We start from the raw sequence: 113367 nt of genomic DNA on the forward strand, positions 1-113367 counted from the left end.
GTTGGCGCAGGTTCCAGCCCCATTCCTCGGCCAGGCGCCCGAGCAACCGGCGTTGCCAACCGCCGACACGTGAGCGGCCGGGTTCGCTGAGCTTCTTGTTGACCTTCAGGTACAGGGCGCGCCGCACCAACTCCAGGCGTGCGGTTTCGCCCCGGCGTTGCAGGTAGCGCTCGATGCGCCGGTAGACCATCACGTAGGGGTCGAGCTCGTCGAGGTCCAGGCGATTGGCGAACACTGCCTGCTTGTAGTCCAGGCTCAGGCAGCGTACCTCGGGGTGCTCGCTGGCATAGGCTTCGGTCAGCAGCAGCTTGAGCACCGACTTGTAGGGCGAGTCGATGCCCTTGAACAGTTGCCACAGCCCGGCACCGACGAATTCGCCCGGCGGGATGTGCGCCAGGTGGCCGAGGTCGAGGTCGTCCTCGGCACGGATGAAACGCTTGGACAGCAGCACCTGGGTGTATTCCCGGTAGTTGTGCTCCTGGTAGACCGGGACCAGCCACCACAGCGGCGTGCGGCCGGCCAGCCAGATCGCCGTGCGGTAGAACTCGTCGAGTAGCAAGTAATGCTGGGTGGTGCCGCAGTCATCGGAGCCGAGCTGGCCATCGCGCTCACCCTGGACGAACCCCTGGGGCTCGATGAGGAAGAAGTGCGCCTCGGCGCCCTGGCTGGCGGCCCAGGCCTCGAGCAACTGGCACTTGCGCCGCAGCTCGGCCAGTTCGGCCTCGCCCAGGTTCGCGGCATGGCAGACCCACAGGTCCATGTCGCTTTGCTCGGCCTGGGCAAGGGTACCCAGGCTGCCCATCAGGAACAGGCCATGGATCGGTCGCGGTGGGTTGCCATGGCGGGCCTTGTGGGTGAACGAGCGGGCCAGGCGCTGGGCCTCGGCCAGCAGCTGGACGTCGGGCTCGAACCCCGAGACACCGGCCGGTGTGTTGCCCGAGACATAGCCGGGCAGCAACGGGTGGTTGACGTGGAACAGCAGCGGCAGCAGGGTCAACACCTGCTGCTGGCGCGTGGACAACCCCTCCATGGCCCGCTCCAGTCGCCCCTGGTTGAGCTGCAGGAAGCGCGCACGCAGCTTCGCCAGCTCCTTGCGGTCGATGCCTTGTTCCAGGTCGGGGCGGATTTCGTGGGGGTGGTTCATTGCGCACTCAGGCAGGCCAGGGGAGCACTGGCGAGTTTAGCCTGAGTGCGGCGCTCGGATAAGCGTTGGCTGGGTTATTGACGTCATTTTCCTCGCGGGCGTGGGGCTTTTTCGCGGCAGTTCGGCGCCCCGGCAGGCCCCCACAGGAACAACGCCGTCCTTGAGGGCGCCGGCGAACCTGTGGGAGCTTGCCCGCGCAAAGGGCGCTGCGAACTCAAGCCGGCTGCACGGCCTTGAGGATGGTCAGCAACTGCTGGACGTTCTCGGCGGCATCCAGCCCCAGGCTGGTCAGGTAGCCGCCATCGGGCTGGGTGGTCAGTTGCTTGTCGTGCAGGCGCCGGGCCGCGGCGACCAAAGTGGGGGAGGCGTTGCTGTGGACCTTGATGCCTTCCTGGCTGCTGTCCAGGTTGAACAGGGCGAGGACTTCCAGTTCGGCGATCAGTTCGGGGGTGAAGGACATGGATGACTCCTGACTTCCAGACAAGGATGGCGGCACCGTTGCCGGCGCCTGATCCAGGAGTGTAGTCAGGCTTCGTCGTTGTCGCCTTGATCTGCTTCAGGTGGCAGCTCGGGCAAGGCGCGCAGGGCGTTCTCGTACCATTGGCCATTGAACGGCCGGTCCTCGTCGAGCATGGCGTCGATCTCGATGGCCAGCACATGGGCCATGAGGTTGAGGATGTCCTCGCGTTCGTAGCCGACCAGGGTCAGCTTATTGAAGGTGGCCTTGGCCGCTGCTGGCTCGCCGCTTTCGATCTGGTTCTCGATGGCCTGAATCAGGGTCGCTTCGACGAAGGCTTCCTCGTCATTGTTGTCGATGTCGCTGGGTTCGCTCATGGCGCTGCTCCTGTGGTGGAGCACACAGTGTGCCATGCCCGCACTGCGGATGCCCTGTCATCGACAGCTCGCATGATGCTGGCCAGGCCGGGGCGATCGGTCTATAACAGCCGGGCCATCCCCACACGGCCTGGAGGCTGTATCAATGCTCAAGCTTCACGGATTCGCGGTCAGCAACTACTACAACATGGTCAAGCTGGCCCTGATGGAAAAAGGCTTGCCCTTCGAAGAGGTGCCGTTCTTCGCCGGCCAGAGCCCGCAGGCCCTGGCCATCAGCCCACGCGGCAAGGTGCCGGTGCTGGAGACCGAGCAGGGGTTTATCAGCGAGACCTGCGTGATCCTCGACTATATCGAGCAGACCCAGGCCGGCAAGCCACTGCTGCCGGCGGATGCCTTCGCCCAGGCCAAGGTGCGCGAGTTGCTCAAGGAGATCGAGCTGTACATCGAGTTGCCGGCGCGTACCTGCTACCCCGAGGCGTTCTTCGGCATGGCGGTGGAGCCGGTGATCAAGGAACGCGCCCGCAGCGAGCTGCTGGCCGGTTTCGCCACGCTCAAGCGCAACGGCCGCTTCGCCCCCTACGTGGCGGGCGAGCAGTTGACGCTGGCCGACCTGATGTTCTGTTTCTCGGTGGACCTGGCCTGCCTGGTGGGCAAGAAGGTGCTGAACATCGATTTCCTGGCGGACTTCCCGCAGGCAGGGGCATTGCTGGAGAAGCTGGGAGAGAACCCGCACATGGCGCGGATCGTGGCGGACAAGGACGCGGCGATGCCGGCGTTCCTGGAGATGATGCGCAGCAAGCGCTGAGGGGGATGCCGCGAGCGAGGGCGTAGCCCTCGCACTGGGGGAAGCCTTAGCGCGAAGCCAGCAGCGCCTTGCCCCGGGCCACGGCTGCACGCACCTGCGCCGGCGCGGTGCCGCCGATATGGTCACGGGCGTTGACCGAGCCTTCCAGGGTGAGCACGGCGAACACGTCCTGCTCGATCTGGTCGCTGAACTGGCGCAGCTCGTCCAGGCTCATCTCGGCCAGGTCCTTGCCGGTGTCGACGCCGTACTTCACCGCGTGGCCGACGATCTCGTGGCAGTCGCGGAAGGGCAGGCCACGGCGCACCAGGTAGTCCGCCAGGTCGGTGGCGGTGGAGAAGCCGCGCAGGGCCGCCTCGCGCATCACCGCGTGGCGCGGCTTGATCGCCGGGATCATGTCGGCGAAGGCGCGCAGGGAGTCGCGCAGGGTGTCGGCGGCGTCGAACAGCGGTTCCTTGTCTTCCTGGTTGTCCTTGTTGTAGGCCAGCGGCTGGCCTTTCATCAGGGTCAGCAGGCCGGTCAGGGCGCCGAACACGCGGCCGCTCTTGCCGCGAACCAGCTCGGGAACGTCCGGGTTCTTCTTCTGCGGCATGATCGAGCTGCCGGTGCAGAAGCGATCAGGCAGGTCGATGAACTGGAACTGGGCGCTGGTCCACAGCACCAGTTCCTCGGAGAAGCGCGACAGGTGCATCATCGCCACGCTTGCAGCCGCGCAGAATTCGATGGCGAAGTCACGGTCCGACACGCCGTCGAGCGAGTTGCCGGCCACGGCCTCGAAGCCCAGCAGCTTGCAGGTCAGCGCGCGGTCGATCGGGTAGGTGGTACCGGCCAGCGCGGCGCTGCCCAGGGGCATGCGGTTGGTGCGCTTGCGGCAGTCGACCAGGCGCTCGTAGTCGCGGCTGAGCATCTCGAACCAGGCCAGCAGGTGGTGGCCGAAGGTGACCGGCTGGGCGGTCTGCAGGTGGGTGAAGCCGGGCATGATGGTCTCGGCCTCACGCTCGGCCTGCTCCAGCAGGCCCTGCTGCAGGCGGGTGATCTCGGCCAGGATCAGGTCGATCTCGTCGCGCAGCCACAGGCGGATGTCGGTGGCCACCTGGTCGTTGCGGCTGCGGCCGGTGTGCAGCTTCTTGCCGGTGATGCCGATGCGGTCGGTCAGGCGGGCCTCGATGTTCATGTGCACGTCTTCCAGGTCGACGTGCCAGTCGAAGGCGCCGGCCTCGATCTCGCCCTGGATGGTCTTCAGGCCGTCGATGATGGCGTCGCGCTCGGCGTCGGTGAGTACGCCGACCTGCGCCAGCATGGTGGCGTGGGCGATCGAACCCATGATGTCGTGGCGGTACAGGCGCTTGTCGAAATCGACCGAGGCGGTGAAGCGGGCGACGAAGGCGTCGACGGGCTCACTGAAGCGGCCGCCCCAGGACTGATTGGTCTTGTCGGTGCTCATGGATTCACTCGTTGAAGGCGTGAACGAAAAAAGTGGCGTCGATCATAACAGGGTTGAGGCCTGCGCCGCAGGGGCGTCGGTCGAGAGAAACCCCGGCGAGGCGGAGGCGGGCGGGTCCTGGAGATATTCAATGATTGAACGGCAGTGTTCCACGGACCGTCTACAGTTGGACAAAGGGCTGGCGGCGAAACTGCCAGGCCAGTGAATCTTTGGCCATCGCGTCGGTCTAGAGCGTGACCGCGGTGTCGGTCGCCCTACACCTGTCTACGCTATACCGATGCGAGACTCACTCAGGAATCCAGCGCAATTATGAATGTCCTGATCGTTGATGACGAACCCCAAGCCCGCGAACGCCTGAGCCGGCTGCTCGGCGAGCTTGAGGGCTACACCGTGCTGGAGCCCAGCGCCACCAACGGCGAGGAGGCCCTGGCCCTGATCGACAGCCACAAACCCGATGTGGTCCTGCTGGACATCGGCATGCCTGGCCTGGACGGCCTGCAGGTGGCCGCCCGGCTGTGCGAGCGCGAGGCGCCGCCGGCCGTGGTGTTCTGCACCGGCGACGACGAATACGGCAGCCAGGCCTTCAAGGACAGCACCCTCAGCCACGTGACCAAGCCGATCCAACCCCAGGCCCTGCGCGAAGCCCTGCGCAAGGCCGACAAGCCCAATCGCGCCCAGCTCGCGGCCCTGACCCGGCCGGCCAACGAGGGCGGCGGCCCGCGCAGCCACATCAGCGCACGAACGCGCAAGGGCATCGAGCTGATCCCCTTGCCACAGGTCATCTATTTCATCGCCGACCACAAGTACGTGACCCTGCGCCATGAGGCCGGGGAAGTGTTGCTGGACGAGCCATTGAAGGCCTTGGAGGACGAGTTCGGTGAACGTTTCGTGCGCATCCACCGCAACGCGCTGGTGGCCCGGGAGCGCATCGAGCGTCTGCAGCGCACGCCGCTTGGGCATTTCCAGCTGTTCCTCAAAGGCCTGGATGGCGATGCCCTGACCGTCAGCCGGCGTCATGTGGCGGGTGTGCGCAAGATGATGCAGACGCTCTGACACGGGCTTCACGGTATGGCAAGGGCCTAGCCCTTGTTCGTGGCCAGGCGATAGCCGCTCAGTCAATACTTTCAGCTGCCAGCTGGGGCTGCTTCGCGCCCCATCGTCGGCAAGGCAGCCTCGGATGATAAAACACCGCGCCTACAGGGTAGCCTGATGACCTGGATCTGCTGGCAAGGCCGGCGGAGCTGTTATGATCGGCGGTATTTCTCTGGATCGGGGCGTTTCATGTCCACTCGCGAAATCCGTATTGCCACCCGTAAAAGTGCCCTGGCCCTGTGGCAGGCCGAATATGTCAAGGCCCGCCTGGAGCAGGCCCACCCGGGCCTCGTGGTGACCCTGGTGCCCATGGTCAGCCGCGGCGACAAGTTGCTCGATGCGCCCCTGGCGAAGATCGGTGGCAAGGGGTTGTTCGTCAAGGAGCTGGAAACCGCGCTGCTGGACAACGAGGCCGATATCGCCGTGCACTCGATGAAGGACGTGCCCATGGACTTCCCCGAAGGCCTGGGCCTGTACTGCATCTGCGAGCGCGAGGACCCACGCGACGCCTTCGTTTCCAATCGCTTCGCCAGCCTCGACGCGCTGCCGGCCGGCAGTGTCGTCGGCACCTCCAGCCTGCGTCGCCAGGCCCAGTTGCTGGCGCGCCGTCCGGACCTGGAAATCCGCTTCCTGCGTGGCAACGTCAATACCCGCCTGGCCAAGCTCGATGCCGGCGAGTACGACGCCATCATCCTCGCTGCGGCCGGCCTGATCCGCCTCGGCTTCGAGGCACGCATCACCTCGACCATCGGTGTCGATGACAGCCTGCCGGCCGGTGGCCAGGGGGCCGTGGGCATCGAATGCCGCAGTGCCGATCATGAAATCCATGCCCTGCTGGCACCCCTGCATCATGCCGACACCGCCGACCGCGTGGTGGCCGAGCGAGCCCTGAACAAGCGCCTCAACGGCGGTTGCCAGGTGCCGATCGCCTGCTATGCCGTGCTCGAAGGCGAGCAGTTGTGGCTGCGCGGCCTGGTCGGCCAGCCCAGCGGCGGTACCTTGCTGCGCGCCGAGGCACGCGCTCCGCGCAGCGCCGCCGAGGCGTTGGGCGTGCAGGTCGCCGAAGACCTGCTCAGCCAGGGCGCCGAGGCCATTCTCAAGGATGTCTATGGCGAGGCCGGACACCCGTGAGCCCCTGGCGCCTGCTGCTGACCCGGCCCGAGGAAGACTGCCAGGCACTGGCGCAGAGCCTCGCTGCCGCCGGCATTGCCAGCAGTTGCCTGCCATTGCTGGCCATCGAGCCGGTGGTGCTGGACGCCCGGCAAGGCCAGCGCCTGGCCAACCTGCGCGACTACCAGGCGATCATCGTGGTCAGCAAGCCGGCCGCGCGCCTGCTGCTCGAGCAACTGGCCGGGGCGGGCCTGCCGCCGCCTCGCCGGGGCTGGTTCACGGTGGGCGCAGCCACGGCGCGGATTCTCCAGGACCAGGGCCTGCTGGTCGACTTCCCCGCTGACGGCGATGACAGTGAAGCCTTGCTCGCACTGCCGGTCCTGGGCGAGGCTATCGCCGCCGTCGCCACGCCGCGCGTGCTGGTCGTGCGGGGTGTGGGAGGTCGCGAACTGCTGGCCGAGCGTCTTGGGGAGCAAGGTGCTAGTGTCGATTATCTGGAACTGTATCGCCGCCAGTTGCCGGATTACCCGGAGGGGACCCTGGTGCGTCGAATCGAGGCGGAACGCCTCAACGGCCTGGTGGTCAGCAGTGGGCAAGGTCTTGAACACCTGCTGCGCCTGGCGGGTGCCGACTGGCCGCGCCTGGCGCGTGTGCCGTTGTTCGTGCCGAGCCCCCGGGTCGCCGAACAGGCCCGGGCGGCGGGCGCCCAACAGATCGTGGATTGCCGTGGCGCCAGTGCCGCGGCCTTGCTGGCAGCCGTGCAGCGTAGCGCTGCACCTGCCTCCTAAGGCGCTAAGCTCAATGCGACGCGCCCCCATGCAAAGGATGGATACGTGAGCGAAACTGTCTTGTCCAACAACGAACAGCCATCGGCGCCCGAGACGCCGGAAACCCCCGCCGCCAAACCTGCCAAGCGCTCTGGCAATGGCTTGGCATTGCTGGCCCTGCTGCTGGGCGCGGCCGGGATCGCGGTCGGGGGCTGGGGAGCCTGGCAGGTCCGCCAGCTGCAAGGCAGCGAGCAGGGCCAGGGCCAGCACCTGCAGGCCCTGAGTGAACGCACCAGCGCGCTGCAGCAGCGAGAGCAGCAGATCAGCGCGCAACTGGCCAGCCTGCCGGCGGCCAGCGAGCTGGAAGACCGACGCCGCCTGGTGGCGCAGTTGCAGGGCGACCAGCAGCGCCTGAGCCAGCGCCTGGAAACCGTGCTCGGCGAGAGCCGCAAGGAATGGCGACTGGCCGAAGCCGAGCACCTGCTGCGTCTGGCCACCCTGCGCCTGTCGGCCCTGCAGGACATCGCCAGCGCCAAGGCCCTGGTCGAAGGCGCCGACGAGATCCTGCGCGAGCAGAGCGACCCGGGCGCCTTCGCCGCCCGCGAGCAACTGGCCCGCAGCCTGGCGATGCTCGACAGCACCCAGCAGCCTGACCGTACCGGCCTGTTCCTCAAGCTCGCGGCCCAGCGCGAGCTGGTGCAGCAGCTCAGCGCCCAGTCCCCCGAGTTCGACAGCAATGCCGACGCCCTCGGTGCCCTGACCGCCGACGGCGATGGAGCCAGCCGCTGGTCCCAGTGGTGGGCAGAAATCTCCAAGTACTTCCAGATCGAGTTCAACGCCGACGAGAACGTGCGTCCGTTGCTGGCCGGGCAATCGCTCAACCAGTTGCGCCTGGCCCTGAGCCTGACCATCGAGCAGGCGCAGTGGGCGGCGCTCAACGGCGAGGCCAAGGTCTACACCCAGGCCCTGGACGATGCGCGCAGCGTGCTGCTGGCCAACTTCAACGCCGACAACCCGCAGAGCAAGGCCATGCTCGACAGCCTCAACGCGCTGGCCGAGCAGCCGGTCTCGGTGGTCACGCCCGACCTGAGCGAGAGCCTGGCTGCGGTGCAGGCCTACATCCAGCGTCGCCACCTGCCGGCCGAAGCCGAAGGGGGCAAGCCATGAAGCGTGTCTACCTGCTGGCGGTGCTGGCGATCGTGGTGGCCGCGGCGCTGGGGATCGCCGTTGCCAAGCACAGTGGCTACGTGCTGATCGCCTATGGCGGGTTCCGTTACCAGTCGGGGCTGTGGGCGGCATTGGCGGCGCTGGTGGCCATCGTCGGGGCGCTCTGGCTGTTGCGCTACCTGGTCGGCCTGGTGTTGACCTCGAGCGGTGTGGTCAACCCCTGGTCGCGGCGCAACCGTAGCCGGCGTACTCGCATCGCCATCGAGCAAGGCCAATTGGACCTGGCCGAGGGCCGCTGGGCAAGTGCCCAGCGCCACTTGCACCGGGCTGCCGAAGCCGAGCGCCAACCACTGCTCTATTACCTTGGCGCCGCACGTGCGGCCAACGAGCTGGGCCGTACCGAGGACAGCGACAACCTGCTCGAGCGCGCTCTCGAACGCCAGCCACAGGCGGAACTCGCCATCGCCCTGACCCATGCCCAGTTGCAGATGGACCGTGGCGATGCCGAGGGGGCGCTCGACACCCTGCTGGCCATGCAAGAGCGTCACCCGCACAACGCCCAGGTGCTGCGCCTGCTGCAGCGCCTGCACCTGGAGCGGGGCGATTGGCCGGCGCTGATCCGCCTGCTGCCCGATTTGCGCAAGGGCAAGGTACTGCCGGCCAAGGAGCTGGCAGAGCTGGAACAGCGCGCCTGGGGCCAGAACCTGTGCCTGGCGGCGACCCGTGGCGAGGATGCCCAGGCCGCCCGCCAGGGCCTGGAGCGTGCCTGGCAGCAACTTACCGCTGCCCAGCGTCAGGAGCCGCAGTTGGTGCTGGCCTACGCCGAGCAACTGCGCCAGGTCGGTGCCCAGGGCGAGGCCGAGCAGGTGCTGCGCACCGCGCTCAAGCGCCAGTACGAAAGCCACCTGGCTCGCTTGTACGGCCTGGTACGGGGCGATGATCCGGCGCGCCAGCTGCAGGCTGCCGAGGGCTGGCTCAAGGAGCACCCCGAGGATGCGAGCCTGCTGCTGACCCTGGGCCGCCTGAGCCTGCAGAACCGTCTGTGGGGCAAGGCGCGCGACTACCTGGAAAGCAGCCTGCGCCTGGAGCGTAACCCAGAGACCTGCGCCGAGCTGGCCCGCCTGCTCGCCGGCCTGGGCGAAACCGAGCGCAGCAACCAGCTGTTCCAGGAAGGCCTGGGCCTGTTGGACGAGCGCCTGCTGGCCCTGCCATTGCCCGAGGGGATGCGAGCCTGAGTACCCCCAAGCGCCCGCGCCAGTGCGCGGGCGCTTGGGTTTGTGGATTTTCCAGCCGCAAAGGCTGGGTTTGCGCTTTCCTTCTTCGGAAATTTCCTACTGATTGTTGAAAACTTTCCTTGTCAATCAGCGACTTGTCCCCACTGTAGCGCCTTGAAACAAAGCGCGCCTTTCCTCTACCGTTCCAAGCCATATCTTCAACCCGGGACCTACATCGCTCATGCTGCTGGCCCGTTTGCATACGTTCTTTCTTCCTGCCTGGCTCGCCTCGCTGGCGGTGCTGGCTGCCTCTTTCCACCTCGAAAGCGTTCTGGGCCTGGTGCCGTGCCCCTTGTGCTTCAGCCAACGCTTTCTGCTGGGGCTCTACTCGCTGGTCTGTCTGTGCGCGGTCATCCACCACCCCGGCTCGTCGGGCCGGCGCGCCTACTGCGCGCTGGCCTTGGCCTGTTCGCTGGGTGGCGCGCTGCTGGCGGCGCGGCATGTCTGGTTGCAGGGGGGGAGCATGCCGCTGGAAGCCTGCCATGTCCCGTTCCAGCAGGTCCTGGAGCAGTCCTGGGGCCAGGCCTTGAAGATGCTGTTGCTGGGCGGCCCGGACTGCGACTCGCTGACCTGGAGCTTTCTCGACCTGACCCTGCCCGAGTGGAGCCTGCTGGCGTTCCTGCTGTTGTCGGCGCTGCCGTTGTCCTGGCTGCTGAGGTTTTGTTTGCGCCGCCTGGGCAACGCTTGATCCAGGGCAAGCCCGCCACGATCGCTCGACCAGTGGTGAGCCGCAACGAGATTAAACGCTTGTACGAACTTTGTCCGATGCGTACCTTGATGGTCAGCACGCGCGGGAATAATCTCCCTGCACGCATACCGAAAACACAACTGCTCGATGCCGTCCTGCTGATGTCACCTTTGTGCTGTGGTGTTGTGGTGCGAGGTGCAGCGGCATCTACCCAGAAGGGAAGAGATAGCCATGCTCGATAGTTGTCAGAACGCTCAGGAACGCTGGGGTGGGGTTCACAAGCTGATCGACCGCTGGCTGGAGGAGCGCCAGGAACTGGTGCACGCCTTCCGCGCCCTGCGCGACGCCAAGCCGGCCTTTGCCGACAAGGAGCAGAACGGCCGTTTCTGCGAGATCCTGGTCGATTATGTCTCGGCATGGCACTTCGAAGTCTGCGAACAACTGGTCAGCGAGGCCAAGGCCTTCGGCGACGACGGCGCGCTGGAGCTGGCCGAGCAGATCAACCCGCGGATCAACGACATCACCCAGATCGCTTTGGCCTTCAACGACCATTGCGAAAAAGGCCAGTGCAAGGACCCCGAGCGTTTCTCCAAGAAACTCGGCGAGCTGGGCAGCCTGCTGCACGAGCGCTTCGAGCTGGAGGATTGCCTGATCGAGGTGCTGCACAACGCCCACAAGGAAGAAGGGGCGGTCCAGGCCTGACGCCTGGCCTCAGTCGGCCACCGCCAGCAATTCGATCTCGAATACCAGGGGGGTGTAGGGCGCGATCAGGTCGCCCGCACCTTCGGCGCCGTAGGCTTGCGCCGAGGGGATCACCAGCCGCCATTTCGCCCCTGCCTTCATGTGTGGCAACGCCACCTGCCAACCTTCGATCACCGAGCCCAGGCTGAACCACTGGGGTTGCAGGTTCTGGTCGAACACCGAGCCGTCGGGCAATTTCCCCACGTAACGTACCTGCACCTTGCCGCCCGCCTTGGGTTGGGCGCCGTTGCCAGGCACCTGTTCGCTGTAGAGAACGCCACCGGCCAGCTCATGCATGCCGGCGCGGGCGCGTTCGTTGGCCAGAAAACGCTGCTCCGCGACCTGGAGCTGCTCCGCCTGGGCTTGTTCGGCTGCGGCAGCGGCCTGCGCCTCATGCTGCTGGAGAATGGCCTGCATGCGTGGCGCGTCGAGCTTGAGCGGTTGGCCCTGGTAGGCCTGGCGCAGGCCTTGCACCAGGGCATCGAGCTGCAGGCCGGGTACTTCCTCGCGCAGCCGCTCGCCGAGGCTGGCGCCCAGGCTGTAGGCGAGGTCGTGGTCGTTGGCGGGGGCGGTGTCTGGGCCTGCGAAGGCGAAGGGGGCGGCCAGGCACAGCCCGAGAACAAGATAGCGAGGCACGGTTGGCTCCTGCGGCAATGAGCCGGAAGTATGCCAGCCTTGTTGGCGGGAAATGTGTAAATATCAGCAATTGCTTATTGGGCAACTACACTTGCACCGAGCTGCAAGATAACAACTTTGCCCAGGCATGCAACGCGGCGGCACCAATACTGTCAACATGCCCTAGCGGCGTTAGCAGCAGAAGCATAGTATGAGCCGCAATCTCGTCAGCCAGGAGGTAAACCATGTCGGCCAAGAAGAAGCCAGTCAGTACGCCGTTGCACCTGCTCCAGCAACTTTCGGGTAGTCTGCTCGAACATTTGGAAGATGCCTGCTCGCAAGCGCTGGCGGATGCGGAAAAACTGCTGGCCAAGTTGGAAAAACAACGTGGCAAGGCCCAGGAGAAACTGCACAACGCACGCCTGAAGTTGCAGGATGCCGCCAAGGCCGGTAAAGCCAAGGCGCAGAACAAGGCGAAGAAAGCCACCGGCGAACTTGAAGCGTTGCTCGACTCGCTCAAAGAGCGCCAGACCCAGACCCGTACTTATATCCAGCAACTCAAGCGTGATGCCCAGGAAAGCCTGAAACTGGCCCAGGGCGTTGGCAAGGTACGCGAGGCTGCCGGCAAGGCCCTCGACCAGCGTGCCGCGGCCACCAAGGCAGCCGCCAAGCCCGTTGCCAAGGTTGCGGCCAAACCCGCCACCGCGAAACCCGCCGCCAAGCCGACCGCCACCCGCACACCGGCCAAGGCCGCTGCAGCCAAACCAGTTGCCAAGAGCACCGTTAAACCGGCTGCCAAGAGTGCCGCCAAACCGGCTGCCAGCAAGGCGCCGGCTAGGGCTGCTGCCGCGACTGCGGCCAAGGGCACCGCCGCCACCCGCGCACCTGCCAAGGCTGCTGCGACCAAACCGGCGGCCAAGGCCGCCAGCAAGCCTGCTGCCAAGGCGCCGGCCAAGGCCAGCGCTGCGAAACCAGCGGCCAAGCCTGCGGCGAAAGCGTCCAGCGCCAAGCCCGTAGCGGCCAAGCCAGCGGCGAAACCGGCTGCGGCCAGGGCCAATGCTGCGAAACCTGCTGCCAAACCCGCTGCAACCCGTTCCACAGCCGCCAAGCCGGCAGCCAAGCCCGGCGCTACCCGCTCGGCGGTTGCCAAGGCAGCGGCCAAGCCTGCCGCGAGCAAACCTGTCGAAAGCAAGCCGGCCGCACCCGCCACCAGCGCCCCGGCGCCAGTGACCAACTCGGCCGCGCCAGCCAGCGCCTCGCCGGCACCGGCCAGCAACCCGGTTCAGTCGCCGTCCACGGCGTCCTGAAGCGCCTCGGCCGCGACGCGCAAGCGATGCAGCGCGTCGTGGCCGCGGGCCTGGTCCGGCGCCAGCCAGGCCAGCCAATCGTCCGTGGGCCCGTCTGGGCCTGCGGGCCATGCCCTTGCCTGCTCCTGCAGGCGCGCCAGCAAGGTGCGCTCCGCCTCCAGTTCCAGTCCCTTGACCTGCTCACGCAGCACCGCCAGGTGCGCATCGTCCTGGGCATCGGCACGCCATTGCTGGCGTAGGACGCGCAGCGGGGCGACCACTTGCCGCTGCCAGGGTTCGGCAAGGCTCCGGAGTGCGTGTACGCGCTCGGCATCGGGTTGGACGTTACCGGCCTGCAGCCAGGTACCGCACAGCAGCAGGCAGACATCGCCGCCCAGCGCCTGCAGCTCCAGGCAGGCGGCTTCGACGCCGGGTTGCCCATAAAGCGCCAAGGCATGGCGCCACAAATCGGTATGCATGTTCGCCTCGCGCCGACGATCAAGTGGCCTGTGTGGTTGCAGGGGAAGCTGATAGACTCCGCGACCATCATGATCAGACTATCGAACCTCACTTTACAGCGTGGTCCGCAGCGCTTGCTAGAAGGCGCCGAGATGACCCTGCACCCCGGTCACAAGGCCGGCCTGATCGGCGCCAACGGTGCCGGTAAATCCAGCCTGTTCGCCCTGCTGCGCGGCGAGCTCTCGCCCGATGCCGGCGACTGCCAGCTCCCCAGCGATTGGCGCATCGCCCACATGCGTCAGGAGGTCGACACCCTCGATCGCCTGGCGGTGGACTATGTGCTCGACGGCGACGTGCGCCTGCGCCAGGTCCAGGCCGAGCTGGCAGCCGCCGAGTCGGCCCACGACGGCACCGCCCTGGCGCGCCTGCACAGCGAGCTGGAGAGCGCCGACGGCTATACCGCCGACGCCCGTGCGCGCAAGCTGCTGGCCGGCCTGGGGTTCACCGCCGAGCAGATGAACCGCCGTGTCGGCGATTTCTCCGGTGGCTGGCGCATGCGCCTGAACCTGGCGCAGGCGCTGATGTGCCCATCTGACCTGCTGCTGCTCGACGAGCCGACCAACCACCTGGACCTGGATGCCATCCTCTGGCTGGAAGACTGGCTCAAGGGCTACCCAGGCACACTGTTGCTGATCTCCCACGACCGCGACTTCCTCGATGCTGTGGTCGACCATGTGCTGCACGTCGAGCAACGCAAGCTCAACCTCTACCGCGGCGGCTACACCGCTTTCGAGCGCACCCGTGCCGAGCGCCTGGCGCAGCAGCAACAGGCCTACGAGAAGCAGCAGGCCCGCCGTGCGCACATGGAGAAATACATCGCCCGCTTCCGCGCCCAGGCCACCAAGGCCCGTCAGGCACAGAGCCGGATCAAGGCGCTGGAACGCATGGAGGAGCTGTCGGCGGCCCATGTGGATTCGCCGTTCGACTTCGTCTTCCGCGAGTCGCAGAAAATCTCCAATCCGTTGCTCGACCTGTCCGAGGGCCGCCTCGGTTATGGCGACAAGGTGATCCTGGAGAAGGTCAAGCTGCAGCTGGCGCCGGGTGCACGCATCGGCCTGCTCGGCCCCAACGGCGCCGGCAAGTCGACCCTGATCAAGAACCTCGCCGGTGAGCTGGAGCCGCTGGGCGGGCGTCTGGTACGTGGCGAGAACCTGGCCGTGGGCTACTTCGCCCAGCACCAGCTCGACGCCCTCGACGACAAGGCCAGCCCGCTGCTGCACCTGCAGCGCATCGCCCCGACCGAGCGCGAGCAGACCCTGCGCGACTTCCTCGGTGGCTTCGACTTCCATGGCGACCGGGTCGACGAGCCGGTGGTCAACTTCTCCGGTGGCGAGAAGGCGCGCCTGGCCCTGGCGCTGATCGCCTGGGAGCGGCCGAACCTGCTGCTGCTCGACGAACCGACCAACCACCTGGATCTGGAGATGCGCCTGGCCCTGACCATGGCCTTGCAGGAGTTCAGTGGAGCGGTGGTGGTAGTGTCCCACGACCGTCACCTGCTCAAGAGCACCACCAACGACTTCCTGCTGGTGGCCGACGGCAAGGTCCAGGCCTTCGATGGCGACCTGGACGACTACAGCCGCTGGCTGATCGATTACCGTCAGCGCAGTGCGCCCGCCAGCAATGCCCCAGCCAACCCGGACAAGACCGACAAGAAAGCCCAGCGCCAGGCTGCTGCAGCCCTGCGCCAGCAACTGGCGCCGCACAAGCGTGCCGCCGAGAAGCTGGAGGCCGAACTGGGCCAGGTTCACGCCCAACTGGCCGGGATCGAGGCCGCCCTGGGCGACGCGGGCCTCTACGAGGCTGCGCGCAAGGACGAGTTGCGCGACCTGCTGGCGCGCCAGAGCACGCTCAAGCAGCGTGAGGGCGAGCTGGAGGAGGCCTGGATGGAGGCGTTGGAGACGCTCGAAAGCATGCAGGCCGAGCTGGAGGCGCTGTCCTGATGGAGGCGCTGCGCACGCTACTGCCGGGCCAATGGATGGAGCCGTTCTGGCTGGGGCTGCAGATCCTGCTGATCCTGGTGGCTGCATTCGTCCTGCAACGCATCGTCGCCCGCGGCCTGAGCCGCCTGGGCGATCGCTACCCGTTGCCGCCGGAGCTGCTGGTGCCGGTGCGCGGCAGCCTGCGCTGGTTGATCATGGGCAGCGCACTGTTGTTCGTGTTGGAGCGCCTGGGTGTCTCGGCCACGGTGCTGTGGACCGCCCTGTCGGGCTTCGTCGCGGTGGCGGCGGTGGCCTTCTTCGCCATCTGGAGCGTATTGTCCAACCTGCTCTGCGCGGTGTTGATCTTCACCGTGGGGCCGTTTCGCATCGGCGATGTGGTCGAGCTGGTCGACACCCTCGACAAGCCCGGTGTGAAGGGGCGGGTGATCGCCATCAACCTGCTCTATACCACCTTGCTGGAAGTGCCGGAGGCGGGTGGGGCGCTGGTGCAGGTGCCCAACAGCCAGTTCTTCCAGAAGGCCGTGCGGCGTTGGCGCGGTACCGAAGTGCCGGTGCTGGCCCAGGACACGACAGGCGAGGCCGATTGAGCGGCAGCTGAAAAATCGCTGGTGAAAATTTCACCAACACCGTAGCTTAACGTTTTGCAACATGTTCGAACGAGGTGTGCGATGTCGATGGAAACCTGGTTGGCCTTCTTTGCCGCGTGCTGGGTGATCAGCCTGTCGCCGGGTGCCGGGGCCATCGCCTCGATGTCCAGTGGGCTGCAGTACGGTTTCTGGCGTGGTTACTGGAACGCCCTGGGCCTGCAACTGGGCCTGATCGTGCAGATCGCCATCATCGCCGCCGGTGTCGGCGCGATCCTCGCCGCCTCGGCCACCGCGTTCCAGATCATCAAATGGTTCGGTGTCGCCTACCTGGTGTACCTGGCGTACCGGCAATGGCGCGCGTTGCCCATGGACATGGACGATTCGTCGGGCGTGCGCCCGATCGGCAAGCCGTTGAGCCTGGTGTTCCGCGGTTTCCTGGTCAATGTCAGCAATCCCAAGGCGCTGGTGTTCATGCTCGCGGTGCTGCCGCAGTTCATCAATCCGCATGCCCCGCTGCTGCCCCAGTACCTGGCGATCACCCTCACCATGATCAGCGTCGACATGCTGGTGATGGCCGGCTACACCGGGCTGGCGGCCCGGGTGCTGCGGATGCTGCGCACGCCCAGGCAGCAGAAGCGTTTGAACCGGACCTTTGCCGGGCTGTTCATCGGCGCGGCGACCTTCCTGGCCACCCTGCGTCGCGCGCCGGTCTAGGCCAGCAGTTGAGTGGCCCCGCTAGCGCTGCTTGTCGATCAATCCCTTGAGCAGGTCCACCGGTAACGGAAAGACGATGGTCGAGCTCTTGTCTCCGGCGATCGAGCCCAGGGTCTGCATGTAGCGCAGTTGCATGGCCCCCGGCTCCTTGCCGAGCATCTGTGCGGCCTGCATAAGTTTCTCCGACGCCTGCAACTCACCCTCGGCGTGGATCACCTTGGCCCGCCGCTCGCGTTCGGCCTCGGCCTGGCGGGCGATGGCGCGGACCATCGACTCGTTGAGGTCGACATGCTTGATCTCGACGTTGGCCACCTTGATGCCCCAGGCATCGGTCTGGGCGTCCAGCACCTGGCGAACGTCCGAGTTGAGCTGCTCGCGCTCGGCCAGCAGCTCGTCCAGCTCATGCTTGCCGAGCACGGCGCGCAGGGTGGTCTGGGCCAGCTGGCTGGTGGCGGTGAGGAAATCCTCGACCTGGATGATCGCCTTCTGCGGGTCGAGCACGCGAAAGTACACCACGGCGTTGACCTTGACCGAGACGTTGTCACGGGTGATCACGTCCTGGGGCGGTACGTCGAGCACCACGGTGCGCAAGTCGACCCGGACCATCTGCTGGATCCCCGGGATCAGGATGATCAACCCTGGCCCCTTGACCTGCCAGAAGCGCCCCAGCTGGAATACTACGCCACGCTCGTACTCGCGCAGGATGCGCAGTGCCGACACCAACAGCACGCCAAGCAATGCCAGCAAGGCGCCGAAACCGAACTGAACGAACATCTTCACTCTCCTTGCGCCGCGGGCGCGGTGGCACTGACCTCCAACATCACGCCATGGCGGGCGATTACCCGCACATGCTGCCCAGGCTGCAATGGGGTCGCGCATTGAACTTGCCATTGTTCGCCCTGGGCCTGCACCGAGCCGCAGAACGGGTTGTCCGCCATCACTTGGGTCACCGTGACCAGGCTGCCGACCAGGCCGGCATCGCCGCTGACCAGGGCCCGCTGTCGCGCCTTGAGGGCCATGCCCAGCACACCGCCCAGGAGCACCGCCGAGAGCACTGCCAGGCTGACGATCAAGCCCAGAGGGATACCGAAGCCGGGCGCTTCGGTATCCATCAGGATCACCGCGCCGACCACGAAGGCTACGATGCCACCGAAGCCGACCACGCCGAAGCTGGGCAGGAACGCTTCGGCGATCATGAACGCCAAGCCGAGCAGGATCAGCGCCACGCCGGCATAGCTGACCGGTAGCAACTGCAGGGCGTACAAGGCCAGCAACAGGCAGATACCGCCGACCACGCCGCCAACCCCGGAGCCGGGGTTCATGAACTCGAACAGCAGGCCATAGACGCCGATCATGATCAGGATCAGTGCCACGCTAGGGTTGGTGATCACCGCCAGCAGGCGGGTGCGCCAGTCTGGCGGATGCTCGAGCACCAGGGCGCCGGCGGTCTGCAACTGACGGGGTTGGCCGGCGACCTCCAGGGTCTTGCCGTCCAGCTGGCGTAGCAGGTCGGGCAGGTCGTTGGCCACCAAGTCGACGACCTTGAGGCGCAGGGCCTCGTTGGCCGGCAGGCTGACCGCCTCGCGCACGGCCTTCTCGGCCCAGTCGGCGTTGCGTCCGCGCAACTGCGCCAGGCCGCGGATGTAGGCGGCGGCATCGTTGACCTGCTTGCGTGTGAGGGCGTCCTGGCCCTCGGGGGCGGAGGCCTTCTCGTCCTTGTCCTTGGAGGCGGGCGAGGAGGGCGGGCCGGGGGCGCCGACCTGCACCGGCGTGGCCGCGCCCAGGTTGGTCCCCGGCGCCATGGCTGCCACGTGACTGGCATACAGGATATAGGTCCCGGCGCTGGCGGCCCGGGCGCCGCTGGGGGCGACGAAGCTGGCCACCGGTACGGGGCTGGCGATGATCGCCTTGATGATCTGGCGCATGGAGCTGTCCAGCCCACCGGGGGTGTCCAGGCGGATCACCACCAACTGCGCGCCTTGCTCCTGTGCCTGCTCCAGACCGCGTACCAGGTAGTCCGCACTGGCCGGGCCGATGGCATCGTCGATGCCCAGCACCCACACGCTACCGCCTGGTGCGGCCTGGCCTCCCGGGGCCGCGCCGAGCATCAGTAACAGCAGCAGGCAGTACCAGCAGCGAGCGATCACCTGTCGTCACCTCGTCGGACCTGTCCCCGAAGTTTAGTCGTGCTCGCCGGACCAGGGCCTAAACTTCAGGTTGGGGGCTAAACCGGAGGTGCATCATGCGTATGGCCAAGACCCTGCAGCAGCGCCTGGACCAGGCCAACTGCGACTACGACATCATTTCCCATCCACACTCGGCCACGAGCCTGGAGTCGGCACGCACTGCCGGCGTACCCGCCGAACGGGTCGCCAAGTCGGTGATGCTCGACGACCGTCATGGCAACTACCTCATGGCCGTGCTGCCGGCCAACCGGCACCTGGACATGAGCAAGGTGCGCATGACCGGCGCCTGGCAACTGACCCGCGAGAGTGGCCTGCCGACGCTGTTCGGCGACTGCGAGCGCGGCGCCATCCCGGCGCTCGGCGATGCCTATGACGTGAAGATGTTGCTCGACCCGAGCCTTACCCGCCAGGGCGATGTCTACCTGGAGGCAGGTGATCACGATCACTTGATCCACATGAGCATGGAGCAATACCTGAAGCTGGTTCCGCACGCCGAAGTGCGCGAACTGTGCTGATGACGTTCAAGCCAATGCCGGGCCGGCGTCGTGGACGACCCGCCCGGCCCGAGGAGGAATCATGGAAGCACCGATCCATCCATTTTCCGAGCTGTTCAAGCAATTGGGCCTGGCGGACGATGCCGAGAGCATCGACAAGTTCATCACCACGCACTCGCCGTTGAAGAACGAGATCAAGCTGGTGGATGCGCCGTTCTGGAGCGACGCCCAGCGTGCCTTTCTCAAGGAGAGCGTGATAGACGATGCCGATTGGGCGGTGCCCTTCGATCAACTCAACGAAGCGTTGCGCCGCCCCCGCAAATAAAGCGCCGAGCGGCACCTGTTGAGTGATTTGGCCGTTGCTATGCTCAGGAAAAACAAAAAGGGGATAGCGCGATGAAAGATCCCTACGCACCAGGATTCTGGTGCACCGTGACGATCCTGGGCACCCTGACGGCGGGTTACTTCTACGGTATCCGGCACGTCCACCACATGGACCAGGCCGTGCAGTTCCTGTATGCCGCCGCCGCGGTCACCGCGGCGGTGGCGCTCTGCGCCCTGGCCTGGATCGCCTGGCAGCAACTGCACCTGAACAAGCGCGAAGTGAGCCAGGGGCGAACGTTGCTGAGCATCTGGAACACCAAGGTGGCCCTGCGCCGGGTCGAGACCGTATTCGATCGTTATTTCTGGGGCAGCTACTGGCATTCGGGGAGGACCTTCGAGGAGGTCATGGGCGAGCTCAAGGGCACGCCGCTGGAGCAGAGCCTGGATGCCCTCAAGCGTCAGTGTCGGGAGCTGGACCGGGAGGTCCACGATCCTCATCACCGCTGGCTGGCCAATGCCCGTGACCTTTCCAGCGTGGCCACGGCCATGGCTCGCGAGCGCTATCAGCTCGACCTGTGCGACCCACGGGGCAGCGATGGGGGCAATACCGCAGTGCTCAACCGCGACCTGGAAGTGCTGGTGTACACCTGGTCGGCGCGCCTGCGCAGCTTCGACCATCAGCTGGACGAACTGGAGCGCGCCTACCACTGATCACTCGCCGCGGATGTACTGCTCCAGCTGCAGGATGAGGTTGGCCTGTTCGGCGATGGTTTCCTTGACCAGGTCGCCGATCGACAGCAGGCCGAGCAGTTCGCCGTTGCTCACCACCGGCAGGTGGCGCAGGTGGCGGTTGGTCATCAGGTTCATGCAGTACTCCAGGTTCTGCTTGGGTTCGACTGTGACCACCGGCGCACTCATGATCTCGCGCACGGGCGTCGCCGCCGACGAGCGGCCCTTGAGCACCAGTTTGCGGGCGTAGTCGCGTTCGCTGACGATACCCATCACCTGGCCGTTCTCCACCACCGGCAGTGCACCGACGTTCTTTTCCGCCAGCAACTTCAGGGCGTCGAGCACCGAGTCGTCAGGCCCTATGGTGTAGACGGTCTGATGCTGAGACTTGGTCTTGAGGATTTCTTCGACGTTCTTCATACGGGCCTCTGCGGGTGGAAAAGCGATGTGTCGGCAGTAAATAAAGCATCCTGCACGGCGTCCTGCACGGCAATGCGGAAAACGGCATGGACTTGATTGAAAAACGTCATTGGCGGGGGCTGGGGGCTTCGTGGGCAGTTGGGCGGTATTGGGCTGCCTTGCAGCCCATCGCCCAAATGGCGCGTACCGAAGGCTCAGAGCTCTGGCATCTGCCCGATCCGCGCCACCATCTCGCTGACGATCTGCAGGTCCAGCATGAACTGCTCCACGGTCTTGAACTCGTTGTCGTTGTGCCCGGTGTACTTCACGTTGGGCATGGCCAGGCCGAACTGCACGCCATTGGGCAGGTCATGCACCGAGGTGGCGCCGGCGGAGGCGCCGAACTCATGGGGCAGGCCGAGGTTCTCGCTGGCCACGGCGAGCAAGGCCTTGACCCATTCGCCTTCGGGGTTGCGGTACATCGGCTCGTCGAGGCTGTACTCGAACGCTACCGAGGTGTGGCTGCCGCGGGCCCAGGTCCCGAGCTTGTCGGCCAGCTCATCCTTGATCGTGGCAATCGCCTTGCCTTTTGGAATGCGCAGGTTCACCGCCAGCTTGAGGGCCTTCTGATCGAGCCCGACGTAGGTTAGCGAAGCGGTCAGTGGGCCCATGAACTTGTCCTCGAAGTCCACGCCAAGCTTCTTGCCGAAGTAGTCCAGCCCCCAGTTATCGGCCGCATAGCGCGCGGCATCGGTGATGTGGTTGTGCTTGAGCGGTACCTGGTCGCCCAGGCCGTTGAGGAAGTCGAGCATCCGGGCCACGGGGTTGATCCCCGATTCGGGCTCCGAAGAGTGGGCCGAGACCCCGGTCACCGTCAGCACCACTTCCTTGCCGGCTACCTTGGCATCGAGGATGAAATCGCCGCCGTTGCGCTTGACGTAGTCGGCACCGGCCTTCTGCAGGTCTGCGGCCAGGGCGGTGGGATTGTCGCCACGCAGGGTCGCCACCGAGGTGGTGGGGATCTGGTTGGTGGCCAGCCCGCCCGTCAGGTGGATGATTTCCGCCCCCTTGCCGGTGGCGGGGCGCCGGCGGAAGCTGGCCATCACGGTGCCGTAGCCTTTCTCGGCGATCACCACCGGGTAGCCGCCATCCAGCGCCAGGTTGTAGGTGGGCGTGGGGTTGCGGGCGAAGTAGTAGGGGATCGCATCGCCGCTGGTTTCCTCGGTGGTGTCCACCAACAGCTTGAATTGACGGGCCAGGGGCAGTTTTTCGTCCTTGGCCACCTTCAGCGCATACAGCGCCACGACGATGCCGTTCTTGTCGTCCTCGGTGCCGCGGCCATACATGCGATCGCCCACCAGGGTGACCTTGAACGGGTCCAGGCGGGTGCCGTCCTCGAGCTTCCAGTTGTCCGGGTTCACCGGTACTACATCGGCATGGGCGTGGATGCCGACCACTTCCTTGGCGTCGTCACCCAGGGTGATCTCGTAGACCCGGTTGTCGATGTTGCGAAAGTGCAGGCCGAAACCCTCGGCCAGCGCCTTGATCTTGTCGGCGATCTTCAGGAACTCGGGGTTCTCGTGCTGCGGCACGCCCTCGACCTGGAAGGTCGGGATGGCCACCAGCTCACGCAGGGTCTCGGTCGCGGCCTTGCCGTACTTGATGCGGGTGTAGAGGCCGAGCAAGCGGTGGATCTCGTTCTGTTGCTCGGCACCCAGCGGCTTGTTGGCCAGGTACGCCTTGAGGGTTTCAGTCAGGTTGTCGGCCTTGGCCAGTTCGCTGCTGGCAAGCTGGCCGAGGAACCGGCGGAAATCCGCCGGGTCGCTGTTATCGTAGGCCTTGAGGATCGCGGCGGACTGCTGCGGGGTGAGGTTGGCCTGGGCCTGGTTGGCGAACAAGCCCAGGCTGGCCAGCAGCAGGGTCGCGGCGGTGAGTTTTTTCAGGTACATGGGCGAGCGCATTCCTTTGCTGAGCGTTGGAAGGGAGGTACCCGTTTGTAGGAAACGGGAAGACGCTCACGCTAACACCAATGGCCTGCGGTACGGGAGTGCCAAGCGTGCGATGTCGCACAAACGAAAAAGCCCCGGGAAGGTTCCCAGGGCTTTTCAGGTATGGCGCACTCGGCGGGATTCGAACCCACGACCCCTGCCTTCGGAGGGCAGTACTCTATCCAGCTGAGCTACGAGTGCAACGGGGCGCAATGATACCCATCTGCGTCGATGACGTCCATCGCCTTGATTCAGGGTGATTTTCCAGGGTCTCGGGCAGCGATGGGCGTGCCTTGGGGCCCGTGCTTGTGAATAACCATATTCAATATCGGTATTTCCCCGGGGGCTCTTATGCTCGCTACTCTCTGGTCACAACTTGTTATAACAAGTCAGTCCATAGCGAAGAGATCCCATGGCCGAACTGCTCCCCCTCTCCCCGGTACCGCTCTACACCCAGCTCAAGGAACTGCTGCGCGGGCGAATCCTCGACGGCACCTACCCGCCGCACAGCCGCATGCCTTCGGAAAACGAGCTGGGCAAGGCCTTCGACGTCAGCCGCATCACCGTGCGCCAGGCGCTGGGCGACCTGCAGAAGGAGGGGCTGATCTTCAAGATCCACGGCAAGGGCACCTTCGTCGCCAAGCCCAAGGCGTTCCAGAACGTCACCACCCTGCAAGGCCTGGCCGAGTCCATGACCCAGATGGGCTACGAGGTGCTCAACCGTCTGCGCAGCCTGCGCCATGTGCCAGCCAACGCGCTGGTGGCGGCGCGCTTGCAGGTGGAGGAGGGCAGCCTGGTCACCGAGATCCGCCGGGTACGCCTGATCAACCGCGAGCCGGTGTCGCTCGAGCTGACCTGGCTGCCCAAGGCCATCGGCGAAAAACTGGAAAAGACCGACCTGGCCACCCGTGACATCTTCCTGGTGCTGGAGAACGACTGCGGCATCGCCCTGGGCCACGCCGACCTGGCCATCGATGCGGTGCTGGCCGACAGCGACCTGACCCAGGCGCTGGAGGTGGAGGAGGGCTCGCCGATCATGCGCATCGAGCGCCTGACCCACGCCGCCGACGGCACGCCGCTGGACTTCGAGCACCTCTACTACCGCGGCGATGCCTTCCAGTATCGCCTGCGCATCGACCGTCAGAAGGGACCCAAGCCATGAGCATCGACACCCAGGACTACGACATCGTCGTGATCGGCGGCGGCACCGCCGGCCCCATGGCCGCCATCAAGGCCAAGGAGCAGGACAAGACCCTGCGCGTGCTGTTGCTGGACAAGGCCAACGTCAAGCGCAGTGGCGCCATCAGCATGGGCATGGACGGCCTGAACAACGCCATCATTCCCGGCCACGCCACCGCCGAGCAGTACACCAAGGAAATCACCGTGGCCAACGACGGCATCGTCAACCAGGCCACGGTGCATGCCTATGCCACCCATAGCTTCGAGACCCTCTCGCAGCTCGACCGCTGGGGCGTGAAGTTCGAGAAGGACGAGACGGGCGACTACGCGGTGAAAAAGGTCCACCACATGGGCGCCTACGTGCTGCCCATGCCCGAAGGGCACGACATCAAGAAGGTGCTGTACCGCCAGCTCAAGCGTGCCCGGGTAGACATCAGCAACCGCATGGTCTGCACCCGCCTGCTGCTGGACGCCGAAGGCGCTGCTGCCGGGGTCATGGGCTTCGACTGCCGCAGCGGCGAGTTCCGGGTGATCCGTGCCAAGGCGGTGATCCTCGCCTGCGGCGCCGCCGGCCGCCTGGGCCTGCCGTCCTCCGGGTACCTGATGGGCACCTACGAGAACCCGACCAACGCCGGTGATGGCTATGCCATGGCCTACCACGCCGGAGCCGAGCTGGCCAACCTGGAGTGCTTCCAGATCAACCCACTGATCAAGGACTACAACGGCCCGGCCTGCGCCTACGTCACCGGCCCCCTCGGTGGCTACACCGCCAACAGCAAGGGCGAGCGCTTCATCGAGTGCGACTACTGGAGCGGGCAGATGATGTGGGAGTTCCACCAGGAACTCGAAGGCGGCAACGGCCCGGTGTTCCTCAAGCTCGACCACTTGGCCGAGGAGACCATCCAGACCATCGAGCAGATCCTGCATGGCAACGAGCGCCCCAGCCGTGGCCAGTTCCACGCCGGCCGTGGCACTGACTATCGCCAGCAAATGGTCGAGATGCACATCTCCGAGATCGGCTTCTGCTCCGGGCATTCGGCCTCGGGGGTGTGGGTCAACGAGAAGGCCGAGACCAGCGTCAGCGGGCTCTACGCCGCCGGCGACATGGCCGCCGTGCCGCACAACTACATGCTCGGCGCCTTCACCTATGGCTGGTTCGCCGGCGTCAACGCGGCGCAGTACGTGGCCGGTCGTGCATTGGCCGCAGTGGACCAGGCCCAGGTCGAACGCGAGCAGGCGCGGGTGTTCGCCCCGCTGCATCGCGAGCATGGCCTGCCGCCGGCACAGGTCGAGTACAAACTGCGGCGCATGGTCAATGACTACCTGCAACCGCCGAAGGTGACGAAGAAGATGGAAATCGGCCTGGCGCGCTTCGCCGAGATCGAGCAGGACCTGGCGCAGATGAAAGCGAGCAACCCGCACGAGCTGATGCGTGCCATGGAGGTCACGGTGATCCGTGACTGCGCCGAGATGGCGGCCCGGGCATCGCTGTTTCGCGAGGAGAGCCGCTGGGGGTTGTACCACCACCGGGTCGATTTCCCCGAGCGCAATGACCGTGAGTGGTTCTGCCATTGCCATCTGAAGAAGGACGAACAGGGGCGGATGACCAGCTTCAAGAAAGCGGTCGAGCCGTACCTGGTGGCCCTGGATGCCGAGGAGCAGACCGCGTACGAGCGATTGAGGGTCAAGGCTGACGCTGCCTAGACACTGCCCTTTGGGGCCGCTTCGCGCCCCATCGCCGGCAAGCCGGCTCCCACAGAGTCCGCTGCATGGCACAGATTTGTGAGCTCCACTGGCCCCCTGTGGGAGCCGGCTTGCCGGCGATGGGCTGCAAGGCAGCCCCACTGGATCACCGAAGAACTCAGAAACGAGAGCCAAAGGCTCCAAGGACTCCGTGACATGCCCTATCGTCCCCAGGACATCTTTTTCCGCAGCAGCGCCCCGGTGACCATCGACGAAGACAAGTGCATCGCCGAGAAGGGCTGCACCGTCTGCGTCGATGTCTGCCCCATGGACCTGCTGGCCATCGACCCGGCCACGCAGAAGGCCTACATGGCCTTCGACGAATGCTGGTACTGCATGCCTTGCGAGAAAGACTGCCCGACTGGCGCGGTGAAGGTCGACATTCCCTACCTGCTGCGCTGAAACGAACCCTTAGCCTCACGCCATCCGGCCAAACCACCGGACGCCCATCTGCAAAGCCCCCTCGTTTCCCACCACCCCGCCTGGTGGCGGAGACGACTCCAATGACTCAAACGATTCGAGGGGAAACACCCATGCGCCTTGTTGCAACCGTGGCCGGCCTCGCGCTGGCGATCGTTGGCCTGAACGCCAATGCCCAGACCATCCGTGTGGCCATCGGCACACAGGACACCACCATCAACTGCGCCACCGGCGGCCTGCTGATCCGCGAGCTGGGCCTGCTGGAGAAGTACCTGCCCCATGACGGCAAGTACAAGGATGCGAAGTACCAGATCGAATGGAAGAACTTCACCAGCGGCGCGCCGCTGACCAACGAGATGGTCGCCGGCAAGCTCGACTTCGGCGCCATGGCCGACTTCCCAGGCTCGTTCAACGGTGTCGCCCACCTCGATGCCGGCAAGCGCAGCCTGTTCATCAGCGTGCTGTCCGGCAGCGTGCAGGGCAGCGGCAACGGCATCGTGGTGCCGGCCGCGTCCGCCGTGCAGTCGTTGGCCGAGCTCAAGGGCAAGACCATCTCCGTGCCCTTCGCCTCCACCGCCCACGGCATGCTGCTGCGGGCCATCGCCGCCCAGGGCTGGGACCCGCAGAAGGACGTGCGGATCATTGCCCAGGCGCCGGAAATCGCCGGCTCCGCCCTGCGCAGCAACCGTATCGAGGCCCACGCCGACTTCGTACCGTTCGCCGAGCTGTTCCCCAACCGTGGCTTCGCCCGCAAGATCTACGATGGTTCCCAGGCCAACGCGCCGACGCTGCATGGTGCCCTGGTGGATGCCGACTATGCGCAGAAGTACCCCGAAGTGGTCACCGCCTACCTGCGAGCGAGCCTCGAAGCCGACCGCCTGATCGCCGCCGAGCCGGAAAAGTACAGCGAGCTGATCGAGAAAGTCACCGGCATCGAGGCTGAGGTCAACTACCTGTTCCACGGCCCGCTCGGCCTGCAAACCCGCGACCTGACCTGGAAACCGGAATACCGCCAGGCCGTGGCGACCTCCATCGATACCCTCAAGTTGCTGAAGAAGACCGACCGTGGTCTGGACACCGACAGGTTCATCGACGACAGGTATATCCGTGCCGCCTTCGCGCAAGCCGGACTCGACTATGACAAGGCCCTGCACAACTACGACCCGCTGCCGTTGCAGGCCACGGATGCGCTGACCGGCAAGCCGATCACCGACTTCAGCCGCCTGGCGCAGATTTGGGTGCGCGGCGAGGATAAGGTCCGCCACTATGCCTCGCCCGAAGCCGCGCTCAGCGCCCTGGCGCAGCTGGAGCAAGCGGGCAAGGACATCCGCGCTATCTACGCCCAGGCCGCCGACAGCGGCATCAAGTTGCTCGCCAACCAAGCTTGGTTCGTACGCAACGCCAAGGGTGAGCTGGCCGCCTTCCTGCTGAAGGAGCAGGCGCAGCGCTATGCCCAGGCGCACGGTGGCGAGGCACTGGACTTCGTCAGCGCCAACCAGAAGCTGCTTGCCCAGCGCTGACCGGGAGACACCCTCATGAGCCGCGATCTCAAGCGCTGGCCCCTGCGCCTGGCTTCCCTGCTGGCCTGCCTGCTGTTCTGGCACCTGGCCGCCAGGCTGAAGCTGGACCTGGGGCTGTTCACCTTCACCTACGTGCCCACGCCACGGGCCGTGCTCGACGCCGCTTGGCAGTTGCTGGCCTCCAGTGCCTTGCTGGCACACCTGGGCAGCAGCCTGTCGCGGGTCTTCGCCGGGTACCTGGTCGCCGCCGTGCTGGGGGTGACGTTGGGCCTGCTGATCGGCCGCTCGAAATGGGCCGAGGACACCTTGCTGCCGCCTCTGGAAGTGCTGCGGCCGATCCCGGCGGTGGCCTGGATCCCGCTGGCGATCCTGATGTTCCCGTCCTCGGAACTGTCGATGGTGTTCATCACCTTCACCGGGGCGCTGTTTCCGGTATTGCTCAACACCGTGCATGGTGTCGAGGCGATCGACCCGCGCCTGGTGGCCTCGGCGCGCAGCCTGGGCGCCAGCCGCTACGCGATACTGCGCGAGGTGGTCCTGCCAGGGGCGCTGCCGAGCATCGTCACTGGGTTGGCCATCGGCATGGGCACCTCGTGGTTTTGCCTGGTGACCGCCGAGATGATCTCCGGGCAGTTCGGCATCGGCTACTACACCTGGGAGTCCTACACCCTGCAGAACTACCCGGACATCATCGTCGGCATGTTGCTGATCGGTGTGCTGGGCATGGGCAGCAGCGCACTGGTCAAGCGCCTGGGCGCGCTGGCCACGCCTTGGTGCCGGGCACGGAGGGGCGCATGATGGGCAGCTATCGACAGGCGCCGGAGCCCGGGCGCATCGAGGCACGTGGGCTGTCCATCCGCCTGGGGCAGGGCAGCGAGGCGTTCGAAGCGGTACAGGCGCTGGACCTGGCCATTGCCCCTGGCGAGTTCGTCTGCATCCTCGGGCCATCCGGCTGCGGCAAATCGACCTTGCTGGGCGCCCTGGCCGGGCACCTGGCGCCCAGCTCCGGCCAGTTGCGGGTGGATGGCCAGGCCATCGACGGGCCTTCGCCCCAGCGCGGCATGGTGTTCCAGCACCATACCCTGCTGCCCTGGCGCAGCGTGCTCGACAACGTCGCCTTCGGCCTGAAGATGCAAGGTTTGGGCAAGGCCGAACGGCACCGCCAGGCGGGTGAAATGCTGCGCCTGGTGGGCCTGGCCGACTTCGCCGGGCGCTGGCCCAACCAGCTTTCCGGCGGCATGCAGCAGCGTGCCGAGATCGCCCGGGTGCTCATCAACCGGCCGCGCCTGCTGCTGATGGACGAGCCCTTCGGCGCCCTCGATGCCCAGACCCGCTCGCGCATGCAGGCGTTGCTCCTGGACATCTGGGCGCGCATCCGTACCACCGTGGTGTTCGTTACCCATGACATCGACGAGGCGCTGTTCCTCGCCGACCGTCTGCTGGTCATGAGCCCGCGCCCCGGGCGCATCATCGAGGACCTGCGCCTGGACTTCGCCCGTCCGCGCCAGGCTGGCTTGCTGACCAGCCCGGCCTTCACCCACCTCAAGCGCCATTGCCTGGCCCTGCTGCGACATGAAGAAGGCCGCGAACTGCCGCGTCTGACGCCGCTGGGCCTGCCCGATGCCGACCACCCACCGCTGCGGATAGCCCTATGACCGAACGTACCACCGACAACCCCGACATCCTCGAACTGCTGCCACGCCTGGCCGATGCCGACGCAGGCGTGCGGCGCATCGCCCTGATCGCCCTGGCCGACCTGGAAGACCCGGACGGCCTGCCCTGGTTGACCGACGCCGTGCTGGTCGACGCCGATGCCACGGTGCGGGCCGAGGCCGCGCGCTTGCTGGAGGCCTGGGAAGAGCCCGAGGTGGTCCAGGCGTTGTGCGCCGCCCTGGCTGATGCTGACGAAGCGGTGCGCCTGGCGGCGGCCCAGAGCCTGAGCGAACTCAAGTCGCTGGAAGCCGGGCCGCTCATCCTGCCGTGGGTGGGCCATGCCGATGCCTTCGTCCGCGCCAGTGCCTTGCATGCCCTGCGCGAGCTGCGCCTGGAGGACGCCGCCGGGCCAGCGCTGCTGGCGCTCGCCGACGCCGACGCCTCGGTGCGCCGTGAGGCGGTGGGTATCCTCGGTTGGCTCAAGCACGTGCCCGCCTTGCCGGCATTGGCCCGTTTGGCGGAGGAAGAAGCGGACACCGAGGTCCGCCGTGCAGCGATCGGCGCCTTGGGGCTGGCCCGTGATGCCAGTGTTCTGCCGGCCCTGGTCGCAGCCCTGCGCGACGACGCCTGGCAGGTACGCGAAGAGGCCGCCACGACCTTGGGCAAGGTGGGCGTGGGCGATGCGGGGGCGGCGTTGGTCGCGGCGCTGGACGACAGCTACTGGCAGGTGCGCCTGCGGGCGGCCCGCTCGCTGGGGCGCCTGCGCCATGGCCAGGCCTTGGATGCGCTGGCCACCTTGCTCGGCCATAGGATCGCCAACCTGCGCAAGGAAGCGGCGCTGGCCCTGGGCGAGCTGGGCAGGGCCCAGGCCCTGCCGGCATTGCAGGCAGCCGAGGCAGACAGCGACCCGGAAGTGCGCAAGGCTGTGCGCATCGCCCTGGCGCAGTTGCAAGGGGCGGCCTGATGGACGCTCCCAGCGCCCTGCGCAACCAGCGTGGTGCGAGGCAGTTGAGCGTGCAATGGCGCGATGCTGAGCAGGTGATCAGCCATGTCCGACTGCGCGGTGCCTGCCCCTGCTCGTGGTGCCGGGCGACGAAGCTGCGCGGGGGGATCGCCCTGGTGCGCGACGATGTGCGCCTGGAGCGCATCGCGCCACATGGCTATGGCGTCCAATTGGTGTTCAGCGACGGGCACGACAAGGGCATCTATCCCTGGGCGTACCTGCGCGAACTGGGGGGCGCAGCCCTCTCGGCACAGGACGCGCCGAGCGGGTAGGAAAGTGTTAACGCCTTGCAGGGAGAGCGTGTGCGCCTAATCGAGGATCCTTCTTGACCAAGGATCTTCACATGGCAATCGATAGTGAACACTACGCACGCAGCCTGGCCTCCCTGGGCGATGCGCGAGCGGTGATGGACAAGGCCCGTCGATACCTTGCGGCCTGGCCCGACCCCTACCGCTTGGCCCATGAAGCGGCGGGCGTCTATCTGCGTGAGCATACCGGCCAGGCGCTGGACCCCGACAACGTCTGGTGGCACGTATTCGACAGCGGTGTCAGTGCCCCGACGTTCACCGGCTGGCGCCATGCCGGCCCGCCGCGCTGCTCGATGCGTTTCACTGAACTGTTGATCCACCGCTTCGCCGGTGGCTTTCAGGCAGCGCCCGACGTGCTGCCCGTGTTCGGCGGGTTCTACACGCGGGCGGCCGGTGCGGGCGAATATGGCGTTGACGATCAAGTGGCGCTGCTGCCGCAGGCGGTGATGGATGATTTGTGGCGGCTGGATTTCGCCTCCGTGATGCGTGCCCGTGTCGAGCGCTTCTGGGGCGAGGAGGGCGAAGACTTCGCGCTACTGGCCAAGGCGCGTTTCATCGCCGCGATCGACGAAGGCGTGCGGGCCGGGCTGCTGGAAAGGCGTGATCGCAGGCACTTGCTGGCCTGGCTCGGCTTCGAGGCCGGGCAACCGCTGACGCTGGCGCGGCTGGCGCGCTCCGGGCATGGGCCCGGCACGAGCGTGCGACACTACACACCGGGCGCAGGGCACCTGTTCACGTTGAGCCACGAGTCAGGCCGCGTCGTGCTCTACGCGCCGACCCTGGCCATGCCCTTGCGGGCATTCGCCAACCACGCCGCGATGCTGACCTGGATCGCCCAGCGCCTGGCCGGGAGCGACGGGCAGGCTTGGGTAGACGCCCTGTACAGGGTGGACCAACGGGCGCCGGTGGCCGAGCGGCGGGGCCGGTTGCAGATGCTGCGCCAGCGTGTTGGCTCGTTCACCACGCCGACGTGGCCCTTTGGCGAAGGCCGCGAGTTGATGCTGCCGGACCTTTTCGACACCCTGCAGCTGTGGGCGAAGGCCGACCTCAACACCGTCCTGCACAACCTGGTCGGCAATGCCGAACTGCGCAAGCAGCTCTGGCGCGGCTACCTGGGCGCGTTCATCCAGGTGTTCGGCATTTTCGCGGCTGCAGCCTGGCCGATCGGCCTGGCCATGCTGGGGGCCGGTACCGCGCGCATGGTGCTGGACATCGACATGGCGGTGCGTGCTCGATCCAGCGGGGCACGCGACCGGGCTATCCTCGAGGCGTTCGGTGATGCGCTGGTCGTGGTGTTCTCGATCATCGACGCAGGCCTTGGGCTCAAGGCCCTGGTCCACCCGTATCCGCCACATTGGTTGCGGCTCACACCGCAAGCCTGGGAGCCGGTCGAGGATGCCCGGCAGGTAGCAGAGCGCCTTGGGCTGCTCGACAACAACCGCGTGCCCACGGAGCCACCGGGTAGGGGCGGCCCACTCGAAGGTGTGATGCTCGACGACGATGGCGCTACCTGGATCGAAATGCAGGCGATGTCCTTGCCGGTGCGCTATCACGCCTCGCTGTCCTGCTGGATGGTCGTGCAAGACCTGGATGCCCTGGAGCCGAGCCTGCTGGTGCGTCGGGGCCGGGACGGCCGGTGGCGGTTGTATGCACCGGGCGGCGACATGGATGGGCTGGTGAGGCAGTTCTGGGACACCTACATGCAAGCCGACAGGCGATCGAGCGACAGCCTGTCGCGTGCGCTCCTGGCCCGACAGGCCGCACACCTGGAAGAGGCAGGCCTGCCCGTTTTCGAAGGGCACATGGCGCAGGCGGACCGCTTCGGCCACCACTTCGTCGAGCGCGATGGGGTGCGCTTCTATACGTTCAGGCAGGAGGGCGAGTTCCATAACGACCTGGTCATGGAGTACAGCGGCCACATGGCCAAGGTCAACGACCTGTTCAGGGGCGAAAGGTCGCGGTTGCAAGGGATCGCGCAAGACGAGCTGCGCGATTTCGTCGAGCGTTTGGCCGACTCGCTGGAGCAGTTGCCCAAGAGCAAGGCTTCGCTGCTCTGGCGAGGAGGGCGCAGCCCGCGCGTCAGCCTGGGGGCCCGTTACCGCGCCGGTGAGATCAAGGCCGGCGACCTGTTGGTCAGCACCGACATCACGTCCTTCACCAGCAATCCCTTCATCCCGCGCCGGTTCATGTTGCCGCCGGACGTTGCCGACAGCCCGCTTGCGCAGGCGTCAGCCTGGTTCGACGACGATACGGTGCTGTACGAACTGGTCGGTAGCGAAGAAACCAGCGGCGCACCGGTGGCGCCGATGTCGCTGCACTGGCAGGAGGCGGAGGTCCTGTTCCTCCCTGGGCGGTGCTTCCGTATCGACGGGGTCGGCGAAGTGCGGGGCGAGCACTACCGCTTCGTCACGTTCAGGCTTCGCGAAGTGGACAGGCCCTTTGGCGAGCCTGTCCATGAGCTGCGCACCGGCCAGGTGTTCGACCGTCAGGCCTATGCCGGGCGCGTGGCCGACGAGGGGCTGGTAGAGCGCTTCTTCCCCGCTGCGCGATGGCGTTGAACGCTACAGGGCGATCAACTCGGGGCGCAGGCTCTCGATCCTGTGCACGGGCGCCGGCAAGTAGCCCTCGCCGCCGGTGATCTGGTGCAGCACCTTCTCGCGTAAACCGTGCAGGGCCACGCCGGTGCGCTGGCGCGGGTGCGGCAGGTCGATTTCCACCACCGCCTTGATCCGCCCCGGACGTGGCTCCAGCACCACCACACGGTCGGCCAGGTAGGTCGCTTCCTCGGCATCGTGGGTGACCAGCAGGGTGGTGATGCCGGCGCGTTCGCGGATCGCCAGCAGCTCGTCCTGCAATTGCTGTCGGGTCAGGGCATCGAGGGCGCCGAACGGCTCGTCGAGCAACAGGATGCGCGGGCTGGCCACCAGGCCACGGGCGATCGCCACGCGCTGGGCCATGCCCCCGGAGAGCTGGTGTGGGTAGGCCGACTCGAAGCCCACCAGGCCCACCAACTGGACGAACGCGTGCACCTTGCGGGCACGCTCGCCCTGGGTGAGCTTCTCGTTGACCAGCCCCAGGCCGATGTTCTGCTCCACGGTCAGCCAGGGGAACAGCCGATGTTCCTGGAACACGATGCCGCGTTCGCCGCCGATGCCGCTGACGGGCTGGCCATCGACGCGGATGCTGCCGCTGTAGTCGGTGTCCAGCCCCACCAGCAGGCGCAGCAGGGTGGACTTGCCACAACCGGAGGCACCGACGATGGCGATGAACTCGCCCTCGTCTATCGTCAGGTCGAAGTCGCGGATGGCTTCGAAGGGCTGGCCGTCCACCGAGAAGACCTTGCCGACCCGCTCGAAGCTGACCAGTGGCGGAGTGACGTCGGGTTGGTTGGCCGCGTGCAGGGCCGAGGTGTTGAAAGCGTTCATGCGGTTCTCCAGCGCGTGGCGCGTGATTCGAGGCGTTGTCCGAGGCTGCCCAGCAGGGCGCCGACCAGACCGATCAAGACCATGGCGGCCATCACCTGGTCCATGCGAAACAGCTGTTGGGCGCCGAGCATGAGGCTGGCGATGCCACCATCGGAGGGCATGAAGTATTCCGCGCCGAGGGTGCCCAGCCAGGCATAGATGAGCGACAGGCGCAGGCCGGCGAAGATCGACGGGGCCGCACCCGGCAGCACCAGCAGGCGCAGGCGTTGCGGCAAGCCCAGGCGCAGCGCGCGGGCCGCCTCGCCCAGTTGCGGCGAGAGGCTGGCGATACCGCGCTGGGTGGCGATGAACAAGGGGAAGAACGCCGCCAGGGCGACGAACACCACCTTGGCCCCTTCGCCCAGGCCGAACCAGGCGGTGAGCAGCGGCACCCAGGCGAACAGCGCTACTTGGCGCAGCGCCGACAGGCTTGGCCCGAGCAGGCGCTCGGCCACCGGCGCCAGGCCCAGCAGCAAGCCCAGGGCGAAGCCTGCACCACCACCCAGCAGCAGGCCGACGAGGCTGCGCTGCAGGCTCAGGTACAGGGCCTCGGGCAGCGTGCCGTCCGCCAGCCCTGCCAGCAGGCTGCGCAGGACCTCCAGCGGCGAGGTGAGGATGTTGCCGTCGACCCAGCCGAAGCTATTGGCGGCCTGCCACAGTGCCAGTAGCGCCACCGGCAGCAGTAGGCCCTGCCAGCCCCGTGGGGCGGCGCTGTGCGGTTGCTCGCCCGTGGCCGGTTGCGGCCAGTACAGCAGGCGGCGCTCCAGTGTCGAGAAGCCACGGTCCATGCAGGCGCCGACCAGGCCGATCAGCAGGATGCAGAGCAACACCAGGTCGAGCATGAACAGCTGCCGCCCCCAGACCATCAGGTAGCCGATGCCTTCGCTGGAGGCCAGCAACTCCACGGCCAGCAGCGATGTCCAGCCGGTGGCCAGGGCCAGGCGCACGCCAGCGAGGAAGGCGGGCAGGGCGGCTGGCAGCAGCAGGCGCAGGAACAGCAGGTGCGGCGGCAGGCGCAGCACGGCAGCGGCTTCGCGCAGCTTGGGCTGGGCATCGCGCACCCCGACCAGCGTGTGCAGCGTCACCGGCACGATCACCGCCTTGACCAGCACCACCAGTTTGAGCAACTCACCGATGCCGAAAAACAGCATGAACAGCGGAATCCAGGCCAGCGTGGGGATTTGCGCGAGGGCCACGAACGTCGGCAGTACCAGCGTCTGTGCCCGACGCGACGCGCCAAGCCAGGTACCCAGCAGCAAGCCACTGGCGATACCCAGCAAAAGGCCCCAGAACAGCCGTTGCAGGCTGATCCACAAATGGCTCCATAGCTCGCCTGCGCCGAATTCCTGTGCGCTCTGCCAGACCAGCGCCGGCGCCGGCAGGATCTGTTCGCTCATCCAGTGCAGGCGGCTGGCCGTGACCCACAAGGCGGCCAGGGCCAAGGGCAGCACCCACGGCAGGAGGTGAGCGCCTGGAGTGGCGAAAGCGCCAAGCGCCCCCCGCAGACGCCATGGACTCGTGCTCAGGATTTCGCTCATCAGGCATCCCTCGAAGCGTTTTTGATTTATGCGTTTATGGAATTAAAAATTCACTAGATCGCTGCTCAAGGGATAAGAGCATGGGCCGGTGGTACGTGGAAGCCCTGTGCCGTTGCGTTTTCCTCATATTTTCCATGCGCGTTGCGCAAGCCCGTCGCGAAGGCGCATGTCGCCTGATTTATGTCTTTTGGTTACTAAAAAATGAAGTTTTGATCTTTGTCGGTTCTAATCCGGACAGCCTAGCTTCTGGGCAAAGCGCCGGCCATCGCCGGTGGCAGCTTGCCAAGGAGCCTTGTCATGAACACGCCCTTTCGCCACTTGCTCAGTGCCTTCGGACTGCTGAGTGCATTCGCCCTGAGCGCCCAGGCCGCCGATACGGCCAGGCCGGACAGCATCCGTATCGCCGTGCCTGACCTCAGCGCCGGCAGCAAGCCCAGCGCTGGAGGCGTGGTGGATGTGCTGCGTGACCAGCAGTTGCTGGAAAAGGAATTCGCCAAGGACGGTATCCGTATCGAGTGGCGCTTCTTCAAGGGCGCCGGGCCGGTGGTCAACGAAGCCCTGGCCAACGGCCAGGCGGACTTCGCTTACCTGGGCGATCTGGCGGCGATCATCGGCAAGGCCAATGGCCTGGATACCCGCGTGCTGTCCGCCGGGGTACGTGGGGTCAAGAGCTACCTGGGCGTGGTGCCCGGCTCGGGTATCCACAGCCTGCACGACCTCAAGGGCAAGCGCGTGGCGGTGTTCCGTGGCACCGCCAACCAGCTGTCGTTCGCCAGCGCACTGGCCAGCCAGGGCCTGTCCGAGCGCGAGCTGAAGGTCATCAACCTCGACTTCAACGCGGCCAACGCCGCCTTGGCAGCCAAGCAGATCGACGCCACCTGGGGCCTGTCCAGCCTGCTGTCGCTGCGCGAGCGTGGCCTGGTCGAGTTGCCGGTGAACTCGCGCGACCTGGAGGGGGCCGGCAGTACCCAGTCGGTGTTGCTGGGCACCGGCGAGTTCATCCGCCAGCACCCTGACCTGGTGCAGCGGCTGGTCAATGCCCAGCAGCAGGCGGTGCAGTGGCTGCGAAACGAGCACAACCGCGACGCCTACATCGAGCTGGTGGCGAGCACCGCCAACTGGCCGCGCTCCATCCTGAGCGACGACCTGGCCCAGGAGGACCTCGCCCACTACTTCGATCCCCGCCTGGATGCCGAATTCGTCGGCCTGCTGCAGCAGGGCGTGGACCTTGCCGCCAAGGAACGCCTGATCCGCCGTGGCTTCCAGGTGTCCGAATGGATCGAGCCACGCTTTCTCGATGCCGCCCTGCAACAGGCCCGGGCCGTGCAGGCCGTCCGCTGAACCCGCAACCCCATCATCGACCGTGAGGAGCACGACATGAGCAACGCTGCATTGGCCGCCGCGCCACAGATCCCCGAACTCGACATCCAGCCGGTCGCCGGCCGTATCGGTGCCCAGATCCGGGGCGTGAAACTGTCCGCCGACCTGGACGCCGCCACCCTCGACGCCATCCAGGCCGCCCTGGTGCAATACAAGGTGATCTTCTTCCGGGGCCAGGACCACCTGGACGACCAGGGCCAGGAAGCTTTCGCCAAGCTGCTCGGCGAGCCGGTCGCCCACCCCACCGTGCCGGTGGTCGATGGCACCAGCTACCTGCTGCAGCTCGATGGCGCCGAGGGCCAGCGGGCCAATTCCTGGCACACCGACGTGACCTTCGTCGACGCCTACCCCAAGGCCTCGATCCTGCGCAGCGTGGTGGCACCGGCCTCGGGGGGCGACACGGTGTGGGCCAACACCGCCGCGGCCTATCAAAGCCTGCCTGAGCCGCTGCGCGAGCTGGCTGACAAGCTCTGGGCGGTGCACAGCAACGAATACGACTATGCCGGTGCCAAGCCGGATGTCGAGCCCGAGAAGCTCGAGCGCTACCGCAAGATATTCACCTCGACGGTGTACGAGACCGAGCACCCGGTGGTCCGTGTGCATCCGGTCAGTGGCGAGCGGGTGCTGCAGCTGGGGCACTTCGTCAAGCGCATCAAGGGGTACTCGCAGGCCGATTCGGCCTACCTGTTCTCCTTGCTGCAGGGGCACGTGACGCGCTTGGATAACACCGTGCGCTGGCGTTGGCAGGCCGGTGACGTGGCGATCTGGGACAACCGCGCGACCCAGCATTATGCGGTGGATGACTATGGCACCCAGCCACGGGTGGTGCGCCGGGTGACCTTGGCGGGCGAGGTGCCGGTGGGGGTGGATGGGCAACTGAGCCGGACCATCCGCAAGGGGTGAGCCGGTCAATGGATCCTGGGGCCGCTGCGAAGCGGCCCCTGCCAGCTACACCTCTTTGTCACAGGCAATCAATTGCCTGACCAACCCCTGTGCCAACGCCGACAACCCATACCCCACCCGGCTCACCACCCCATAACGGGTGTAGAACGCTTCCTCCTGCTCCGGCGCAAGGTCGGCAAGCTCCAGTGCCACCAACCCCCCTTCCCACTGGTAAGGCCGCAGGTTCGCGCTGCAGGCGATGCCCAGGGTGTCCGAATGCAGCACCACGTTGAGTAGCGCATAGCCATGCTCGCATTCCACGCTGGGCAGGAAGTCCTGGCGGCCGCTGAGGTCGCCGAGGACCTTGCGGATGTTCGGCGGGCGGAAGGTGGTGGCCAGGGGGTAGTCGAACAGGTCGCGGGCGTGTACTTCGGCACGCTCGGTCAAGGGATGCCCGGCCCGGCAGCAGAAATGCCAGCGCTGCGGGGTCAGCTTGTGCACCTGGTAGTCCGGGTCGGCCTCGAACTGGCGGGTGTCGGCGACGAAGAACTCGATCTCCTCGGCGACCAGCCTGCGGTTCAGCGCCTGCCAGTTATCCACCTGGAAACAGGTACGCGCTGCCGGGTACTCGGCGACGAAGCGCGCCACCGCCCGAGGGACCAGGCCCCCAGCCGGCGCCGGGCCGGAACCGAAGCGCACCACCCCGGTGGTGGCGCCGTTGAACTGGTTGATCTCGTTGACCAGGTTGTGCGCCCCGTGCACCAGGCGCCGCGAGTGTTCCAGCACCAGCAGGCCCTGGCGGGTCGGCGCCAGTTCCTTGCTGGCGCGGTCGACCAGGCGGCAGCCGACGTTGTGTTCCAGCGTCTGGATGCTGCGGCTGAAGGCCGATTGCGACAGGTTCACCGCCGCCGCCGCCGCGACGAAACTGCGGTGCTCGACAAGGGCGATGAAGTGGCGGAGCTGGCGGAGATCGATATGCATTTTCTACATGGAAACTTTCGGTCGAATGCAATTGCTGATGAGGGTCTCGATCCTTATAAAGGGAGTTACTTATTCCACAAAATATGAATTACAAATATTTATATCTCTTAAAAGAATATAAGCCTGCCTGACCGCGATTCGGTTCCGCCAACGGAAATGCTCGCCAGGGCCCATGCCTCAAGGAGCATTTGCATGTCCCGACTTCACCGTTGGCCAGCCCGCGTGTCGCTGTTCTCCCTGCAACCCTTGGCCGCCGGCGTGCTGCTGGCCACGGCCGGCGGCAGCTTCGCCGAGCAAGCGCCGGTCGACGTGGCCCCGGCGGCCCAGCAGGACGCCAGGCTCGGCACCGTCACGGTCAATGCCCGCCGCCGTGAGGAGACCGCCCAGAGCGTACCCACGCCGATCAGCGTGCTCGGCAGCGAAACCTTGGAAACCCAGCGGATCTACCGGGTCCAGGACCTGCAGCAACTGGTGCCGAGCACCAATGTCGCCTACGTCCACGCCCGTCAGTCGAGCATTTCCATTCGCGGCCTGGGCAACAATCCGGCCAGCGACGGCCTGGAAGGCAGCGTCGGTGTCTACCTGGACAACGTCTACCTGGGCCGCCCGGGCATGGCGGTGTTCGACCTGCTCGACGTCGAGCAACTGGAAGTGCTGCGTGGCCCGCAGGGTACGCTGTTCGGCAAGAACACCACCGCCGGGGTGCTCAACATCACCACCCGCAAGCCGACCTTCCACCGCGAGGGCAGCATCCAGTCGTCCCTGGGCGAAGACGGCTACTGGCAGACCCAGGGCAGCTTCTCCGGGCCGCTCAGCGAAACCCTCGCCGGGCGCATCAGCGCCTACCACACCGAGGACGACGGTTATGTGAAGAACGTCTACAACGGCGACGACCTCAACGGCGGCAAGCGCCAGGGCTTTCGTACCCAGTTGCTGTTCGCGCCGAGCGAGACCTTCAACCTGCGCTGGATCGGCGAATACAACGAGGAAGACTCCAACAACGGCATCCTCAGCCTCTACAGCACCGGGCCGACCATCAACGGCGTCAACCGCTACGAGAGCCTGGCGGCCCAGGCCGGCGCCACGCTGGTGTCGGGCAAGGACCGCAAGGTCAATTTCGACGCCGACCAGATGGTCAAGGTATTCCAGGGCGGCACCTCGGTGGAGGCCAACTGGACCCTACCCAACGATTTCACCCTGACCTCGATCACCGCCTACCGTTGGTGGGACTTCACCCCGCGCAACGACGACGGGCTCAACGTGGCAGCCACCCACAATGCCGGCGTCTCGGTCCGCGACAAGCAATACTCCCAGGAGCTGCGCCTGGCCTCGCCCACCGGTGGGTTCTTCGACTATGTGCTGGGCGCTTACTACTTCAAGCAAGACCTGGACAACAAGTCCTTCACCTACTTCGGCCCCCAGGCGGACATCTGGAACCTCACCCCGGCCGGTGCCCTGGCCAATGTCACGACCCTCGGCGACGGCCACATCGACACCGACAGCTACGCGCTGTTCGCCCAGGGCACCTGGCACCTGACCGAGCGCCTGGACTTCACCGCCGGTGTACGCGGCACCTACGAGGAAAAGAGCGCCTGGGTCACCCGCGACGCGCCGATCGGTGGTGCGGCGGTGACGGGTGGGGCGGCTGCCGCGCGCCAGGGCCGGGTCGGCGCCTACGACTCGGGCGACCTCAACCAGTACAGCTTCAGCCCTTCCGGCCTGCTCAGCCTGAGCTACCGCTTCAGCGACGAGGTGCTCGGCTACGCCAGCCTGTCCCACGGCGAGAAGTCCGGTGGCATCAACCTCACCGTAGGTGCCGCGCCGCGCCTGGGCACCGACTCGCTGCTGGTCGGTACCGAGCGGGTCAACAACGCCGAGCTGGGGATCAAGAGCACCCTGCTGGACAACCGCCTGCAACTCAACGCCAACCTGTTCTGGGCCGAGGTCCATGGCTACCAGGCCAACGTCTATGACCAGGTCAACCGCGTGCAGTACCTGGCCAACGCCGGCAGCGTGCGTTCCCGGGGCCTGGAGTTCGAGGCCACGGCGCTGCCGCTGCGCGGCCTGACGCTCAACGTCAACGGCTCGTGGAACGACGTGCGCTACACCGAGTACGACGACGCCCCATGCCCGCCGGAGGTGAGCCTGGCCGACGCCACCGCCACCTGCGACCTGACCGGGCACCAGGTGGTCGGCGCCTCCAAGTACATCGCCAACTTCAATGGCCAGTACAGCTGGCAACTGGCCGAGCGCATCGAGCCCTACCTCACCGCCAGTTACGCCTTCCGCTCCAGGGCGGTGGGCACCATCGACGACTCCGACTACGGGCAGATTCCCAGCTACGCCATCGTCAACCTCTCCGCCGGCGTGCGCCTGGACCAGGGCGACGGTGTCCTCGACCTGTCGCTGTGGGTGAAGAACGCCGGCGACAAGACCTACTTCACCAGCCTGTGGAACTCCGCCAACGGCGGTTATGCCGGCGTGCTCGGCACGCCGCGCACCGTCGGTGCCACAGCCCGCTACGACTTCTGAGCACAAGGAGCTTTGCCATGAATGCCAAGACCGAAACCCCACGCCTGCCCGAAGGTGCCTGCATCACCGCCAAGGTCCCCGACCACGATGAGGCGTTGCTCGGTGACGTGGTGGTCAATCCCTATCGCCTGGCGCCGCTGACCGCCATCATCCGTGACGGTGGCCGCATCCTCGGCGCGGCCCACGTACGGGTGCTGGGCCGTGGCGAGCGCGGCGTGGACATCGCCTACGCGGTGTCCGACCGCTCGCTGTGGACCTACGGCGGCATCCCGGTGTTCGGCCTGTACCCGGATCACGTCAACCAGGTGGAGGTCACCTACAAGCTCGATGGCGAGCGCATTCGCGAACGCTACGAAATCTACGCGCCTGCCGTGCGCCTGCCGGTGGTGGCCAGGCAGACGGCCGCCTTGCCCGAGGTGGAGCCGGTCAAGGTCGCGCCAGGCTTCGAGCAGCGCCTGTACCTGTTCAACCACCTGCTCGGCGACATCCCGGGCGGGCGCGCCTTCAAGTGGAACGGCCTGGGTGGCGCTGCCGAGTGGGACCAGGTCGGCAACAATTGGATCGCCGACAGCAATGGCGACGTGCGCTGGTACCTGGACATCGAGCAGATCCACGACTCCAACCGCCGCGACGGCCTGGGTGGCACCATGGGTTTCCAGCAGACCCGCGATGGCAAGCTGATCTGGGGCCAGGGCCAGACCTACTCCAAGTACGACCTGCTCGGCCGGCGTATCTGGCAGCGCAGCCTGCCGGACAAGTTCGCCGACTTCTCCCACGAGATCCGCGAGACCGCGCACGGCACCTACCTGCTGCGGGTCGGCACCAGCGACTACCGCCGTCCGGACGGCAAGCGCGTGCGTTCGATCCGTGACCACATCATCGAAGTGAACGAGGCCGGCGACGTGCTGGACTTCTGGGACCTCAACCAGATCCTCGACCCGTACCGCGGCGACTTGCTGGAAACCCTGGGCAAGGCGGCGATCCAGCTACCGGATGGCGTGCAGAAGCAGGACAGCCGGCTGGCCAACGAACTGGCCGAGGGCGAGCTGCCGTTCGGCGACACGCCGGGCGTCGGCACCGGGCGCAACTGGGCCCACGTCAATGCCATCGACTACGACGCCGATGACGACAGCATCATCGTTTCAGCCCGTCACCAGGGCGTGGTGAAGATCGGCCGCGACAAGGCGGTGAAGTGGATTCTCGCCTCGCCCCAGGGCTGGCCGGCGCACCTGAAGGCCAAGGTGCTGACCCCGGTCGGCAGCGACGACTTCGACTGGTCCTGGACCCAACACACCGCCTGGTTGACCGGGCAGGGCACGCTGACGGTGTTCGACAATGGCTGGGGACGTGGCTTTGCCCCGACGAAACTGAGCGGCAACTACAGCCGGGCGGTCGAGTACAGGATCGACGAGACCAAGGGAACGGTCGAGCAAATCTGGCAGTACGGCAAGGAGCGGGGCGAGGCGTGGTACAGCCCGATCACCTCGGTGGTGGCGTATCGGCCGGATACCGACACCCAGTTCATCTATTCGGCGTCGGTGGGCTACCTGACGCCACAGAAGCTGACCACCACCGTGCTCAATGAGGTGCGCCGAGGTACCCAGGAGGTGCTGGTGGAGCTCAAGGTGCACAGCCGCCAGCCAGGGAGCGTCGGCTACCGGGCACTGGTGATCGACCTCGCCAAGGCGTTCTGACCCTGCCGGGAGGGCCGTCGGTCCTCCCATCACGATGTCTCCTGGCCCATGGTCTAACCTTCACTGGCCCTTTCGCGGGCACGCCCGCTCCCACAAGCTTCGAGCCGATCACACATCAATTGTGGTTTGCAGGGCCCTGCGGGGGCCACGAAGGGGGCTCATGCCTCACCGCCGATCTGGAAATTTCAGCCCGGTGTTCAACCATTCGTTCTTTTTTTCGAACAGCCTATTGTCCAACACCCCAGCAGCCGCTTAGCATTCGTTTGAGATTTCAAACGCTCACTGCCCAGGCGTTGAACACCCTTGGTGCAAGAATTCCTGACGGCAGCCCCTTGGGGCGCCTTTTCAACAATCAATAATTCGCCCCGTGCGTGCACGGTGCTTTAAGGGAAGCCGACATGCAGCTCAAAGACGCTCAGTTGTTCCGCCAGCAAGCCTTCATCAACGGTGAATGGCTGGATGCGGACAGCGGTCAGACCATCAAGGTGACCAACCCGGCCACCGGCGAAGTCATCGGTACCGTGCCGAAGATGGGCGCCGCCGAAACCCGCCGCGCCATCGAAGCGGCCGACAAGGCCCTGCCGGCCTGGCGCGCACTGACCGCCAAGGAGCGTTCGAACAAGCTGCGCCGCTGGTTCGAGCTGATGATCGAGAACCAGGACGACCTGGCCCGCCTGATGACCACCGAGCAGGGCAAGCCGCTGGCCGAAGCCAAGGGCGAGATCGCCTATGCCGCCTCGTTCATCGAGTGGTTCGCCGAGGAGGCCAAGCGCGTCTACGGCGACACCATCCCGGGTCACCAGCCGGACAAGCGCCTGATCGTCATCAAGCAGCCGATCGGTGTCACCGCCGCGATCACCCCGTGGAACTTCCCGGCCGCGATGATCACCCGCAAGGCCGGCCCGGCCCTGGCCGCCGGTTGCACCATGGTCCTCAAGCCTGCTTCGCAGACCCCGTACTCCGCCCTGGCCCTGGTCGAGCTGGCCAACCGTGCCGGCATCCCGGCCGGTGTGCTGAGCGTGGTCACCGGCAGCGCGGGCGAAGTCGGCGGCGAGCTGACCGGCAACTCGCTGGTGCGCAAGCTGTCCTTCACCGGCTCGACCGAGATCGGCCGCCAGCTGATGGAAGAGTGCGCCAAGGACATCAAGAAAGTGTCCCTGGAGCTGGGTGGCAACGCCCCGTTCATCGTGTTCGACGACGCCGACCTGGACAAGGCCGTCGAGGGCGCGATCGTCTCCAAGTACCGCAACAACGGCCAGACCTGCGTCTGCGCCAACCGCATCTACGTACAGGACGGCGTCTATGACGCGTTCGCCGAGAAGCTCAAGGCCGCCGTGGCCAAGCTGAAGATCGGCAACGGCCTGGAAGAAGGCACCACCACCGGCCCGCTGATCGACGGCAAGGCCGTGGCGAAGGTCCAGGAGCACATCGAGGACGCCGTTGGCAAAGGCGCCAAGGTGCTGTCCGGCGGCAAGCTGATCGAAGGCAACTTCTTCGAGCCGACCATCCTGGTCGACGTACCGAAGACCGCCGCCGTGGCCAAGGAAGAAACCTTCGGCCCGCTGGCCCCGCTGTTCCGCTTCAAGGACGAGGCCGAGGTCATCGCCATGTCCAACGACACCGAGTTCGGCCTGGCCTCGTACTTCTACGCCCGTGACATGAGCCGTGTGTTCCGTGTCGCCGAGGCCCTGGAATATGGCATGGTCGGCATCAACACCGGCCTGATCTCCAACGAAGTCGCGCCGTTCGGCGGCATCAAGGCCTCGGGCCTGGGTCGCGAAGGTTCCAAGTACGGCATCGAGGACTACCTGGAGATCAAGTACCTGTGCATCAGCGTCTGATCACGGGCTGACAGTTTTTACCTCTGCCAGCGGGGCGCGAGAGCGACGTCTCGCTGGTCTTTTTTACACCGCGGTACCTGGTGGCCAGGGCGTTCATGACAGTCGATCAACGCATGCTGCTCATGCACGGATCCAGCCACCCCCGAATAACAGCGCCGTCAGCGTCGGCGCGAATGAGGGCACTATGAGCAAGACCAACGAATCCTTGATGCAACGCCGTGTCAACGCCGTCCCACGTGGCGTTGGCCAGATCCACCCGATCTTCGTCGACACCGCGAAGAACGCGACCGTGATCGACGTTGAAGGCCGCGAACTGATCGACTTCGCCGGCGGCATCGCAGTACTGAACACCGGCCACCTGCACCCGAAAGTCGTGGCTGCCGTGCAAGAGCAGCTGACCAAGGTCAGCCACACCTGCTTCCAGGTTCTGGCCTACGAGCCCTACGTAGAGCTGTGCGAGAAGATCAACGCCCTGGTTCCAGGCGACTTCGCCAAGAAGACCCTGCTGGTCACCACCGGTTCCGAAGCCGTTGAAAACGCCGTCAAGATCGCCCGTGCCGCCACTGGCCGTGCCGGTGTCATCGCCTTCACCGGCGGTTACCACGGCCGTACCATGATGACCCTGGGCCTGACCGGCAAGGTCGTGCCGTACTCCGCTGGCATGGGCCTGATGCCAGGTGGCATCTTCCGCGCCCTGTACCCGAGCGAGCTGCACGGCGTCAGCGTCGACGAGTCGATCGCTTCGATCGAGCGTATCTTCAAGAACGATGCCGAGCCTAAGGACATCGCCGCGATCATCCTCGAGCCGGTCCAGGGCGAGGGTGGTTTCATCCCGGCACCGAAAGAGCTGATGCAGCGCCTGCGCGCCCTGTGCGACCAGCACGGCATCCTGCTGATCGCCGACGAAGTGCAGACCGGCGCTGGCCGTACCGGCACCTTCTTCGCCATGGAGCAGATGGGCGTCGCGCCTGACCTGACCACCTTCGCCAAGTCCATCGCTGGCGGCTTCCCGCTGGCCGGTGTGTGCGGCAAGGCCGAGTACATGGACGCCATCGCCCCGGGTGGCCTGGGCGGTACCTACGCCGGTTCCCCGATCGCCTGCGCCGCGGCCCTGGCCGTGATCGAAGTGTTCGAGGAAGAGAAGCTGCTCGAGCGCAGCCAGGCGGTGGGCGAGCGCCTGACCGCTGGCCTGCGCAAGATCCAGGAAAAGCACCCGATCATCGGTGATGTCCGTGGCCTGGGCTCGATGGTCGCTGTCGAAGTGTTCGAGAAGGGGACCCACACCCCGAACGCTGCCGCGGTCGCCCAGGTCGTGGCCAAGGCACGCGACAAGGGCCTGATCCTGCTGTCCTGCGGCACCTACGGCAACGTCCTGCGTATCCTGGTGCCGGTCACCGCGCCGGACGAGCAGCTGGACAAAGGCCTGGCGATCATCGAAGAGTGCTTCGCCGAGCTGGCCTGAATGTGACAGGCGTTAGAAAAAAACCCGCTTCGGCGGGTTTTTTTTTGCACCCTCGATGCGGCTGGGCGCTATCGTAGGCGGATGGATTTGCCTTGGAAGCTGCGAAGGATCGTGTGTCAAGGATTACCCAGGAGCCACTCATGAGCGCTGCCGACCCCATCCCGCCTTGTATCCTGATTGCCGAAGGCGATCCGTGGGTGCGCGACATGCTTCGCGACATGTTGCTCAGCGTGCGCTGCGACGCCCGCCTGCAGGTCTGCGCCAACGGCTCCGAGGCCTTGGCCGCGCTGTCGAGCAAGCCTGACCTGATCATTGCCGCCCGTGAGCTGGCCGGGGTCGATGGCCTCGACCTGTTGCGCAACGTGCGTGCCAAGGGGTACAAGCCGTCCCTGCCGTTCATATTGATGAGCGAGCGCACCGACAGCGCCAGTGTGCATGAGGTGCTACCGTTCCACCCCACCGCCTACCTGGGCAAACCCCTCGACCTGGCCAACCTGCGCAAGCGGTTGGAGAGCCTGTTGCTGGCGGTTGGCGAGCAGATTGCCTGCCCGACGCCGTCCTTGCAGCCGGGCATCCGCCTGTCGGCGTTCCTCGAGCAACGCCGTGTCACTGCCGATGGCGGGCCGCTGTTCGCCGATGTGCAGGTGGCGATCAAGCGCGCCCTCAACCCCCATGGGCTGAACCTCAAGGTGCTCGAGGAAGAGGTACGCAACGATCCGCAGATCACCGGCGTGCTGATCGCGGCGGCCAACAGCGCCGCACTGCATCGCGAGGCGCCGGTGCAGACCCTGCTGCAGGCGCTGAACAAGCTCGGCAGCACCCAGAGCATGAACCTGATCCTGGGCCTGGCGCTCAAGCGCAGCGCTCGCCTGAGCGACCTGTTGCTGGCCCGGCATGCCGCTCACTACTGGGACCTGTCCCTGCACACCGCCGAGTACGCCCGCAGCCTGGCGCGCATGCTCGAGCTGGATGAAGGCCGCTGCTACTGCGCCGGACTGCTGCACTGCCTGGGCGACCTGGCCGTGCTGCGTTGCCTGCAGGAATGGCGCCTGGCCGGTGGCGAGCTGGACGAGGACCAGGTGCAGTTGTCGCTGAACGCGTTCGGCGCCGCCTTCGGCTCGGCGCTGCGCACCCGCTGGCGGCTGCCGCTGAGCCTGCACGAGCTGATCGCCGCCATCTACCAGTTGGGTGGCGGGGTGTATTCGCGGGAGATCCTGGCAATGAACCTGGCCGGGCAACTGGCGCGGCTGCCGGCGGAGCAGGGGATGGAGAAAATCGCCGACAGCAAGACGGCACGGTTGCTCAAGCTGGGCTTGCCGGAGCTGGGGCGGTTGCGCAGGGTGGAGAAACAGGAGATCGTCCAGCCGGAGGCCAACCGGTAGATCCCGTGTGACAGCCCAGGATCTTGAGAAAACAGGGGGTTCTGAATGGCGAAACCCAGCCTAGGCTGGGTTTCGCAGGTCCCTCTAAGGGGAATAAAGCGCTGAGTGCCTCTAAGGGCTACGGGGCCACGATAGGGAAAAGCTTGGATCCTGTCAATTTTTGAGCAGGGAGCTCGCATTCATCACCTTCACCACGGCGCGTTGGACTCGCTCGACAACCTCGCGTGCCACGACTTGCTCAAGAAAACCGCGGCCGATGGTCCTGGGCTTGAACAAGCGCTCCCGGCTCACCTGGGCGACCAAGTCAGCCTTGGCCCAACGTACCTGTTGCTTGAAATACGGGAGATCCTCGATCAGGTCGGCAGAGAACTGCACATGCCATCCTCGGCTCAGCTTGCCGGGATCCTTGGTGGTCGAGAGTGGAACGACAATACAGGCATTCGAATCGATTTTTCCATTGAGCACCATGACAAGCCGATTTTTCACCATTTCCGGTTTAAGGCGGAAGTCGTACCGACTCGATGCTGAAACAACATCGCCTTGATCTCGATACTCGCCGTAATTGCATTCCAGCACCTGCCCTACTTTTGGCTCGAACCTAATTGCCATGTTCCACCCTGAGCAGTTGTTAAGCGGCTCATGGTGTCATAACGGGAACAGCTTCCGATTGCTCTAGGAATGCCTCACGGCAATTAAAGAATATTCCCCTTTGGAAGGTAACCAAAGGGAGTAAGACATTTCTGAGCTTGCTAGATAATGGATCCAAATGGGCAAGTATGGCCATTCGGGGCTGGCTCACCCCAGCACGATCTGGTTCTTGCCCTGCCGCTTGGCCTGGTACATGGCTGCATCGGCCCGGGCGAACAGGGCTTCGAGGGTTTCGTCGGTGTCGTTCAGGCCAGTCAGGCCCTGGCTCACGGTGACGCCATACACCTGCTGCCCATGGCTGAAGCTCAGGCGCTGGATCTCGCGTTGCAAGCGTTCGGCGATGTGCTTGGCGACTTGGGCGGTGCAGCCGGGGAAGACCGCCGCGAACTCCTCGCCACCGATACGCCCGAACAGGTCGCCCCGGCGCAGCACGGCCCTGCCGCTGTCGGCGATACGTTGCAGCACCTGGTCGCCTTCCTGGTGGCCGTAGCTGTCGTTGATCTGCTTGAAGTCGTCGATGTCGAGCAACAGGAAGGCCAGGGGCGAACCCTCCTCGCGCGCGGCCTCGAAGGCTTGGCGGGCGCATTCGAAGAAGTGCCGGCGGTTGCTGCTCTGGGTCAGCACATCGGTGGTGGCCAGGCGTTGCAACTCGCCTTCGAGCTGCTTCTTCTCGGTGATGTCCTCGGCGATACCGACGATGATCACCCGCTGTTCGTTTTCACGTTGCTGGTTGATGAAGCATTTGTCGCTCAGCCAGCGCACTTGGCCCGCGGCATTGATGATGCGGTACTCGCGGTCTTCCACCGCGCCCTTGAGCAGCACCTGGGCCAGGCTGCGCTCGGCGTAGTCCAGGTCGTCGGGGTAGATGCTGTCGCGCCACTCGTTGTAGTCGGCCAGCACCAGGCTGGCCGGGCGCCCGAAGATACGTTCGTAGGCTGGGCTGACATACAGCACCTGGCGGGTCTCCCAGTCGAAGGCCCAGAGCACGGCATTGAGGCTGTCGAGCAGCGAGCTGTAGAGCTGCTCGCGTTCGCTCAGGCGAGCCACTTCGCCCTGAGCGTGCAGCAGGGCGAGCAGGGTCTGGGCGGCTTCGGGCGGCGGGTTGCCGCAGAGGGGCGGGGTGAAGTCTTTGGCCATGAGCACGGAACGGTTCTCGGCATGAAAGCGTGCGGCCACGATCCGGCCCGCCACGCGGGCGATGTGCCGGATTTGAGTGGAAGGCAGGGGACGAAGTTCCGGGGTGGCCCGCCCCGTCGCGGGGCGGGCCGATCAACGGTGCTCAGGCCCCGGCAGGGCGCAGGGAGTAGGTCTTGAGCTGGCCGGCGAAGTCGCGCAGGGCCTGGATACCACTGGCCTCGGCCTCATGCACCCAATCCTTCATGGCGGCGAGCATGTCGTGGCCGTTGGCGCTGGTACGGGCCCAGATCTGCTGCAGGGCCAGGCGTTTTTCATAGATGGTCTTGAGCGCCTGGCTGTGGGCCAGCATGGACTCGATACGTACGTGATGGCGGTCCTGCAGCAGGCTGGTTTCCCGCGACAACAGGCGCTTGGCGCGGCGGAAGCGGTAGCGCATCGAGGCATCGACCCGGGCCAGTTCCTGCTTGACCAATGGCGCGATCACCAGCTTGCGGTACTGGGCCATGATCTGGAAACGGTTGTTGAGGATCGCCATGGCCGTGTCCATGTCCAGGTGCGCCTTGCCCTCGACGCGGTGGGCGATGGGCGCCACACGCTGCACCTTGGCCAGGCGCAGCAGGCACAGCAGGCGGATCCACATCCAGCCGATGTCGAACTCCCAGCGCTTGACCGACAGCTTGGCCGAGTTGGGGTAGGTGTGGTGATTGTTGTGCAGCTCCTCGCCGCCAATGACGATGCCCCAGGGCACCAGGTTGGTGGCCGCGTCGCGGCATTCGAAGTTGCGGTAGCCCAGCGCATGGCCCAGGCCGTTGACCACGCCAGCGGCCCAGAACGGAATCCACATCATCTGCACTGCCCAGATGGTGATGCCGATGGTGCCGAACAGCAGCAGGTCGATCAGTGCCATCAGCGCCACGCCGCCGAGCCTGTAGCGCGAATAGAGGTTGCGTTCGATCCAGTCGTCCGGGCAGTTCTTGCCGTAGATGCGCAGGGTCTCGGGGTTGCGCGCTTCCTCACGGTAGAGCTCGGCGCCCTTGCGCAGCACGGTGCCCAGGCCCTTGTGCAGCGGGCTGTGCGGGTCGTCGGGGGTTTCGCACTTGGCGTGGTGCTTGCGGTGCACCGCGGTCCACTCGCGGGTGTTCTGCGCGGTGGTCAGCCACAGCCAGAAGCGGAAGAAGTGCTTGAGCCCGGCATTGAGCTCCAGGGCGCGGTGGGCCGAGTAGCGATGCAGGTAGAGGGTGACGCTGACGATGGTCACATGGGTCATCAGCAGGGTGACGCCGACCAGTTGCCAGGCCGACAAGTCGAGCAAACCGTTGTACCACATAGGTGTAGAAGCCCTCGGAAACACAGGGGAACAGCGTCGGCAATTATCCCCTGGCGGGGAAATAAAGCCAGTCGTCCGTTGCGAGGGTGCCAGCCCTGTCGCGGGTGCGCGCGCTCCCGCACGAGGTCGTGCAGCCCCCGTGGCAGCGGGCTTGCCCGCGAGCAGGGCAGATGAAATCTGCAACCTATTTCTAATGCCGGGAATTAAGTCACGGCATGTTTCCGCCTTTATAATGCCCCATCCTTTTTCATGGGCTTACCCACCCGACATGTCTGTTTCCGTTCGCGACGCCCTGCGCATGGCGGCGTTGTACCTGGTGCTCTCGATTCTCTGGCTGGTGCTGTCCGAACAGGTGCTGCGCGGCCTTTCCGATGACCCGACGGTGCTGGCCGTGGGCCGCCAGGCCAATGTGCTCGTCTGGGTGCTGGTCAGTGCCTTGCTGATCTTCGTCTCGCGTGCTCGCCTGCTCAATTTCATCGGCATCGGTGCGCGCCTGCGCAGCGAGGACCGTGAGCGCCTGCGCATGGCCGCGGCGGTGTTCGACAGCACCCTGGAGGGCGTGTTGGTGACCGACCGCGACGGCCTGATCGTGCACGTCAACCGGGCCTTCATGCGCATCACCGGCTACCAGCAGGACGAGGTGATCGGCCAGCGCCCGAGCAAGTTCAAGTCGGGCCACCACGGTGCGCCGTTCTACCAGCAGATCTACGCCGCGCTGGCGCAGAAGGGCGAGTGGAGCGGCGAGATCTGGAACCGGCGCAAGAGCGGCGAGATCTACCCGCAGTGGCAGACGATCTGCGCCATCCGCGACGACAGCGGCGCGGTCAGCCACTATGTGGCGGTGTTCAGCGACATCAGCGCGATCAAGCACTCCGAACGGGAGCTGGCCTACCTGGCGCACCACGATCCGCTGACCGGCCTGCCCAACCGATTGCTGTTCAACGACCGGGCCGAGCAGGCCCTGGCCGCCGCCCAGGCCAACAAGCGCGGCTGTGCCCTGTTGCTGCTGGACCTCGATCATTTCCAGAGCATCAACGATGGCCTTGGCCACACCATCGGCGACCAGTTGCTCAAGCTGGTCGGCGAGCGCCTGCGCGACATCCTCGGCCATGGCGTGACCCTGGCGCGCCTGGGCGGCGACGAGTTCGGCGTGCTGGCGGAGAACTGCCCACAGGTCGGCCAAGCCGCGACCCTGGCGCAGACGATCATCGAGCGCATGCGCGAGCCGTTCGTCTTCGACGACAATCGCCTGTTCATCAGCGTCAGTGTCGGTATCAGCCTGTTCCCCAGCGATGCGCTCGGCGCCGAGCAACTGCTGCGCAATGCCGATTCGGCGCTGTTCAAGGCCAAGAGCAATGGCCGCGCCTGCTACGCCCTGTACACCGAGGAACTGACCGCCCACGCTCAGCACCGGGTCGAGACTGCCGGCGAGTTGCGCCGTGCCCTGGAGCACGAAGAGCTGCGTGTGTACTTCCAGCCGGTGCACGACCTGTGCAGCGACAGGATGGTCGGGGTCGAGGCGTTGGTGCGCTGGCAGCATCCGCTACGCGGGCTGGTGTCGCCGGGCGAGTTCATCCCCATCGCCGAGCGTACCGGGTTGATCGCCGAGATCGATGCCTGGGTGCTGCGCCAGGCATGCCGGCAGATGGTGCGCTGGCAGGGCGAGGGGCGGCAGCTGGCGTTCGTCGCGGTGAACATTTCCAGCCGCCTGTTCGGCCAGCGCGATCTGTACCGGCAGGTGGCCGAGGTGCTGCACGACACCGGCATGGACCCGGCGCTGCTGGAGCTGGAGGTCACCGAAAGCGCGGTGATGGAAGATCCGGAGGTGGCTCTGGAACAGTTGCACCGGCTGCGCGAGCTGGGCCTGAGCCTGGCCATCGACGACTTCGGTACCGGTTATTCGTCGTTGCTGCGGCTCAAGCGATTGCCGGTGCAGAAGCTCAAGATCGACCAGGGCTTCGTCGCCGGTCTGCCCCATGACGAGGATGACATCGCCATCGTCCGGGTGATCATCGCCCTGGCCCGCAGCATGGGCATGCAGGTGCACGCCGAGGGGATCGAGCAGGCCGAGCAGGCTCGCTTCCTGCTGGAACAGCAATGTCACCTGGGGCAGGGGTACTGGTTCGGGCGGCCGGTACCGGCACAGGCGTTGCGCTGGGACTGAGGCCGGTCCGGGGCCGCTCCGACCAGTAGGGGAAGGCTTCAGCGCTTGTTCAAGCCCTTCGCCAACCGATCCCCACCCAGCTGGATCAACGCCACCAACGCCACCAGCATGGCGATCACGGTTAGCATGACCTGGCTGTCGAAGCGCTGGTACCCATAGCGATAGGCAATGTCCCCCAGCCCGCCCGCGCCGATGGCACCGGCCATGGCCGAGGAGTTGATCAAGGTCACCAGGGTGATGGTGAAGCCGCCGACGATCCCCGGCAGTGCCTCGGGCAGCAGCACGTGCCAGACGATGTGCCAGCGCCGGCACCCCATGGCCTGGGCCGCCTCGATCAGGCCATGGTCGACCTCGCGCAGGCTGACCTCGGCGATCCTGGCGAAGAAGGGCGTGGCGGCGATGGTCAGCGGGACCACGGCGGCCCACACGCCATAGGTGGTACCCACCACCAGGCGGGTGAAGGGGATCAGGGCGACCATCAGGATCAGGAACGGGATCGAGCGGAACAGGTTGACGAACGCACTCAACACACGGTTCAGCAACGGCGCCTCGAAGATCCCACCCTTGTCGCTGGTGACCAGCAGCACCGCCATCGGCACCCCGACCAGCAGGGCGATCAGCGACGACACGCCGACCATCAGCAAGGTATCCAGCAAGCCCTGGAACAGACGCTCAAACCACATAGCCCAGTACCTCCACCTCATCGGCCCAGCGACGGGCGCGCTCCAGCAATAGCGGCAGTGCATGGGGCGAACCCTGTACCGACAGGATCAGTTGCCCCACGGCCCGCTCGCCGATGGTCTCGATGCCGCCCTGGAGCAGGCGCACGCGCCCGCCCAGGGCACTGAACAGCTCGGACAGTTCCGGCGCGCCCAGCAGGCTCAGCCTGAGTACCAGCGCCGCATCGCTTGCGCCCGGGCTGGTGCGCAGGTTGGCCTGCAAGGCGGCGGGCAGCTTGGCTTGCAACGGCGCGAGCAAGCTGCGGGTGACCTCGTGCCGCGGTGCGCCGAACACCTGCCAGACGTCGCCCTGCTCGACGATCTGCCCACGTTCGAGCACCAGCACCCGGTGGCAGATGTCGCGGATCACCGCCATCTCGTGGGTGATCAGCACGATGGTCAGGCCCAGGCGCTGGTTGATGTCGCGCAGCAGCTCGAGGATCGAGGCGGTGGTTTCCGGGTCGAGCGCCGAGGTGGCCTCGTCGCACAGCAGGATTTCAGGGTCATGGACCAGCGCCCGGGCGATGCCCACCCGCTGCTTCTGCCCGCCCGACAACTGCGCCGGGTAGACGTGGTGCTTGTGCGCAAGCCCCACCAGCTCCAGCAGTTCGCGAACCTTGCGTTGGCGCTCGGCCTTGGCCACGCCCGCCACCTTCAGCGGCAACTCGACGTTCTGCCAGACAGTCTTGGCCGACATCAGGTTGAAGTGCTGGAAGATCATGCCGATGCGCCGGCGCAGCGCGACCAAGTGGTCCTCGTCGAACGGCGCGATGTCCACCTGGTCGATCAGCACCCGGCCCTGGGAGGGCTGTTCCAGGCGGTTGATGGTGCGTAGCAGCGATGACTTGCCGGCGCCGCTGCGGCCGATGATGCCGAAGATCTCGCCGCGGCGGATGTTCAGGTCGATGCCCTGCAAGGCGGGCTGGGCCTGGCCCGGGTAGGTCTTGCCCAGGCCGACGAAGCGCACGTGGGCATCGTTCACCTCTGGGCGCAGGGCCTGCTCGCGGGCAGGGGCCGGCGAGGCTTGCGCGGTGGGCGCCCTGAGGGCGCTGGCGCTGCTCATCTCAACCCTCCCAGCCGGCCTGGTAGAGGCTGCCGTGGGCTTTGTCCAGGGCCGCGCGCACGGCGGGCGAATGCTGGTAGATGTCGACGAACCTGGCCAGGCGCGGGTCGTCCTTGCTCTGTGGGCGGATGACGAACTGGATCACGTATTCCTTGTTCTCCAGGCCATCGAACAGCAGTGCCGAGGTGGCGTCGAAGCTGTTGGCCAGGCGGATGTACGCGGGGTAGCCCTGGACCAGGTCGGCGTCATCGTAGGCACGTACCAGTTGTACAGCTTCCACCTGGAGGATCTTCAACTGCTTCGGGTTGGCGACGATGTCGTCCTCGGTGGCCTTGTAGCCAACCCCCGGCTTGAGGTCGATCAACCCAGCCTTGGCCAGCAACTGCAGGCCGCGGCCGCTGTTGATCGGGTCGTTGGCGATGGCCACGCTGGCCCCGTTGGGCAGATCGGCAAAGCGCTTGTAGCGCTTGGAGTACAGGCCGACGTTGTTGATGATGCCCGGGGCGTAGGGCTCCAGCTCGAAGCCGGCGGCGGCCTTGGCGTTCTCTAGGAAGGGGATGTGCTGGAAGTAGTTCACGTCGATGTCGCCGCTGGCCAGGCTCACGTTCGGCGCGATCCAGTCGCTGAACTCGATCAGCTTGACCTCCAGGCCCTGCTTGCGGGCCTCGTCTACCGCCGCTTCGAGCGGGATGGCAAAGGCTGCGGTGGTGCCGACCTTCAGCGGTTCGTCGGCCAGCGCAGTGGCGGCCAGGCCCAGGGACAGCACGGCGGCCGCGACGGGCCGGAACAGTTTCTCAAGCATGGTGCAAGGCTCCAGTCGGGGCAGGGGGGGTGGCGCGGTAGGCGGCACCGGGGTGGTCGGCGGGCAGGTGCGGGTGGCCGCTGGCGAAGAGCTTCTCGCGCAGGCTGCCGGGTGCGTAGGCGGTCTTGTAGCGGCCACGGCGTTGCAGCTCGGGGACCACCAGGTCGATGAACGCCTCATGGCTTTCCGGGGTGACGGTGCGGGTCAGGTTGAAGCCGTCCAGGCCGGTCTCGTCGATCCAGGCGATCAACTGCCCGGCGACCTGTTCGGGCGAGCCGACCAGGGTCACGTAGCGCCCGCCCAGGGCGTGCTGCTCCAGCAGGCGGCGGCGGGTCCAGGCGTTGTCCTGCAACTGGCGGGTCGCGGACTGGATGGCGTTGCCCTTGGCGAAGCCGATCGGCTCGTCCAGGCCGTAGGCGGCGAAGTCGATGCCGGTGGAACTGGCAAAGTGCGCCACGCCCGCTTCCGGGCTGGCATAGCGCAGGTATTCGGCGTGCAGGGCCTGGGCCTGCTGTTCGCTCGGCGCGACGATCACCGTGATGCCCATGAAGACCTTGATCGCCTGCGGGGCGCGGCCGCTGGCCTGGGCCGCGGCACGTACCTTGTCGACCTGTGCACGGGTGGTCGCCTTGTCCTGGCCGCTGATGAACACGCACTCGGCATGCTGGCCGGCGAAGGCCAGGCCGCGTGGCGAGCTGCCGGCCTGGAACAGCACCGGGGTACGCTGGGGCGAGGGCTCGCACAGGTGGTAGCCCTCGACATGGTAGAACTCGCCCTGGTGGCGAACCTTGCGCACCTTGTCTGGGCGGGCATAGACGCGCCGAGCGCGGTCGGCGACCACGGCGTCGTCGTCCCAGCTGCCTTCGAGCAGTTTGTACAGCACCTGCAGGTATTCGTCGGCCTGGTCGTAACGGCGGTCGTGCTCGGGTTGCCGTGCCAGGCCCATGGCGCGGGCGGCGCTGTCCAGGTAGCCGGTGACGATGTTCCAGCCGACCCGGCCATTGCTCAAATGGTCGAGGGTGGAGAGGCGCCGAGCGAACAGGTAGGGCGCGTCATAGGTGAGGTTGGCGGTCAGGCCGAAGCCCAGGTGCCGGGTCACGGCGGCCATGGCCGAGACCAGCAGCAGCGGGTCGTTGACCGGCAACTGGATGGACTCTTTGAGCGTCACGTCCACCGACTGCCCGTAGACGTCGTAGGTGCCGACGATATCGGCGATGAACAGCCCGTCGAACAGCCCGCGCTCGAGCAACTGGGCCAGCCGGGTCCAGTATTCCAGGGTCCGGTACTGGGTCGCTTGGTCCCGAGGGTGGGTCCACAGGCCGTGGTTGATGTGCCCGACGCAGTTCATGTCGAAGGCGTTGAGGAGGATCTGCTTGCCCATCAGATCGTCCCCCGGCGTGGCGGGTTCTCGCCGTTGAGGTAGTAGTTGCCGATGGCGTGGTACTTCCAGCGCACCGGGTCGTGCAGGGTGTGGACCCGGGCGTTGCGCCAGTGGCGGTCGAGGTTGTGCTCGGCCAGGGTGGCCTGGCTGCCGGCCAGTTCGAACAGGGTGCTGCCAGCTGCCAGGGAAATCTCGGTGCTGATCGCCCGGGCCTCGGCCACGGCGATGGACGCGGCGGCGACGGTGTCGGCGTTGCTGGCGTCGCGGGCGCGGTCGAGGTATTCACCGGCGCGCACCAGCAGGGCCTCGGCGGCATGCAGGCGGATGGCCAGGTGACCGAAGCTCTTGAGACTCAGTGGGTCGTCGCTGGCCTTGTCGACGCCGGAATCGACCCAGGGGCGGCTACGGCTGCGCACGAAGCGCAGGGCGTCGTCGAAGGCGGCGCGGGCGATGCCGGTATCGATGGCGGCATGGAGGATCTGCGCCAGCGGGCCGACCGGGGTCGGGCGCTCGAAGGCGCTGTCGAAGGGCACCACGTCCTGGTTCGCGACGAACACGTTGTCGAACGTCACCGAGCCGCTGCCGGTGGTACGCTGGCCGAAGCCGCTCCAGTCGTCGATCACCTGCAGGCCAGCAGCATCGGCAGGCACGAAGGCCAGGTGCTGTACACCCTGTTCATCGATCACCGAGGTGGGGATGCGCTGGGCGTACAGGGCGCCGGTGGCGTAGAACTTGCGGCCGTTGATCCGCCAGCCATCGCCATCGCGGGTCAGGCGGGTGGTGCGGTCGTGGGCGGTCTTGGTGCCCAGCTCGGCCAGGGCGTTGCCCAAGCGTCGCCCGGCCAGGACCTCGGCATAGAGGCGCCGTTGCTGCTCGGGGGCGCCGTTCACCCGTAGCACTTCCAGGGCATAGAAGTGGTTCTGCGGAATCTGCCCGAGGGAGGCGTCGGCCTGGGCGATGCGGGCGATGACCTTGGCCAGGGTGACGTTGGATACCCCTGCGCCGCCGAAGGCCTTGGGCACGCTGATGGCCCACAGGCCGGAGCGGGTGAACAGGTCGAGCTCGGCGTGGGGCAGGCGGCGCTCGCGGTCGCGCAGGGCGCTGTCGCGTTGCAGCTGCTGGGCGATTTCCTCGGCGACGGCCAGGGCCTGGGCGTCGGAGGTGATCAGGGATTGGGTCATGTCGTTCTCCAAGGGGCGCTGCTTCGCTGCTCTCGCAGGGACACCCACATGAGTCGCGCTGTTCGTGAGAACAGCGTCAAACCTATGGGTGCGGGCTTGTCCGCGAAGGGCTGCGAAGCAGCCCCGGCTCACTCAAATCCAGGAATGACGGGCAGGGCGGGTGCCGTTGAGGTGCCAGGCGCCGACCGCGTGGTATTTCCAGCGCACCGGGTCGTGCAGGGTGTGCACCCGGGCGTTGCGCCAGTGACGGTCGAGGTTGAACTCGGCGAGGGTGGCGCGGCTGCCGGCCAGTTCGAACAGCTTCTCGCTGGCTTGCAGGGCGATCTCGGTGGTCAGCACCTTGGCCTCGGCCACGGCGATCGAGGCACGTGCCGCGGCGTCTTCGTCCACGGCGCCGGCGTTGACCTCGTCGAGCACCCTGGCGGCCTTGCGCAGCAGGGCCTCGGCGGCATGCAGCTCGAGCTTGAGACGGCCGATGTCGGCGATCACGTAGAGATCATCGCCGGCCCGCTCGACCTTGGCGTCGACCCATGGCCGGGACTTGTCGCGCACGAAGGCGATGGCATCCTCGATCGCCGCTTCGGCGATGCCGGCATCGATGGCCGCCTGGATCAGTTGCGAGGCGGCACCCTGGGTGTTGGGGACTTCGCGCTGGCGGCGGGTGTCGATCACCAGGTCCGCCTCCACCGGCACCTGGTCGAGCAGCACGGTGCCGCTGGCGGTGGTGCGCTGGCCGAAGCCGGACCAGTCGTCGACGATGCGCAGCCCCGGGCTGCCACGGCGGACGAAGGCCAGGCGCTGGTGGCCCTCGTCATCCAGGGCCTTGACCGCTACCCAGTGGGCGAACAGGGCGCCGGTGGAGTAGAACTTCTCGCCACTGATGCGATAGCCGGCGCCGTCGCGGGTGATCCGCGCCTTGAGCGTCAGGGTGTCCTTGGTGCCGCGTTCGGGGCCGGCATTGCCGATGCGCCAGCCGTCGAGCACGGAACGAAACAGCACGGCCTGCTGCGCCTCGCTGGCGGTCAGGCGCAGCAGTTGGAGCATGCCGAACTGGTTCTGCGGGATCTGCCCGAGCGCCGGATCGGCGGCGCTGATGAGGCGAAAGACCTCGGCGATGGTGGCGAAGGAAACCTCGGGGCCGCCATGGGCCTTGGGAATGCTGATGCTGCCCAGGCCGCTGCGGGTGAATTGTTCGATCTCGGCCCATGGCAACCTGCGCTGCTGGTCACGGCGTGCGGCTTGCTGGCGAGCGGTCTCGGCCAGTTCGCGGGCGGCTTGCAGGGCCTCGGCATCGGTGCGCAGCACCTTGGCCGGCAGCAGCAGGGGCGAGCTGTCGAGATCGCTGGAGGGAAGCGTGTTCGGCTGGCTGGACATCAGTGCCGCTCCCTGGCTGCACTCAATGCCCTGGCGTTGCGCACTGGGGTGATTGTGATCCTGACCATTCCTTACCTCACAAAAGTTGAAAGCGTCGCCTCAGCTGACGGCGACAGACGTTTGCTGGTCCGGTGGTCCGGTCTATATACCCTATGCGCTTATAAAAACTTTATGAACTAACTTTTTGGACTATAGATAGAAGAGCCGCTCGGGCGGGGAAGGATGGCGCTTGATTGATAGGGGCGCAAAGCGCCCCCAGGTGCTCGAAAGCGCTCTAGCCTTGCGAGGCTGCCGTGCCAAGGAACTTGCGCAGGAACTGCCGCGTACGCTCCTCCTGCGGATGGGCGAACAACGCCTTGGCCTCGCCCTGCTCGACGATCACCCCCTTGTCGAAGAAGATCACCCGGTTGGCCACGTCCCGGGCAAAGCTCATCTCGTGGGTGACGATGATCATGGTGCGCTTTTCCTCGGCCAGGCCGCGGATGGTCGCCAGGACCTCGCCGACCAACTCTGGATCGAGCGCCGAGGTCGGTTCGTCGAAGAGGATCACCTCCGGTTCCATCGCCAGGGCCCGGGCGATGGCCACCCGCTGCTGCTGGCCGCCGGACAGGCGCCGCGGATACGCGTCTTCCTTGCCGCCCAGGCCGACCTTGGCCAACAGCGTGCGGCCCAGTTCCACGGCCCTGTCGCGGGGCATCTTCTTGACGATCACCGGCCCCTCGATGACGTTCTCCAGGGCGGTGCGGTGGGGGAACAGGTTGAAGTTCTGGAACACGAAGCCGGCCTGCTGGCGCAGACGGCGGATCGCCGCTTGCTGGCCGCCGAGCGGGCGGTTGGCGTCGATGCTGATGTCACCGACCTGGATGCGTCCGGCGTCGGGTGTCTCGAGCAGGTTGAGGCAGCGCAGGAAGGTGGTCTTGCCGGAGCCACTGGGGCCGATGATGGCCACCACCTCGCCGGGCTGGACGGTCAGGTCGATGCCGTTGAGCACGGTGTGGCCCTTGAACTGCTTGCTCAGGCCTTCTACGACGATCATCTTCAGTGCTCCCGGTCATGCTGGTTGACCCGCGCTTCCATGCGGTTCTGGAAGTGCGCGAGGATGCTGCACAGTATCCAGTAGATAACGGCCACGGCCAGGTACATGGTGAAGACCTCGAAGGTCCGCGCGGTGATCAGTTGGGCCTGGCGGAACAGCTCCGGTACCTGGATGGTCGCCGCCAGGGCGGTGTCCTTGACCAGGGAGATGAAGCTGTTGCCCAGCGGCGGCAGGGCGGTGCGCATGGCCTGTGGCAGGATCGCCCGGCGCATGGCCTGGGTGCGGGTCATGCCGATACTGGCGGCGGCCTCCCACTGGCCACGGTCGATCGAGGAAATCGCCGCGCGCAGGATCTCGCAGATGTACGCCGCCATGTTCAGCGACAGGCCGATCAGCGACGCCGGTATCGGGTCGAGTTCGATACCGATCTGCGGCATGCCGAAGTAGATCACGAACAGTTGCACCAGCAACGGCGTGCCGCGGAAGAACGACACGTACACCCGGGCCAGCCAGTCCAGCGGCAGGATCTTCGACAGGCGCATCAGCGCCAGGGCAAAGCCCAGGATCAGGCCGAAGAACATGCCGCCGACGCTGAGGACGACCGTGTAGCCAGCGCCCTTGAGCAGGAAGGGCGTGGAGTCGAGGACGAGTTGCAGGCTTTCGGCGATCATTGAGTGACGTCGGCACCGAAGTATTTCTCGGACAACTTGGCCAGGGTGCCGTCAGCCTTGAGCTTGTCCAGTGCCTTGTTGATCGCCTCGAGCAGCTCCGGCTCGCCCTTGCGCAGGGCCACGCCCGATTCCAGGCGCGAGAACGCCTCGCCGGCGAGCTGGGTGTCCTTGGCCTTCTGGGCGTATTCCAGGGCGGCCAGGCGGTCGATCAGGATGGCGTCGATGCGGCCGTTGCGCAGGTCGGCGAACTTGCTCGGGTCGTCCTCGTAGGTGCGCACGTCGGCCTGTGGCACGTCCTGCTTCACCCATTGCTCGTAGTTGGTGCCCAGGCCCACGCCAACCTTCTTGCCGGCCAGGTCGGCGGCCTTGTGGATATTCAATTGCTCGGCCTTCTTCTTCAGCACCAGGGCCTGGATGCCGGAGATGGTGTAGGGCTCGGAGAAGTCGTATTTCTTCTTGCGCTCCTCGGAGATGGTCACCTGGTTGACCACCACGTCCAGGCGCTTGGATTCCAACGCCGCGAGGATACCGTCCCACTTGGTCGGCTGGATCCTGGCCTTGACCCCCAGCTCCTTGGCCAGCAGCTCGGACAACTCCACCTCGAAACCGGCCAGCTTGCCGTTCTCGTCGACGAAGCTGAACGGCGGGTAGGTGCCCTCCAGGCCGATGCTGATGCTGCCTTTTTCCTGGATGGTCTTGAGTTGCTCGCCGGCGAAGGCCTGGTTGAACAGGCCGGTGCCCAGCAGGATGGCCAGGCTGGCGGTGAGAAGCGGTTTGGCGAATGTCGACATGTGTGGGCCCCGCGCTTGTTGTGGAAAGTAGTGGGTGGCGACTATAGGGGTGGGCTATATAGGTCTTGAAATAATAAAAATTTATTTTGTTATTTCTTTTATTTCTTTATCGAGAGGTTCGACAGCATTGAGGGTAGGTCAGGAATGCCTGGTCTGTCAGCGCTGCTTATGCCCGACTTAGCGCAGGATGGAATAAAGCGTTGTTTTTTCCAAGGGACGGATTTGCCGTAGAGTGGATCGTACCGGCGCAGCCATTACCAAGAAAACCGCCGGGTCAGGAGAATACCGTGAGCGAACATCCATCGACTGGGCATTGGCAACTGCAGGGTATCGTCAGCGGCTTGCGCAGCGCCCGTGAGCAATGGCGTAGCCGCAACGGCCGCAGCAGCGGCGAGCAAGGCGGGCGGGAATTGCCTTCGCGCGAGGCCATGCGGCAGATCCTCGAGCAGTTGTGCGGGGCGCTGTTTCCCATGCGTCTGGGGCCGGTGGACCTGCGTGAGGAAAGCGAGGACTTCTATGTCGGCCATACCCTGGATGCCGCCCTCACGGCGTTGCTGGCCCAGGCCCGTCTGGAGCTGCGCTACGCGGCGCGCCACGGCAAGGCCGAGATCGTCGACGTGGATGCCCATGCCCTGCGCCTGATCCAGGACTTCGCCGCCGCCCTGCCGGGCCTGCGCGTGCTGCTCGACACCGATGTACTGGCCGCCTACCAGGGCGACCCGGCGGCGCGCAGCGTCGACGAGGTCTTGCTGTGCTACCCGGGCATCCTGGCGGTCATCCACCACCGCCTGGCCCACCACCTGTACCAGGCCGGCTTGCCGCTGCTGGCGCGGATCAGTTCGGAGCTGGCCCACTCGGCCACCGGTATCGACATCCACCCCGGTGCGCAGATCGGCTCGAGCTTCTTCATCGACCATGGCACGGGCGTGGTGATCGGCGAGACCGCGATCATCGGTGAACGGGTACGCATCTACCAGGCGGTGACCCTGGGCGCCAAGCGCTTCCCGGCCGACGAGACCGGCATGCTGCACAAGGGCGAGCCGCGCCACCCGATCGTCGAGGACGATGTGGTGATCTATGCCGGGGCGACCATCCTTGGGCGGATCACCATCGGCAAGGGCTCGACCATCGGCGGCAACGTCTGGCTGACCCGCAGCGTTCCGCCGGAGAGCAACATCACCCAGGCGAACCTGCAGCTGGAATGCGAGGGGCAGAAGTAGGCCTGGCGCTTGGGATGACGGGGGCAGTCCATTCTGTGGGAGCCGGCTTGCCGGCGATGGGGCGCGAAGCGGCCCCAACTACCCGCGCCGTGAAAGGTTCGATGGTCGGCCGAACCGCGACCCCGGGTCGCATTGAACGCCGATCCATGTTTAACTTGAACGCTTGTTCAAATTAAACGCTGGTCCATTGCCGGTGTTCAACAGGAGGATTCCCTTTGCTGAACCCGTTCAATCCGAACCTTACGTCCTTCGACGAGGTGCACGTTCAATGACTGCACCGACGCCATCCCTTGCCAACGGCAAGATCCGCATGAACCCGCCGGTGTTCTATTTCGCGGCAAGCTTCATCCTCATCTTCGGCCTGGTGGTCATCGCCAACCCGCAGGCGGCGGGCAAGTGGTTGCTGGCGGCACAGAACTGGGCGGCCAACACGGTCGGCTGGTACTACATGCTGGCCATGACCCTGTACCTGGTCTTCGTGGTGGTCACCGCCTTGTCTGGCTACGGCAAGATCAAGCTCGGTGCCGACCACGACGAACCCGAGTTCAGCTACCTGTCCTGGGCCGGCATGCTGTTCGCCGCCGGCATCAGCATCACCCTGTTCTTCTTCTGCGTCTCCGAACCCCTGACCCACATGCTCCAGCCCCCCCAGGGCGAGGCAGGTACGGTGGAGGCCGGGCGCCAGGCGATGCAGTTGCTGTTCCTGCACTGGGGCCTGCATGGTTGGGGTGTGTTCGCCTTCGTCGGCATGGCCCTGGCCTATTTCGCCTACCGCCACAACCTGCCGCTGGCGCTGCGCTCGGCGCTGTACCCGTTGATCGGCAAGCGCATCAACGGGCCGATCGGCTACGCGGTGGACGGCTTCGGCATCATCGCCACGGTGTTCGGCCTGGGCGCCGACATGGGCTTTGGCGTGCTGCACCTGAACGCAGGCCTGGACTACCTGTTCGGCATCGACCACAGCCAGTGGGTGCAGGTGATCCTCATCGTGCTGATGATGGGCGCGGCCGTCGCCGTGGCGGTCGCCGGGGTGGAGAAGGGCGTGCGGGTGATGAGCGACATCAACTTGTTCCTGGCCTGCGCTCTGCTGTTGTTCGTGCTGTTCGCCGGACCTACCCAGCACCTGTTCAACACCCTGATCCAGAACCTGGGCGACTACCTTGGCGCCTTGCCGCGCAAGAGCTTCGATGTCTATGCCTACGGCGAGAACCGAGACTGGCTGGGCGGCTGGACGGTGTTCTACTGGGCCTGGTGGATCGCCTGGGCGCCCTTCGTCGGGCTGTTCATCGCACGGATTTCCCGGGGCCGCACGATCCGTGAGTTCGTCTTCGGCGTGCTGCTGATCCCGCTGGGGTTCACCCTGGCGTGGATGTCGATCTTCGGCAACAGCGCCATCAATCAGGTGCTCGAACACGGCATGACCGCGCTGGCCCAGTCGGCCTTGGACAACCCGCCCATGAGCCTGTACCTGCTGCTGGAAACCTACCCGTGGAGCAAGACGGTGATCGCGGTGACGGTGTTCATCAGCTTCGTGTTCTTCGTCACCTCGGCCGACTCCGGCACCGTGGTGCTCTCGACCCTGTCGGCCAAGGGCGGCAACGCCGACGAAGACGGGCCGAACTGGCTGCGCATCTTCTGGGGGGCGATGACCGCATTGGTCACCAGTGGGCTGCTGTTCGCCGGCAGCATCGACTCGCTCAAGTCCGCGGTGGTGCTGACCTCGCTGCCGTTCTCGCTGATCCTGCTGTGCATGATGTGGGGGTTGCACAAGGCGTTCTACCTGGAGTCCCAGCGGCAGATCGCGCAGATGCATTCGCTGGCACCGTTCGCCCAGTCACGCCGTGGTCGCGGCGGCTGGCGCCAGCGCCTGAGCCAGGCGGTGCACTTCCCATCGCGGGACGAGGTGTATCGCTTCATGGATGACGTGGTGCGCCCGGCCATCGCCGAGGTGACCGAGGTGTTCGAGCAGAAGGGGCTGGCGTTGATCACCCAGGACGATCCGAGCCATGACAACGTCAGCCTGAAGATCGGCCATGGCGAGGAACAGCCGTTCATCTACCAGGTGCAGATGCGCGGGTACTTCACCCCATCGTTCGCCCTCGGTGGGCTGGGGACCCAAGAGTTGAGGAATCGCCGTTACTACCGCGCCGAGGTGCATCTGTCCGAGGGCAGCCAGAACTACGACCTGGTGGGCTACAGCAAGGAGCAGATCATCAACGACATCCTCGACCAGTACGAGCGGCACATGCAGTTCCTGCACCTGGTCCGGTAGATCGCTGGGGCCGCTTTGCGGCCCCTTCGCGACACGAGGCCCTTCAGAACGGCACATCCCCAAGAATGGTCGCCCGGTGCATCACCCGCCGCTGCGGCCGGTAGTCGTCCACCGCGTAATGCTGGGTCACACGGTTGTCCCAGAACGCCACGTCATGCTCCTGCCATCTCCAGCGAATGCTGAACTCCGGCCGTGTGGCATGGGCGAACAGCAGCTTGAGCAGCGCCTCGCTCTCATGCTCGTTCAATTCGTTGATCCGTGTAGTGAACCCTTCGTTGACGAACAGCGCCTTGCGCCCGCTCACCGGGTGGGTGCGCACCACCGGGTGCGACAACGGTGGGTTGTTGCGCCGGGTCGCCTCCCAGCGTGCCAGGTCTTCGGGGGTGGTGCCGAAGCGCTCCAGGGGGAACGACTTGGTGAAGTCATGCGTGGCGGTCAGGCCGTCGAGCAGCGCCTGCAATGGCGCCGACAGCGCTTCGAAGGCGGCGATGCCGCTGGCCCACAGGGTGTCTCCGCCAAAGGCTGGCAACTGCTTGGCGCTGAGCACCGCGCCCAGCGCCGGCGTTGGCAGGAAGGTGACGTCGGTGTGCCACACGGCATTGTCGCGTACATCGGTGACCGCCGTGTCGAGGACCAGCACCTGTGGGGTGTCCGGCACGTTGGGGTAGATCGGGTGGATGTGCAGGTCGCCGAAGCGCGCGGCGAAGTTCGCCTGCTGTACCGGCTCGATCGGCTGGTCGCGGAAGAACAGTACCTGGTGTTCGAGCAACGCCTGCTCGATGGCATCGCGCTGTTCGGCGCTGATGTCGCGGGTGAGGTCCACGCCGCTGATCTGGGCGCCGAGCGCCGGGCTGAGGGGGGTGACGATCAGGCTCATGTCGGTTGCTTTCCTAGGCGCCGGGGTGCCGGCGTGGTCAGTGTCATCAGTGGCTCTGCCCGTGCCAGGGCACCAGCTTGCGTTGCAGGGCGCGCAGGCCCATCTCCAGGGCGAAGGCGATCAGGGCGATCAGCAGGATCCCCAGCACCACCACGTCGGTGACCAGGAACTGCGCCGCCGACTGCACCATGAAGCCCAGGCCGCTGGTGGCGGCGATGAGCTCGGCGGCCACCAGGGTCGACCAGCCGACACCCAGGCCGATGCGGATGCCGGTGAGGATGTCGGGCAGGGCGCTGGGCAGGATCACGTGGCGGATCAGCTGGGCCTTGCTGGCGCCCAGGGACTGCGCCGCGCGCAGCCTGGCCGGATCGACGGTGCGCACGCCGGTGGCCGTGGCGATGGCGATTGGGGCGAAGATCGCCAGGTAGATCAGCAGCACCTTCGACAGCTCGCCGATGCCGCACCAGATCACGATCAGCGGCAGGTAGGCCAGCGGAGGGATCGGCCGGTAGAACTCGATCAGCGGGTCGAGGATGCCGCGGGCCACACGGTTATGGCCGATGGCGAGGCCGACCGGGATGGCGCTGAGCACCGCGGCGCCCAGGGCCAGGCCGATGCGCCCGAGGCTGGCGCCCAGGTGTTGCCAGAGGCTGGCGTCCATGTAGCCCTGGCTCAGCAGTGTCCAGGCCTTGGCCAGGATGTCGGCGGGCGAGGGCAGGAACAGCGGCTCGATCCAGCCGGCCGCGGTCACCAGCCACCAGGCCAGCAGCAAGGTGGCCAGGGTCAGGGCGCTGATCCAGCGGGTCGGCAGCGCGCGGCGTGCCTTGGCGGAGGGGTGTGGCCGGGCGTTGCGCTTGGCGGCGACCGGCAGGTCCAGGCTGCTCATGCGGACTCCTGCCGACGGGCGGCTTCGCGTTGGGAGAACACCCGCGCCAGTACGTGCTCGCGGGTCTCGATGAAGCGTGGGTGGGACTTGATCGCCCGCGCCGGCTCACCGGCGGCGTAGCGCTGGCCGAAGTCCAGCTGCAGGCGCTCGACCACGCGCCCCGGGTTGGGCGCCAGCAACACCAGTTCGCTGGCGAGGAACACGGCTTCCTCGATGTCGTGGGTGATCAGGAACACCGGCTTGGCGGTGCGTTGCCAGACTTGCAGCAACAGCTCCTGCATCTGTTCGCGGGTGAAGGCGTCGAGGGCGCCGAAGGGTTCGTCCATCAACAGCACCCGAGGGTCGGCCGCCAGCGCTCGGGCCAGGCCCACGCGCTGTTTCTGGCCGCCGGAGAGTTGCCAGATGCGCCGCTCGCCGAAGCCGGCGAGGTCGACCAGGGCGAGCATTTCGCGGGCCTTGGCCTCGCGCTCGGCGCGGGGCACTCCAGCGAGTTCCAGGCCAAAGGCGACGTTGCTCAGCACGTCCTGCCAGGGCAGCAAGGCGTCGTCCTGGAACACCACGCCGCGCTCGGCGCCCGGGCCCTGCACCGGCGCGCCATCGAGGGTGATGCGCCCACCGCTGGGGGCGACGAACCCGGCGATCAGGTTGAGCAGCGAGGTCTTGCCGCTGCCGGAGGGGCCCAGGGCTACCAGCAGTTGGCGGGGGCCGAGGTTCAGGTTGATATCGGCCAGCACCGGGGTGGTGGCGCCGGGGTACTGTGCGCTGATGCGCTCCAGTTCGAGCAAGGCCATGGCAGGCTCCGGATCAGTTGGGGAGGTATTGCGCGCTGACGTAGGGCGAGTAGTCCGGCAGTACCGCCTCGACCTTGCCTTGCTGCTTGAGGAAGGTGGCGGTGTCGGTCAGCGCCTGGGTGGTCGGTGCACCGAGCGCGCTGGCCTGGTCGGCGGCCAGGGGGTAGACGTTGCCCTGCAGCAGCACCGGGATATCGGCGGGCTTGGCGCCGGAAAGCTTGGCCAGCTTGGCGACGTTGTCCGGGTTGGCCAGCCAGGCCTGTGGGTCCTTGCCGTAGTCGGCGTAGGCGTCGAGGGTCACCTTGGCGAACGACTTGACGATGTCCGGGTGCTTGGCGGCGAAGTCCTTGCGCACGATCCAGGCGTCGAAGGTCGGTGCGCCTTTCTCGGCCAGCTCGCCAGAGGTGATCAGCACCTTGCCGTTCTCCTTGGCCACGCCCAGGGCAGGGTCCCAGACGTAGGTGGCGTCGATGTCGCCACGTTTCCAGGCGGCGATGATCGCCGGTGGCGCCAGGTTGAGGATCTGCACCTTGGCCGGGTCGATGTTCCAGTTCTTCAGGGCGGCCAGCAGGCTGTAGTGGCCGGTGGAGACGAAGGGCACGGCGACTTTCTTGCCGACCAGGTCCTGCGGCGTCTTGATGCCATCGCGGGCGACCAGGGCTTCGCCGGCGCCGATCTGCGTGGCGATCAGGAACGTTTCCACCGGCAGCTTGCGGGTGGCCGCGGCGGCCAGCGGGCTGGAGCCCAGGTAGCCGATCTGCACGTCGCCGGAGGCCACGGCGGTGATCACGTCGGCGCCGTTGTCGAACTTGCGCCAGTCGATGCTGGCCTGGCTGGCCTTTTCATAGGTGCCATCGACCTGGGCGACCTTGGCGGGGTCGACGGTGGTCTGGTAGGCCACCGTCAGGTCGGCTGCCTGGGCGAACCAGCTGGCGCCGGCCAGGGTCAGGGCGGCGAACAGGCGCAGCGGAGCGTGCGGGATCATGGGAGGACTCCTCGTCAGGCAATCAGGGTGATGGATGGCGAGAGGCTAAATGATCTAAGAAATTAAAAATAAATAACTTTTTAGCATTAGCTTAGGAGCCAATCGCTTTAAGCCTGGGGCGGCAGGCTGACGGGACGTGATCTTGCGCAATGGCGAAACAAGAGAGGCCTGCTAGGCTTTCCGGGCTTTGCGGCAGGGTGATGACGGTTATAGGCAAACGTTTGCAAATAACCTAAAGGAATGGTAGCTGGGTGCCGATACAACTTTTGGTAGTAAAGGTTCCTAGATTATTCCTTAAAAATCTTAGTAATTCATAAAACAGTCATTTTGGATTTATAGGATTGTCATTATCCTGTAGCGCAGGCGGCGTCTTAGACCAAAGTCGTGAAATGATTGGTAACGATTGACTTCACGGCCACTCTTTGGTGCTAAATCGCCCATCCCGGGTGAGCGGGGCAGAAGATCCCGCCGCCAGAGACGCACAAGAATTAGAACGTAGAGGAGCAAAACATGTACAAGTCCAGCCTGGCCCTGGCCGTGGCACTGGGGGTTCTCGCCCAACAAGCAAGCGCAGCCGGTTTCATCGAGGACAGCAAGTTGTCCCTGAGCTCGCGCACCATGTACTTCAACGACGACAACCGCGAAGGCGGTGCCGACCAGAAAGAAAGTGGCCAGGGCTTCAAGCTCGACTACCTGTCTGGCTTTACCGAAGGCACCGTAGGTTTTGGCGTTGATGTTCAAGCGCTGTGGGGCATTCACCTGGATGGTGGCCGTGGTAGCCGTCCAGATGCCAACAACACGTTCTTCCCAAGTGACTCCGACGGTTCGGCCGTCCACAATTGGGCCCGCATCGGTGGTAACGCCAAGGCGCGCTTCTCGAAGACCGAGGCCCACTTCGGTAGCGCCCTGGCGCCGAACCTGCCGATCCTGGTCTCCAACGACGGTCGTCTGCTGCCGCAGACCTTCGAAGGTGGCACCATCACCTCGAAGGAAATCGACAACCTGACCATCAATGCCGGTCAGCTGACCCACGCCATGGGTCGTGCTTCGAGCAACCGTACCGGCCTGTCGGTCGCTGGCGCCTCGGCTGACAGCAACAAGTTCCGCTTCGGTGGCGTGGACTGGAAAGTCACTCCAGACCTGACCCTGCAGTACTACTACTCGAACCTCGAAGACTTCTACAAACAGCACTTCCTGGGTGCGACCCACGTCTTCAAGATCTCCGACGACTCGTCGTTCAAGACCGACCTGCGCTACTTTGACAGCAGCAGCGACGGCAAGAACGGCGACGGCGGCGGCTACAACTTCAACAACAACGGTGGTTACGCCAAGAACACCGGCGAGGTCGACAACAAGACCTGGTCTGCCATGTTCACCTATACCCTGGGTGGCCATGCGTTGATGGTCGGCCATCAGCAAGTCAGCGATGACGGCGGTTTCGTCTGGCTGAACCAAGGCAACGTCGAAGATGGCAACGGCAACCTGGAAGGCGCTGGCGGTGCCAGCTTCTACCTGTTCACCGATAGCATGATCAACCAGTTCGCACGTGCGGGTACCAACACCACCTTCGGTCAGTACAGCTATGACTTCGCCCGTGTCGGCGTACCTGGCCTGAAAGCGTCGGTCGCTTACCTGCGTGGTACCGACATCCGTAACGCTTCCGGCAACGGTACCTACCATGAGTGGGAACGCGATGCGCGGATCGACTACGTGATCCAGGAAGGTACCCTCAAGGGCCTGGGTGCCAGCCTGCGTCACGGCGTCTACCGTGGCGAGGGCGAAGCACCGGTCGACAAGGACCAGACCCGCTTCATCGTCAACTACACTTACAGCTTCATGTAAGTCGTAGCTGCATACAAAAGCCTCGCCTAGTGCGAGGCTTTTTTGTGATCGCGATTTTGTATGACATTTGGTTATAAACAAATCGATATTTATTCTTTTTGTTTTGCATCGGATGCAGGCACATTGAACCCATAACGCAGACACAGGAGCCCCACCATGAGCCTCAAACTCGGCGACATCGCCCCCGACTTCGAACAGGATTCCAGCGCAGGCAAGATCCGTTTCCACGAATGGCTGGGCGACAGCTGGGGCGTACTGTTCTCCCACCCGGCCGACTTCACCCCGGTGTGCACCACCGAACTGGGCCTGACCGCCAAGCTCAAGGAAGACTTCGCCCAGCGCGGCGTCAAGGCCATCGCCCTGTCGGTGGACCCGGTCGAGTCGCATACCCGCTGGATCGATGACATCAACGAGACCCAGAACACCGTGGTCAACTTCCCGATCATCGCCGACGCCGACCGCAAGGTTTCCGACCTGTACGACCTGATCCACCCCAATGCCAGCGACACCCTGACCGTACGTTCGCTGTTCGTCATCGACCCGAACAAGAAGGTGCGCCTGACGATCACCTACCCGGCCAGCACCGGGCGCAACTTCAACGAGATCCTGCGGGTGATCGACTCGTTGCAACTGACCGACAACCACAAGGTCGCCACGCCGGCCAACTGGCAGGATGGCGACGAGGTGGTGATCGTGCCGTCGTTGAAGGACGAGGACGAGATCAAGCAGCGCTTCCCGAAAGGCTACCGGGCGGTGAAACCCTATCTGCGGCTGACTCCGCAACCCAATCGTTGAGAATCCTTCGTTGCATTGCTCTTAGCCATAGCAGGGATCTTCGGGCCGTTTCGACGGCCCTTTTTTATGGGCGCAATCTTGTGGGTGAATCGGAGCGATGGTTCTTGGGGCCGCTCTGCGGCCCCACATGCATTGCCCCAATTTGTCGGACATTTCCGATCCTGAAACGAATTGCTTCAGTTCATCGTAATTAGCGAACTATCCTACGTGCCTGCCGGAAACCGCCGCATTGTTGGTGCAATGCCCCGGGGATAATTTCACCGGGTCGTCATATTTGGCGACCGGGGGTGAGATCCCGGAGCTACAAGCGGCCTTTCCTGTTATGGCAGCCGTGTTCGGGCAGACTTCGGTCTGACCGGGTTTCTTGTGCCCCGGATCTCACCCCGTACACGGCTGCCACCCTTCGTCTTGTGAGATTGACGATGGTGGTGACTTCCTGAAATCGCACAAGAGTCTCTGCCATGAAGAAGATCGTCCCCGATCCACCGCACTCTCCTGATTTTCCCGCCGACAACCACCTCCGCCCATATCAGGAGCAAGGCGATGACCGATAGCCCCTGGAAGACGGCAGGTGTCCAGACCTGCCTGGATACGTATCGCATCCAGCCCGGCATTCCATTCCAAACGGCCTTCAGCGAACTCTCCGTATTGCTCGGCTGCATCCGTCATCTGGCCTGTGAAGCGGAAATGGAGGGCGACCTGATCGCTGGCAGCGCCACCCGGATCCTCAGCGCCATGGCCAAGGCGTTGATCGATGACATGGAGATCGGGATGAACCGGGAACGGTGATTCGACTCAGGGGCCGCTCTGCGGCCCCAAATGGCAAAACAAAAAATGGAATAAACAAATGAAAAAATATGATTTCTAGATATATATGGCGAGCTGTTAATGTCACCTCATCCAGCGGGGCCCACAAACCCCGCGGCCATGTAACAGAATTCAAGGACGCGTCTTCCATGCTGGTCGTTTCTCTCGGCGGTAGCCCCAGTACCCGTTCACGCTCCGGCGTGCTTCTCGATCGTTCACGCCAATGGCTGCAGGACCGTGGTGTCGAGGTGGTGACCTTCCAGGTGCGTGAGTTCGCCGCCGAGGACCTGCTGCATGCGCGCTTCGACAGCCCGCAGGTACGGCACTTCAACGCGCTGGTCGCCCAGGCCGACGGCCTGGTGGTCGCCACCCCGGTGTACAAGGCCTCCTTCGCCGGAGCCTTGAAAACCCTGCTCGACCTGCTGCCCGAGCGCGCCCTGGAGCACAAGGTGGTACTGCCGATCGCCACCGGTGGCAGCATCGCCCACATGCTGGCGGTGGATTACGCGCTCAAGCCGGTGCTGTCGGCGCTCAAGGCCCAGGAGACGCTGCAGGGCATCTTCGCCGACGACAGCCAGGTCGCCTACGGCGAGCACGGCCAGCCGGCGCGGCTGAGCGAAGCCCTGGAAGAGCGCCTGCAGGATTCGCTGGAACTGTTTCACAGCGCCTTGGCCCGACGGCCCAAGCCCGTGGCTCCTGGCGTGCTCAACGAACGCCTGCTCAGTGCCCGCTGGAGCATCTGAGCTGGTATACCGCTTCACCGTTTTCCCCACCTTACTCGCCCGCCAACGGGCAAGCAGGTGCAACCCGAACCCCATCGCACAGGAGAGCGCCATGCGCACAGTCTTCTTGCGTCGAGGTCTGGTCGCCCTGTTTGCGGCGGCTGTGTCCTTCGGCGCCATCACCCAGGCACAGGCCGAGAGCTTGCGCATCGGCTACCAGAAATACGGCACCCTGGTGCTGCTCAAGGCCAAGGGCACGCTGGAGAAGCGCCTGGCAGAGCAGGGCGTGCAGGTGCAATGGACCGAGTTCCCCGGCGGCCCGCAGTTGCTCGAAGGGCTGAACGTCGGCTCCATCGACTTCGGCGTCACCGGCGAGACGCCGCCGGTGTTCGCCCAGGCCGCTGGGGCCGACCTGCTCTATGTCGCCTATGAGCCGCCTGCGCCGCACAGCGAGGCGATCCTCGTGCCCAAGGGCTCGCCGATCCAGTCGGTGGCGCAGCTCAAGGGCAAGAAGGTCGCCCTCAACAAAGGCTCCAACGTCCACTACCTGCTGGTGCGCGCCCTGGAAGAGGCGGGCCTGAAGTACAGCGATATCCAACCGGTCTACCTGCCACCGGCCGATGCCCGCGCCGCCTTCGAGCGCGGCAGCGTCGACGCCTGGGTGATCTGGGACCCGTACCAGGCCGCCGCCGAGCAGCAACTGCAGGCGCGCACCCTGCGTGACGGCAAAGACCTGGTCGACAACCACCAGTTCTACTTGGCCACCCGCCAGTACGCGACCACCCATCCGGGCGTGATCGCCACCCTGGTCGACGAGGTGCGTGCCGTGGGCGAGTGGTCCCAGGCCAACCCGCAGCAGGTCACCGACCAGGTGGCGCCGCTGCTCGGCCTGCCCGCCGACATCACCCTCACATCGGTCAAGCGCCAGGGCTACGGTGCGGCGCCACTTACCCCAGAGGTGGTGGCGGCCCAGCAGAAGATCGCCGACACCTTCCAGGCCCTGAAGCTGATTCCCAAGCCCTTGAGCATCAAGGACGTGATCTGGACACCGCCAGCCAAGGTCGCCACCGCGCCTTGACGATTCGCCTGTACCGGGGCACCGCCCCGGTTCGCACCCTTCGAGGAGACAACTCCAATGAGCCTTAACATTTTCTGGTTCCTTCCCACCCATGGCGACGGCAAGTACCTGGGAACCAACGAGGGCGCCCGCGCCGTCGACCACGGCTACCTGCAGCAGATCGCCCAGGCCGCCGATCGCCTGGGCTTCGGCGGGGTGCTGATCCCCACCGGCCGTTCCTGCGAGGACTCCTGGCTGGTGGCGGCATCGCTGATCCCGGTGACCCAGCGCCTGAAGTTCCTGGTGGCCCTGCGCCCAGGCATCATTTCGCCGACCGTGGCGGCGCGCCAGGCGGCGACCCTCGATCGCCTGTCCAATGGCCGCGCGCTGTTCAACCTGGTGACCGGTGGCGACCCGGACGAGTTGGCCGGCGACGGCCTGCACCTGAACCACCAGGAGCGCTACGAGGCGTCGGTGGAGTTCACCCGCATCTGGCGCAAGGTGCTCGAAGGCGAAGTGGTCGACTACGACGGCAAGCACATCCAGGTCAAGGGCGCCAAGCTGCTCTACCCGCCGATCCAGCAACCGCGTCCGCCGCTGTACTTCGGTGGCTCGTCGGACGCCGCGCAGGACCTGGCTGCCGAGCAGGTCGAGCTGTACCTGACCTGGGGCGAGCCACCGGCCGCGGTGGCCGAGAAGATCGCCCAGGTGCGGGAGAAGGCCGCCGCGCAAGGCCGCCAGGTGCGCTTTGGCATCCGCCTGCACGTGATCGTGCGCGAAACCAACGAAGAAGCCTGGGCTGCCGCCGAAAAACTCATCTCGCACCTGGACGACGATACCATCGCCCGTGCCCAGGCCTCGCTGGCGCGCTTCGACTCCGTGGGCCAGCAGCGCATGGCTGCCCTGCACAACGGCAAGCGTGACCAGCTGGAAGTGAGCCCCAACCTGTGGGCCGGTGTCGGCCTGGTGCGCGGCGGTGCCGGCACGGCCCTGGTCGGCGATGGCCCGACCGTGGCGGCGCGGGTCAAGGAGTATGCCGAGCTTGGCATCGACACCTTCATCTTCTCGGGGTATCCACACCTGGAGGAGTCGTACCGGGTCGCCGAGTTGCTGTTCCCGCACCTGGACGTCCAGCGCCCGGAAATCGCCAAGAGCGGCGGCTACGTGAGCCCGTTCGGCGAGATGGTGGCCAACGACATCCTGCCCAAGTCCGTGGCACAGAGCTGAGGGCCGGGCCATGAGTCGTACAACCTCCACCACCTGGCCGCAGCGCCTGGCGCCCTGGGCCTTGCCGCTGGCGCTGCTGGCGGTGTGGCAACTGGCGGTCGCCAGTGGCTGGCTGTCGACCCGCATCCTGCCGGCACCGAGCGCGGTGTTCGGCGCCGGCGTCGAGCTGGTACGCAGCGGGGAGATCTGGAGCCACCTGGCCATCAGCGGCTGGCGGGCGGCCCTGGGCTTCCTGATCGGCGGCAGCATCGGCCTGGTGCTGGGCTTCATCACTGGGCTCTCGAAGTGGGGCGAACGCCTGCTCGACAGCTCGGTGCAGATGATCCGCAACGTGCCGCACCTGGCGCTGATTCCGCTGGTGATCCTGTGGTTCGGCATCGACGAGTCGGCGAAGATCTTCCTGGTGGCGCTGGGGACGCTATTCCCCATCTACCTCAACACCTACCACGGCATCCGCAACGTCGACCCGGCGCTGGTGGAGATGGCGCGCAGCTATGGCCTGTCGGGCTTCGCCCTGTTCCGCCAGGTGATCCTGCCGGGCGCGCTGCCGTCGATCCTGGTGGGCGTGCGCTTCGCCCTGGGCTTCATGTGGTTGACCCTGATCGTCGCCGAAACGATCTCGGCCAACGCCGGCATCGGCTACCTGGCGATGAATGCCCGTGAATTCCTGCAAACCGACGTGGTGGTGCTGGCCATCGTCCTGTACGCCGTGCTCGGCAAGCTCGCCGACCTGGCCGCCCGCGGCCTGGAGCGTGTCTGGCTGCGCTGGCACCCCGCCTACCAGGCGGTGAAGAAGGAGGGCGCATGACCGTGCTCAACGAACAACCGCCGCGCCTGTTGCGCGGTATCCCCCTGGCGGCCAAGGACCTGCGCAAGACCTTTGGCCAGCGCGAAGTGCTGCGGGGCATCGACCTGCACATTCCGGCCGGCCAGTTCGTCGCCATCGTCGGCCGCAGTGGCTGTGGCAAGAGCACCTTGCTGCGCCTGCTGGCCGGGCTCGACCAGCCCAGCGGCGGTGAGTTGCTGGCCGGGGCCGCGCCCTTGGCCGAGGCCCGCGACGACACCCGCCTGATGTTCCAGGACGCACGCCTGCTGCCCTGGAAGAAGGTGATCGACAACGTTGGCCTGGGGTTGTCCGGCAACTGGCGCCCCCAGGCCCTGGAAGCCCTGGAGGCGGTCGGCCTGGCCGAGCGCGCCAACGAGTGGCCGGCGGCGCTGTCCGGTGGCCAGAAACAACGTGTCGCCCTGGCCCGGGCGCTGATCCACCAGCCGCGCCTGCTGCTGCTGGACGAGCCGCTCGGCGCCCTGGATGCCCTGACCCGTATCGAGATGCAGCAACTGATCGAGCGCCTCTGGCGCCAGCACGGCTTCACCGTGCTGCTGGTCACCCACGACGTCAACGAAGCCGTCGCTGTGGCCGACCGGGTGATCCTGATCGAGGACGGCGCCGTCGGCCTGGACCTGGTCGTCGACCTGCCAAGGCCCAGGGCGCGTGGCTCGCACCGCCTGGCAGCGCTGGAGAGCGAAGTCCTCAACCGAGTCCTGTCCGTCCCGGGTACGCCGCCCGAGCCGGAACCTGTAGCCCCTCTGCCCACGCAACTGCGTTGGGCGCACTGAACCCCAGAAGCCATAGAGAAGGAATCAAAGCCATGACCATCAAAGCGATCAACGTGCGTAACCAATTCAAAGGCACCGTGAAGGAAATACTCGAAGGCCCGGTGCTGTCGGAAATCGACGTGCAGACTGCATCCGGTATCGTCACCTCGGTGATCACCACCCGCTCCGTGCGTGAGCTGGAGCTGCAGGTGGGCAGCGAGGTGATCGCCTTCGTCAAATCGACCGAGGTGTCCATCGCCAAGTTGTAATGTTGGCGAGCAGGGCTGCGTTGCAGCCCTTTCGTCACACAAGCCTATTGGCCGGCGGTGAGGCCCTTCAACGTGCTGATGGGCGCAGGCCTTCGAACAGCAGGTTCGCTTGCGCCTCGCTCACAGGGCCCCGCCATGCACCGCTTCCGGCTCCCAGATTCCGTTCGCTTGCCACTTTGATATGGCCGGCCTTCAGCCGGGCGAACCCTTGCACAGGCCGCTGTTCGAAGTGAAAGTGAACGTACCAGAGGGCTTCGCCGGTGATGCTATCGTCGACCCGGTATTCCTCAAGGTATTCGAGTGGCTTGCCTTTGCTGCTTCTGGCTGGTACCAGTTCACGAGACCAACGGACTTTTACCGCCTTTTGGTCCACCAGGTATGTCAGGTGATCTACAGTTGGCTGCTGTGTGGCTTTGGTTTGTTGCAGGCGCAGTCGCAGCCCTAGTGCATCCAGTTCATCGGCGGCTTGCCTTAGGCGCTGGACCAGTGCCGACTGGGCTTCAGAGAGCGCCTCGCCGATCTGGCGGACCATGTCGTCAGCCCCCTTTCGCAAGTTGCTGGCGTAACCTTCGGCCATGCTCTGCAGGTCTAAGGGCCGCATGTTCAACACTTGGTAGTGTTGTAGCTTGGCGTGTTGTGCGGGTACGTTCTTCAGCAGCCGCTTTGCTGCGGTTTCCAGTGCCTTGGTCGGTACTGACGGCATTCGTCTGTCGTGGTGGGTAGCTCGCCATGTGCCTTGTTCGGTTCGGGTGTACCTGGCATGGGGCTGACCGTTCAAATTATGGCTGACCTCCATGGCTGACTCGCCATTCACTACCCGCTCGTGACCGATGAACACTTGATGGTCATCCGTCTCGAATACACGGGGCCGGCTTTGTCCGCGGTTACTGGCAGGCCGGGCTGAGGTGGCCGGTGTGCCGAGTCCTTGTTCGATCTTGGCGATCAGATCTTGCAGTGCGTCGCGCACCTGTGCCGCTGCAGCCGTATCGATGAAGTCGCCGTAGGTGTCCTCCCAGATGCGAGTCTGGTTGATGAAGCTTTGATACTGTTCCTTGAACTGGTGCAGTGCACGGCGCTCCTGTGATCGGCTCATGACCGTCAGGTCCAGGTCGCCCTGGCTGAACAGGCTTGTGCGCAGGTCACGGACGTGTGGGTTGAAACGCCTCAGGAACAGCAGGCTCTCGTAGCTAAATGGCGCGGGCTTGACCAACAGCGCTACCTGGGCAGAGACACGTACGATTTGATAACCGGCAGGATTGAGCGGCATCTCGAGCTTCATGATGTCCTGGTCGTAAGCCGTAAGGTCTGCCCCCCTCAAATGGTTGCGAACACGGGCGTAGCGTACGAATTCGGCTTCCAACTTCTGTAATACCAGGACCAACTGTTGTGCATTATTCCTCAGTGCCGTCATATGGGCCTTTACTGCGGTTTCGGTCAATTGGTCTGTCAGCCCCTCCAGACGCGCCAATTCCCTGAAGTAGTTCTGCATTTGCTGCCGTTGCAAGCTGATCAGTTTGCTGTGCTGTTTGCGCAGGTCATATTTGAACTCGTCGGCAATCGCCTGGTAAGACCGACGGTCGATCTGTCTGCGCAGCGTTTGCAAACGCTCCAGGCTCCGCTCGTTGAAATCCACGAACTCCAGTAACTGGTCAACGGCTCGTGTCAGGGCTCGATCTATGGTGGCGGCATCTGCGCGGCTGCCGGTGATACCGTCGCGGGTCACCCCGCGAACTCGGTTGTAGTTCTCCATCGTCTCGGGCAAGGTACGATGGAAGTGCTGCCTTGTACGATGCATTTCAGTCAGGATGGCGCGCGGCGACTGGATCGCCGGGCGTGGCCTGAGGTAGCCGCGCACCGTCTCAAGGCCCCGGTTGTAAAGGGTGCTGAGGTAAGCACCGCCGCCAGCCAGACCTGCATCGACGATCCGCCCGCTGACGCTGCCGTGGCTTTGCCATACACCCTCCCCGTTGAGCCGAACAGGTTGCTTGTAGGAGCGGGTGGCGTTGCCTTTCAGTCGCCAGGTGTGGTGGGAAGCGTCCCATTCGACAGGGTAGAGCTGGCCTTGGTGGGCAATGTAGTCCTGCCCCGACTCGACATGCCGATGCACCCCGCTGCCCCATGGCTGGGGATGATCGCTCCAGCGCCCGGAGGGCGCATCGATCGCATAGCCGGTGAACGGATTGGAGTGTTCCATGCGCGGGAGGCTGGTGACATGAAACCCGCTCTGGCGCTGCCTCTGCAAGGTCCGCGCGCGGGCCAGGGCTGCCCCGCTGGTTGGTGCGGCCATCGGCCAAAGATCGAACAATGCATCGATCAGTGACAGGAACACGCTGTTCAGGTGCTCGACGCCTTGGCGTGGGTCGCCGCGCATGAAGGCGGCAACGGCTGCGTTGGCGGCGCTCCATCCGTCATAGAGGCCGACGGCCAGACCTACGCCTGGAACGAAGCCTAGTGCGAGCTTGATGTAGTCATATATCTGGCCGTGAAGCATGGCCTCGGTTTCAAGGTATAGGTCGCTCTGGCTGCGCGACGATGTTCGGTGACGGCGGATGAGCCGGCCCATTTCAAGACTGGCATGGAGCTGTGGCAGGGACTCGTTGCGTACCAGGCCCACGCCGATGAAGCCCGACACCTTGGCCAGCAGCGCAGCATTGAGGTAGGCGAGGTGGTCGGAGGCCTTGCCATCCACAGGCAGTTCCGCCAGATAAGTACGCATGTCTTGTTCGAGCGCCATGGTTTGCAGGGCCTCGATCGCCAATTGCGAGGTGGTGTACTGGCTGACGACCTTGCCGTTGGGCGCATCGGGTAGCAATAGCAGCACGGGCCCTGTTTCGGCGTACAACAAGGATGCGCCAGACAGCTCTACATCCGTGCGCGATCCGTCTGGGGCCGTGCCGGGCCGGAGGACCAGCGATCGATGCTTGACGGTTCTCGCCGCGGCAAGCGTAAGTTGCTCCTGGGCGAAACGCTCCAGGAGCGCTTGGCCTTGTGTATCGAGTGTTTGCTGGCCTAGGGCGATGATTCGCAGACGGTGTTCGAACGGTGCACGGAGCAGTTCCTGGCGACGTGCGGTCTCCCAGTCAGTCTCCCCTTCCAACCCTTTGAACGCCTGGAGTATCAGGCGTTCGTAGGCGCCAGCCAGGTCCAGCTCCTTGGCCAGGTTGGCAATGTAGGTGAGATCAAGGCCTTCGATGTGTACAGGCGTTTCGTCTGGGCCTGTGAGCCGCAGATGCGCATTGGTCAGGCGCATGGCCATATGGTCATCCGCTGCCCATAAGAGGAACGTTTCCAGCGTGATATCGCTGCGCTGTTCACTGAAGCGGTAAACGATCTTCTGGGCATGCCCCTGGCCAGAGCCGGGTATGGGTTCACGCTCCTGGAACACGTGGTCGGCCATGTTGAGCGTGATCTTGGGCACTTCAGTCAGATTGAAATCCTGGCGAACCCGCTTATGCATGGCCGCGCGTGCGAACCGGGCTCGCTCGGGCAGATCTCGGCTCATCAACTGATGGGTGGCAAACATGGCTTGGCGCAGTGCTTCGAGCTGCTTGGCCAACCGTGCTGCCTGCGAGGCATCGAGCCTGACTTTCGGGCTTAGCTGGGTGTGAATCTCTGCGGTGCGGTTTCTTTCGGCAAGGCGCTCGAATGCCAGGAGCCTGGCCATGTTCGTGCTGATGCCCAGGCGCTGCCTGAATATTTCATGGTGAGCCGCCGAGGCTGGCGTGTTCTCGCTGTGCAATGCGCTGAGCAGGGTTTGCACGCAGTAGTCGAAAAAATGTGTGCCGACGGGCACCTGTGATATCGCAGGCGTGCTGGTCTCGAGAAGTTGCAGCACGGTGGCAGGCTCATGAGGCCAAGTGCTGTCGAGCAAGGCATCTGGCCAGGCTCCCTGAAGTGTGTCGAGCAGGCCTTGGAACAATTGCTCTGGGTTGGCGAACGCCTTGAGCCCCCCGTCTTCTCCAGGCTTGTAGAGCAATATCGAAGTCTCTGGCGTTTGTTCCTGGTCGCTGGGTATGCCTTGGAGGGTAAGGTAACCCGTTAAATAAAAGTTGCGACCACCCAGGGTCAGCATCAGCGCGCTCGTTTCAACCGGGCGCAGATAACTGGGCTCGGGCTGTTCCACGACATATTGGGTCCAGGTCAACTGGGCTTGGGTCAACTCGCCGAGTCGCTGCTGCAGTCGGGCCTCCAGGAGCAGCCCTTGGCCAAGATGCTGACTGATGTGACTGAACCGGGAGGTGTCGCCATGGCGCTCGCTCCAAACCTGCGGGGTGAGCGTTGGCGGGAGTTTGTCGAACAACTGCGCAAGTTCCACACGCTGGCGTTCCAGCGTCGATTGAAGTGTTCTGAGCTCGGTAAGCTTGGCCGATTGGGGAGTTGACGCACCGTCCAGATAGCCGGCCAAGAGGTCCTCCTGGCGCTCGACTCGTTGCCTGCGCCAGCCGAACGGCAAGCGCGGGGCGAGCGAGTCGAAATGCACCTCTTGCGCTGCCAGATGCTCATCCGCCTGGATCAACTGGTTGATTTCAGCTTCGGTAGCGTTTGCCAGATCCTTTCGCATCCACTCGGCACGCTTTTCTTCCCAGGCCTCGAACGCGCTCCAGTCCAGAGGGTCGGTGCTACCTTCGGGGCCGGCCTGAACAAGGCGTCTCATACTCAACCCTTGATGGTCAGCCAGTGTGCTATCGAACATTCGAGCGAAGCCGTTGGCACCTATGTCTTGCAAGCTGATGAGGGTAAGGTCGGCGTTCTCCGCGAGGAGTGTTTCAGTGTCTGGCCAGATTATCTTTCGATGCTCGAACAACCAGCCCAGTAGCGCAGGTTCATGCTGGAACGCGCGTATGGCGCTATTGGCACCCGGCCTGTAGAGCAGCCAGCGGGTTTCGCCCGCTCTGGGCTTGACCAGCAAGGCATGGTTGCTAATTTTTCTATGGTTGGCGGGATGGTCCCAGCTTGCGAGTGCGTACTGGCTGTTTTCGTCCAACTGGCCATGGTCCCATGCCTGCGCACCTATGCGCTCGAGGGCAAAGGCAAGGTCCAGGCTATGGACGAAGTGCTCGTGCAGTAGCCGTTGGCCTTGTTGCCGGCGCGAAACGGCGTGCCCAGGCATACGCCCTTCCCAATAGTTGGATTGGGCATGCAAGTGGGCTGTGCCGATCAACGGGGTCAGGTGGGTTATCCAGTCTGCGCCGCTCCAGCGGTGGTACTCGGAGGTCTGTGCAAAACCCCAGGTTGACCAGGCGCTGAAAGCGTTGGCGAATGATGGGCTGACCAGAAGGCGGGCCGCGAAACCCAGCAGCGTGACTTGGCTGTCGCCATGCATGAGGCCGCAGCTTTCAGGGTCGGCCTGTATGTGCGTCTGCAATACCTGGCGCACAGTCGGACGCAGGCGGGGAGCTTGCTGGAGCAGCATGCGCAGTTCAGTGGCGAGCCGCAGCCGGTTCTGGTTGGCCGTGGCAAGGGCATTGCCGCGCCCGGCGGTTCTCCAGCCTACATCCTCGACGTCGAAGGAGGTGGTGGCGGGCTCGAAGGAGAGGTGGGAGTCATGTGTCATGCGATCACCGAAGTGGGTAGCCAGGAATGGAACCCGAATTTCAATGATCAGAGGGAAGGCGTGGGTGTTACATATTGCTCATGGATGCTGGCGCTTGGCCAGGAACGGCGGCAGGTACAGCCCCAGGTACGCCTCGAACACCCGCTTGCCTTCCTCGGCCATGCGCGGCGTGATCTGTTCATGCAATTGCACCGACCGGGCATAGACCCGGTCGCTCAACTCCATGGCCAGCGCGAACACATCCACATCCTTCGGCATCGCCGGCAACTGGAAGTGTTGGTCGAACAGCTTGTGCATCAGCTCGCCCAGCTCCATGTCGTGCTGGCGGTCGGCCTGGACCACTTCGCTCAGGCCATGCTGGGCGAGAATCAATTGGCGCGCCGCGGTGTCCTGGTTGTAGATCTCCAGCATGCGCTGCTCGATCAGCCGCGACAGGTCGTGCCAGGTGTCCAGCGTGGCCGTGTCGATCGGCGCGCGCAGGGCTTCGCGGAAGGCCCGGTGCACATCGGCGGTCAGGGCCTCCAGCAGGGCCGGGACGCTGGCGAAGAAGTGGTACACCGACGACGGCGGGATCTGCGCCCGCTCGGCCACGCTGTAGATCGACAGGCCTGCCACACCCTCGTGGGCCAGCAGCTCACGCGCTGCGGCGAGGATCGCGTCGATCCTCGCCTGGCTGCTGGCGCGTGGCTTGCGCGGGCCGGTGCTGCGGCTCATCAGTTGCTGATCGCCAGGATGCTGGCCTGGTAGGCACCGACGAACAGGTCGAAGTCGCCGACCTCCTGCTGCTCCAGGCGTGCCTGCTCGGCCAGGGACTGCCGGGCGAGGGTGTCGAACGCCTGCTGACGTTCGGCTGGCAGCGGCTGCTCGCGGAACGTCTCGGCGTGGGCCTGGCTCTGGCGCAGGGCGAAGCGCACGAAGCTTTCTTCGCGCTCGGTCATGCGTGCCAGCACCTGGGCCGAGGGCGTGAGGGCCGGGTCGTCGATCTTGGCCTGCTGGGCGGCCAGGGCCTTGGCATGCCCGTCGCCGCCCTGGGCGCGGTCGAGCAGCTCGGCCAGCGGCGCGATGCGGGTGATCAGCTCGCCGGCCCAGTCCTTCAGGCTGATCGGCTGGCCGTCACGGCGTAGCTCCAGCCCTGGGCGTCGGCCTTCCTTGACCACGGTGAGAAAGTTGCTGGTGCACTGGCCGCATTCGCCGTTGTCCAGCAGCGGGCTTTCATCCAGGGCACAGAACAGCAGGAACGCATCGAGGAAGCGTGCCTGGGACAGGTCGATGCCCACCGGCAGGAACGGGTTGATGTCCAGGCAACGCACCTCGACGTACTGCACGCCGCGGGCCATCAGGGCCTGGATAGGCCGCTCGCCGGTGTAGGTGACGCGCTTGGGGCGGATGTTCGAGTAGTACTCGTTCTCGATCTGCAGGATGTTGGTGTTCAACTGCACCCACTCGCCATCCTTGTGCGTGCCGATCGCCACATAGGGCGGATAGGGCGTGCCCACGGCCTTGCGCAGGCTGTCGGTGTAGCTGGCCAGGTTGTTGTAGCAGGGCGTCAGGCCCGCCTGGGCGTTGCTCTGGTAGCCCAGGTCGCTCATACGCAGGCTGGTGGCGTAGGGCAGGTACAGGGTCTCGGCGTCGAACTGCTCGAGCTGGTGCGGGCGGCCGCGCAGGAAGCCGGCATCCAGCGCCGGCGAGGCGCCGAACAGGTACATCAGCAGCCAGCTGTAGCGGCGGAAATTGCGGATCAGCGCGATGTAGGCCGCCGACTGGAAGTCGCGGTCGTTTTCATCGCTGCCTTCGGCCTGGCGCAGCAGCGGCCACAGGGCTTCGGGCAGGGAAAAGTTGTAGTGGATGCCGGCGATGCACTGCATGGTGCGGCCGTAGCGCAGGGCCAGGCCCTTGCGGTACACGTGCTTGAGCTTGCCGATGTTGGAGGTGCCGTACTCGGCGATCGGGATGTCATCCTCGGCCGGCAGCGCACAGGGCATCGACGGGCTCCACAGGTACTCGTCGCCGAGCCTGGAGTAGACGAAGCGGTGGATTTCCTCGAGGTTCTCGAGGACCTGGGCCGGGTCGGCCAGGGCTGGGGTGATGAACTCCAGCAACGACTCGGAGTAGTCTGTGGTGATCTGCTCGTTGGTCAGCGCCGAACCCAGGGCCTCCGGGTGCGGGGTCTGGGCCAGGCGACCTTCGTCGGTCACGCGCAGGCATTCGCGCTCAATACCGTGCAGGCACTGCTTGAGCAGGGGGAGATTGGCGCCGAGCAGGCTCAGGCGGCGGTTGAGGAGTTCGCTCAAGATGGATTCCTTCACGCGTCAGTCGCCCCAATATGGGGGTAGCATTGACGGTCTACAAGGGTAGGGACAAAGGAACTGGCGTTGTCGCCTGGTTTACGCGGATCCGGCAGTGCCAGCGCACTGCCGAAAATACCGCAGATGCCCCGTCGGGAGCTAGAGAACCGCGAAGGTTCCTTGGGCCTTGGCGACGAGTTTGTCGCCCTGGCGTACGTCGGCGTCGACCACCAGGGTGCGGCGCCCGGCATGCAGCACGCGGGCGACGCACAGTACCTCGCCGTCGCTGACGGCGCGCAGGTAGTTGATCTTGCATTCGATCGTCACGCTCTGCTGGTCGAAGCCATGGCTGGCCGAGCAGGCCAGGCCCATGGCGATGTCCACCAGGCTGAAGATCGCCCCGCCATGCAGCTTGTGGGCGCGGTTGCGCAGCTGTGGCGTGAGCGCCAGGGCGACCTCGGCGACGCCTTCGTCCAGGCGTTGCAGGCGGCAGCCCAGGAGCTGGCTGAAGGCGCTTTCGACGTATTCGGCAGGAACGTCCATCACTTCTTCTTCAACTGCTTGGCGTTGGCGAACAGGGCGGCCATGGCATTGTTGACCGGCGCCGCGGTTTCACGCTGGCGGGGTGCCTGCTGTTGGCGGCTGCCCGCATTGCCGCGTCCACCGCCACGGTTGCCTTCGACCTTCTCGCCCGGGGTGTCGCTCATGCGCATGGACAGGCCGATGCGCTTGCGCGGGATGTCCACTTCCATGACCTTGACCTTGACCACGTCGCCGGCCTTGACCGCTTCGCGCGGGTCCTTGACGAACTTTTCCGACAGTGCCGAGATGTGCACCAGGCCGTCCTGGTGCACGCCGATGTCGACGAAGGCTCCGAAGTTGGTGACGTTGGTCACCACGCCTTCGAGGATCATGCCCGGCTCCAGGTCCTTGAGGTCCTCGACACCGTCCTGGAAGGCGGCGGTCTTGAACTCGGGGCGCGGGTCGCGGCCGGGCTTGTCCAGTTCCTGGAGGATGTCGGTCACGGTCGGCAGGCCGAAGGTCTCGTCGGTGAAGGTCTTCGGGTCGAGGCGCTTGAGGAAGCTGCTGTCGCCGATCAGCGAACGGATGTCGCGGCCGGTGTCGGCGGCGATGCGCTGTACCAGCGGGTAGGCCTCCGGGTGCACCGCCGAGGCGTCGAGCGGGTTGTCGCCATTCATCACGCGCAGGAAGCCTGCGGCCTGCTCGAAGGTCTTCTCGCCGAGGCGGCTGACCTTTTTCAGCGCCGCGCGGGTGGCGAACGGGCCATTGGCGTCGCGGTGGGCGACGATGTTCTGGGCCAGGGTGGCGTTGAGGCCGGAGATGCGCGTCAGCAACGCCACCGAGGCGGTGTTGACGTCCACGCCGACGGCGTTTACGCAGTCCTCGACCACCGCATCCAGGCCACGGGCCAGTTTCACTTGGGAAACGTCGTGCTGGTACTGGCCGACGCCGATGGATTTCGGGTCGATCTTCACCAGTTCGGCCAGCGGGTCCTGCAGGCGTCGGGCGATCGACACGGCGCCGCGCAGGGACACGTCCAGCCCAGGGAATTCGCGGGCGGCCAGTTCCGAGGCCGAGTACACCGAGGCGCCGGCCTCGGAGACCATGATCTTGGTCAGCTTCATGGCCGGGTACTTCTTGATCAGCTCGCCGGCCAGCTTGTCGGTCTCGCGGCTGGCGGTGCCGTTGCCGATGGCGATCAGTTCCACCGAGTGCTTGGCGCACAGGGCGGCGAGCACGGCAAGGGTGCGGTCCCAGTCGTTCTTCGGAGCGTGCGGGTAGACGGTGGCGGTTTCCAGCAGCTTGCCGGTGCCGTCGACCACGGCCACCTTGCAGCCGGTACGCAGGCCCGGATCCAGGCCCAGGGTGGCACGCGGGCCGGCCGGCGCGGCCAGCAGCAGGTCGTGCAGGTTGTGGGCGAAGACGTTGATCGCCTCGCCTTCGGCGTTGTCGCGCAGCTCGCCGAACAGGTCGGTTTCCAAGTGGGTGTAGAGCTTGACCTTCCAGGTCCAGCGCACCACCTCGGCCAGCCATTTGTCGGCAGGGCGGTTGCGGTTGGCCAGGCCGAAGTGCTCGGCGATCATCACCTCGCACGGGTGCAGGGTGCCCGGCAGTTCCTCGCCGACCTTCAGCGACGCGCTCAGCACGCCCTCGTTGCGGCCACGGAAGATCGCCAGGGCACGGTGCGAAGGCACGCTACGCAGCAGTTCGTCATGGGCGAAGTAGTCGCGGAACTTGGCGCCTTCCTCTTCCTTGCCGGCCACCACGCGGGCGCTGAGCACCGCCTCCTGCTTGAGGAAACCGCGCAGCTTGTCGAGCAGCGCGGCGTCTTCGGCGAAGCGCTCCATGAGGATGTACTTGGCGCCTTCCAGGGCGGCCTTGATGTCGGCCACGCCTTTTTCGGCATCGACGAAACGCGCCGCTTCGGTTTCCGGGGTCAGCTGCGGGTCGCCGAACAGCCCGTCGGCCAGGTCGCCGAGGCCCGCCTCCAGGGCGATCTGGCCCTTGGTGCGGCGCTTTTGCTTGTAGGGCAGGTAGAGGTCTTCGAGGCGGGTCTTGGTGTCGGCCAGCTTGATCTCGCGGGCCAGCTCCGGGGTCAGCTTGCCCTGTTCCTCGATGCTGGCAAGGATGCTCGCACGGCGCTCGTCCAGCTCGCGCAGGTAGCGCAGGCGCTCTTCGAGGTGACGCAGTTGGGTATCGTCCAGGCTGCCGGTCACTTCCTTACGGTAACGGGCGATGAAGGGCACCGTCGAGCCTTCGTCCAACAGGGCCACGGCCGCCTCGACCTGCTGTGGGCGAACGCCCAGTTCCTCGGCGATACGGCTGTTGATGCTGTCCATGAGAACCACCTGACAAATTGTGAATGCTGGAGGCCGCAAGGGGGCATTCGGGCCCGGCGGCGCTGGGTGAAAGCGGCGCATTATACCCATCGTGCCGGGCTTGCGGTGATAGCGCCGGGCCAGCGCAGGCCCGGCGGGAACTGGCGCCAGGGGAAAAATCTGCTAACAATGCACACGGCACGCGTTGCAATGGCTACGCCATAATGCGCGGCGACATCAAAGGAGTTATTCATGACCAGCACCGCAAACACCGCTGAAGGCGACAAGATTCTCATCGTCGACGACGATCCGGGGCTGAGCAGCCTGCTGGAGCGTTTCTTCACCAGCAAGGGCTATCGCGCCCGTGCGGTGCCCAATACCGAACAGATGGACCGCCTGCTGGCCCGCGAGGTCTTCAACCTGGTGGTGCTCGACCTCATGCTGCCGGGCGAGGATGGCCTGGCGGCGTGCAAGCGCCTGCGTGCGGCGAACAACCAGATCCCGATCATCATGCTCACCGCCAAGGGCGACGAGCTCAGCCGCATCAAGGGCCTGGAGCTGGGCGCCGACGACTACCTGGGCAAGCCGTTCAACCCCGACGAGCTGATGGCGCGGGTCAAGGCCGTATTGCGCCGCCAGGCGCCCAGCGTACCGGGTGCGCCCGGCAGCGAGGACGAGACCGTCACCTTCGGCGACTACGAGCTCTCGCTGGCCACCCGCGAGCTCAAGCGCGGCAACGAGGTGCACATGCTGACCACCGGTGAGTTCGCCGTGCTCAAGGCCCTGGTGATGCATGCCCGCGAGCCGCTGACCCGCGACAAACTGATGAACCTGGCCCGGGGCCGCGAATGGGATGCCCTGGAGCGTTCCATCGACGTGCAGATCTCGCGCCTGCGCCGCATGATCGAGCCCGACCCGTCCAAGCCGCGCTACATCCAGACCGTCTGGGGCGTGGGCTATGTCTTCGTGCCGGACGGAAACGCCGGAAAATGAGCCTGCTGGCATGCCTCGACGCGGCAGGGCGATCCGGACGGGTCGCCCTGTTTTCGTCTGTGGCGTGCCGGCAACCCCCGCGAGCCCTGCTCGTGCCGCATTGCAGTAGTTGTCCTCGATGAAAACGCCCCTGTGGTTCCCGCAAAGCTTCTTCGCCCGCACCCTGTGGCTGGTGCTGATCGTCGTCCTGTTCTCCAAGGCGCTGACGCTGGTGTACCTGCTGATGAACGAGGACGTGCTGGTCGACCGCCAGTACAGCCATGGCGTGGCCCTCACGCTACGTGCCTACTGGGCGGCCGACGAGGAGAACCGCGACAAGATCGCCGAGGCCGCGGGCCTGATCCGGGTGACCGGTGCCGGTGTGCCCGAGGGTGAACAGCACTGGCCCTACAGCGAGATCTACCAGCGTCAGATGCAGGCCGAGCTGGGCGAAGACACCGAGGTGCGGCTGCGTATCCATGCACCGCCAGCCCTGTGGGTCAATGCGCCGAGCCTGGGGCCGGGCTGGCTGAAGGTGCCGCTGTACCCGCACCCCTTGCGTGGGCAGAAGATCTGGAACGTGCTGGGCTGGTTCCTGGCCATCGGCCTGTTGTCCACGGCGTCGGCCTGGATCTTCGTGCGCCAGCTCAACCAGCCGCTCAAGCGCCTGGTGTTCGCCGCGCGCCAGCTGGGCCAGGGGCGCAGCGTGCGCTTGCCGATCAGCGATACGCCGAGCGAAATGACCGAGGTGTACCGCGCCTTCAACCAGATGGCCGAGGACGTCGAGCAGGCCGGGCGCGAGCGCGAGCTGATGTTGGCGGGGGTGTCCCATGACCTGCGCACGCCGCTGACCCGCCTGCGCCTGTCACTGTCGCTGATGGCCAACGACAGCGAGCTGACCGACGACATGGTGCGTGACATCGAGGACATGGACGCCATCCTCGACCAGTTCCTCGCGTTCATCCGCGACGGGCGCGACGAGCCGCTGGAGGAAGTCGACCTGGACGAGCTGGTGCGCGAGGTGGTGGCGCCGTATAACCAGCCGGAGGAGCGCGTGCGCCTGTGCCTGGAGCCGATCCCGCCGTTTCCGCTGCGCCGGGTCTCGCTCAAGCGCATGCTCGGCAACCTGATCGGCAATGCCCTGCATCACGGTGGCAAGGGCGTCGAGGTGGCCGCCTATGTGTCTGGCGACCAGAGTGCGCCCTACGTGGTGCTCAGCGTGCTGGACCGGGGCACCGGTATCGATGAATCGGAGCTGGAGACCATCTTCAACCCCTTCATCCGTGGCGACCGGGCCCGGGGAGGCAAGGGCACCGGGCTGGGGCTGGCGATCGTCAAGCGTATCGCTGCCCAGCATGGCGGCAATGTCGAGCTGCGCAACCGCTCCGGTGGCGGGGTCGAGGCCCGGGTACGCCTGCCGCTGGGGTTGATGCTGCCGCGTAACGCGGTCTGATTCGCGGGGCTCCCTTCGCGGCGTTGGTTTCAGCCCTTGCCCTTGGTCCGCGTCTGGTTCGGCCCGCCGTTCTTTTCCAGGTGCGCGATGATCATGCCGGCCACGTCCTTGCCGGTGGTCACCTCGATCCCCTCCAGCCCTGGCGATGAGTTCACTTCCATCACCAGCGGCCCGTGGTTGGAGCGCAGGATGTCCACGCCGGCCACGCTCAGCCCCATGACCTTGGCTGCGCGGATGGCGGTCATGCGCTCTTCCGGGGTGATCTTGATCAGGCTGGCGACGCCGCCCCGGTGCAGGTTGGAGCGGAACTCGCCAGGCTTGGCCTGACGCTTCATCGAGGCGATGACCTTGTCACCGACCACGAAGCAGCGGATATCGGCCCCGCCGGCCTCGCGGATGTATTCCTGGACCATGATGTTCTGCTTCAGGCCCATGAATGCCTCGATCACCGACTCGGCGGCCTTGGTGGTCTCGCACAGGACCACGCCGATACCCTGGGTGCCTTCGAGCACCTTGATCACCAGCGGGGCGCCGTTGACCATCTGGATCAGGTCGGGAATGTCGTCCGGCGAGTGGGCGAAGCCCGTGACCGGCAGGCCGATGCCGCGCCGTGACAACAGTTGCAGGGAACGCAGCTTGTCGCGCGAACGGGCGATGGCCACCGACTCGTTGAGCGGGTAGACGCCCATCATCTCGAACTGGCGCAGCACGGCGCAGCCATAGAAGGTGACCGAGGCGCCGATGCGCGGGATCACCGCGTCGAAGCCCTCCAGCGGCTTGCCGCGGTAATGGATCTGCGGCTTGTGGCTGGCGATGTTCATGTACGCACGCAGGGTATCGATCACCACCATCTCATGGCCGCGCTGGGTACCGGCTTCGACCAGACGACGGGTGGAATACAGACGCGGGTTGCGCGACAGCACAGCGATCTTCATGCAGCACCTGTGACAGGGGAAAGGGTGGTCGCAAAGGCCGGTTTGTCCTGAACGTACTTGAGGCCGGGGTTGACGACCAGTTGGCCATGGATCAGCGCCTTGGAGCCGAGCAGCAGGCGATAGCGCATGTTCTTGCGGCAGGCCAGGGTGAACTCCACTTCCCAGACCCGGTCGCCCAGGGCCAGAGGGGTACGGATCACATAGCGGACCTGGGCCTGGCCGTTGGAGCTCTTGATGGTCTTGCGGGTGACCAGTGGCGCCTCGCAGCGGCGGTGACGCAACTGCACCACCGAGCCCAGGTGGGCGGTGAAGCGCACCCAGGGCTGGCCATCGCGCTCGAAGGGTTCCACATCGGTGGCGTGCAGGCTGGAGGTGCTGGCACCGGTATCGATCTTGGCGCGCAGGCCCGCGACGCCGAGGTCGGGCAGGGCGACCCACTCGCGCAGGCCGATCACAGTCAGATGGTCAAATGTCTTCACGAAGCACACCCTGCGAATGAGGTGGTGAACTGTAAGCACGCCGGCGACTTTTTGCATCCGCAAGTTACGGTAGTACAGTTCGGTGACAGACAGCATTCGAGGTATCGGGATGGCACACAAGTCGGAAGAAGACGACAAGGTTCGCCTGGACAAATGGTTGTGGGCGGCGCGTTTCTACAAGACCCGGGCCCTGGCCAAGGCAGCCATCGAGAGTGGCAAGGTGCATTGCCGGGGCGAGCGCTGCAAGCCGGGCAAGGAGCCGCGGGTGGGCGACGAGTTCGTCCTGCGTACCGGGTTCGACGAGCGCACCGTGGTGGTCAAGGCGCTGTCGGTGGTGCGACGGGGCGCGCCGCAGGCGCAGGCCTTGTACGAGGAGACCGAGGAGAGCGTTCGGCGTCGCGAACAGGCGGCGCAGATGCGCAAGGCCGGGGCGCTGGGCGTGACCACCGACGGGCGCCCGACCAAGAAGCAGCGGCGGCAGATCCACCAACTGCAGGGCAGTTACGACTGAGCCGACAGGGCTGCCTTGCAGCCCCAAAGGGCAGCCAAGCGCGATCAGCCCGCGCGTACCACGCTCAGCCGCCTCACCCACGGCAACCGGGCCAACAGCGCGAACAGCGGTGCCGTCCAGCGCAGCAGCGCCGCGCTGGCCTTGGCCGCCAGTGGCGTATGGCAGCTCCAGCCTAGCGCCAGGACCGCCATCAGCAGCCCGCCGATATAGTCGTCCTGCCCCCAATGGGCACCGGCCACCAGGCGCGGCAGCATGAACAGCACGGCCAGGCTCCAGGTCAGCAGGTGCTGCACCAGGCGACGGCTGAACAGGCTCATGAACAGCGCCCAGACCAGCAACACCGAGGCATGGTCGCCCGGGAAGCTCTTGCTGGAGCGGTCCTTCAGTTCCCAGCTGGCCTCGAGGTCGGGGTAGAAGTCGCTCAGGTGGATGGCATCGCCGAATACCATCGACGGGCTGTCATGTTGCCAGCCGGAGGCATCCACCCACTTGGAAAACAGCGCGCGAATCACCACTAAGAGGATTAGCGTGACCAGGAAGCCGAAAAAGGCCTCGCGTACCTGGCAGGCCTTGAACACCCAGTCGCCACGGATCAGCAGCGCCAGCAGGATCAGGCCGACGACGATATCGAAGGGGCGCAGGCTGCCGAGGGTCCAGATGTAGCGCCAGATGGCGTTGTCGGCCAACGGCGCGTTGAGGCTGTGGAACAGCCACTCGTCGAAAGTCAGGCACAGGATCTGGCCAAAGGGCCATAACCAGAAACACAGTAGAGCGATGGGCAGCAGGGTACAGGCTGCCAAGGGGCCCCAGGACCACCTTGCTTGGAACAGTGGTCGATTGTCCATAAGATACCTCTATTGCCAGCGGGATATGGAGCGCCTCGTGAGCGCTCTGCAACGGGACTTTCAAGTCCGTTTACACATTTTGTCATCATTTTCAGATAGCCAGAACCTATGCACGATTTGCCGGATACCGATTTCACCCAACGTTTCATCTTCGACGACCGCGATGTGCGCGGTGAGTGGGTGGCGCTCGAACGCAGCTATGCCGAGGTGCTGGCCCGTCATCCGTACCCGCAGCCTGTGGCGCTGCTGCTCGGCGAACTGATGGCCGCCGCCGCGCTGCTGGTCGGTGCGCTGAAGTTCGATGGCCTGCTGGTATTGCAGGCGCGCTCGGAAGGCCCGGTGCCGCTGCTGATGGTCGAATGCTCCAGCGACCGCGAGATCCGTGGCATGGCCCGGTACGACAGTGCGCGCATCGATGCCGACGCCGGGCTCGAGCAACTGATGCCCGAGGGCGCCCTGACCCTGACCATCGATCCGCTGCAAGGCCAGCGCTACCAGGGCATCGTCGACCTGCACGGGGCCAGCCTGTCGGAGTGTTTCACCAACTACTTCGTCCGTTCCCAGCAGCTCAACACGCGCTTCTGGCTGCATGCCGACGGCCAGCGCGCCCGGGGCCTGCTGCTGCAGCAACTGCCGGTGGACCGTGAGCGCGACGAAGAAGACCGCGAGGCCAGTTGGCAGCATGTGACCACCCTGGCGGGCACCCTCAGCGCCGAGGAAGCCCTGACCCTGGACAACGAGACCCTGTTGCACCGCCTCTACCATGAGGATGCCGTGCGCCTGTTCGACATCCAGCCGCTGCACTTTCGCTGCAGCTGCTCGCGCGAGCGTTCCGGCAATGCCCTGGTGAGCCTGGGCGAGCACGATGCACGGCAACTGGTCGAGGAATGTGGCGGCCAGGTCGAGATCGATTGCCAGTTCTGCAACCAGCGCTACTTCTTCGATGCCAGCGATGTCGCGCAATTGTTTGCCGGGGGCGGCACGGACGCACCGTCAGAAACTCGGCACTAAAACGATTCACTACAGGAAATTCTCCTGTCTAACTGCGAAAAAGCGCAGTTCTGACAGGAGGGGCCTACTTTTTTTGGGCTTTTCTGGCATAATCCGGCCACTTTTTTCGCTGTAGTAGTTTGCAACAGACCACTACAAAACGTTTGGAGCACTCGGCCTCGGGCCGGATGGGGTACCTCATGACGCAAGCCAACAACACCGTGTACACCGACCTGAGCGTCGATGAGCTGGTAAAAGAAGCGCTGTCCCGCGGTGAAGGCGAACTGGCCGATACCGGCGCGTTGGTCGTGAAAACCGGTCATCGCACCGGCCGTTCGCCAGCTGACCGTTTCATCGTCGACGAGCCCAGCACCTCCGGTGCCATCGCCTGGGGCCCGATCAACCGCAAGTTCCCTGCCGACAAGTTCGATGCCCTGTGGGCGCGCGTCGAGGCGTTCAACAACGCCCAGGAGCACTTCGTCTCCCACGTTCACGTAGGCGCTGCCGCCGAGCACTACCTGCCGGTCAAGATGGTCACCCAGACCGCCTGGCAGAACCTGTTCGGCCGTTGCCTGTTCATCAACCCGGCCCAGTACAACCCGGCCGGCCGCGAAGAGTGGCAGGTCCTCAACGTTGCCAACTTCGAGTGCGTCCCCGAGCGCGACGGCACCAACTCCGATGGCTGCGTCATCATCAACTTCGCCCAGAAGAAGGTGCTGATCGCCGGTATGCGTTACGCCGGTGAAATGAAGAAAGCCATGTTCTCGGTGCAGAACTTCCTGCTGCCGGCCGCCGACGTGCTGCCGATGCACTGCGCCGCCAACATCGGCGAAGCCGGCGACGTGACCCTGTTCTTCGGCTTGTCCGGCACCGGCAAGACCACCCTGTCGGCCGACGAGAGCCGTTACCTGATCGGTGACGACGAGCACGGCTGGGGCGAGGGCGTCGTGTTCAACATCGAAGGCGGCTGCTACGCCAAGTGCATCGACCTGTCCGAGAAGAACGAGCCGGTCATCTGGAAAGCCATCAAGCACGGTGCGGTGCTGGAAAACGTCGTCCTCGACGATGCCAAGCACGCTGACTACGCCGACGGCAGCCTGACCCAGAACAGCCGCGCGGCCTACCCGCTGGAGCACGTCGAGAAGCGTTCCGAGAAGAACCTGGGCGGCGAGCCGAACGCGGTCATCTTCCTGACCTGCGACCTGACTGGCGTTCTGCCTCCGGTGTCGATCCTCAACAACGAGCAGGCGGCCTACCACTTCCTGTCCGGCTACACCGCGCTGGTCGGCTCCACCGAAATGGGTTCGGGCGGCGGCATCAAGTCGACCTTCTCCACCTGCTTCGGCGCGCCGTTCTTCCCACGTCCGGCCGGCGAATACGCCGAACTGCTGATCAAGCGCATCAAGGGCTTCGGCTCCAAGGTCTACCTGGTCAACACCGGCTGGACCGGCGGTGGCTACGGCGTCGGCAAGCGCTTCAGCATCCCGACCACCCGTGCCGTGATCGCTGCGATCCAGAGCGGCGCCCTGGTCGGTGCCGAGACCGAGCACCTGGACATCATCAACCTGGACGTGCCGAAGGCCGTTCCGGGCGTCGAGACCGTCCTGCTCAACCCGCGCAACACCTGGGCCGACCCGGCTGCCTACGACGAGGCTGCCAAGAGCCTGGCCAAGCTGTTCATCGAGAACTTCAAGAAGTTCGAGGTTTCCGAGGCCATCCAGGCCGCCGGTCCACAGCTCTAAGCCAAGACCCACGGGGGGCCGCTTTCGCGGCCCATCGCGACACAAGGCCGCTCCCACGTTGATCTCAAGATCAGTCGTGAACCTGGAGCGGCCTTGTGGTGTTTGGGGTTACGGTTATTGCTTTATGCTTCATGGCCACTTCTGCCTAGCATGCATCATACGGATGATTTCGATACGGTCCTGAAGGGCTCGATAGACCATCACGTCATTTGGCCGAACGACAATTTCCCGTGTGCCGTCGTATCTACTCAGCTTGTAGAGCGATGGGATATGGGCGCCCGCCTCGCTTTTTCCCTGAAAGCTTCATCCAGCGCAATGGCAGCGTCGGGATTGTCTGCCGCGATGTGCTCCATTATGCGGTAGCGGTCCTTGCACGCCATACCAGGCGTGTCACTGCCGCCTGGCTCTGAGGGCTGCGCGACGTGCAGTAAACAGTCGCTCTACTTCCTCGTCATCCCTCAGTAGTGACGGGTCGTTGAGGCTGGCCTCCATGTGTTCAGCAAACCACATTGCCGCCGCGTTGGGCTGTCAGGACGTGTCCTGTTCATTGATACTGACCTGTATGGCCCAGCCGCCTGGTTGCCGAGTTTCTGTGGGAAGCGTCCCTTCCATGGAGCAAAATTGATCTATGTGATTTTCAGAAAATTTATCTCCGTGCCACTGGCCAGGACAAATCATGACCGAATCTCCCCAACACGCCGACTTCGCCCACTTCCACCCCATCCTCACCCGTGCGCAAGACAATGATCTCAACGGCCACCTCGCTGGCGCCACGGTGCACGGCTGCTTCGAAACCGCCATCCAGGCGTTTCTCATCGAGCAGGCCGAGCTGGACCTGCGGGATGGCGAGCTGGCGGCGTTCGTGGTCAGTTCGGCGGCGGATTTCTATGCGCTGCCGGGCTTCCCGGATGTACTGGAGGTGGGCTTGGGGGTGACGCGCCTGGCGGGTAGCACGGTGGAGTATCGCCTGGCGCTGTTTCGCCCGGGCGAGCCGCAGGCCTGTGCGGCGGGCACGGTGGTGCAGGTGTTCGTCGAGCGTGCCAGCGGCCGGCCGGTAGCGCTGCCCGAGGCCTTGCAGGCCACCCTGGCGGGGCTGCAGCTCAAGCGTTGAGGCCGATACGAAAAGGCCCTGCCGGTCAGGGCAGGGCCTTTAGGCAAGGCGCAGGCCTTGCGTATCTCAATGGCGCCAGTGGCGCTTGTTCTTGTGCTTGCGATGGCCGTAGTGATGGCCGCGGTCCCAGTGACGACGGCCGTCGTAGTCACGACGATAACGGCGGTCGTGACGCTCGTCGGCGTCGGCCTTGTTGCCCATGTAGTTACCCAGGGCACCGCCGGCGCCACCGCCAGCTGCGGCGCCGATCAGGCTGCCGGTATTGCCGCCGACCTGGCGGCCGATCACGTTGCCGCCCGCAGCGCCCAGCGCGCCACCGATGGCCGCTTCGCCGCGTTGGCGCTTGTCGGCCCCCACCGCACTACCGGCGGCACCGCCCAGGCCCGCGCCGATGGCCGAACCCGTGCTGCCACCGATGGACTGGCCGACCACGGAGCCGAGTACCCCACCCAGTGCGCCGCCAATGCCAGCCTCGGTGTTGCCGCCTGCCATGGCAACGCCGCTGAGCAGGCCGAAGGACAACAACAGAATCGAGGAGTACTTCTTCATCAAGAGAGCCTCATAGGGATGACGAGGCGAATTTGAGGCTCTCCGATGCGCCTGGCAACGAAAATCCGACGAGTTGCACGAGTTGTACACAATTTTCTAACTAATTGATTTTAATATGAAACTTTCTTGTTTTTCGGTTGTCTTAAGTTACTTGAGACAAAGCCCTGGCCCTTGCGGACAGGGCTTTTTTCGTTGTGCCTGCCAGGCAGTCGTCACGCGTGCGCCGCCGGGCTGAACACCCGTGGTGCGCTGTGCTTGGGTACGTGGATGAGGTTGAGGTTGTGCTGGCGGGCCCATTGCAAGGCCAGGCCGGTGGGGGCTGAAAGGCTGACCAGGGTCTGGATGCCGGCGCGCAGGACTTTCTGGATCAGCTCCAGGCTGCAGCGGCTGGTGACGACGGCCAGGCCGCCCCGGGTATCGATGCCCTGGCGCAGCAGGGCGCCGATCAGCTTGTCCAGGGCGTTGTGCCGGCCGATGTCTTCGCGGCCGAGCAGCAATTCGCCGTGGCGGTCCATGAACAGCGCTGCATGCACGGCGCCGCAGTGCTGGCCCAAGGGCTGGAAGGCGTCGATGCGCTCGCGCAGCCCGGCCAACCATTGGGCAGGTGGCAGTGGCGCGCCAGGCAGTTCGGCAAGCTCAGGCAGCGCCTGCTCCAGGGCCTCGACCCCGCACAGGCCGCAGCCGCTGGTGCCGGCCAACTGGCGGCGCTGGTTCTTCAGGTTCCAGAAGGCCCGGCTGGAGATCTCCAGGTCGGCGTACAGCGCCGAGCCACTGCCGGAGAGCTTCACGTCGTAGATTTCCTCGGTGCCAGCAACGATGCCGCTGCCGACGCTGAAGCCAACGGCGAAGTCTTCCAGGTCGGTGGGGCTGACCAGCATCACTGCCTGGTTCAGGCCGTTGTAGGCGATGGCCAGGGCGACTTCCTCGGCGAGCGGGGTGCTGTCGCGCGCCTCGTCGGTGAGCTGTCGGTAGTCGTAGGTATTGCTGGCGGCAGGCAGCGACAGCGATGTGGACGCCGCACAGACCGGAGGTTTGCTGTTCATCGGGGCGGGTTACCGGCGGCTTTGTTTACCCGCCCAAGCCTAAGCCGGTGGGCGGGTGGCGTCCAGTCGCTAGGGTCTATGTGGTGATAAAGCGCGTCGATGGGGCGCCGGGCAGCGGGGTGGACGATCCTGGCCTAGACTCCTGCTTCCGAGTATTCATCATCAAGGAGAGCGACATGAGCCTGTTCAGTTTCGTGAAGGAAGCCGGAGAGAAGTTGATCGACCTGCTGACCCCCGGCAACGCCAATGCCGAGGAGCAGCTCAAGAAGCACGTCGAGAGCGTTGGCTTGGGCAACCCGAATATCTCTGCCACGGTGGAGGGCGACAAGGTCATCCTCAAGGGCGAGGTCGCCAGCCAGGAGGAAAAGGAGAAGCTCATCCTCGCCGCCGGCAATATCGATGGCGTGGCCACGGTCGAAGACCAGATCACCGTCACCGGGCCGGTGGCTCAGGCGGCGCGTTTCGTCACGGTGAAGAAGGGGGATACCCTCAGTGCCATCGCCAAGGCCGAGTACGGCGATGCCAACCAGTACAACAAGATCTTCGAGGCCAACAAGCCGATGCTCAAGCATCCGGACAAGATCTATCCGGGGCAGGTGTTGCGCATTCCTGAGTGATACGGCGTTGGGGGCCGTGCCGGCCTGTTCGCGGCGGTTCGGTGCCCCGACGAGCCTGCTTCCATAGACTTTGAATCAAGTGGCATTGGGGCTGCGTTGCAGCCCATCGCCGGCAAGCCAGCTCCCACAGGGGCCATGGGGCGTTCACAAGTCTGTGTCATGTCCAGAACAGTGGGAGCCGGCTTGCCGGCGATGGGGCACGCAGCGGCTCCAGAAAGCCTTGGGGCAGTTTTCAAAGGCCTACCAGCAACGCCCGATAATCCTCGACCGCCGCGAACTCCTGGGTATCCCTCGGCTCGCCGCGACTGTCCGGCTGGCGCACCGCCAGCAGATGCCCGACCCCGAACCGCCGCGCACTGCGCAGGATCGCCAGGGTGTCGTCGATGAACAGGCTGCGCCCCGGCTCGAAGCCGATGTCCGCCCGCAGCGCATCCCAGAACTGGGCGTTCTCCTTGGGGTAGCCGTAGTCATGCGAGCTGATCAGCCGCTCGAAGTACGGTGCCAGTTCCACCCGCTCCAGCTTCAGCGACAGCGAGTCGCGATGGGCATTGGTGATCAGCACCACGCGCTTGCCGGCCCGGCGCAGGGCGGCGAGGAAGGTGTCGGCGTCCGGGCGCAGGGCGATCAGGTCGGCGATCTCCTGCTTGAGCTCACGGATCGGCAAGCGCAGCTCGCGGCTCCAGAAATCCAGGCAGTACCAGTTCAGGGTGCCGGCGTTGCGCTCGAACAGCGGCTGCAGCTCCATTTCCGCCATGGCCCGGCTCACGCCATGCAGCTCGGCGTAGCGCTGGGGCAGGTGTTCCAGCCAGAAGCGGTTGTCGTAATGCAGGTCGAGCAGGGTGCCATCCATGTCCAGCAGGACGGTATCGATGGCGGACCAGGGAAGAACGGGCATGGGAAATTCTCGATCAGTCGGCAAGCCACGGTATAGTAACCCGTTCACGCCAAGGAGCCGCCCCATGCGCCAGAAACCCACCGTCCTCAGCCGCGAGATCGTCGCCAGCAGTCGCCTGTTCCGGGTCGAAGCCGTACAGTTGCGCTTCGCCAACGGCACCGAGCGGACCTACGAGCGCCTGGTCGGGCGCGGCAATGGCTACGGTGCGGTGATGGTGGTGGCCATGCTCGACGCCGAGCATGCAGTGTTGGTGGAGGAATACTGCGGCGGCACCGACGAATACGAGTTGTCCCTGCCCAAGGGCCTGATCGAGCCGGGCGAGGACGTGCTGGCAGCGGCCAACCGCGAACTCAAGGAAGAAGCCGGCTTCGGTGCGCGCCAGTTGGAGCACCTGACCGAACTCTCCCTGTCGCCTGGCTACATGAGCCAGAAGATCCAGGTGGTGCTGGCCACCGACCTCTACGAGGAGCGCCTGGAAGGCGACGAGCCCGAGCCGATGCGGGTCGACAAGGTCAGCCTGCGTGAACTGTCGGCCCTGGCCATGCACCCGCAGTTCTCCGAAGGCCGTGCCCTGGCGGCGCTGTACCTGGCTCGTGACCTGCTGGCCCAGCGGGGGCTGCTCGAGGTATGAACGACCAACAGCTGATGCACGAGGTGGCCAGGCTGGCAGGCCTGGCCGGCAAGGCCATCTTGCCGTTCTGGCGTGCTGGCGTCGCGGTGACCACCAAGGCCGACGACTCGCCGGTGACCGCCGCCGACCTGGCCGCCCACCGGGTCATCGTCGAGGGCTTGCAAGCCCTGGCGCCGCAGATCCCGGTGCTGTCCGAGGAGGACTGCGACATCCCCCTGGCCGAGCGCCAGGCCTGGCAGCGCTGGTGGCTGGTGGACCCGCTGGACGGCACCAAGGAGTTCATCGCCGGCAGCGAGGAATTCACCGTCAACATCGCCTTGATCGAGGCCGGCGAGGTGGTGTTCGGCGTGGTCGCCATGCCGACCAACGGGCGCTGTTATTTCGGCGGTCGCCGCTTGGGTGCCTGGCGCGCCGAAGCGGGGGCGCAGGCCGAGCCGATCCAGGTGCGCAGCGCCCCACCTGCCGGGGGGCGCTTCACCGTGGTCGCCAGCCGGCGCCACTCCAGCCCGCAGCAGGAAGCCCTGCTGGCCGGCCTGGGCAGCGCCGTGGGTGAACTGGCGCTGGCCAATATCGGCAGTTCGCTGAAGTTCTGCCTGTTGGCCGAAGGCGCCGCCGATTGCTACCCGCGCCTGGCGCCGACCTCCCAGTGGGACACCGCCGCTGCCCAGGGCGTGCTCGAAGGCGCCGGCGGCGAGGTGATCGGCCTGGATGGCCAACCGTTCCTCTATCCGCCGCGCGAATCGCTGCTCAACCCATTCTTCCTGGCCTTGCCCGGCGCCGCCGACTGGCGCCAGGCGCTGCTGCAACTCGCCTCAGCGATGTAGCACGTACTGCCCGCTGAAGGTCACGGCGGGCGCGTCGCTGCCGGTATTGCTGACCACGGTGTCCAAGGTCAGGCGTGCCCGGCCGCGGCGCTGGTACAGCGCCACGAAGCGTTCCCAGGTCTTGTCGTCCGGCGCCTCGCAGCGCGCCACGGCGGTGCCTGTGACCGGTAGCGGGTAGTTGATCCGGCCCTCTTGGATGACGATATGACCATCGTCGATGCCCAGTTCGCGCAGGCGCAGGTGCAGCCAGCCCCAGCCCACCAGCACCGCGGCGCAGTACAGGCTGCCGCCGAACATGGTGCTCTTGTGGTTGACGTTGGCGGCCAGGGGCAATTGCAGGCGCAGGCATTGCTGTTGCCAGTCGATGACCTCCAGGCCCATCTGCCGGGTCAGGGGAATGTCGCTGTGCAGTACGGATTGCAGATACTGGCTGTCGGTGGTCATGGGCGGTTGTCCTCCTGGTCGTCGTGCCCGCTGCTGCTGCCTTCGAAACTCAGGCCGTGCTTGCGCAGCTTGTCGTGCAGGGTCTTGCGTGGGATGCCGAGGGCCTCGGCGAGGCTGCGCATGGAGCTGTGTGGCTGGGCCAGCTCGGCGGCGATCAACGAACGCTCGAACTGCTCGACCTGTTCGCTGAGGTTGCCGCCGGGCACCGGCGCCGGTGCACTGGGGCTGGCCGGCGCCTGGCCGTCGAGGGCCAGCTCCAGGCCCAGGGCGAAGCGCTCGGCAGCGTTCTGCAGCTCGCGCACGTTACCCGGCCAGTCATGGCGCAGGAGCATGACCCGCTGGGCCGGTTGCAGGCTATTGGGCGAAAGGCCATGGCGCTGGCTGGCCGCGTCGGCGAAGTGCTGGAACAGCACCAGGATGTCGTCGCCGCGCTCGCGCAGCGGCGGGATGCGCAGCGGCGCCACGTTCAGGCGGTAGTACAGGTCGGCGCGGAAGCGCCCCTGGTCGGCGGCCTGGCGCAGGTCTTCCTTGGTCGCGGCGATGACGCGGATGTCCAGAGGGATCTGCTGGTTGCCGCCCAGGCGTTCCACCACCCGCTCTTGCAGCAGGCGCAACAGCTTGACCTGCACGTCCAGGCTCATGCTCTCGATCTCGTCGAGGAACAGGGTGCCGCCATTGGCGAACTCGAACTTGCCGATGCGCCGTTTCTGGGCACCGGTGAAGGCCCCCGGCTCATGGCCGAACAGCTCGCTCTCGACCACCGACTCGGCCAGGGCCCCGGCGTTGATCGCCACGAACGGGCCGTCGCGGCGGCTGGACAGGTCGTGCAGGGCGCGCGCCACCACCTCCTTGCCGGCGCCGGTCTCGCCGAGGATCAGCACATCGGCGCGGGTGCCGGCCAGGGCGCCGATCTGTTCGCGCAGGCGTTGCATGGCCGGCGACTGGCCGACCAGACGCGCGGCCAGTTGCTGACGGTCGCTCAGGGCCAGGCGCAGGCTGCGGTTGTCCAGCACCAGGCGGCGCAGGGCCAGGGCACGGCGCACGCTGTCGAGCAGGGCATCGCTGGCGAAGGGTTTTTCCAGGAAATCGTAGGCCCCGGCGCGCATGGCCTGCACCGCCAGGGGCACGTCGCCGTGGCCGGTGATCAGCAGCACCGGCAGCTCGTTGTCGCGGCCCTGTACTTGCTCCAGCAGTTGCAGGCCGTCGATGCCCGGCATGCGGATATCGCTGACCACCACGCCAGGCCAGTCGGCCTCGATGCGCTCGGCCAGGCCATGGGCGTCGGGCAGGGAGACGACCTTGAGCCCGGCCAGGTCCAGGGTCTGGCTCAGGGCCTGGCGCAGGTGCGGGTCGTCGTCCACCAGGATGACCTGGGCGCGGCTGTCGATCAGTGTCTCGGGGCTCATGCCGAGGGGTCCTCCGAAGGTTGCAGGTTGGCGCCGGGCTTGGCCACGCGCAGTTGCAGGGTCAGCAGGGCACCCCCTTCGGGGTGGTTGCCCAGCAGCAGCTCACCGCCGAGGGCGTGCATCAGGCTTTCGCAGATGGCCAGGCCCAGCCCCAGGCCCTGGGTCCGGGTCTTGGTGGTGAAGAACGGCTCCTTGGCATGTTCCAAGGCCTGGCGGCTGAAGCCAGGGCCATTGTCGCGGATGTACAGGTAGACGTAGCCGTCGCGCTTTTCGGCACTGAGCCACAGCTTGCGCGGGTTGGCCTTCTCGGTCAGCGCGTCGAGGGCGTTGGCCAGCAGGTTGCCGAGTACCTGGCGCAGGCGCGTCTCGCCTGCCTGGACCCACAGCGTGGCATCCGGCAGGTCGCGGACCAGCTCCACGGCCATGGCACGGCGGCGCTTGGCCAGCAGCGCCAGGGCGTCGTCCAGCGCCGGCTGCAGGGCCACGCTCTCTGGAGCATGCTGGTCGCGGCGGGCGAAGGCGCGCAGGTGGGCGATGATCGAAGCCATGCGCCCGGTCAGTTCGCCGATCAGCTTGAGGTTGCCGCGGGCGTCCTCGGTGCGCTCGTGGTCGAGGAGGATCTCGGCGTTCTCGGCGTAGCTGCGGATCGCCGCCAGCGGTTGATTGAGCTCATGGCTGATGCTCGCCGACATGGTGCCGAGCACCGACAGCTTGCCGGCCTGGACCAGCTCGTCCTGGGCGCGCACCAGCTCCTGCTGGGCCTGCTCGCGTTCCAGCACTTCCGTTTTCAGGCGGGCGTTCAGCCCTTCGAGGTCGGCGGTGCGCTCCATCACGCGCTTTTCCAGCTCCTGGCGCCCGCGCGCCTCGAAGCCGATGCGGTCGATGTAGTGGCGCCGCCGCTGCATCACCAGGCCGGCCAGCAGCATCAGTACCAGCAGGGTGCCAGCGCCGATGGCCATGACCGTCTGCACCGAGCGATCCACCAGCATGCGGGGGGCGAGGATACTGACCTTCCAGCCGGTCTCCTGGATGTCGCGGCTCTGCACCAGCCAGGCCGAGGGGTTGAGGTTGAGCGGCTGCGGGGCCTGGGTCGGGTAGGGCTGGATGGCGATCATCGCCTCGCGCTCGGCCTCGGTCAGCTCGCGGGTGGCCCGGAAACGCCAGTCGGGGCGAGAGGTCAGCACGACCACGCCGTTCTGGTCGGTGAGCAGCAATTGTTCGGGGGTACGCCCCCACAAGGTCTCGGTGTGGTCCAGGTCGACCTTGACCACCAGCACGCCGACCACCCGCTCGCGCTCGTGCACGGCCGCGGCGAAGAAATACCCCCGCTTGCCCGAGGTGGTGCCTTGGCCGAAGAAACGCCCCAGGCGCCCCTCCATGGCTTCGATGAAGTAGGGACGGAAGGCGAAGTTGCGACCGACGAAGCTGTCGTGCTTGTCCCAGTTGGAGGCGGCCAGGGTATTGCCGCTGATATCCATCAGGTACATCACCTCGGCGCCGGTCTGCTCGACGATGCTCTTGAGCAGGCGGTTGGCGTTGGTCACCGCCTCGGTCTTGAACGGGTCGGCCAGCACCCCGCGCAGGGCCGGCAGGTCGCCGAGAATCTGCGGCAGGGTCTCGTAGCGGTGCAGGGTGCCGAGCAGGTTGGCGACGTAGAGGTCGAGGGTCTGGCGGTTCTGCGAGGCCAGTTCGTCCTGGTAGTAGCGTTCGGCAAGATGGTGCAGTGGCCAGAGCAGCGGGGCCAGGCACAGGGCCAGCAGGGCAAGGCTGCGCCAGCGTGGGCGGCGGGGAGGCGTGGAAATCGAAGTCATGGTGATGCGCCAGAAGGATCTGGCGCAATTATGCGCTACTTGAGGCAGTCGATCAGCGCCTGGCGCCAGTGCGGCTGGCTGACCTGCCATTCACGGGCCAGGCGCGAGCAGTCCAGGCGCGAATTGCGTGGGCGGCGTGCCGGGGTCGGGTATTCGCTGGAAGGGATCGGCAGCAGCTCGGCGCAGGGTAGCCCCTGGGCGCGCAGGTGTTCGCCGATGGCCTGGGCGAAGCCGAACCAGGAGGTCTCGCCCTGGGCGGTCAGGTGGTAGGTGCCCCAGGCGCCGGGCTGGCCGGCCTGCCAGCGCTCGATGAGGGCGCGGGTGCTGGCGGCGATGGTGGCGGTCCAGGTCGGTGCGCCGATCTGGTCGTCCACCACGCGCAATTGCGGCCGCTCCTGCAGCAGGCGCTGCATGGTCAGCAGGAAGTTGCGCCCGTGCAGCGAGTAGACCCAACTGGTGCGCAGGATCAGGTGCTCGCCCACGACCGCGGCGATGGCCTGCTCACCGGCCAGCTTGCTGCACCCATAGACACTCAATGGATGGGGCGTGTCCTGTTCGGTGTAGGGGCTGGGCTTGCTGCCATCGAAGACGTAGTCGGTGGAGTAGTGGATCAACGGCACGCCCAGGCGCGCGGCTTCCTCGGCCAGTACCCGTGGGCCTTCGGCGTTGATGGCGAAAGCCCGTTGCGCGTCCTGTTCGGCCTGGTCCACTGCCGTATAGGCCGCGGCGTTGACGATCAGGTCGGGGGCGAGCTGGCGTAGCGGTTCGCGCAGCGCCTCGGGGTGGGCCAGATCGAGTTGCTCGCGGCCGAGCAGGTGCAGTTCGCCCAAGCCCGCCAGTGCGCCTTGCAGCGCCTGGGCGAGCTGGCCGTTGCGGCCGCACACGAGGATCTTCATGGAAACAGCTGCGCCTCGGCCAGCGATACGCCGGCCTGGTCCTTGGCCGACAGCTGCGGCGGGCCTGGCACGGCCCAGTCGATGGCCAGGTCCGGGTCGTCCCAGCGGATGCAACGCTCGGCGGCGGGGTTGTAGTAGTCGGTGGTCTTGTACAGGAACTCGGCCGATTCGCTCAGGACCACGAAGCCATGGGCGAACCCCGGCGGGATCCACAGTTGGCGATGGTTGTCGGCCGACAGGCGCACCGCCACCCAGCGGCCAAAGGTCGGCGAGCTGCGGCGGATGTCCACTGCCACGTCCAGCACCTCGCCCTGGACCACGCGGACCAGCTTGCCCTGGGGGTTCTGCACCTGGTAGTGCAGGCCGCGCAGTACGCCGTGCTGGGAGCGGGAGTGATTGTCCTGGACGAAGTCGACGGTGACGCCGGTCTGCGCCGCGAATGCACGGGCATTGAAGCTTTCGAAGAAGAACCCCCGGCTGTCGCCGAACACCTTGGGCTCGATGATCAGCACGTCGGGGATCTGCGTGGCGATGACGTTCATGGGTACTCTTCCGCCAGCTTGCCCAGGTACTGGCCATAGCCGGTCTTCTTCAGTTCATGGGCCTTGGCCAGCAGTTGCTCGCGGCTGATCCAGCCCTTCTGGAAGGCGATTTCCTCGAGGCAGGCCACCTTCAGGCCCTGGCGATGCTCGATGGTCTGCACGTACTGCGAGGCCTCCAGCAGGCTGTCGTGGGTACCGGTGTCGAGCCAGGCGAAGCCACGACCGAACCGCTCCACGCGCAGGTCGCCACGCTTGAGGTAGGCGTTGGTGACATCGGTGATCTCCAGTTCGCCTCGGGCTGACGGGCGGATGCCCTTGGCGATCTCGATCACATCGTTGTCGTAGAAGTACAGGCCGGTCACGGCATAGCTGGAGCGGGGCGCGATGGGTTTTTCCTCGATGGACAGGGCGCGGCCCTGGTCGTCGAACTCGACCACGCCGAAACGCTCCGGGTCCTTGACCCAGTAGCCGAACACCGTGGCGCCGGAAGGTTGGTTCACCGCGCGCAGCAACTGCTCGCTGAAGCCCTGGCCGTGGAAGATGTTGTCGCCGAGGATCAGGCACACCGGGTCGTTGCCGATGAACTGCTCGCCGATCAGGAAGGACTGGGCCAGGCCGTCGGGCGAGGGCTGCTCGGCGTAGCTCAGGGCGATGCCGAACTGGCTGCCGTCGCCGAACAGCTGGCGGTACTGCGGCAGGTCCTGGGGCGTGGAGATCAGCAGGATGTCGCGGATGCCCGCGAGCATCAGCACCGAGATCGGGTAGTAGATCATCGGTTTGTCGTAGATCGGCAGCAGCTGCTTGGAGACGCCGAGGGTGATGGGGTGCAGGCGGGTGCCGGAGCCGCCTGCCAGGACGATGCCCTTGGTCATGCGATCAGGTCCTTGAAGTCGGTATTGCCCAGGCGCTCGCCCTGGTAGCTGCCATCTTGGACGTGCTGGCACCATTGGCGGTTGTCCAGGTACCACTGCACGGTCTTGCGCAGGCCGCTGTCGAAGGTTTCTTGCGGCACCCAGCCCAGCTCCCGCTCGATCTTGCCGGCGTCGATGGCGTAGCGCAGGTCATGGCCGGGGCGGTCCTGGACGAAGGTGATCAGGTCGGCGTAGTGGGTGACGCCGGCTGGGCGCTGGGGCGCCAGCTCTTCGAGCAGGGCGCAGATGGCGCGTACCACGTCGATGTTCTTCTGCTCGTTGTGGCCGCCGATGTTGTAGGTCTCGCCGACCTGTCCTTCGCTCACGACCTTGAGCAGGGCGCGGGCATGGTCCTCGACGAACAACCAGTCACGCACCTGCTGGCCATCGCCATACACCGGCAACGGCTTACCGGCCAGGGCATTGAGGATCATCAGCGGGATTAGCTTCTCGGGGAAGTGGAACGGGCCGTAGTTGTTCGAGCAGTTGCTGATCAGCACCGGCAGGCCGTAGGTGCGATGCCAGGCACGGACCAGGTGGTCGGAGGCTGCCTTGCTGGCCGAGTAGGGCGAGCTGGGCGCGTAGGGCGTGGACTCGGTGAAGAGGTCGTCGGCGCCATGCAGGTCGCCATAGACCTCGTCGGTGGAAATGTGGTGGAAGCGCAGCGCGCTGCGCTGTTCGGCCGGCAGCCGGCTCCACCAGGCGCGCGTGACCTCCAGCAGGGCATAGGTGCCGACGATGTTGGTCTGGATGAACGCCGCCGGGCCGTCGATGGAGCGATCCACGTGGGACTCGGCCGCCAGGTGCATGATCGCCTGGGGTTCGAAGCGCGCCAGCAAGGCGCTGACGGTGGCCTGGTCGGCGATGTCGGCCTGGACGAACTCGTAGCGGGTATTCGTGGCGATGCTGCGCAGGGACTCGAGGTTGCCGGCGTAGGTGAGCTTGTCGAGGTTCAGCACCTCATGCTCGGTGTGGTCGATCAAGTGGCGGATCAGGGCCGAGCCGATGAAGCCGGCGCCACCCGTGACGAGAATGCGCATCTCAAACTGCCTCTGGAAAAGCGGGTTCAGGTCCCCTGGAAACACTAGCTTGGCGGCTCGGGGGCCGGGTTACAAGCGATGCCGTCGAGCCTTTGCCGGCCTTGACCGATCGACATAGTCATCGCCTGCCTCTTGTATATCGGCAGCAGCGGTGGCGATATAAGCGACAAAAAAACGAGGTACCTTTTCCATGCCCCTCAGCACCCTGATCCAGCGTTCCAGCCAGCCCAGCCCCTCGCTCGGCGAAGCCCAGGCCCACGCCCTGCTGCGGGCGCACTACGACCTGGAAGGGGCCTTGCACCCCCTGGGCAGCCAGCAGGACCTGAACCTGTGCCTGGACAGCGCCGAGGGCCGCTTCGTGCTCAAGGCCTGCCACGGCAGCTATGCCGAGGTGGAGCTGCAGGCCCAGCATGCAGCGCTGGCCTACCTGCGCGCGCAGGGGCTGCCGGTGCCGGCGGTACGCCAGGCCCGCGACGGCCAGGACCTGCTGACGCTGGACATCGACGGCCAGCCGCTGCGGGTGCGCCTGCTCGACTACCTCGACGGCCAGCCACTGACCCGCCTCAAGCACATGGCGCCGTGCCTGATGGCCGAGCTGGGCGGCTTGTGCGCTCGAGTCGACAAGGCCTTGGCAGGCTTCGATCACCCAGGCCTGGAGCGCACCCTGCAGTGGGATCCACGCCATGCACAGGCGCTGATCGGGCACCTGCTGCCAGCCTTGCAGGACGACAGGCGGCGTGCGCAAGTCGAGCAGGTCACCCGTCTTGCCGTCGAGCGCCTGCAGCCCCTGGCAGGGGCGCTGCCGAGCCAGGCCGTGCACCTGGACATCACCGACGACAACACCGTCTGGGCCCGCGACGCCGAACGCCAATGGCAGTTGCAGGGCGTGATCGACTTCGGCGACCTGTTGCGCACCTGGCGCATCGCTGACCTGTCCGTCACCTGTGCGGCCCTGCTGCACCACGCCGAAGGCGATCCGCTGCGCATCCTGCCGGCGGTCAGTGCCTACCAGGCCATCAACCCCTTGCAGGAAGCCGAGCTGCGTGCGCTGTGGCCGCTGGTGCTGATGCGTGCCGCAGTCCTGGTGCTCAGCAGCGAAGAGCAATTGCGTGTGGAGCCCGGCAACCAGTACATCCGCGACAACATCCCCCACGAATGGGAGATCTTCGATACCGCCTGCAGCCTGCCCTTCGCCTTGATGGAGGCGGCGATCCTGCAGGCTGGCGGGCACGCCCTGGCACCACTGGCACTGGATGGGTGCGTGCCGTTGCTGCCGGCCCTGGCCGGGCAGGCCGTGGCACGGCTCGACCTGGGCGTGCTCAGCCCGCACTGCGAGGCGGGCAACTGGGAGCAACCCGGCTTCGACCAGCGCCTGCTGGCTGCGCAAGCCACCCCGGCCTGCACCCTGCACGGCCAGTACCGGCTGTCGCAGACCCATGTCGATCGCCCCCAGGAGCCGGCCACCTGCGCCCTGGGCGTGGAGCTGAACGTGCCGCCTGGCAGCGTGCTGCAGGCGCCAGCAGCGGGCACCTGGCAACGTGATGGCGATGGCCGGGGCTGCCTGCGCACCTCGCACTGGAGCCTGTGGCTGAAGGGGTTGGAAGAGGCGCCGGCGGATGGCCAGGCCCTGGCCAAAGGGCAAGTGCTGGGAACCACCTGCGGCTTCCTGGGCGTCCAACTGTGCCGCGACGACGGCCAGCAGCCCCCGTTCTTCGCCATGCCCTCGCAGGCCCAGGCGTGGCTGGCCCTGTGCCCGTCGCCACGGCCCCTGCTCGGCTTCGATTGCGACGCCGAACCGCTGGTCGACCCGCAAGCCCTGCTGGCCCGCCGCGAGGCCAGCTTCGCCCGTTCGCAGAAGCACTACTATGCGCAGCCACCGCATATCGAGCGGGGTTGGCGCAACTACCTGGTCGACATGCAGGGCCGCTCCTATCTGGACATGCTCAACAACGTCGCCGTGCTCGGCCATGGCCACCCGCGCATGGCGGCCGAGTCGGCCCGGCAGTGGTCGCGGGTCAACACCAACTCGCGCTTTCACTACGCGGCCATCGCCGAGTTTTCCGAGCGCCTGCTGGCGCTGGCGCCAGAGGGCTTCGACCGGGTGTTCCTGGTCAACAGCGGCACCGAAGCCAACGACCTGGCCATCCGCCTGGCCTGGGCCTACAGCGGCGGGCGCGACCTGCTCAGCGTGCTGGAGGCCTACCACGGCTGGTCGGTGGCCACCGATGCCATCTCCACGTCCATCGCCGATAACCCCCAGGCCCTGGAGACCCGGCCAGACTGGGTGCACCCGGTGGAAGCGCCCAATACCTTCCGGGGCCGTTACCGTGGCCCGGACAGCGCCGCCGGCTACCTGCGCGATGTCGAGGCCAAGCTCGCCGACCTCGACGCGCGCGGCCGGCAGTTGGCCGGCTTCATCTGCGAGCCGGTGTACGGCAATGCCGGCGGCATCGCGCTGCCCCAGGGCTACCTGCGCCAGGCCTATGCCAAGGTGCGCGCGCGTGGCGGGGTGTGCATCGCCGACGAGGTGCAGGTGGGCTACGGCCGCCTGGGCGAATACTTCTGGGGCTTCGAGGAGCAGGGTGTGGTGCCGGACATCATCACCATGGCCAAGGGCATGGGCAACGGGCAGCCGCTGGGGGCGGTGATCACCCGGCGGGAGATCGCCGAGGCGCTGGAGGCCGAGGGCTACTTCTTCTCCTCGGCCGGAGGCAGCCCGGTCAGTTGCCGCATCGGCCTGGCGGTGCTGGACGTGATGCGCGACGAGGGCCTGTGGGACAACGCCCGCGAGGTGGGGCGGTATTTCAAGGCGCGGTTGCAAGCGCTTGTCGATAAACATCCACTTGCCGGCGCCGCCCATGGCTCGGGCTTCTACCTGGGGCTGGAGCTGGTGCGCGATCGCCAGACCCTGGAACCGGCCAGCGAGGAAACCAAAGTGCTGTGCGACCGGCTGCGCGACCTGGGGATCTTCATGCAGCCGACCGGCGACTACCTGAACATCCTCAAGATCAAGCCGCCGATGTGCACCACGCGGGAGAGCGTGGATTACTTCGTCGACAGCGTCGACCGGGTGCTGGGGGAGGATCTCTAGCGGCGGTAGGGCGCAGACGTTCAACTGCTGCCGGGGGCCGCGAAGCGGCCCCCAAATACCACCTGAGACGTCTCAGCCAGATTTTTATCGTTCTAGGCGGCAGCCTTATGTCGGTCAAGTCTGTTTTTTGGCTTTTAAAGTCGATATTTATCGGTTATAAATTTCGCCACGTCACCAACAGGAACCCGCCACGACCGCGGAAGGTGTGCTGGTGCATACTTTCGACCTGGATGGCCCGCTGGAATCCTGATCGATCAACGACCCGGCGCAACCGGCGCCGGGCCTTCGCAGAGGTTACCCATGAAAACCCTCAACACCACCCCGCGTGCCGACGGCTTCCACATGCCTGCCGAGTGGGCTGCGCAAACCCAGGTCTGGATGGTCTGGCCGGAGCGCCCGGACAACTGGCGCCTGGGCGGCAAGCCGGCGCAGGCCGCACACGTGACCCTGGCCAAGGCCATCGCCCGCTTCGAGCCGGTCACCGTGGCCGTCTCCGCCGGCCAGTACGAGAATGCCCGCCGTCAACTGGACCTGCCCAACATCCGCGTGGTGGAAATCAGCAGCGACGACGCCTGGGTGCGCGACACCGGCCCGACCTTCGTCATCAACGACCAGGGCGAAGTGCGTGGGGTGGACTGGGGCTTCAACGCCTGGGGTGGCTTCGAGGGCGGCCTGTACGCGCCCTGGAACCGCGATGAGGCGCTGGCGGCCAAGGTCCTGGAGATGGAGCGCTGCCAGCGCTACCACACCGAAGGTTTCGTGCTCGAAGGTGGCTCGATCCATGTGGATGGCGAAGGTACCCTGATCACCACCGAGGAATGCCTGCTCAACCGCAACCGCAACCCACACCTGAACCGCGAGCAGATCGAAGCGATCCTCCGTGAACACCTGGCGGTGGAAACCATCGTCTGGCTGCCGGAAGGCCTGTACAACGACGAGACCGACGGCCACGTCGACAACTTCTGCTGTTACGTCAGCCCCGGCGAAGTGTTACTGGCCTGGACCGACGATTCCAACGACCCCAACTACGCGCGCTGCCACGCTGCCTACGACGTGCTGAAGAACAGCCGCGACGCCAAGGGCCGCGAGTTCGTGGTGCACAAGATGCCGATCCCGGGCCCACTGTATGCCACCGAAGAAGAGTGCGCCGGTGTCGACCAGGTGCTCGGCAGCCAGGAGCGCAACCCGTCGGTGCGCCTGGCCGGTTCGTACGTCAACTTCCTGATCGTCAACGGCGGGATCATCGCGCCGAGCTTCGACGACCCGGCCGATGCCCAGGCCCGGGCGATCCTGGCCAAGGTTTTCCCGGATCATGAAGTGGTGATGATCCCGGGCCGCGAACTGCTGCTCGGCGGTGGCAACATCCACTGCCTGACCCAGCAGCAACCAGCGCCGGTCAAGCGCGGTTGATGTCCAGGGGCCGTGAAGCGGCCCCTTTCTTTTCCTGGCGATGGCCGGTGGGGGGCATGGCACAGGATTTGTAT

101 protein-coding genes and 1 tRNA gene (1 of these 102 cut by a window edge) are annotated in these 113367 nt (G+C 65.6%); 54 read left to right on the forward strand and 48 right to left on the reverse strand.

Annotated elements, in window-relative coordinates:
• The 3 genes from NJF35_RS03340 to NJF35_RS03350 form a co-directional block, all read right to left on the reverse strand.
• On the reverse strand, positions 1-1144 hold the start of the coding sequence (locus NJF35_RS03340) for a class I adenylate cyclase (protein WP_253090668.1). The gene continues 1721 nt to the left of window position 1, outside the view; only the first 1144 of its 2865 coding nucleotides appear in the window; it begins with the start codon at positions 1142-1144; its stop codon lies beyond the left edge, outside the window.
• Between the two features lie 214 nt (positions 1145-1358).
• On the reverse strand, positions 1359-1604 hold the full coding sequence (locus tag NJF35_RS03345) for a TIGR02647 family protein (protein ID WP_225786714.1): 246 nt from the start codon (positions 1602-1604) through the stop codon (positions 1359-1361).
• Positions 1605-1669: 65 nt separating this feature from the next.
• Positions 1670-1978: a hypothetical protein gene (locus NJF35_RS03350; RefSeq protein WP_225786713.1), complete on the reverse strand. Its 309-nt coding sequence runs from the start codon at positions 1976-1978 to the stop codon at positions 1670-1672.
• Positions 1979-2123: 145 nt separating this feature from the next.
• Here NJF35_RS03350 and NJF35_RS03355 point away from each other — a divergent pair, with 145 nt between their 5' ends.
• Positions 2124-2783, forward strand: coding sequence for a glutathione S-transferase (locus NJF35_RS03355; RefSeq protein WP_225786712.1), 660 nt, complete (start codon positions 2124-2126; stop codon positions 2781-2783).
• A 46-nt stretch (positions 2784-2829) separates the two neighbouring features.
• Here the strand turns inward: NJF35_RS03355 and argH are convergent, their stop codons facing one another.
• Positions 2830-4224 carry an argininosuccinate lyase gene (gene argH, locus NJF35_RS03360; RefSeq protein WP_253090669.1) on the reverse strand — a complete coding sequence of 465 codons (1395 nt, stop codon included), beginning with the start codon at positions 4222-4224 and terminating at the stop codon, positions 2830-2832.
• 309 nt (positions 4225-4533) lie between these two features.
• Here argH and NJF35_RS03365 point away from each other — a divergent pair, with 309 nt between their 5' ends.
• The 7 genes from NJF35_RS03365 (at position 4534) to rsd (ending at position 11024) form a co-directional block, all read left to right on the forward strand.
• A complete protein-coding gene (locus NJF35_RS03365; protein ID WP_225786710.1) occupies positions 4534-5277 on the forward strand; it encodes a LytR/AlgR family response regulator transcription factor in 744 nt (247 codons plus the stop codon).
• Positions 5278-5505: 228 nt separating this feature from the next.
• Positions 5506-6447, forward strand: a complete 942-nt coding sequence (gene hemC / locus NJF35_RS03370; RefSeq protein ID WP_225786709.1) for a hydroxymethylbilane synthase — start codon at positions 5506-5508, stop codon at positions 6445-6447.
• Positions 6444-7214, forward strand: a complete 771-nt coding sequence (locus NJF35_RS03375; protein ID WP_225786708.1) for a uroporphyrinogen-III synthase — start codon at positions 6444-6446, stop codon at positions 7212-7214. The genes hemC and NJF35_RS03375 overlap by 4 nt, the downstream gene beginning before the upstream one ends.
• 45 nt (positions 7215-7259) lie before the next feature.
• Positions 7260-8360: a uroporphyrinogen-III C-methyltransferase gene (locus tag NJF35_RS03380; protein WP_225786707.1), complete on the forward strand. Its 1101-nt coding sequence runs from the start codon at positions 7260-7262 to the stop codon at positions 8358-8360.
• Positions 8357-9595: a heme biosynthesis protein HemY gene (locus tag NJF35_RS03385; protein WP_225786706.1), complete on the forward strand. Its 1239-nt coding sequence runs from the start codon at positions 8357-8359 to the stop codon at positions 9593-9595. Before NJF35_RS03380 ends, NJF35_RS03385 begins: the two co-directional genes overlap by 4 nt.
• A gap of 220 nt (positions 9596-9815) precedes the next feature.
• Complete coding sequence (locus NJF35_RS03390) at positions 9816-10322, forward strand: disulfide bond formation protein B (RefSeq protein ID WP_225786705.1); 507 nt, start codon at positions 9816-9818, stop codon at positions 10320-10322.
• A gap of 231 nt (positions 10323-10553) precedes the next feature.
• Positions 10554-11024, forward strand: coding sequence for a sigma D regulator (rsd, locus tag NJF35_RS03395; protein WP_225786704.1), 471 nt, complete (start codon positions 10554-10556; stop codon positions 11022-11024).
• Between the two features lie 9 nt (positions 11025-11033).
• On the opposite strand, the gene NJF35_RS03400 is transcribed toward rsd, so the two are convergent.
• Entirely contained in the window at positions 11034-11699 is a 666-nt protein-coding gene (locus NJF35_RS03400) for an FKBP-type peptidyl-prolyl cis-trans isomerase (RefSeq protein ID WP_225786703.1), read from the reverse strand.
• Between the two features lie 224 nt (positions 11700-11923).
• Between NJF35_RS03400 and NJF35_RS03405 the strand changes: the two genes are divergently transcribed.
• On the forward strand, positions 11924-12985 hold the full coding sequence (locus NJF35_RS03405; protein WP_225786702.1) for an AlgP family protein: 1062 nt from the start codon (positions 11924-11926) through the stop codon (positions 12983-12985).
• Here NJF35_RS03405 and NJF35_RS03410 read toward each other — a convergent pair.
• Positions 12961-13443: a TIGR02444 family protein gene (locus NJF35_RS03410; RefSeq protein WP_225786701.1), complete on the reverse strand. Its 483-nt coding sequence runs from the start codon at positions 13441-13443 to the stop codon at positions 12961-12963. The genes NJF35_RS03405 and NJF35_RS03410 overlap by 25 nt on opposite strands.
• Before the next feature lie 69 nt (positions 13444-13512).
• On the opposite strand from NJF35_RS03410, the gene NJF35_RS03415 reads away from it, so the two are divergent.
• The 3 genes from NJF35_RS03415 to NJF35_RS03425 all read left to right on the forward strand — a co-directional run bounded on the left by NJF35_RS03415 (position 13513) and on the right by NJF35_RS03425 (position 16724).
• Positions 13513-15423 (forward strand): ATP-binding cassette domain-containing protein, encoded by a 1911-nt coding sequence (locus NJF35_RS03415; RefSeq protein WP_225786700.1) that lies wholly within the window; start codon positions 13513-13515, stop codon positions 15421-15423.
• On the forward strand, positions 15423-16010 hold the full coding sequence (locus NJF35_RS03420; protein WP_225786699.1) for a mechanosensitive ion channel family protein: 588 nt from the start codon (positions 15423-15425) through the stop codon (positions 16008-16010). The genes NJF35_RS03415 and NJF35_RS03420 overlap by 1 nt, the downstream gene beginning before the upstream one ends.
• An 81-nt stretch (positions 16011-16091) precedes the next feature.
• A complete protein-coding gene (locus tag NJF35_RS03425; protein WP_225786698.1) occupies positions 16092-16724 on the forward strand; it encodes a LysE family transporter in 633 nt (210 codons plus the stop codon).
• 21 nt (positions 16725-16745) lie between these two features.
• Here NJF35_RS03425 and NJF35_RS03430 read toward each other — a convergent pair whose 3' ends face one another.
• Positions 16746-17498: a slipin family protein gene (locus tag NJF35_RS03430; protein WP_225786697.1), complete on the reverse strand. Its 753-nt coding sequence runs from the start codon at positions 17496-17498 to the stop codon at positions 16746-16748.
• A gap of 2 nt (positions 17499-17500) precedes the next feature.
• Positions 17501-18871 carry an NfeD family protein gene (locus NJF35_RS03435; protein ID WP_225786696.1) on the reverse strand — a complete coding sequence of 457 codons (1371 nt, stop codon included), beginning with the start codon at positions 18869-18871 and terminating at the stop codon, positions 17501-17503.
• Positions 18872-18966: 95 nt separating this feature from the next.
• On the opposite strand from NJF35_RS03435, the gene NJF35_RS03440 reads away from it, so the two are divergent.
• The 3 genes from NJF35_RS03440 (at position 18967) to NJF35_RS03450 (ending at position 20439) form a co-directional block, all read left to right on the forward strand.
• On the forward strand, positions 18967-19425 hold the full coding sequence (locus NJF35_RS03440) for an aminoacyl-tRNA deacylase (protein WP_225786695.1): 459 nt from the start codon (positions 18967-18969) through the stop codon (positions 19423-19425).
• 61 nt (positions 19426-19486) lie between these two features.
• On the forward strand, positions 19487-19729 hold the full coding sequence (locus NJF35_RS03445; RefSeq protein WP_225786694.1) for a DUF2789 domain-containing protein: 243 nt from the start codon (positions 19487-19489) through the stop codon (positions 19727-19729).
• Between the two features lie 71 nt (positions 19730-19800).
• Positions 19801-20439 (forward strand): NADH:ubiquinone oxidoreductase subunit N, encoded by a 639-nt coding sequence (locus NJF35_RS03450; RefSeq protein WP_225786693.1) that lies wholly within the window; start codon positions 19801-19803, stop codon positions 20437-20439.
• Here NJF35_RS03450 and NJF35_RS03455 read toward each other — a convergent pair whose 3' ends face one another.
• The 3 genes from NJF35_RS03455 to NJF35_RS03465 all read right to left on the reverse strand — a co-directional run bounded on the left by NJF35_RS03455 (position 20440) and on the right by NJF35_RS03465 (position 23045).
• Positions 20440-20877 carry a CBS domain-containing protein gene (locus NJF35_RS03455; protein ID WP_225786692.1) on the reverse strand — a complete coding sequence of 146 codons (438 nt, stop codon included), beginning with the start codon at positions 20875-20877 and terminating at the stop codon, positions 20440-20442.
• A 194-nt stretch (positions 20878-21071) separates the two neighbouring features.
• On the reverse strand, positions 21072-22805 hold the full coding sequence (locus tag NJF35_RS03460; protein ID WP_253090670.1) for a dipeptidase: 1734 nt from the start codon (positions 22803-22805) through the stop codon (positions 21072-21074).
• Between the two features lie 163 nt (positions 22806-22968).
• Positions 22969-23045, reverse strand: a tRNA-Arg gene (locus tag NJF35_RS03465).
• A 211-nt stretch (positions 23046-23256) separates the two neighbouring features.
• Here NJF35_RS03465 and NJF35_RS03470 point away from each other — a divergent pair.
• The 9 genes from NJF35_RS03470 (at position 23257) to NJF35_RS03510 (ending at position 33228) form a co-directional block, all read left to right on the forward strand.
• Positions 23257-24006, forward strand: a complete 750-nt coding sequence (locus tag NJF35_RS03470) for a GntR family transcriptional regulator (RefSeq protein WP_225786688.1) — start codon at positions 23257-23259, stop codon at positions 24004-24006.
• The gene (locus NJF35_RS03475) at positions 24003-25727 is read left to right on the forward strand and encodes a fumarate reductase/succinate dehydrogenase flavoprotein subunit (protein WP_253080623.1); all 1725 of its coding nucleotides are present in this window, start codon (positions 24003-24005) and stop codon (positions 25725-25727) included. Before NJF35_RS03470 ends, NJF35_RS03475 begins: the two co-directional genes overlap by 4 nt.
• 195 nt (positions 25728-25922) lie before the next feature.
• A complete protein-coding gene (locus tag NJF35_RS03480) occupies positions 25923-26168 on the forward strand; it encodes a ferredoxin family protein (protein ID WP_253080622.1) in 246 nt (81 codons plus the stop codon).
• Between the two features lie 131 nt (positions 26169-26299).
• Positions 26300-27706, forward strand: a complete 1407-nt coding sequence (locus NJF35_RS03485; protein ID WP_225786685.1) for an ABC transporter substrate-binding protein — start codon at positions 26300-26302, stop codon at positions 27704-27706.
• A gap of 15 nt (positions 27707-27721) precedes the next feature.
• Complete coding sequence (locus NJF35_RS03490; protein WP_253080621.1) at positions 27722-28504, forward strand: ABC transporter permease; 783 nt, start codon at positions 27722-27724, stop codon at positions 28502-28504.
• Positions 28504-29361: an ABC transporter ATP-binding protein gene (locus NJF35_RS03495; RefSeq protein WP_225786865.1), complete on the forward strand. Its 858-nt coding sequence runs from the start codon at positions 28504-28506 to the stop codon at positions 29359-29361. The genes NJF35_RS03490 and NJF35_RS03495 overlap by 1 nt, the downstream gene beginning before the upstream one ends.
• On the forward strand, positions 29358-30323 hold the full coding sequence (locus NJF35_RS03500) for a HEAT repeat domain-containing protein (protein WP_253090671.1): 966 nt from the start codon (positions 29358-29360) through the stop codon (positions 30321-30323). The genes NJF35_RS03495 and NJF35_RS03500 overlap by 4 nt, the downstream gene beginning before the upstream one ends.
• Entirely contained in the window at positions 30323-30634 is a 312-nt protein-coding gene (locus NJF35_RS03505) for a DUF971 domain-containing protein (protein ID WP_253080620.1), read from the forward strand. Before NJF35_RS03500 ends, NJF35_RS03505 begins: the two co-directional genes overlap by 1 nt.
• 71 nt (positions 30635-30705) lie before the next feature.
• Positions 30706-33228: a dermonecrotic toxin domain-containing protein gene (locus tag NJF35_RS03510; RefSeq protein ID WP_253080619.1), complete on the forward strand. Its 2523-nt coding sequence runs from the start codon at positions 30706-30708 to the stop codon at positions 33226-33228.
• Positions 33229-33231: 3 nt separating this feature from the next.
• On the opposite strand, the gene NJF35_RS03515 is transcribed toward NJF35_RS03510, so the two are convergent.
• Positions 33232-34095 carry an ABC transporter ATP-binding protein gene (locus NJF35_RS03515; protein WP_225786681.1) on the reverse strand — a complete coding sequence of 288 codons (864 nt, stop codon included), beginning with the start codon at positions 34093-34095 and terminating at the stop codon, positions 33232-33234.
• Positions 34092-35672 carry an ABC transporter permease gene (locus tag NJF35_RS03520; protein WP_253090672.1) on the reverse strand — a complete coding sequence of 527 codons (1581 nt, stop codon included), beginning with the start codon at positions 35670-35672 and terminating at the stop codon, positions 34092-34094. The genes NJF35_RS03515 and NJF35_RS03520 overlap by 4 nt, the downstream gene beginning before the upstream one ends.
• A gap of 297 nt (positions 35673-35969) precedes the next feature.
• Here NJF35_RS03520 and NJF35_RS03525 point away from each other — a divergent pair, with 297 nt between their 5' ends.
• The gene (locus tag NJF35_RS03525) at positions 35970-37013 is read left to right on the forward strand and encodes an ABC transporter substrate-binding protein (protein ID WP_225786679.1); all 1044 of its coding nucleotides are present in this window, start codon (positions 35970-35972) and stop codon (positions 37011-37013) included.
• A 36-nt stretch (positions 37014-37049) separates the two neighbouring features.
• Complete coding sequence (locus NJF35_RS03530) at positions 37050-37955, forward strand: TauD/TfdA dioxygenase family protein (RefSeq protein WP_225786678.1); 906 nt, start codon at positions 37050-37052, stop codon at positions 37953-37955.
• Positions 37956-38000: 45 nt separating this feature from the next.
• Here NJF35_RS03530 and NJF35_RS03535 read toward each other — a convergent pair whose 3' ends face one another.
• Positions 38001-38915: a LysR family transcriptional regulator gene (locus NJF35_RS03535; RefSeq protein ID WP_253090673.1), complete on the reverse strand. Its 915-nt coding sequence runs from the start codon at positions 38913-38915 to the stop codon at positions 38001-38003.
• Positions 38916-39107: 192 nt separating this feature from the next.
• Here NJF35_RS03535 and NJF35_RS03540 point away from each other — a divergent pair, with 192 nt between their 5' ends.
• The 5 genes from NJF35_RS03540 (at position 39108) to NJF35_RS03560 (ending at position 47826) form a co-directional block, all read left to right on the forward strand.
• Positions 39108-41447 carry a TonB-dependent receptor gene (locus NJF35_RS03540; RefSeq protein ID WP_225786676.1) on the forward strand — a complete coding sequence of 780 codons (2340 nt, stop codon included), beginning with the start codon at positions 39108-39110 and terminating at the stop codon, positions 41445-41447.
• 17 nt (positions 41448-41464) lie between these two features.
• Positions 41465-43141: an aryl-sulfate sulfotransferase gene (locus NJF35_RS03545; protein WP_225786675.1), complete on the forward strand. Its 1677-nt coding sequence runs from the start codon at positions 41465-41467 to the stop codon at positions 43139-43141.
• A gap of 398 nt (positions 43142-43539) precedes the next feature.
• A complete protein-coding gene (gabD, locus tag NJF35_RS03550) occupies positions 43540-44982 on the forward strand; it encodes an NADP-dependent succinate-semialdehyde dehydrogenase (RefSeq protein WP_225786674.1) in 1443 nt (480 codons plus the stop codon).
• A gap of 184 nt (positions 44983-45166) precedes the next feature.
• Positions 45167-46444, forward strand: coding sequence for a 4-aminobutyrate--2-oxoglutarate transaminase (gabT, locus tag NJF35_RS03555; protein WP_225786673.1), 1278 nt, complete (start codon positions 45167-45169; stop codon positions 46442-46444).
• A gap of 140 nt (positions 46445-46584) precedes the next feature.
• A complete protein-coding gene (locus NJF35_RS03560; protein ID WP_253090674.1) occupies positions 46585-47826 on the forward strand; it encodes a response regulator in 1242 nt (413 codons plus the stop codon).
• Positions 47827-47979: 153 nt separating this feature from the next.
• On the opposite strand, the gene NJF35_RS03565 is transcribed toward NJF35_RS03560, so the two are convergent.
• The 3 genes from NJF35_RS03565 to desA form a co-directional block, all read right to left on the reverse strand.
• Entirely contained in the window at positions 47980-48435 is a 456-nt protein-coding gene (locus NJF35_RS03565; RefSeq protein ID WP_225786671.1) for a type II toxin-antitoxin system PemK/MazF family toxin, read from the reverse strand.
• A 186-nt stretch (positions 48436-48621) separates the two neighbouring features.
• The gene (locus NJF35_RS03570) at positions 48622-49653 is read right to left on the reverse strand and encodes a GGDEF domain-containing protein (protein ID WP_410046028.1); all 1032 of its coding nucleotides are present in this window, start codon (positions 49651-49653) and stop codon (positions 48622-48624) included.
• 100 nt (positions 49654-49753) lie between these two features.
• The gene (gene desA, locus NJF35_RS03575; protein WP_253090675.1) at positions 49754-50938 is read right to left on the reverse strand and encodes a delta-9 fatty acid desaturase DesA; all 1185 of its coding nucleotides are present in this window, start codon (positions 50936-50938) and stop codon (positions 49754-49756) included.
• Between the two features lie 268 nt (positions 50939-51206).
• Here desA and dibA point away from each other — a divergent pair, with 268 nt between their 5' ends.
• Positions 51207-53102 (forward strand): phosphodiesterase DibA, encoded by a 1896-nt coding sequence (dibA, locus tag NJF35_RS03580; RefSeq protein WP_253080304.1) that lies wholly within the window; start codon positions 51207-51209, stop codon positions 53100-53102.
• Between the two features lie 38 nt (positions 53103-53140).
• On the opposite strand, the gene NJF35_RS03585 is transcribed toward dibA, so the two are convergent.
• The 9 genes from NJF35_RS03585 to tcyJ form a co-directional block, all read right to left on the reverse strand.
• Positions 53141-53785 carry a methionine ABC transporter permease gene (locus tag NJF35_RS03585; RefSeq protein ID WP_225786668.1) on the reverse strand — a complete coding sequence of 215 codons (645 nt, stop codon included), beginning with the start codon at positions 53783-53785 and terminating at the stop codon, positions 53141-53143.
• Entirely contained in the window at positions 53775-54884 is a 1110-nt protein-coding gene (locus NJF35_RS03590; protein WP_225786667.1) for a methionine ABC transporter ATP-binding protein, read from the reverse strand. Before NJF35_RS03590 ends, NJF35_RS03585 begins: the two co-directional genes overlap by 11 nt.
• Before the next feature lies 1 nt (position 54885).
• The gene (locus tag NJF35_RS03595) at positions 54886-55686 is read right to left on the reverse strand and encodes a MetQ/NlpA family ABC transporter substrate-binding protein (protein ID WP_253090676.1); all 801 of its coding nucleotides are present in this window, start codon (positions 55684-55686) and stop codon (positions 54886-54888) included.
• Positions 55679-57067: an LLM class flavin-dependent oxidoreductase gene (locus NJF35_RS03600; protein WP_253080302.1), complete on the reverse strand. Its 1389-nt coding sequence runs from the start codon at positions 57065-57067 to the stop codon at positions 55679-55681. The genes NJF35_RS03595 and NJF35_RS03600 overlap by 8 nt, the downstream gene beginning before the upstream one ends.
• A complete protein-coding gene (locus tag NJF35_RS03605) occupies positions 57067-58248 on the reverse strand; it encodes an SfnB family sulfur acquisition oxidoreductase (RefSeq protein WP_225786664.1) in 1182 nt (393 codons plus the stop codon). The genes NJF35_RS03600 and NJF35_RS03605 overlap by 1 nt, the downstream gene beginning before the upstream one ends.
• A gap of 132 nt (positions 58249-58380) precedes the next feature.
• The gene (locus tag NJF35_RS03610; protein ID WP_225786663.1) at positions 58381-59622 is read right to left on the reverse strand and encodes an SfnB family sulfur acquisition oxidoreductase; all 1242 of its coding nucleotides are present in this window, start codon (positions 59620-59622) and stop codon (positions 58381-58383) included.
• A gap of 274 nt (positions 59623-59896) precedes the next feature.
• Positions 59897-60658 carry an L-cystine ABC transporter ATP-binding protein TcyN gene (tcyN, locus tag NJF35_RS03615; protein ID WP_225786662.1) on the reverse strand — a complete coding sequence of 254 codons (762 nt, stop codon included), beginning with the start codon at positions 60656-60658 and terminating at the stop codon, positions 59897-59899.
• A 2-nt stretch (positions 60659-60660) separates the two neighbouring features.
• Complete coding sequence (gene tcyL / locus NJF35_RS03620; RefSeq protein ID WP_225786661.1) at positions 60661-61329, reverse strand: cystine ABC transporter permease; 669 nt, start codon at positions 61327-61329, stop codon at positions 60661-60663.
• Entirely contained in the window at positions 61326-62120 is a 795-nt protein-coding gene (gene tcyJ / locus NJF35_RS03625; RefSeq protein WP_225786660.1) for a cystine ABC transporter substrate-binding protein, read from the reverse strand. Before tcyJ ends, tcyL begins: the two co-directional genes overlap by 4 nt.
• A gap of 287 nt (positions 62121-62407) precedes the next feature.
• Here tcyJ and epsC point away from each other — a divergent pair, with 287 nt between their 5' ends.
• Together epsC and betT are read left to right on the forward strand one after the other, a co-directional pair.
• On the forward strand, positions 62408-63340 hold the full coding sequence (gene epsC, locus NJF35_RS03630; protein WP_225786659.1) for a serine O-acetyltransferase EpsC: 933 nt from the start codon (positions 62408-62410) through the stop codon (positions 63338-63340).
• A gap of 310 nt (positions 63341-63650) precedes the next feature.
• Positions 63651-65612: a choline transporter BetT gene (betT, locus tag NJF35_RS03635; protein WP_253090742.1), complete on the forward strand. Its 1962-nt coding sequence runs from the start codon at positions 63651-63653 to the stop codon at positions 65610-65612.
• A gap of 43 nt (positions 65613-65655) precedes the next feature.
• Here the strand turns inward: betT and tauD are convergent, their stop codons facing one another.
• From tauD to tauA, 4 genes are read right to left on the reverse strand one after another with little or no spacing between them, the layout of a single operon-like run.
• Positions 65656-66489 carry a taurine dioxygenase gene (gene tauD / locus NJF35_RS03640; protein ID WP_225786658.1) on the reverse strand — a complete coding sequence of 278 codons (834 nt, stop codon included), beginning with the start codon at positions 66487-66489 and terminating at the stop codon, positions 65656-65658.
• A 46-nt stretch (positions 66490-66535) separates the two neighbouring features.
• A complete protein-coding gene (tauC, locus tag NJF35_RS03645) occupies positions 66536-67375 on the reverse strand; it encodes a taurine ABC transporter permease TauC (RefSeq protein ID WP_253080298.1) in 840 nt (279 codons plus the stop codon).
• Positions 67372-68166, reverse strand: a complete 795-nt coding sequence (gene tauB, locus NJF35_RS03650; protein ID WP_225786656.1) for a taurine ABC transporter ATP-binding subunit — start codon at positions 68164-68166, stop codon at positions 67372-67374. Before tauB ends, tauC begins: the two co-directional genes overlap by 4 nt.
• A gap of 13 nt (positions 68167-68179) precedes the next feature.
• The gene (tauA, locus tag NJF35_RS03655; RefSeq protein WP_253080297.1) at positions 68180-69151 is read right to left on the reverse strand and encodes a taurine ABC transporter substrate-binding protein; all 972 of its coding nucleotides are present in this window, start codon (positions 69149-69151) and stop codon (positions 68180-68182) included.
• A 510-nt stretch (positions 69152-69661) separates the two neighbouring features.
• Here tauA and NJF35_RS03660 point away from each other — a divergent pair.
• From NJF35_RS03660 to NJF35_RS03700, 9 genes are all read left to right on the forward strand, one after another.
• Positions 69662-70993 (forward strand): OprD family porin, encoded by a 1332-nt coding sequence (locus tag NJF35_RS03660; protein ID WP_225786654.1) that lies wholly within the window; start codon positions 69662-69664, stop codon positions 70991-70993.
• Positions 70994-71149: 156 nt separating this feature from the next.
• Positions 71150-71788 carry a peroxiredoxin gene (locus NJF35_RS03665; protein WP_225786653.1) on the forward strand — a complete coding sequence of 213 codons (639 nt, stop codon included), beginning with the start codon at positions 71150-71152 and terminating at the stop codon, positions 71786-71788.
• A 543-nt stretch (positions 71789-72331) separates the two neighbouring features.
• The gene (locus NJF35_RS03670; protein ID WP_253080296.1) at positions 72332-72577 is read left to right on the forward strand and encodes a DUF3077 domain-containing protein; all 246 of its coding nucleotides are present in this window, start codon (positions 72332-72334) and stop codon (positions 72575-72577) included.
• Between the two features lie 167 nt (positions 72578-72744).
• Positions 72745-73338, forward strand: coding sequence for an NADPH-dependent FMN reductase (gene ssuE / locus NJF35_RS03675; RefSeq protein ID WP_225786651.1), 594 nt, complete (start codon positions 72745-72747; stop codon positions 73336-73338).
• A 91-nt stretch (positions 73339-73429) separates the two neighbouring features.
• The gene (locus NJF35_RS03680) at positions 73430-74395 is read left to right on the forward strand and encodes a sulfonate ABC transporter substrate-binding protein (protein ID WP_253080295.1); all 966 of its coding nucleotides are present in this window, start codon (positions 73430-73432) and stop codon (positions 74393-74395) included.
• Positions 74396-74452: 57 nt separating this feature from the next.
• A complete protein-coding gene (gene ssuD / locus NJF35_RS03685; protein ID WP_253080294.1) occupies positions 74453-75601 on the forward strand; it encodes an FMNH2-dependent alkanesulfonate monooxygenase in 1149 nt (382 codons plus the stop codon).
• Positions 75602-75611: 10 nt separating this feature from the next.
• Positions 75612-76409, forward strand: coding sequence for an aliphatic sulfonate ABC transporter permease SsuC (ssuC, locus tag NJF35_RS03690; RefSeq protein ID WP_253090677.1), 798 nt, complete (start codon positions 75612-75614; stop codon positions 76407-76409).
• Positions 76406-77218, forward strand: coding sequence for an aliphatic sulfonates ABC transporter ATP-binding protein (ssuB, locus tag NJF35_RS03695; RefSeq protein ID WP_253090678.1), 813 nt, complete (start codon positions 76406-76408; stop codon positions 77216-77218). The genes ssuC and ssuB overlap by 4 nt, the downstream gene beginning before the upstream one ends.
• A gap of 32 nt (positions 77219-77250) precedes the next feature.
• The gene (locus tag NJF35_RS03700; protein ID WP_003255829.1) at positions 77251-77466 is read left to right on the forward strand and encodes a molybdopterin-binding protein; all 216 of its coding nucleotides are present in this window, start codon (positions 77251-77253) and stop codon (positions 77464-77466) included.
• A gap of 67 nt (positions 77467-77533) precedes the next feature.
• Here NJF35_RS03700 and NJF35_RS03705 read toward each other — a convergent pair whose 3' ends face one another.
• The 5 genes from NJF35_RS03705 to NJF35_RS03725 all read right to left on the reverse strand — a co-directional run bounded on the left by NJF35_RS03705 (position 77534) and on the right by NJF35_RS03725 (position 88166).
• Positions 77534-83020 (reverse strand): dermonecrotic toxin domain-containing protein, encoded by a 5487-nt coding sequence (locus NJF35_RS03705; RefSeq protein ID WP_253090679.1) that lies wholly within the window; start codon positions 83018-83020, stop codon positions 77534-77536.
• A gap of 78 nt (positions 83021-83098) precedes the next feature.
• On the reverse strand, positions 83099-83734 hold the full coding sequence (locus NJF35_RS03710; protein WP_225786645.1) for a TetR/AcrR family transcriptional regulator: 636 nt from the start codon (positions 83732-83734) through the stop codon (positions 83099-83101).
• Positions 83734-85311, reverse strand: a complete 1578-nt coding sequence (gene gshA, locus NJF35_RS03715) for a glutamate--cysteine ligase (RefSeq protein WP_225786644.1) — start codon at positions 85309-85311, stop codon at positions 83734-83736. Before gshA ends, NJF35_RS03710 begins: the two co-directional genes overlap by 1 nt.
• 153 nt (positions 85312-85464) lie before the next feature.
• Positions 85465-85848 carry a PaaI family thioesterase gene (locus NJF35_RS03720; RefSeq protein WP_225786643.1) on the reverse strand — a complete coding sequence of 128 codons (384 nt, stop codon included), beginning with the start codon at positions 85846-85848 and terminating at the stop codon, positions 85465-85467.
• On the reverse strand, positions 85848-88166 hold the full coding sequence (locus NJF35_RS03725) for a Tex family protein (protein ID WP_225786642.1): 2319 nt from the start codon (positions 88164-88166) through the stop codon (positions 85848-85850). The genes NJF35_RS03720 and NJF35_RS03725 overlap by 1 nt, the downstream gene beginning before the upstream one ends.
• Before the next feature lie 231 nt (positions 88167-88397).
• Here NJF35_RS03725 and ompR point away from each other — a divergent pair, with 231 nt between their 5' ends.
• Together ompR and NJF35_RS03735 are read left to right on the forward strand one after the other, a co-directional pair.
• Positions 88398-89138, forward strand: a complete 741-nt coding sequence (gene ompR, locus NJF35_RS03730; protein ID WP_225786641.1) for a two-component system response regulator OmpR — start codon at positions 88398-88400, stop codon at positions 89136-89138.
• 118 nt (positions 89139-89256) lie between these two features.
• Positions 89257-90570 carry an ATP-binding protein gene (locus tag NJF35_RS03735; RefSeq protein ID WP_225786640.1) on the forward strand — a complete coding sequence of 438 codons (1314 nt, stop codon included), beginning with the start codon at positions 89257-89259 and terminating at the stop codon, positions 90568-90570.
• 29 nt (positions 90571-90599) lie between these two features.
• On the opposite strand, the gene rimK is transcribed toward NJF35_RS03735, so the two are convergent.
• Both rimK and NJF35_RS03745 read right to left on the reverse strand, forming a co-directional pair.
• A complete protein-coding gene (rimK, locus tag NJF35_RS03740; protein WP_225786639.1) occupies positions 90600-91505 on the reverse strand; it encodes a 30S ribosomal protein S6--L-glutamate ligase in 906 nt (301 codons plus the stop codon).
• Complete coding sequence (locus NJF35_RS03745; RefSeq protein ID WP_253090680.1) at positions 91502-91984, reverse strand: ATP-dependent zinc protease; 483 nt, start codon at positions 91982-91984, stop codon at positions 91502-91504. Before NJF35_RS03745 ends, rimK begins: the two co-directional genes overlap by 4 nt.
• Before the next feature lie 109 nt (positions 91985-92093).
• Between NJF35_RS03745 and NJF35_RS03750 the strand changes: the two genes are divergently transcribed.
• A complete protein-coding gene (locus tag NJF35_RS03750; protein ID WP_225786637.1) occupies positions 92094-92495 on the forward strand; it encodes an RNA-binding S4 domain-containing protein in 402 nt (133 codons plus the stop codon).
• 44 nt (positions 92496-92539) lie between these two features.
• On the opposite strand, the gene NJF35_RS03755 is transcribed toward NJF35_RS03750, so the two are convergent.
• Positions 92540-93340, reverse strand: coding sequence for a phosphatase PAP2 family protein (locus NJF35_RS03755; protein WP_253080289.1), 801 nt, complete (start codon positions 93338-93340; stop codon positions 92540-92542).
• Between the two features lie 108 nt (positions 93341-93448).
• Between NJF35_RS03755 and hslO the strand changes: the two genes are divergently transcribed.
• The 3 genes from hslO (at position 93449) to NJF35_RS03770 (ending at position 97183) form a co-directional block, all read left to right on the forward strand.
• Positions 93449-94351 (forward strand): Hsp33 family molecular chaperone HslO, encoded by a 903-nt coding sequence (gene hslO, locus NJF35_RS03760; protein WP_225786635.1) that lies wholly within the window; start codon positions 93449-93451, stop codon positions 94349-94351.
• A 179-nt stretch (positions 94352-94530) separates the two neighbouring features.
• Complete coding sequence (locus NJF35_RS03765; RefSeq protein WP_225786634.1) at positions 94531-96072, forward strand: phosphoenolpyruvate carboxykinase; 1542 nt, start codon at positions 94531-94533, stop codon at positions 96070-96072.
• A 676-nt stretch (positions 96073-96748) separates the two neighbouring features.
• Positions 96749-97183, forward strand: coding sequence for an acyl-CoA thioesterase (locus NJF35_RS03770; protein ID WP_253080287.1), 435 nt, complete (start codon positions 96749-96751; stop codon positions 97181-97183).
• Positions 97184-97249: 66 nt separating this feature from the next.
• Here NJF35_RS03770 and NJF35_RS03775 read toward each other — a convergent pair whose 3' ends face one another.
• Positions 97250-97732, reverse strand: a complete 483-nt coding sequence (locus NJF35_RS03775) for a glycine zipper domain-containing protein (RefSeq protein ID WP_225786632.1) — start codon at positions 97730-97732, stop codon at positions 97250-97252.
• A gap of 212 nt (positions 97733-97944) precedes the next feature.
• Complete coding sequence (gene fdhD, locus NJF35_RS03780) at positions 97945-98775, reverse strand: formate dehydrogenase accessory sulfurtransferase FdhD (RefSeq protein ID WP_253080286.1); 831 nt, start codon at positions 98773-98775, stop codon at positions 97945-97947.
• Between the two features lie 176 nt (positions 98776-98951).
• Here fdhD and lysM point away from each other — a divergent pair, with 176 nt between their 5' ends.
• The gene (gene lysM / locus NJF35_RS03785; protein WP_225786630.1) at positions 98952-99392 is read left to right on the forward strand and encodes a peptidoglycan-binding protein LysM; all 441 of its coding nucleotides are present in this window, start codon (positions 98952-98954) and stop codon (positions 99390-99392) included.
• A gap of 232 nt (positions 99393-99624) precedes the next feature.
• Here the strand turns inward: lysM and yrfG are convergent, their stop codons facing one another.
• A complete protein-coding gene (gene yrfG / locus NJF35_RS03790; RefSeq protein ID WP_253080285.1) occupies positions 99625-100287 on the reverse strand; it encodes a GMP/IMP nucleotidase in 663 nt (220 codons plus the stop codon).
• A gap of 64 nt (positions 100288-100351) precedes the next feature.
• Here yrfG and nudE point away from each other — a divergent pair, with 64 nt between their 5' ends.
• Both nudE and cysQ read left to right on the forward strand, forming a co-directional pair.
• On the forward strand, positions 100352-100918 hold the full coding sequence (nudE, locus tag NJF35_RS03795) for an ADP compounds hydrolase NudE (RefSeq protein WP_225786628.1): 567 nt from the start codon (positions 100352-100354) through the stop codon (positions 100916-100918).
• Positions 100915-101742: a 3'(2'),5'-bisphosphate nucleotidase CysQ gene (gene cysQ, locus NJF35_RS03800; protein ID WP_225786627.1), complete on the forward strand. Its 828-nt coding sequence runs from the start codon at positions 100915-100917 to the stop codon at positions 101740-101742. Before nudE ends, cysQ begins: the two co-directional genes overlap by 4 nt.
• On the opposite strand, the gene NJF35_RS03805 is transcribed toward cysQ, so the two are convergent.
• Genes NJF35_RS03805 through rfbB form a run of 7 tightly spaced genes read right to left on the reverse strand, consistent with a single transcriptional unit; the run spans position 101731 to position 108792 of the window.
• On the reverse strand, positions 101731-102186 hold the full coding sequence (locus NJF35_RS03805) for a YiiD C-terminal domain-containing protein (RefSeq protein ID WP_225786626.1): 456 nt from the start codon (positions 102184-102186) through the stop codon (positions 101731-101733). The two genes, cysQ and NJF35_RS03805, sit on opposite strands and share 12 nt — an antisense overlap.
• Positions 102183-103592, reverse strand: a complete 1410-nt coding sequence (locus tag NJF35_RS03810; protein ID WP_253080284.1) for a sigma-54-dependent transcriptional regulator — start codon at positions 103590-103592, stop codon at positions 102183-102185. Before NJF35_RS03810 ends, NJF35_RS03805 begins: the two co-directional genes overlap by 4 nt.
• Positions 103589-105403, reverse strand: a complete 1815-nt coding sequence (locus tag NJF35_RS03815; RefSeq protein WP_225786624.1) for an ATP-binding protein — start codon at positions 105401-105403, stop codon at positions 103589-103591. The genes NJF35_RS03810 and NJF35_RS03815 overlap by 4 nt, the downstream gene beginning before the upstream one ends.
• 35 nt (positions 105404-105438) lie before the next feature.
• Positions 105439-106299 (reverse strand): dTDP-4-dehydrorhamnose reductase, encoded by an 861-nt coding sequence (rfbD, locus tag NJF35_RS03820; RefSeq protein ID WP_225786623.1) that lies wholly within the window; start codon positions 106297-106299, stop codon positions 105439-105441.
• Positions 106296-106841, reverse strand: a complete 546-nt coding sequence (gene rfbC, locus NJF35_RS03825; RefSeq protein ID WP_253090681.1) for a dTDP-4-dehydrorhamnose 3,5-epimerase — start codon at positions 106839-106841, stop codon at positions 106296-106298. Before rfbC ends, rfbD begins: the two co-directional genes overlap by 4 nt.
• Entirely contained in the window at positions 106838-107713 is an 876-nt protein-coding gene (rfbA, locus tag NJF35_RS03830) for a glucose-1-phosphate thymidylyltransferase RfbA (protein ID WP_253090682.1), read from the reverse strand. Before rfbA ends, rfbC begins: the two co-directional genes overlap by 4 nt.
• Positions 107710-108792, reverse strand: a complete 1083-nt coding sequence (gene rfbB, locus NJF35_RS03835; protein WP_253080281.1) for a dTDP-glucose 4,6-dehydratase — start codon at positions 108790-108792, stop codon at positions 107710-107712. Before rfbB ends, rfbA begins: the two co-directional genes overlap by 4 nt.
• A gap of 190 nt (positions 108793-108982) precedes the next feature.
• On the opposite strand from rfbB, the gene NJF35_RS03840 reads away from it, so the two are divergent.
• Together NJF35_RS03840 and aguA are read left to right on the forward strand one after the other, a co-directional pair.
• Complete coding sequence (locus NJF35_RS03840) at positions 108983-111883, forward strand: aminotransferase (RefSeq protein ID WP_253090683.1); 2901 nt, start codon at positions 108983-108985, stop codon at positions 111881-111883.
• Between the two features lie 300 nt (positions 111884-112183).
• Entirely contained in the window at positions 112184-113293 is a 1110-nt protein-coding gene (gene aguA / locus NJF35_RS03845; protein WP_225786618.1) for an agmatine deiminase, read from the forward strand.
• Positions 113294-113367 lie beyond the last annotated feature (74 nt).

Origin of the sequence: Pseudomonas guariconensis (genome assembly GCF_024127895.1) — a bacterium.
In the GTDB taxonomy this organism is placed as follows: domain Bacteria; phylum Pseudomonadota; class Gammaproteobacteria; order Pseudomonadales; family Pseudomonadaceae; genus Aquipseudomonas; species Aquipseudomonas guariconensis_B.

Bases quoted from the DNA above. Each gene is read 5' to 3' on its own strand.
- NJF35_RS03345 (WP_225786714.1), bottom strand. From the start codon at position 1,604: ATGTCCTTCACCCCCGAACTGATCGCCGAACTGGAAGTCCTCGCCCTG.
- NJF35_RS03350 (WP_225786713.1), bottom strand. From the start codon at position 1,978: ATGAGCGAACCCAGCGACATCGACAACAATGACGAGGAAGCCTTCGTC.
- NJF35_RS03355 (WP_225786712.1), top strand. From the start codon at position 2,124: ATGCTCAAGCTTCACGGATTCGCGGTCAGCAACTACTACAACATGGTC.
- argH (WP_253090669.1), bottom strand. From the start codon at position 4,224: ATGAGCACCGACAAGACCAATCAGTCCTGGGGCGGCCGCTTCAGTGAG.
- NJF35_RS03365 (WP_225786710.1), top strand. From the start codon at position 4,534: ATGAATGTCCTGATCGTTGATGACGAACCCCAAGCCCGCGAACGCCTG.
- hemC (WP_225786709.1), top strand. From the start codon at position 5,506: ATGTCCACTCGCGAAATCCGTATTGCCACCCGTAAAAGTGCCCTGGCC.
- NJF35_RS03385 (WP_225786706.1), top strand. From the start codon at position 8,357: ATGAAGCGTGTCTACCTGCTGGCGGTGCTGGCGATCGTGGTGGCCGCG.
- NJF35_RS03390 (WP_225786705.1), top strand. From the start codon at position 9,816: ATGCTGCTGGCCCGTTTGCATACGTTCTTTCTTCCTGCCTGGCTCGCC.
- rsd (WP_225786704.1), top strand. From the start codon at position 10,554: ATGCTCGATAGTTGTCAGAACGCTCAGGAACGCTGGGGTGGGGTTCAC.
- NJF35_RS03405 (WP_225786702.1), top strand. From the start codon at position 11,924: ATGTCGGCCAAGAAGAAGCCAGTCAGTACGCCGTTGCACCTGCTCCAG.
- NJF35_RS03410 (WP_225786701.1), bottom strand. From the start codon at position 13,443: ATGCATACCGATTTGTGGCGCCATGCCTTGGCGCTTTATGGGCAACCC.
- NJF35_RS03415 (WP_225786700.1), top strand. From the start codon at position 13,513: ATGATCAGACTATCGAACCTCACTTTACAGCGTGGTCCGCAGCGCTTG.
- NJF35_RS03420 (WP_225786699.1), top strand. From the start codon at position 15,423: ATGGAGGCGCTGCGCACGCTACTGCCGGGCCAATGGATGGAGCCGTTC.
- NJF35_RS03425 (WP_225786698.1), top strand. From the start codon at position 16,092: ATGTCGATGGAAACCTGGTTGGCCTTCTTTGCCGCGTGCTGGGTGATC.
- NJF35_RS03430 (WP_225786697.1), bottom strand. From the start codon at position 17,498: ATGTTCGTTCAGTTCGGTTTCGGCGCCTTGCTGGCATTGCTTGGCGTG.
- NJF35_RS03440 (WP_225786695.1), top strand. From the start codon at position 18,967: ATGCGTATGGCCAAGACCCTGCAGCAGCGCCTGGACCAGGCCAACTGC.
- NJF35_RS03445 (WP_225786694.1), top strand. From the start codon at position 19,487: ATGGAAGCACCGATCCATCCATTTTCCGAGCTGTTCAAGCAATTGGGC.
- NJF35_RS03450 (WP_225786693.1), top strand. From the start codon at position 19,801: ATGAAAGATCCCTACGCACCAGGATTCTGGTGCACCGTGACGATCCTG.
- NJF35_RS03455 (WP_225786692.1), bottom strand. From the start codon at position 20,877: ATGAAGAACGTCGAAGAAATCCTCAAGACCAAGTCTCAGCATCAGACC.
- NJF35_RS03460 (WP_253090670.1), bottom strand. From the start codon at position 22,805: ATGTACCTGAAAAAACTCACCGCCGCGACCCTGCTGCTGGCCAGCCTG.
- NJF35_RS03470 (WP_225786688.1), top strand. From the start codon at position 23,257: ATGGCCGAACTGCTCCCCCTCTCCCCGGTACCGCTCTACACCCAGCTC.
- NJF35_RS03475 (WP_253080623.1), top strand. From the start codon at position 24,003: ATGAGCATCGACACCCAGGACTACGACATCGTCGTGATCGGCGGCGGC.
- NJF35_RS03480 (WP_253080622.1), top strand. From the start codon at position 25,923: ATGCCCTATCGTCCCCAGGACATCTTTTTCCGCAGCAGCGCCCCGGTG.
- NJF35_RS03485 (WP_225786685.1), top strand. From the start codon at position 26,300: ATGCGCCTTGTTGCAACCGTGGCCGGCCTCGCGCTGGCGATCGTTGGC.
- NJF35_RS03490 (WP_253080621.1), top strand. From the start codon at position 27,722: ATGAGCCGCGATCTCAAGCGCTGGCCCCTGCGCCTGGCTTCCCTGCTG.
- NJF35_RS03495 (WP_225786865.1), top strand. From the start codon at position 28,504: ATGGGCAGCTATCGACAGGCGCCGGAGCCCGGGCGCATCGAGGCACGT.
- NJF35_RS03500 (WP_253090671.1), top strand. From the start codon at position 29,358: ATGACCGAACGTACCACCGACAACCCCGACATCCTCGAACTGCTGCCA.
- NJF35_RS03505 (WP_253080620.1), top strand. From the start codon at position 30,323: ATGGACGCTCCCAGCGCCCTGCGCAACCAGCGTGGTGCGAGGCAGTTG.
- NJF35_RS03510 (WP_253080619.1), top strand. From the start codon at position 30,706: ATGGCAATCGATAGTGAACACTACGCACGCAGCCTGGCCTCCCTGGGC.
- NJF35_RS03515 (WP_225786681.1), bottom strand. From the start codon at position 34,095: ATGAACGCTTTCAACACCTCGGCCCTGCACGCGGCCAACCAACCCGAC.
- NJF35_RS03520 (WP_253090672.1), bottom strand. From the start codon at position 35,672: ATGAGCGAAATCCTGAGCACGAGTCCATGGCGTCTGCGGGGGGCGCTT.
- NJF35_RS03525 (WP_225786679.1), top strand. From the start codon at position 35,970: ATGAACACGCCCTTTCGCCACTTGCTCAGTGCCTTCGGACTGCTGAGT.
- NJF35_RS03530 (WP_225786678.1), top strand. From the start codon at position 37,050: ATGAGCAACGCTGCATTGGCCGCCGCGCCACAGATCCCCGAACTCGAC.
- NJF35_RS03535 (WP_253090673.1), bottom strand. From the start codon at position 38,915: ATGCATATCGATCTCCGCCAGCTCCGCCACTTCATCGCCCTTGTCGAG.
- NJF35_RS03540 (WP_225786676.1), top strand. From the start codon at position 39,108: ATGTCCCGACTTCACCGTTGGCCAGCCCGCGTGTCGCTGTTCTCCCTG.
- NJF35_RS03545 (WP_225786675.1), top strand. From the start codon at position 41,465: ATGAATGCCAAGACCGAAACCCCACGCCTGCCCGAAGGTGCCTGCATC.
- gabD (WP_225786674.1), top strand. From the start codon at position 43,540: ATGCAGCTCAAAGACGCTCAGTTGTTCCGCCAGCAAGCCTTCATCAAC.
- gabT (WP_225786673.1), top strand. From the start codon at position 45,167: ATGAGCAAGACCAACGAATCCTTGATGCAACGCCGTGTCAACGCCGTC.
- NJF35_RS03560 (WP_253090674.1), top strand. From the start codon at position 46,585: ATGAGCGCTGCCGACCCCATCCCGCCTTGTATCCTGATTGCCGAAGGC.
- NJF35_RS03565 (WP_225786671.1), bottom strand. From the start codon at position 48,435: ATGGCAATTAGGTTCGAGCCAAAAGTAGGGCAGGTGCTGGAATGCAAT.
- desA (WP_253090675.1), bottom strand. From the start codon at position 50,938: ATGTGGTACAACGGTTTGCTCGACTTGTCGGCCTGGCAACTGGTCGGC.
- dibA (WP_253080304.1), top strand. From the start codon at position 51,207: ATGTCTGTTTCCGTTCGCGACGCCCTGCGCATGGCGGCGTTGTACCTG.
- NJF35_RS03585 (WP_225786668.1), bottom strand. From the start codon at position 53,785: ATGTGGTTTGAGCGTCTGTTCCAGGGCTTGCTGGATACCTTGCTGATG.
- NJF35_RS03590 (WP_225786667.1), bottom strand. From the start codon at position 54,884: ATGAGCAGCGCCAGCGCCCTCAGGGCGCCCACCGCGCAAGCCTCGCCG.
- NJF35_RS03595 (WP_253090676.1), bottom strand. From the start codon at position 55,686: ATGCTTGAGAAACTGTTCCGGCCCGTCGCGGCCGCCGTGCTGTCCCTG.
- NJF35_RS03600 (WP_253080302.1), bottom strand. From the start codon at position 57,067: ATGGGCAAGCAGATCCTCCTCAACGCCTTCGACATGAACTGCGTCGGG.
- NJF35_RS03605 (WP_225786664.1), bottom strand. From the start codon at position 58,248: ATGACCCAATCCCTGATCACCTCCGACGCCCAGGCCCTGGCCGTCGCC.
- NJF35_RS03610 (WP_225786663.1), bottom strand. From the start codon at position 59,622: ATGTCCAGCCAGCCGAACACGCTTCCCTCCAGCGATCTCGACAGCTCG.
- tcyN (WP_225786662.1), bottom strand. From the start codon at position 60,658: ATGATCGTCGTAGAAGGCCTGAGCAAGCAGTTCAAGGGCCACACCGTG.
- tcyL (WP_225786661.1), bottom strand. From the start codon at position 61,329: ATGATCGCCGAAAGCCTGCAACTCGTCCTCGACTCCACGCCCTTCCTG.
- tcyJ (WP_225786660.1), bottom strand. From the start codon at position 62,120: ATGTCGACATTCGCCAAACCGCTTCTCACCGCCAGCCTGGCCATCCTG.
- betT (WP_253090742.1), top strand. From the start codon at position 63,651: ATGAACCCGCCGGTGTTCTATTTCGCGGCAAGCTTCATCCTCATCTTC.
- tauD (WP_225786658.1), bottom strand. From the start codon at position 66,489: ATGAGCCTGATCGTCACCCCCCTCAGCCCGGCGCTCGGCGCCCAGATC.
- tauC (WP_253080298.1), bottom strand. From the start codon at position 67,375: ATGAGCAGCCTGGACCTGCCGGTCGCCGCCAAGCGCAACGCCCGGCCA.
- tauB (WP_225786656.1), bottom strand. From the start codon at position 68,166: ATGGCCTTGCTCGAACTGGAGCGCATCAGCGCACAGTACCCCGGCGCC.
- tauA (WP_253080297.1), bottom strand. From the start codon at position 69,151: ATGATCCCGCACGCTCCGCTGCGCCTGTTCGCCGCCCTGACCCTGGCC.
- NJF35_RS03660 (WP_225786654.1), top strand. From the start codon at position 69,662: ATGTACAAGTCCAGCCTGGCCCTGGCCGTGGCACTGGGGGTTCTCGCC.
- NJF35_RS03665 (WP_225786653.1), top strand. From the start codon at position 71,150: ATGAGCCTCAAACTCGGCGACATCGCCCCCGACTTCGAACAGGATTCC.
- NJF35_RS03670 (WP_253080296.1), top strand. From the start codon at position 72,332: ATGACCGATAGCCCCTGGAAGACGGCAGGTGTCCAGACCTGCCTGGAT.
- ssuE (WP_225786651.1), top strand. From the start codon at position 72,745: ATGCTGGTCGTTTCTCTCGGCGGTAGCCCCAGTACCCGTTCACGCTCC.
- NJF35_RS03680 (WP_253080295.1), top strand. From the start codon at position 73,430: ATGCGCACAGTCTTCTTGCGTCGAGGTCTGGTCGCCCTGTTTGCGGCG.
- ssuD (WP_253080294.1), top strand. From the start codon at position 74,453: ATGAGCCTTAACATTTTCTGGTTCCTTCCCACCCATGGCGACGGCAAG.
- ssuC (WP_253090677.1), top strand. From the start codon at position 75,612: ATGAGTCGTACAACCTCCACCACCTGGCCGCAGCGCCTGGCGCCCTGG.
- ssuB (WP_253090678.1), top strand. From the start codon at position 76,406: ATGACCGTGCTCAACGAACAACCGCCGCGCCTGTTGCGCGGTATCCCC.
- NJF35_RS03700 (WP_003255829.1), top strand. From the start codon at position 77,251: ATGACCATCAAAGCGATCAACGTGCGTAACCAATTCAAAGGCACCGTG.
- NJF35_RS03705 (WP_253090679.1), bottom strand. From the start codon at position 83,020: ATGACACATGACTCCCACCTCTCCTTCGAGCCCGCCACCACCTCCTTC.
- NJF35_RS03710 (WP_225786645.1), bottom strand. From the start codon at position 83,734: ATGAGCCGCAGCACCGGCCCGCGCAAGCCACGCGCCAGCAGCCAGGCG.
- NJF35_RS03720 (WP_225786643.1), bottom strand. From the start codon at position 85,848: ATGGACGTTCCTGCCGAATACGTCGAAAGCGCCTTCAGCCAGCTCCTG.
- NJF35_RS03725 (WP_225786642.1), bottom strand. From the start codon at position 88,166: ATGGACAGCATCAACAGCCGTATCGCCGAGGAACTGGGCGTTCGCCCA.
- ompR (WP_225786641.1), top strand. From the start codon at position 88,398: ATGACCAGCACCGCAAACACCGCTGAAGGCGACAAGATTCTCATCGTC.
- NJF35_RS03735 (WP_225786640.1), top strand. From the start codon at position 89,257: ATGAAAACGCCCCTGTGGTTCCCGCAAAGCTTCTTCGCCCGCACCCTG.
- rimK (WP_225786639.1), bottom strand. From the start codon at position 91,505: ATGAAGATCGCTGTGCTGTCGCGCAACCCGCGTCTGTATTCCACCCGT.
- NJF35_RS03750 (WP_225786637.1), top strand. From the start codon at position 92,094: ATGGCACACAAGTCGGAAGAAGACGACAAGGTTCGCCTGGACAAATGG.
- NJF35_RS03755 (WP_253080289.1), bottom strand. From the start codon at position 93,340: ATGGACAATCGACCACTGTTCCAAGCAAGGTGGTCCTGGGGCCCCTTG.
- hslO (WP_225786635.1), top strand. From the start codon at position 93,449: ATGCACGATTTGCCGGATACCGATTTCACCCAACGTTTCATCTTCGAC.
- NJF35_RS03765 (WP_225786634.1), top strand. From the start codon at position 94,531: ATGACGCAAGCCAACAACACCGTGTACACCGACCTGAGCGTCGATGAG.
- NJF35_RS03770 (WP_253080287.1), top strand. From the start codon at position 96,749: ATGACCGAATCTCCCCAACACGCCGACTTCGCCCACTTCCACCCCATC.
- NJF35_RS03775 (WP_225786632.1), bottom strand. From the start codon at position 97,732: ATGAAGAAGTACTCCTCGATTCTGTTGTTGTCCTTCGGCCTGCTCAGC.
- fdhD (WP_253080286.1), bottom strand. From the start codon at position 98,775: ATGAACAGCAAACCTCCGGTCTGTGCGGCGTCCACATCGCTGTCGCTG.
- lysM (WP_225786630.1), top strand. From the start codon at position 98,952: ATGAGCCTGTTCAGTTTCGTGAAGGAAGCCGGAGAGAAGTTGATCGAC.
- yrfG (WP_253080285.1), bottom strand. From the start codon at position 100,287: ATGCCCGTTCTTCCCTGGTCCGCCATCGATACCGTCCTGCTGGACATG.
- nudE (WP_225786628.1), top strand. From the start codon at position 100,352: ATGCGCCAGAAACCCACCGTCCTCAGCCGCGAGATCGTCGCCAGCAGT.
- cysQ (WP_225786627.1), top strand. From the start codon at position 100,915: ATGAACGACCAACAGCTGATGCACGAGGTGGCCAGGCTGGCAGGCCTG.
- NJF35_RS03805 (WP_225786626.1), bottom strand. From the start codon at position 102,186: ATGACCACCGACAGCCAGTATCTGCAATCCGTACTGCACAGCGACATT.
- NJF35_RS03810 (WP_253080284.1), bottom strand. From the start codon at position 103,592: ATGAGCCCCGAGACACTGATCGACAGCCGCGCCCAGGTCATCCTGGTG.
- NJF35_RS03815 (WP_225786624.1), bottom strand. From the start codon at position 105,403: ATGACTTCGATTTCCACGCCTCCCCGCCGCCCACGCTGGCGCAGCCTT.
- rfbD (WP_225786623.1), bottom strand. From the start codon at position 106,299: ATGAAGATCCTCGTGTGCGGCCGCAACGGCCAGCTCGCCCAGGCGCTG.
- rfbC (WP_253090681.1), bottom strand. From the start codon at position 106,841: ATGAACGTCATCGCCACGCAGATCCCCGACGTGCTGATCATCGAGCCC.
- rfbA (WP_253090682.1), bottom strand. From the start codon at position 107,713: ATGACCAAGGGCATCGTCCTGGCAGGCGGCTCCGGCACCCGCCTGCAC.
- rfbB (WP_253080281.1), bottom strand. From the start codon at position 108,792: ATGCGCATTCTCGTCACGGGTGGCGCCGGCTTCATCGGCTCGGCCCTG.
- NJF35_RS03840 (WP_253090683.1), top strand. From the start codon at position 108,983: ATGCCCCTCAGCACCCTGATCCAGCGTTCCAGCCAGCCCAGCCCCTCG.
- aguA (WP_225786618.1), top strand. From the start codon at position 112,184: ATGAAAACCCTCAACACCACCCCGCGTGCCGACGGCTTCCACATGCCT.